Genomic DNA, 111416 nt, shown 5'->3' with positions numbered 1-111416 from the left:
GGGTAAGACGGCCCGCCCGAGCATGCCGGTTTGCGTTCCGGAGCCTTGCATGTTCGCGTTGATGTGGTGTGCCCTTCGTCCCCCCATGCGCCCTCCCGGCGCGACCGGAAAGCCCGGTAAGACGTCAGTAAGTCCACAGCCGCGACCATGCGGCCCTCTGTCATTTTCCCTGGATCTTCCATGCCTTTGCCCTCCCTGCGCCGCTGTGCGCCCCTCGCCTTGTCGCTGTGCACCCTCTCTGTGTCTTTCGCAGCCGCTGCCCAGGAATGGAAACCCGGAACCCCCGGTGTCTGGGGGCTCGGCATCGGCGCCGGCGTCGAGCGCCTGCCCTACACCGGCATCGACAACAACAAGCGGCTGCTGCCGCTCTTGACCTACGACAGCGAGTACTTCCGCCTCTCGGGCCTGACCGCCGACTGGAAATTCGCCAGGACCGAGCAGTTCACCTTCGCGCTGCGCGGCAAGTACGCGCTCGCCGACGGCTACAAGGCCGACGACGCGCCCATCCTCTACGGCATGGACGAGCGCAAGGCCGGCTTCTGGGTCGGCGGCGCCGCCACCTGGAACGCCGACTTCGCCAAGTTGTCGCTCGAGGTGCTGGGCGACGTGTCGGGCAACAGCAAGGGCACCCAGGCCCGGCTGGGCATCGAGCGCAGCTTCACGGCCGGCCGCTTCGTCTTCACGCCGCGCGCGTCGCTGCTGTGGGCCGACAAGAAGTACGTCAACTACTACTACGGCGTGACCGGCGCCGAAGCCACGGCGTCGCGCGCTGCGTACGACGGCAAGTCGACGGTCAATTTCCAGGCCGGCCTGCGCACGGCCTACGTGCTCGACGCGCACCAGTCGGTCTTCCTCGACCTCAGTGCCACGGCGCTGGGCAAGGAGATCAAGGACAGCCCGCTGGTCGACAAGAAGACTGTTCCGGCCGTCGCCATCGGCTATCTTTACCGCTTCTGAACCCGCGAGAATCCCGCCGATGAACCGTGTGGCCCTGGTCGAGGACCATGCGCGCCTGGGCGAACTGATCGCCCGCGCCCTGGCGGCCTCGGGCATCGAGGTCGACACCTTCGGCCGCGCCGACGCGGCCGCCGCGGCGCTGCTGGCCGGCGGCTATGCCGTGGCGGTGGTCGACCGCGGCCTGCCCGACGGCGACGGGCTCGACCTGGTCAAGCGCCTTCGGCAGGGCGGGCACCGGATGCCCTGCCTGATGCTCACCGCGCGCGATGCGCTGCACGACCGCGTGGCCGGGCTCGAGGCCGGTGCCGACGACTACCTGCCCAAGCCTTTTGCGATGGAAGAACTGGTCGCGCGCGTGCGTGCGCTGATGCGCCGCCCCGCGGCGCTGCGCAGCCTGGCGCCGGCCTATGCCGACCTGCAGGTGAGGCCTGAGGCGGCCTGCATGGCCTGTGGCGACGAAACGATCTCGCTGGCACCGGCCGAACTCCAGATCATGCTGAGCCTGGTGCGCGCCGCCGGCCTGATCGTGCGCCGCAGCGTCATCGAGAACGCGGCCTGGGGTCTGAGCGAAGCGGTCACGCCCAACGCGCTGGATGTCGCGCTGCACCGCCTGCGCAAGAAACTGCTGGCCATCGGCAGCGCGCTGCAGATCGTCAATGTCCGGGGACACGGCTATGCGCTTCGCACCGCTTCGGTGGCCCCGTAGCCTCACGGTCCAGCTGCTGACCATCTCGGTCGGCTCGCTGCTGCTCGTGATGGCGGTGATCGGGGCGGGGGTTGCCGTGGTGATGTCGCTGCCGGCCGCTTCGCTGGCGCGCGACGATCTCACGAGCCACGTGGAGCGGCTGGAAAAAGGCATGGTCTTCGACGCGGCAGGCCGCCTGGTGGCGGTCGAGCTTCCGGAGAAGATCGTCCACATGTACGACGGACTGGCCAAGGACGTGGCCTACCGCGTGATGGATGCGCAGGGCGCCACCCTGCTTACGTCGCCCGCCGGCCCCGCGTTGACGGCGCTGCAGCGCGAGCCCCTCGATGCGGCGGCGCACTACAGCAGCGCGACGATCGACCGCGTCAAGCTGCGCCTCTTGACGACCACCGTGCGGCAGCACGGCCAGACCTACATCGTCCAGGTCGCGCGCAGCGAACGGATGGTCTCGCTGTTGGTGACCAACGGCGGAAAGATCGCCCTCATGGCCGGTGTGGGCGCGATGGTGCTGGGCGTGTTCTTCTTCTGCCTGCTCGTGCTGTGGACGTCGCGCCGCATCCTGCGGCCGCTGCGGGACGCTTCCGCCGTGGCCGCTGGCATCGCACCGCGCAACCTCACGGCGCGGCTCGACGCGCAGCGCCTGCCCAGCGAACTGACGCCGCTCATCGACGCCTTCAACAGCGCGCTGGAAAGGCTCGAGAAGGGCTACCGGGTGCAGCAGGAATTTCTCGCGTCGGCCGCGCACGAGCTGAAGACGCCGCTGGCGCTGATCCGTGCCGAGATCGAGATCGCTGCGCAGCCGGGCCGCGAGCACCTGCTCAAGGACGTCGACCTGATGGCGCGGCAGGTGCACCAGCTGCTGCACCTGGCCGAGGTCAGTGAAACCCGCAACTACGCGTTCGAGGCCTGCGATGCCTCGACCGTCGTGGCCGACGCCGTGTCGTACCTGGCACGCCTGGGCGAACGGCACGGCGTGCGCGTCGACCACCTGCCGCCGCCCGCGCCCGTGCCGCTCCAGGCCGATGGCAGCGCGCTGTTCATCCTCGTCAAGAACCTGGTCGAGAACGCGATCCAGCACACGGCGCCCGGTGACGCCGTGACGGTGCGCCTGGACGCGACCGGCCTGCGCGTGCGCAACCCGGGTCCGCGCATCGCCGAGGACGACAAGCCCAAACTCTTCACCCGTTTCTGGCGTGGCCCGGGCAGCACCCATGAAGGTGCCGGCCTGGGCCTGGCCATCTGCGAGGAGATCGCGATGGCGCATGGGTGGCGGCTGAGCGCGGGCGATGTGGTGCACCCGCCCGGCACGGCGTTCCGCGTCGACTTTGCGCTGCCCGGTCCGGGCTAGGGCCTGCTAACGCTATTTCCGGAGATTGCGTTGCCCGACCCAGGGGCTGGATGCAAGGCGCCCGGGCGCAGCAAGGCTGAAGCCTTGCAAGCGCGGGCAACGCCGTAGACGGCCCCTGGGCCGGGCAACCCGAAGGGAAGGCATGCCCAGGCCGGCCACTCGGCGTTGCGCTCCTTGCATGTGCCAACGCACATGCGGCGTCGCGCGCCTTGATTGGTCGGCCTGGGCATGCCTTCGCAACTCCGAAAATAGCGTTAACAGGCCCTAGAGACCCAGCCGCGTCAGGGCCCAGGCCACGGCAGCGAGCTGCGCCACGTTGAGCACCATCCCGGCGATGTGAAGCCGGCGAAACTGGAGGATCGCGGTGTCGGTGGCCGGGGCTGTCCCGCGCAGGGCGTCCATGCGCGGGATGATGAGCCAGCGGCGCAGCGAGAACGCCAGCGCCGCGATGCAGGCCATGCCCAGCGCGAAGATCGGTCTGCCGGTCCAGGCATAGCTGAGTGCGGCCGCGCTCGCGGTCGGCATCATGGCCAGGTAGTAGACGTTGAACAGGCCTCGGATGAAGCGCGCGTCCAGCGGGGTGTCGTGCTTGAGCACCAGCAGGGGCAGCGAGCCCATCATGAAGAACCCCATCCAGACGAGCAGGACGACGGTCGCCATGAGCGCCATGACCGTGGGAAGCATCTGAACCCTCCGCAGTCGCGAAGCCGCGAAGCATATCGCTCGCCGAGCGAGCTGTCTCGGGGCGATGCCGTGGTGCGCGGCAGCCCCTTGGCACAGCTCTTGCACACAAGATCGTGTTCTTCCACCACGAGTGCACGATGCGTCCAGAGACATATGCCATGGCAGCCACAGCGACGGGCTCGATGAGCCGGCCGGGGCTGCGGGTTCGCCCAGCGCGATGACCTGGTCGATCCTCGCCCGCGACGCGCGTGGGCATGTCGGCGTCGCGATCGCCAGCCGCTTCTTCGCGGTGGGCGCGCTGTGCGTCCACACGCGGCGCGGCATCGGCGCCATCGCCACGCAGGCGCTGATGAACCCCCTGTACGGGCCTGCGGGCCTCGACCTCCTGAGCGGCGGCCGTCCGGCCGTCGAGGTCGTCGAGGCCTTGACATCGGCCGACGCCGGCCGGGCGCAACGCCAGCTGCATGTGCTGCCGGCCACGGGCCCCGCCGCGGCGTGGACGGGTGACCACTGTGTCGACTGGTGCGGCCACCTGATCGGCGACGACTTCAGCGTCGCCGGCAACATGCTCGCCGGCCCGCAGGTGATCGCCGCCACCGCGCAGGCGTACCGCGACACGGCGGCCCTGCCGATGGCCGAGCGCCTGCTGGCCGCCATGGCGGCGGGCGAGGCGGCCGGTGGCGACAAGCGCGGCAAGCAGGCCGCGGCCTTGCGCATCCATGCCGACGAGGACTATCCGCAGCTCGACCTGCGCGTCGACGACCACGCCGAGCCGATCGTCGAACTGCAGCGCCTCTACCGCACGAGCCTGGTGCGCTACCAGCCCTTCATGGCGTGCCTGGCGGGTCGCCACGACCCCGTCGGGGTGATCGACCGCGCCGAAATCGAAGCGCGCATCGAGCGCTTCCACGCCACACCCCGCTGATCCATGACGGCCTTGCTCGACGTGCGCGACCTGCGCACCCATTTCACGACCGACGACGGCGAATTTCCGGCGGTCGACGGCGTCAGCTTCTCCGTGGACGCCGGGCGCACGCTGGCCATCGTCGGCGAATCGGGCTGCGGCAAGAGCGTGACCTCGCTGTCGATCATGGGTCTGGTGCCGAACCCGCCCGGCCGCATCCGCGGCGGGTCGATCGTGTTCGAAGGTCGCGAGCTCGTCGGCGCGTCCAAGCGCGACATGCAGGACCTGCGCGGCAACGGCATGGCGATGATCTTCCAGGAACCGATGTCTTCGCTCAACCCGGTCTTCACCATCGGCGAGCAGATCGTCGAAGGGCTGATGCGGCACCGTCGCATCGGACGTGCCGAAGCCGCCGAGCGCGCCATCGCCATGCTGCGCAAGGTGCGCATCCCGGCGCCCGAGCAGCGTTTTCACGAGCACCCGCACAAGCTCTCGGGCGGCATGCGCCAGCGCGCCATGATCGCGATGGCGCTGGCCTGCGATCCGCGCCTGCTGATCGCCGACGAGCCCACCACCGCGCTGGACGTGACCATCCAGGCGCAGATCCTCGAACTCATGCGCGAGCTGCAGCAGGAAACGGGCACGGCCATCATCCTCATCACGCACGACCTGGGCGTGGTGGCCGAGGTGGCGGACGAAGTGGTCGTGATGTACGCCGGCCGTGTGGTGGAGCAGGCGCCGGTGCAGGCGCTGTTCGACGCGCCGCAGCATCCGTACACGATCGGCCTGCTGGGCTCGATCCCGCGGCTCGACGGCGAACGCACGCGCCTCGCTTCCATCGAAGGCCAGGTGCCCAGCCCGTTGCGTCGGCCACCGGGTTGCAGCTTCGCCGAACGCTGCCCGTTCGCCGTCGCGAAGTGCCGCGAAGACGACCCGGTGCTGATGGAGGTCGCGCCGCAGCATCGCTCCGCCTGCTGGCGCGCGCCGCTCGACCCCGACGTGCTGATGGCGCACGCCGCCGAATCGGTGGCCGCATGAACGAAGCGACGACGCCTTTGCTGCAGGTCGACGGCCTGGTCAAGCACTTCCCGGTGCGCCGCGGCCTGCTCGGCCGGGTGAAGGGCGCGGTGCGCGCGGTCGATGGCGTCGACCTGCAGATCGCGCGCGGCGAGACGCTGGGCGTGGTCGGTGAGTCGGGCTGCGGCAAGTCGACGCTGGGCCGGCTGGTGCTGCGGCTGATCGAGCCGACCGCCGGCAACGTTCGACTCGACGGCCAGCCCCTCGGCACGCTCGATGCCGTCGCGCTGCGCGCCCGTCGGCGCGAAATGCAGATCATCTTCCAGGACCCGTACGCTTCACTGAACCCGCGCATGACGGTGGGGCAGACGCTGGCCGAGCCGCTGATGCTGCACGGCCTGTACACGGGGCGACATCGCGAGCGCGTGGCCGAGCTGCTGCGCACCGTGGGCCTGGCGCCCGAGCATGCGCAGCGCTACGCGCATGAGTTTTCGGGCGGGCAGCGCCAGCGCATCGGCATTGCACGGGCGCTGGCGGTCGAGCCCAAGCTCATCGTCTGCGACGAGGCCGTGTCCGCCCTCGACGTGTCGGTGCAGGCGCAGGTCGTCAACCTGCTGCAGGACCTGCAGCAGCGCTACGGCCTGGCCTACATGTTCATCGCGCACGACCTCGCGGTGGTCAAGCACATCGCCACGCGCATCGCCGTGATGTACCTCGGCCGCATCGTCGAGATCGGTGACAAGCGCGCGCTGTTCGCGTCGCCGCGGCACCCGTACACGCAGGCGCTGCTGTCCGCCATTCCCTTGCCCGAGCCCGGTGTGCGGCGCGAGCGTGTGGTGCTGGCCGGCGACGTGCCCAGCCCGATGAACCCGCCCACGGGTTGCCACTTCCACACCCGCTGCCCGCATGCGCGCGAACTGTGTTCGCAGCAGGCGCCGCAGCTCGAAGACGCCGGCACGCAGTCGGTGGCCTGCCACTTCTGGCGCGAGATCTCGCCGCCGGCGGTGCTGCCTGCGCGCGCTGCGTCCACCTCCTTGCAACGCCGTCTCGACCGGCTGCAATCCGCCTTCGTCGTTCCTTCCCCTTCCGGAGACCTCGCCCATGACACGCCCTAAACCAACCTTCCTGCCAGCGCTGCTGCTCGCGCTGGCCCCGCTGCTGCCGCTCGCGCCGATGGCCGCGCAAGCCCAGACGCTGCGTGTCGGCCTGGCCGAAGACCCCGACGTGCTCGACCCGTCGCTCGCACGCAGCTTCGTCGGCCGCATCGTGTTCAGCGGGCTGTGCGACAAGCTGCTGGACATCGACGACAAGCTCAACATCGTGCCGCAGCTCGCCACGTCGTACGAGTGGTCGGCCGACAGCAAGGCGCTCACGATGAAGCTGCGCCCCGGCGTGACCTTCCACGACGGCGAGAAATTCGACGCGGCCGCGGTCAAGTTCAACATCGAGCGCCACAAGAACCTGCCGGGCTCGGCGCGCCGCGGCGAGCTCGCGCCGGTGGCGAGCGTCGACGTGGTCGATCCGGCCACCGTGCGGCTCAACCTGTCGGCACCGTTCTCGCCGCTGCTCGCGCAGCTGGCCGACCGCGCCGGGATGATGGTGTCGCCCAAGGCGGCGCAGGTGGCCGGCGACAAGTTCGGCATCAAGCCAGTGTGCTCGGGCCCCTTCAAGTTCACCGAGCGCATCGCGCAGGACCGCATCGTGCTCGAGCGCTACCCGCAGTACTGGAACAAGGACGCGATCCACTTCGACAAGGTGATCTACACGCCGATCCCCGACGCGACCGTGCGCCTGGCCAACTTGCGTTCGGGCCAGCTCGACTTCATCGAGCGCGTGGCGCCGAGCGACATGGAGAAGATCCTGGCCGAGAAGAAGCTCAAGACCTCGCGCATCACCGAGATCGGCTACCAGGGCATCACGGTGAACCTGGCCAAGGGCGACAAGGCCAAGACCAGCGTGCTGGCGCGCGACCCGCGCATCCGCGAGGCCTTCGAGCTCTCGCTCGATCGCCAGGGCCTGGTGCAGGTCGTGATGGACAACGAAGCGACCGCCGGCAACCAGTGGGTCGCGCCGGGCAACGCCTATTACGCGAAGAACGTGCCGATGCCCAAGCGCGACATCGCGCGCGCGAAGGCCTTGCTCAAGGAGGCCGGCGTGCCCAACCCGAGCTTCACGCTGGTCACGCCGACCACCTCCGACGCGCAGCGCATCGCGCTGGTGGTGCAGGCCATGACGCGCGAGGCCGGCTTCGACGTGAAGATCCAGTCGACCGAGTTCGCGACTTCGCTGAACATGGCCGACAAGGGAGACTTCGAGGCACTGGTGTTGTCGTGGAGCGGCCGTGCCGACCCGGACGGCAACCTGTTCAGCTTCCACGGCTGCAAGCAGCCGCTGAACTACACCGGCTACTGCGATGCCGAGACCGACAAGCTGCTCGATCAGTCGCGCTCCCTGCGCGAGCCGGCCGAGCGCAAGAAGGTCTTTGAGCAGATCGCGGCGCGCGTGATGAAGGAGCGCCCCATCGTCTACCTCTACCACCGCAACTGGCTGTGGGCCTACAACCCCAAGCTCACCGGCATCCGCAACATCCCCGACGGCTTGTTGCGGGTGAGCGGCCTGTCGATGGCCCCTTGATCCACTGACCGGCCACCGATGTTCGAGTACCTCGTCAAGCGCATCGCCACCCTGGTGCCGACGCTGATCTTCGTGTCGATGCTGATCTTCGGGCTGCAGCAGTTGCTGCCCGGCGATCCGGCGAAGATCCTCGCGGGCGAGGACCAGGACCCGGCCGTCATCGCCTACCTGCGCACCAAGCTGCACCTCGACGAGCCGCTGCCGGTGCGCTATGCGTACTGGGTCGGTGGGGTGCTGCGCGGCGACCTGGGCGAGTCGATACGCTCACAGCAGCCGGTGACCGAGCTGGTGTGGCAGAAGCTGCCGGTCACGCTCGAACTCGCGCTGCTGGCCTTCGCCATCGCGCTGGTCATCGGCATCCCTGCAGGCATCGTCTCGGCGGTCGGGCGCGGCACGCCGTGGGACTACGCGGCCAACGTGTTCGCATTGTGGGGGCTGTCGACGCCCAACTTCTGGCTCGGCATCCTGATGATCCTGCTGTTCTCGGTGCAGCTCGGGTGGCTGCCGGCCTCGGGCTACGTGAGTCCCTTCGAAGATCTGGGCGCCAACCTGGCCGCGATGATCATGCCGGCCTTCGTGCTGGGCAATGCCATCGCCGCGGTGCTGATGCGCCACACGCGCAGCGCGATGCTGCAGGTGCTGTCGGCCGACTACGTGCGCACCGCGCGCGCCAAGGGGCTGAGCGAGCGCACGGTGGTGCTCAAGCACGCACTGCGCAATGCGCTCACGCCCATCATCACGCTCGGTGCGCTGGAGCTCGGCACGCTGCTGTCGGGCGCGGTGCTCACCGAGCAGGTGTTCACCATCCCGGGCTTCGGCAAGCTGATCGTCGACTCGGTGTTCAACCGCGACTACTCGGTGGTGCAGGGCGTGGTGCTGGTCACGGCCAGCGCATACATCCTGCTAAATCTTCTGGCGGACATGGCCTACTTTCTCGTCAACCCGCGGCTGAGGCGCTGAACATGTCGGCCGTTCTTCCTTCTTCTCCTTCGACCGCGTCGCGCGCACCGGTGCAGCCTGCGGGCCCGTGGCGTCGCGCCTGGCGCCGTCTGCGCCGCCGCCGCGGCGCGCTGCTCGGCCTGGCCGTGGTGCTGATCTTCATTGCGCTAGCCGTCTTCGCGCCGTGGATCGCGCCGCAGGACCCAATCGCCACCAGCTGGAGCGCGATCCGCAAGGCGCCCAGCGCCGAGCACTGGTTCGGCACCGACGAGATCGGGCGCGATGTGTTGTCGCGCGTCATCTGGGGCACGCGCGCCTCGCTGCTCGCGGGCGTGGTGTCGGTGTCGATCTCGCTGATGCTGGGCGTGCCCATCGGCCTGGCGGCGGGCTTCCTCGGCGGCTTCGTCGACAGCCTGATCTCGCGCGTCACCGACGCCTTCCTGGCCTGCCCCTTCCTGATCCTCGCCATCGCATTGGCGGCCTTCCTCGGCCCGAGCCTGACCAACGCGATGATCGCCATCGGCGTCTCAGCCACGCCGATCTTCGTGCGGCTCACGCGGGCGCAGGTGCTCAACGTGAAGGTCGAGGATTACATCGAGGCCGCGCGCGCCGTCGGCAATTCGCCGCTGCGCATCGCGCTGCGCCACGTGCTGCCCAACGTCACGGCGCCGGTGATGGTGCAGTCGACGCTGGCCATCGCTTCGGCGGTCATCGCAGAGGCCAGCCTGTCCTTCCTCGGCCTGGGCCAGCAGCCGCCGGCGCCGAGCTGGGGCAGCATGCTGAACACCGCCAAGAACTTCATCGACAACGCGCCCTGGATGGCGATCTGGCCGGGGCTGTCGATCTTCCTGCTGGTGCTGTCCTTCAACCTGCTGGGCGACGGCCTGCGGGACGCGCTGGACCCGCGTCAGCGCTGACGCTGGAAAAGCCACGATTCTTTGGGCTATAATCGTGGGCTTGAATGCGGGATTAGCTCAGTTGGTAGAGCGATACCTTGCCAAGGTATAGGTCGAGAGTTCGAGTCTCTTATCCCGCTCCACATTCGAATCGAGAAGGCCACCGCACCCGGTGGCCTTTTTCGTTTCCGGGTCTGTCCCAGCGCCGGGCCGGGCTCAGGCGATCAGCCGCAGCGCCGACTCCCACGCCATCTGCGCATGTTCCAGCCCATCCTCGCGGTTGAACTGGTCGGCGGTGCGTTCGCGCACGGCCACGGGCGGGTAGATGATCTTCTGCCCGCCACTCAACGCCTTCGTCTGCGCCTGACAGGCGCGTTCCAGGAAATAGATGTTCAGGAAGGCCTCGGCGATCGTGCGGCCCGCGGCCAGCAGGCCGTGGTTGCGCAGGATCATCGCGCGGTGCGGGCCCAGGCTGGCTACCAGGCGGTCGCGCTCGTCCAGGTCGAGCGCGATGCCCTCGTAGTCGTGGTAGGCGAGGTGGCCGTAGAACTTCAAGGCGTGCTGCGAGATCGGCAGCAGCCCTTCTTCCTGGCACGAGACGCCGATGCCGTCGGCCGTGTGCGTGTGGATCACGCAGGCCAGGTCGTGGCGCGCCATGTGCACGGCCGAGTGGATGGTGAAGCCGGCGGCGTTGACGCGTTCGGTCGTGTCCTTGGCCTCCACCGCCGCGCCCGTCGGGTCGATCTTCACCAGGTCTTCCGGCCGCATCTCGTGGAACAGCACGCCGTAGCGGTTGATGAGGAAGTGGTCGGGCGTGCCCGGGATGCGCGCGCTGATGTGCGTGTCGATCAGGTCGGTCATCTTGAAATGGGCGACCAGTCGGTACAGCGACGCGAGGTCGCGGCGGGTTTGGATTTCGGCGTCGGTGAAGTGGGTCATGTCAGGTTGCTCCGTGTGCTTTTCTGGGGGGGTATGCACGGCGGCGGGTTCAGGCGTGCTTCTGCAGCCAGCGCACCGTGTCGTCGAAGGCCGCGCTCGCCACATCGGCGATCGAGACGGCTTCGAGGAAGCTGTGCACCGTGCCCTGGTAGACCTTCGCGTCGACATCGACGCCGGCGGCCTGCATCGTGTCGATCATCTCGATCTGACCGTCGTACAGCGGATCGCATTCGGCGATGACCAGGAAGGCCGGCGGAATGTCGTGCAGGTCGGCGTCCAGCAGGTTCATGCGCGGGTCGGTGTAGTCGGCCTTGCGACCCAGGTAGTTCCGGTAGAACCACACCATCATGTGCAGCGACAGGCCGTAGTCGCCCGCGCCGTAGCGCACCACCGAGTCCTGGTACAGGTCGGTGCTGCAGCCCGCGTAGTTGAGCACCATGCCGCGGATCGGGCTGTGGCCGACATCGCGAAAGTGCATCGCGGTGCACAGCGACAGGTTGCCGCCGGCCGAGTCGCCGCCGATGAAGAACTGCTTCGGGTCGAAGCCGATGTCGGCCGCGTGCGCGACGAGCCAGTTCACCGTGTCGATGCATTCCTCGATCGGCTGCGGGAATTGCGCTTCCGGCGCGCGCGTGTAGTTGATGCCGATCACCATGATGCCGGCGCGCTCGGCGTACTCGCGCATCAGCCGGTCATGCGTGTCGATGCTGAACAGCACGAAGCCGCCGCCGTGGATATAGAAGAAGGCGCCGGGCATGCGGCGTTCCTTCGGCTCGTAGGTGCGGATCAGCACTTCGCCGTGGCGCGTCGGCACCCGCTGCTCGGTGGTGCGCGCCATCACCGGGCCGCCGGCCGCCCAGGGCGCGCGCACCTGTTCGGCGATGGCGCGGCCTTCGGCGATCGACACCGTGTCGCGCCGCGGAAACTTCGATGCGTCGGCGCTCATGCGCTGAACGAAGGTCCGAATCTGCGGGTCGAGCGGCGCGGGCTTGGCGCCCTGGGTCGATGCGGCGAAGGCGGGGTCGAGCTGGCTCATGTCGATGGGTGTGACGGGTGAAGATTCGGACAGGTCGAAACGACTTCAGCCAATGCCAGGGACACCGCGGAACTGGCTTCGCCAGGCCGCTGGTGCCGCCCCCTCGAGGGGGAGGCGCCGAAGGCGCTTCGGGGGTGTTCCATCAATACCCGCGCGCCATGTCGACCTGGTTGAAGTAGGGGGCGCCTTCGTGCATCTGGCCGATGTTGCGCACCACCTGCTGCACCACCACGTCGTAGGTGGCCATGGTCGCCATGTGGGGCGTGACGACCAGGCCCGGCGTGGTCCACAACGGGTGGTCGGCGGGGAGCGGCTCCTGCTCGAACACGTCGACGATGGCGCCACGCAGCTGGCCGCTGCCCAGCGCCGCGACCAGGTCGTCCTCGACCAGGTGCTCGCCGCGGCCGCAGTGGATCAGCGCCGCGCCCTGGGGCAGGGCCGAGAAGGTGCGTTCGCCGAGGATGCCGCGCGTCTGCGCCGTCAGCGGCAGCAGGCACACCAGCACGTCGGTCTGCGCAAGGAAGGCGTCGTAGCTTTCTTCGCCGCTGAACATCGTCATGCCCGGGATCTCGCGCGGCGTGCGTGCCCAGCCGCTCACGGGGTAGCCGAGGGAGGGCAAGCGCTTGGCGATGTGGCCGCCGAGTTCGCCCATGCCCATCAGCCCGACGCGGCACGACGACGCGGGCGTCTGTCGCGGGCGTTTCCACTCCTGAATGCGCTGGCTGGCCATCGCCTGGTCGAGCTTGCGGTGGAAATGCAGCACGCCCCACAGCACGAACTGCAGCATGCCTTCGGCCAGCATGGGGTCGACCACACGGCAGACAGGCAAGGCGCTCACGTCCTGCCCGGCGACCACGTTGTCGACGCCGGCGGCGATGCTGTGCACCAGGCGCAGCCGGGGCATCTTCGCGTAGACCCCGGGCGGGGAGTTCCAGCACACTGCGACTTCGGCCTCGAAGCAGCGCGGATCGGGCCAGATGACGACATCGAGCGAGGGGTTGGCGGCCTCCAGCATGGGGCGCAGGAAATCGAGCTTGGCCGTTTGGCTCAGGAGGGCGACGACGGTAGGAGCAGTCATGAAGCGGATATCAGATGTTGAGCCAGCGCGTGGTACGCCGGCAGCGTGGTCGGGTCGGTGTTCGCGCTCGCCGCTTTCGGGTGCGATGCGAAGCGCGCGATCACCATCTCGGCCTTCGGATCGACATAGATATTCTGGCCGTGGATGCCGCGCGCGCAGTACGCCCCGTGCGCGTTGTGCGTCATCCACCACTGGTTGCGGTAGCTCCAGCCGGGCAGCAGCGTGTAGCCGGCCTGCGCGAAGTGCGCGGGGTCGGCGCCGCGCTCCACGTCGGCCACGGCGGCTTCCGGAACGATCTGCCGGCCGTTGAAGAAGCCCCGGCAGCGCATCGTCTCCCCGAACCGCGCCATGTCGCGCAGCGCACCGCTGAAGGCGCCGCCGGCACCGGCCTGGCCACGCGGGTCGACCACGAAGTACGCGTCCTGCACGGCGCCCATCGGCGTCCACAGGCGTTCCTCGATGAGTTGCTCGAGGGGCAGGCCGGTCACGTTGCAGAGGATCCAGCCGAGCACTTCGGTGTTGACCGTCTTGTAGGCGTAGCGTTCGCCGTGCGTGCCGTTGGCGCGGAGGGTCTGCAGGAATGCGCGGATGCCGATCGGGCTGCCGGCGGGCGCGGGCATGCCGGGCAGCTGGGCGGCCACGCGCAGATAGGCCCACACCTCGGCGGCTGGATTGGCGTAGTCCTCGTCGTACTGCAGCGCGGTGGTCATGTCCATCACCTGGCGCACGGTGGCGTTGCCCCAGGCGCTGTCGGTGAGTTCGGGCACGTACACGGGCACCAGCGCGTCGGGGTCGATGCGGCCGGCCACCATCTCCGCCGCGGCCAGCGTGCCGACCAACGACTTGGTCACCGACATGCAGACGTGCGGTTTGTGGGGCTTGAGCGGACCGTCGAAGGACTCGTAGACGACCTGGCCGCGGTGCAGCACGACGATGCCGTCGGTGTGGTTCGCGGCGAGCGAGGCGTCACAGCGCATCGGCGTCTGCGCGCCGAGCGGCACGAAGGTCAGAGCATCGATGTCGTTGCGCAGCGCGCGCGGCAAGGCACTGACCGGCCCGGCGCCGCGCCATACGTTCACCGTCGGGCTGGTCTCGCGCATGCCGCTGAAGCGCGCACGCATGCGTTCGGGCGACAGCGCATCGGGGTCGATCGCCAGCGAGGGCGCGCCCATGTGCCAGCCCAGATCGACGGAGGGCGATGTGGTGGTCGTCATGCCGCCAGCTTGTGTTCGAAGAAGTCCAGCCCCGGCATCGCACCGAGCAGCGTGCGCGTGTACGCGTGCTGCGGGTTGGCGAAGAGCTGCCCCGGTGCACCGCGCTCGACGATCCGGCCCTTCTGCATCACCACCACCGAGTTCGAGATCTCGGCGGCCACGCGCAGGTCGTGGGTGATGAACATCATGGTCAGGCCCAGCTCGGCCTTGAGTTCGGCCAGCAGTGCGAGCACCTGCGACTGGATCGACACGTCGAGCGCCGAGACGGCCTCGTCGGCGATCAGCAGCCGCGGCTTGAGCGCCAGCGCGCGCGCGATCGAGATGCGCTGGCGCTGCCCGCCCGAGAACTCGTGCGGGAAGCGGTTCACGGCCGAGGCGCCGAGTCCCACGCGCTCCAGCAGCGCGGCGGCGGCCTTCAGCGCGTCGGCGCGTGACGCACCGTAGATCATCGGTCCGCGCGCGATCGCGTCGCCCACCTTCTGCCGTGGGTTGAGCGAGGCGAAGGGGTCCTGGAAGATGATCTGCACGTCCTTGCGGTACGCGCGCAGCGCCGCCGCGTCCTGCCCCAGCACCGGCTGGCCGGCGAAGGTGATGCTTCCGCTGTCGGGTTCGATCAGGCGCATCACCATGCGGCCCAGCGTCGACTTGCCCGAGCCCGATTCGCCCACCACCGACACCGTCTCGCCGTCCTGGATGGCCAGGTCGATGCCGTCGGCTGCCACCACCGTGCGCGGCGGTGAGAACAGGCCCGACTTCGAGACGAAGGTCTTCTTCAGCTGCTCGATCTTCAGCAGCGGCTCGATCGTCTTGCCGGACAGCGCCGTGCTGCGCGCATGGCGCCCCGGCACCGCGGCGATCAGTGCCTGCGTGTACTCGTGCTGCGGGTGGCGCAGCACCGCGTCGCGCGTGCCCTGCTCGACCACGCGGCCGTGGCGCATCACCACCACACGGTCGGCAATGTCCGCCACCACGCCGAAGTCGTGCGTGATGAAAAGCACGCCCATCTTGCGTTCGGCCTGCAGCGTCTGGATCAGGTCGAGGATCTGGCGCTGCGTGGTCACGTCGAGTGCGGTGGTCGGCTCGTCGGCCAGCAGCAGGCGCGGGTTGTTCAGCAAGGCCATCGCGATCATCACGCGCTGGCGCTGACCGCCGGAGAGCTGGAAGGGGTAGCTGCGCACGATCTGCCGGGGCGAGGGCAGGCCCACCGCGTCGACGATCGCGATGCAGCGTTCTTCGATGGCCGTGGCACTCAGGCCCGCCGTGTTGTGCAGTTGCAGCGCCTCGGCCACCTGCGCGCCGATGCGCTGCAGCGGGTTCAGCGCACTCATTGGCTCCTGGAACACCATCGAGATGCGCTCGCCGCGCAGCTTGCGCATGGCGGCGTCGTCGAGCTTCGTGAGGTCCGTGCCTTCGAGCACGACACGGCTCCTGGCGTCGATGGTCACGCGCGGCGGCAGCAGCCCGAGGATGGCGTGCGCCGTCATCGACTTGCCCGAGCCCGATTCGCCGACCAGGCAGACGATCTCGTTCTCGGCGATGTCCAGCGACAGGCGCTCCACCGCGTAGGCGCGGTCGCCCGAGCTCGGCAGGACGATCGACAGGTCCTGGATCGACAGCAGCGCAGAGGATGAATTCGAGGCGGTCATTGGCGCGAGATCCTCGGATTCAGCACGTCGTTGAGTCCCTCGCCGACCAGGTTGATGGCCAGCACGGTCAGCAGGATGGCGAGGCCGGGGAAGAAGCTCATCCACCAGGCCTGGCGCAGCATGGTGCGGGCCGAGCCGATCATGAAACCCCAGCTCATGAGGTTGGGGTCGCCCAGGCCCATGAAGCTCAGCGCACTCTCGATCAGGATGGCGCTCGCGACGGCCAGCGAGCCCGCCACGATGATCGGCGACAGCGCATTCGGCAGGATGTAGCGCACGATCAGCGACAGCGGCGATTCGCCCTGGCAGCGCGCCGCCTGCACGAACTCGCGTTCCTTCAGCGCGAGGAACTCGCCCCGCGTGAGGCGCGCGACCTGCGGCCAGCTCACCAGCGCGATGGCGATCACGACCGTGCGGATCGATGGCTCCAGGATCGCCACCAGCAGGATGCACAGCATGAAGGCCGGGATGGTCTGGAACAGCTCGGTGAAGCGCATCAGCCATTCGCCGACACGCCCGCCCACGTAGCCCGAGAGCGCCCCGACCACCACGCCGATCACCAGTGCGACGAAGGTGGAGATGACGCCGATCATCAGCGACACGCGCGTGCCGTGCGCGATGCCTGAGGCGATGTCGCGGCCCAGGCTGTCGCTGCCCAGCAGCATGCCGTCGGTCTGCGGCGGCGTGAACGGTGCGGCCACGGTGTCCCAGGGGTCGCCCGGGAAGAAGACGGGCGCGGTCACGGCCAGCACGATCACCGCCAGCAGGATCACCAGGCCGAGCATGCCGCTCGGGTGGCGCAGGAAGGATTGGACGATGGCTTTCATCAGGCGGCCTTGATGCGTGGATCAATGACCCGGTAGAGAAGATCGGTCAGCCAGTTGAAGAAGATCACCAGCACCGACAGCACCAGGAACACGCCCAGCATCACCTGGTAGTCGCGCTGCAGCACGGCGTCGTAGGTGAGGCGGCCGAGGCCGGGCCAGGCGAACACGGTCTCGATCACGACCGAGCCGCCGATCAGCGTGCCGGCCTGCACGCCCGCCATCGTGACGACGGGCAACAGCGCATTGCGCAGCATGTGGCGCCACAGGATGCGGCCATCCGATGCGCCCTTGGCGCGCGCGGTCTTCACGTAGTCCTGGTGGCTCACTTCGATGATCGACGAGCGCATCAGCCGCGCATAGATGGCCAGGTACAGCATGCCCAGCGTGAAGGCGGGCAGCGCCAGGTGCCTGAGCTTGTCGACGATGCCGGCCCAGGTGCTCATGGTCACGCCGATGGTCTCGTAGCCGAAGGCCGGCAGCCAGCCCAGCTGCACGGAGAACAGCAGCACCAGCATCAGGCCGAGCCAGAAGACGGGGGTCGCGTAGATCACCAGCGCGATCAGGCTGATGAGGGTGTCGGACAGCTTCCCGGCGCGCACACCGGCCAGGCTGCCCAGCACCACGCCGCCCACGAGCGAGATGGCGAAGGCCGAGAGGGTCAGCAGCAAGGTAGCGGGCAGGCGCTCGAGGATGGCGCTGAGCACGGTGCGTTGCTGCCGGTGCGAATAGCCCAGGTCGAGCCGCACCACCTTGCCGAGGTAGGTGGCGAGCTGCGTGGGCATCGGCTGGTCGAGGCCGTATTCCGCGCGCACGCGCTTGAGGAAGGCCTCGTCGGTGGCGCCGGACTGGCCCGCCATCACGAGCGCGGGGTCGCCGGGCGCCGCGCGCACCAGCATGAAGTTGAAGATGGCGATCAGCAGGATGACCGCCACCATCTTGCCCAGGCGCACGCCGAGTGCGCCCAGGCCTTGGAGCCATTGAAGATTCATAGCGGCCGGTGCTCAGCCCTTGAAGTAGACCGTGTCGAAGCTTTCGTGGATGCCGATGGCGCTCGTCACCAGGTTCTGCAGGCGCTTGTCGTAGATCGTCGGGAATTCCATCTCGACCAGCCAGGCGATCGGCACCTCGTCCACGATGATCTTCTGCATCTCGCTGTACAGCGCCTGGCGCTTCGCATCCTCCACCGCCACGGCGGCCTCGTCGGCCAGCTTGTCGACCTGCGGGTTCACGTAGCCTTCGGTGTTCGTGAAGAGGATCTTGCGGATGTTGCTCGACACGTAGTTGCGCGTCACGCCCAGTGCCGGGTCCCCGAACTGGTACAGCCACGACAGGTTCATGTCGAAGTCCCAGTTGCTGATGCGCTGCGTGTAGCTGCCCGGGTCGGTCGACTCCAGCACCACCGCGATGCCGACCTTGGCGAGCGACTGGCGGATGTACTCGCAGGTGCGCTGCACCATCTCGCCGTAGGGCGATACCGGCAGGCGCACGGTGGTGCGCACGCCCTTGGCGTCGGGCTTGAGGCCCATCTCGTCGAGCAGCGCCTTGGCCTTGGCGATCGAGAAGTCGTAGGTCGTGACGTTTGGCTCGTAGAACTTCGTCTTCGAGTTGACCGGGCCGGTCGCGACCTTGCCGAAGCCGTAGAGGATCTTGTCCTTGATGAACGTGCGGTCGATCGCGTGCATCACCGCCTTGCGGAAGCGCTTGTCGTTCAGCGGCGCGTTGCGGTTGTTGATCTCCAGCCACATGATGGGCGCGAAGTATTCGTAGCCCTTGGTCGTGACGGCCAGGTTCGGCTTCTTGGAGAGGCGCTGGGCGTCGAACAGTTCCAGGTCGGTCCACTGCGTGAGCTGCACCGTGCCGTTCTCCAGCGCCAGCGCGCGCGAGGCGCCGTCGGGCACCACGCGGTAGATGATGGCGTCCAGGTAGGGCAGGCCGGGCTTGAAGTAGTCGTCGTTGCGCACCAGGTGGATGTGCGAGCCGCGCACCCATTCCTTCAGCTTGAAGGGGCCCGAGCCGATCGGGTTCAGGTTGGCCGGGTTCTTGACCACGTCGGTGCCGGCATAGATGTGCTTGGGCATCACCGGCAGGTTCGAGATGTCGAAGGCGCCGATGAAGGGGCCGAAGGGCTCCTTGAGCTTGAAGACCACGGTGTGGGCGTCGGGCGCGGTGATCGATTCGCAGCGGCCGAAGATCGCCTTGGCGCGCGGATGCGTGAGCGGCAGGAATTCCATCGCCGTGTAGACCACGTCCTCGGACGTCAGCGGCTTGCCGTCGTGCCACTTGGCCTTGGGCTCGAGCTTGAAGGTGTAGGTCTTGCCGTCGGGCGAGATGGTCCAGCTCTTGGCCAGGCTGGGCATCGGCTTGAGGCTGACGTCGTAGGTCAGGAGGCTCAGGAAGATCTTGCCCGACACCATCTGCGTCGGCGTGAGCTGGCTCACGGCCAGGTTCAGGATCGGCGGTTCGGGCTGGACGATGGAGTTGAGCGTGCCGCCCTTGACGCCGCCCGTGCCCTGGGCGAAGGCCTGCGTCAGGCCCAGTGGAAAGTCGGCCAGGCCCAGGGCGCCGCCCGCTAGCAACAACTTGTGGAATTCGCGCTTCTTCATGAGGTGTCCTTGGGAGAGAAGGAGAGGGGGCTGCGCACCGGCAGTGCGGTGTCCGTCGAACGGCGAATTCAGTGTAGGGACGCCCCCTTGCGCTGTTTGCGCGGTTCGAGCCGAGTTCTGTTTCGCGTGGGCCATCGTGGCGACGACTTGACCTTTTCGCTTGCGCGCCCCAGAGTCGGCCGTCCTGTTTTGGCGCATTTCTTGCGTGCGAAAGAACCGTGATGCACAGTCTGAATCCCGTCCGCAGCCAGCTCGCCGTCGATTACCAGGACATCCCGCGACCGGTCTCGATGATCATCGTGGAACACGACCCCGAGCCGTCGATGATCGTCCCGCGCCACTCGCATCCGCGCGCGCAGCTGGCCTATGCGGTCAAGGGCATGTTCACGCTGCACACCCAGGAAGGCGCCTGGCTGGTGCCGCCCAACCGCGCCGTGTGGGTGCCCGGCGGCATCGAGCATGAAATGCACGCGCGCGGCCAGCCCGTGTCGAACCGCTCGCTCTACATCCAGCCCGACGCGTCGCCCGACCTGCCCGACGAATGCTGCGTGATCGAGGTGTCGCCGCTGATGCGCCAGCTCATCATCGAGGCCATCGATATCCCGCTGCTGTACGACGAGGCGGGGCGCGACGGCCGCGTGATGCGGCTCATCCTCGACGAGATCTGCGCGGCGCCCAAGGTGCCGCTGCACGTGCCGATGCCCAACGACCCGCGCCTGCTGCGCATCTGCAAGGCGCTGCTGGCCGACCCGGGCCGCGAAGGCGACCTCGAGGACTGGGCGCGTTTCGGGGCCTTGGGTCGCCGCACGCTCACGCGGCTGTTCCGCGACGAAACCGGCATCACCTTCACGATGTGGCGCCAGCAACTGCGCCTGATGGAGGCGCTGCGGCGCCTCTCGATGGGCACCGCCGTCACCACCGTGGCGATGGACCTGGGCTACGAGAGCCCCAGCGCCTTCACCGCCATGTTCCGCCGCGTGATGGGCAAGACGCCCAAGCACTACTTGGGCAGAAACGACATCGACGCGGACTGACCGGCTCGCCGATCGGCGTTGCCGTCAAGCCCGCTGGTTCACCCCGCACCAGCGCGCCATGAACACCGCCAGCACCGCGGTCGTCTGCATCAGGCTGTCGATCGACACCCACTCGTCGATGCCGTGGATGTTGGCGCCGCCCGAGGGGCCGTAGCAGATGGCGGGCGTCTCGCCGTAGAGGTTGAAGAACTTGGTGTCCGTCGTGCCGGTGAAGGCGGTCGGCACCAGCGTCTGTCCGACGACGTCCTTGTGGCACTGCGAGATGGCGACGACGATGGGTGCGTCGTCCGGCACATGGCAGCCGTCGGCCTGGAAGCCTTCGTAGATGATCTTGTAGCTCAGCGCCGCATGGGCCGGGTGGGCTTCGTAGGCGGCGGCCAGCACGGCCTCGACCTGCTGCTTGGCCTCTGCGACCTTCATGTCGGGGTAGAAGCCGATGCGCACGTCGGCGCGGCAGGCCGAGGGCACCGACGAGGCCCACTCGCCGCCGCTGATCTTCCCCAGGTTGAAGTTCACCGGATGGTTGTGGTGCGCGTAGCTGCGGTAGCGCGCGCTCGGCGCGTTCCACTTGGCTTCGAGCTTCTTCAGCTCGCCGAAGAGGTACATCGTGAAGTCGATGGCGCCCACGCCGGTCTGCGCGACCGAGGCGTGCACCGGCTTGCCCAGCACCTCGATGGCCAGCCACAGCACGCCCATCTGGCAGGTCATGACGCCGTTCTCGGCGATCGGCTCGGGGATGACGGCCGCATCGGCGCGGTAGCCTTCCACCAGGCAGGCCAGCGCGCCGTTGCCGGTGCATTCCTCCTCGATCACCGACTGGAAGTACACCGGCGACGCGGGTTCGAGCCCCAGCGACTTGAGCGCCTGGAAGGCCATCGTGTAGGCCACGATGCCCGCCTTCATGTCCGACGCGCCGCGGCCGTACAGCCGGTCGCCGTCGACCTTGCCGGAGAAGGGCGAATCGGTCCACAGCACCTCGGCGCCGGTGGGCACCACGTCGATGTGGCCGTTGAAGATCAGCGAGTTGCCCTTGAACGGGCCACCAGGGCGGTGGATGCCGACCACGTTGGTGCGGCCTTCGTACGAGACGATCGAGGGCGAGTAGCCCGGGTGGGCCTTCAGCTTCTCCTCGTCGATCTGGAATTCGTCCACCTGCAGGCCGAGGCCGGCGAAGGCCTTCGCCATGAAGGTCTGCGCGCTCTGCTCGTGGCCGAGCAGCGACGGGTGCGTGACCAGTTCGCTCAGCATGGCGACGGCCTCGCCCCGCAGGGCATGGGCGGCGGCGGCGATGGCGGCTTCGTCCGCCACGACTTCGGGGGTGGTTGCTTGCATGGGAACCATTCTTTCACCGGGCCGGGGTGCGGAGTGTTCGAATCGGGCCGCGCACTGTCGAAAGCGCGCCGATGTAGGGCGAGGAGGGCGAGGAGGGCGAGGATGCTGCGCGTTCAAGGGGGCGGGCATCGTGCGTGTCGACCCTCACCGCGACTTCGATTCGGCTGCCTTGGCTTTGCGGCCGCGCATCGCCGTCTTGACCGGCACGCTGCGCCCGTACTGGCGCCACCAGGCCGCAAGTGCCTCCATCGCCGGGCCGAGCCCACGCGCCTTTTCCGTGATTTCGTATTCGACGCGCGGGGGGACTTCCGCGAACACCGTGCGCACCACCAAGCCGTCTGCCTCCAGCTCGCGAAGCTGCGCCGTCAGCATGTGCTGGGTGATGCCGGGAATGGCCTTGCGCAGCTCGCCGAAGCGATACACGCGCTGATTGATCAGCCACATGATTTCCAGTTTCCATTTGCCCGAGAGCAGGGCGAATGCGCGGCGCATCTCCTCATGCATGTTGAGGCCGGAGTCCTCAATGGTCTGGTTTTCCAGACTAGGCGGCATTTTTTCATCCTACTTGTCAGTTTTCATCTTAGTCGACATCCTCACTGCATGTTGAACTCAAAGAACTGATCCAGAGAATCCCATGGCCGCTACCTACACCTACTGGCTCAGCACCGCGTTGCTCTCGCTGCTCTATTTGGCCTCCGCCTCCATGTACATCGCGAAGGGCGACTTTGTCCGCAAGGCGCAGGCGGACCTTGGCTACTCCGCGAGCTACCTGGTGCCCTTCATGATCGGGGTCAAGGTCCTCGGTCCTCTCGCGATCCTGTCGCGCATGAACGTGGCGCTCAGTGACCTCGCCTACGCCGGCATCCTCTATCACCTGATCCTGTCCGGTCTGGCGCACCTCGGTGTCCGCAAGCCCGCAGGCGCGGTTCCCGCCGCCGTGGGACTGGTCCTCCTGGTGGCTTCCTTCGTGACGCAAAACGCCGCTCGCGAACTCCCGTCGCCCTATGCACCGTCGGCGACGGTGACCCGGGCACCTCTCATCTGAAGGAGACATGCATGACTCGACTCCATGGAAAAGTGGCCATCGTCATCGGCGCGGGCCGCGGCATCGGCCGCGCCACGGCCAAGCTGTTCGCGGCGGAAGGTGCGAAGGTGGCGGTGCTCTCGCTCACGCAAGCGAACATCGATGCGGTGGTGGCCGACATCGAGGCCGCGGGCGGCGTGGCCATCGGTGTTCGCTGCGACGTCGGTGACGCCGATCAGATCAAGGCTGCCGTGGCGGAGGTGGCCACGACCTGGGGCGGCATCGACATCCTGGTAAACAACGCTTTTGATTCCTCCGCGGTGTTCTCCCCGGTGCTCGACCTTTCCGCGGCGCAACTTCAGCGCAACTTCGACATCGGGCCGGTCGCCTACCTGCGCACCATGCAGGCCTGCCACCCCTACCTGAAGGCCAGCGGCCAAGGCCGCGTCATCAATCTGGGCTCCGCAGGCGGCCTCCTGGGCATGGTGGGATATGCGCCCTATGGCATGGCGAAGGAGGCTGTGCGTGCCTTGACGCGCGTTGCCGCGCGGGAGTGGGGTGCCGACAAGATCACCGTCAACAACGTCATGCCGATCGCCGATACCTTTGGCAGCGACAGGCCACCCTTGCCCAACGTGTTCGATCGCAACGGCTCGCCGGAAGAGGACATCGCGCCGGTGATCCTGTTCCTCGCCACCAAGGATGCCCAGTTCATCACGGGCTACAGCCTCACGCCCGATGGCGGAATGATCATCGACGCTGCGCGTTGAACCCCGCTCGGACATCACACACCTGTCGATGACAAAGAACATGACGCAACATCCAACCCGAACCCCCGAGCAGCCTTTTGCCGAGAAGAAGTACCTCGACATTCACGGGCACAAGATCGCCTACCTCGATGAGGGCGTGGCGATCGCCGAATTTGTCCGCCGCTTGCGTGGGTAGGCCCCCGCCACGTCGCGCCGGGTCGACGCCAGCCCGTGCCCTTCAGCCCCTTCCTGTCTACCCGATGTCCGCCGCCCGCAGGCAGCGCAGCAACACGTCGAACGCCGGCGCGATGTGCGCCTCCTGCACGCAGGCGTAGCCCAGCAGCAGCCCGCGGCGGGGGCCGCTGCGCTGGTAGTAGGCCGACAGCGGCCGCGTCAGCACGCCCTGCGCCTGCGCCGCGGCGGCCACCGCGGCGTCGTCGCAGCCGTCGGGCAGCCGCAGCACCAGGTGCAGCCCGGCGTTGCTGGCCTGCGGGTGCAGATAGTCGCTGCCCAGGTGCTCGGTGATGAGCCCGACCAGCAGCGCGCGCCGCCGCGCATACAGCACCCGCATGCGGCGGATGTGCGCGGCGTAGTGGCCCTGGGTGATCAGCTCGGCCAGCGCCTGCTGCGTGATGGCGTGGCCCTCGCGGTACAGGTCGGCATGCGCGGTGCGGAAGGCTGGCGCCAGCGCGCGCGGCAGCACCATGTAGCCCACGCGCAGGCCGGGGAACAGCGTCTTGCTGAAGGTGCCGATGTAGATCACCGGGCTGTCGGCCTCCAGCCCCTGCATGGCGGGGATGGGGCGGCCGGCGAAGCGGAATTCGCTGTCGTAGTCGTCCTCGACGATCCAGCCGCCCACGGCGCGCGCATGGTCGAGCAGCTCGCGCCGCCGCGCCAGGCTCATCACCGCGCCCAGCGGGTACTGGTGCGACGGCGTCACGAAGACCAGCCGCGGCGGCGTGCCACCGCGCGGCCAGCCGGCGCCCGGGCCGTCGTCGGCCGTCTCGACCTGCAGCGGCCGCACGCGCGCCGCATCCATCTGCAGCACCTTGTGGAAGCCCCAGTAGCCCGGCTCCTCGACCCACACCGTGTCGCGCGGGTCGACCAGCATGCGCAGCGCCATGTCGATGGCTTGGTGCACGCCTTCGGTCACGAGGATCTGGTCGGGCTCGCAGCGCACCGAGCGCGCGACGCGCAGGTGCTCGGCGATGGCGGTGCGCAGCGCGGGGTGGCCGCCGCCGGTGGCGTAGGTCAGCAGCTCCGGTGCCGGCGCCCGCCACAGTCGCGTGAGGATGCGGCTGAAGGTGCGGTGCGGAAACTGGGTGACGTCGGGCACGCCGGGCATGAAGGCGCCCCACTGCACCGGCGACGCCGAGGCATTGGCCAGCAGCGCCTGCGCGCGCTTCGACAGCCGTACCGGGGCGCTGGCAGCGGCCGGCTCGGCGAATGCGCGGCCGGCGCTGAGAAAGCTGTCGGGCGCGGTCTCGGCCACGAAGGTCCCGCTGCCCACATGCGAATGCACGTAGCCCTCGGCCTGCAGCTGCGCATAGGCGTGCAGCACGGTGTTGCGCGACATGGCGATCTCGCGCGCCAGGTCGCGCGAGGCGGGCAGGGGGCTCGACGGCGGCAGGCTGCCGTCGAGGATGGCTTCGCGCAGGCACTCGTAGAGCTGCCGGTTGAGCGCGGTCGCGGCGTCGGGTGCCAGCCGTTGCAGCACGAGGTCGGCGCAGATGGACTTCATGGGTGGAGAAAGCGGTGGGGTTGAATTGGCTCCATTCAATCGCAAGAAGCGGATCTTTTCGATGGAGCCAATCCATCATTCAATCACGCTTTCCTTCTGCTGCCCGACCCACCCTTTCACCGGACCCGACCATGACCCGCAACAGCGAACTCCAGACCCGCCGCCTCGCCGCCACGCCCCGCGGCGTGGGTGTGATGTGCGACTTCTATGCCCAGCGCGCCGAGAACGCGACCCTGTGGGACGTGGAAGGCCGCGAATACATCGACTTCGCCGCCGGCATCGCGGTGGTCAACACCGGCCACCGCCATCCGCGCATCGAAGCCGCCATCGCCGCGCAGTTGAAGCAGTTCACGCACACGGCCTACCAGATCGTTCCGTACGAAAGCGTCGTCACGCTGGCCGAGCGCCTGAACACGCTGGTGCCCATCAGCGGCCCGGTGAAGACCGCCTTCTTCACCACCGGCGCCGAGGCGCTGGAGAACGCCGTGAAGATCGCTCGCGCCCACACCGGCCGTGCTGGCGTCGTGACCTTCGGCGGCGCCTTCCACGGCCGCACGCTGATGACGCTGGCCATGACCGGCAAGGTCGCGCCGTACAAGCTGGGCTTCGGCCCCTTCCCGGCCGACGTGTTCCACGTGCCCTTTCCGAGCGCCATCGAAGGCGTGAGCGCCGCCGACTCGCTGGCCGCACTGGCCAAGCTCTTCAAGACCGACATCGACCCGCAGCGCGTCGCCGCGATCGTCATCGAGCCGGTGCAGGGCGAAGGCGGCTTCAACCCCGCGCCGACCGAACTGATGAAGGGCCTGCGCGCACTGTGCGATGCGCACGGCATCGTCTTCATCGCCGACGAGGTGCAGAGCGGCTTCGCGCGCACCGGCAAGCTGTTCTCGATGCAGCACCACGGCGTCGAGCCCGACCTGATCACCATGGCCAAGAGCCTGGCCGGCGGCATGCCGCTGTCGGCCGTGGCTGGCCGCGCGGCCATCATGGACGCGCCCGCACCTGGCGGCCTGGGCGGCACCTACGCCGGCAACCCGCTGGCCGTCGCTTCGGCCCTCGCCGTGCTGGACGTGATCGCCGACGAGAAGCTGTGCGAGCGCTCGGCCGCGCTGGGCGCCAAGCTGGTCGCGCGCCTGCTGGCCGCGAAGGAATCGAACAAGGCCATCGCCGACGTGCGCGCCCAGGGCTCGATGGTCGCCATCGAGCTGCGCGACCCGGCCACCGGCGCGCACGACGCCGACGCGGTGAAGCGCGTGCAGGCCAAGGCGCTCGAACACGGCCTGCTGTTGCTGAACTGCGGCATGTACGGCAACGTGATCCGCTTCCTGTACCCGCTGACCATCCCCGATGCGCAGTTCGACCGGGCGCTGGACATCATCGACGAGGCACTGAAGGCATGAGCGCAGCGTTCGACTTCGGGCTGGCCCGCGCCGACTTGGTGAAACAGGCCGGCCTCATCGACGGCGAATGGGTGCAGGCCGACGGCGGCCGCACCGTCGACGTGACCGATCCGGCGACCGGCCAAGCCATCGCCACCGTCCCGCACATGGGCCGCGCCGAGACCGAACGCGCCATCGCCGGCGCTGCCGCCGCGCTGCCCGCATGGCGTGCCCGCACCGCGCGCGAACGCGCCCAGGTGCTGCGGCGCTGGGCCGACCTGATGCTCGCGCACCAGGACGACCTCGGCCGCCTGATGACGCTCGAGCAGGGCAAGCCGCTGGCCGAGGCCAGGGGCGAGATCGCCTACGCCGCATCCTTCCTCGAATGGTTCGCCGAAGAAACCAAGCGTGTCGACGGCGAGGTGCTGCAGCCGCAGCGCGCGGGCCAGCGCATCGTGGTGCTTAGGCAACCCATCGGCGTGTGCGCCGCCATCACGCCGTGGAACTTCCCGGCCGCGATGATCACCCGCAAGGTCGGCCCCGCGCTGGCCGCGGGCTGCACCATCGTCGTGAAGCCGGCCGAACTGACACCGCTGAGCGCCTTCGCACTCGGCGTGCTCGCCATCGAAGCCGGCCTGCCGCCCGGCGTGTTGCAGATCGTGACAGGCGATGCGCCCGCCATCGGCGCTGCCCTGTGCGAGAGCGACGTGGTGCGCAAGCTCAGCTTCACCGGCTCGACCGGCGTCGGCCGCATCCTCATGCAGCAGTGTGCGCCGACGATCAAGAAGCTGTCGCTCGAACTCGGTGGCAACGCGCCGCTGATCGTCTTCGACGACGCCGATCTCGAGACGGCCGTGCAGGGCATCGTCGCGTCCAAATTCCGCAACGCCGGCCAGACCTGCGTGTGCGCGAACCGCATTTACGTGCAGTCCGGCATCCACGACGCGCTGGTCGAACGGCTGGTGCAGGCGGTCGAGGCCATGCCCGTGGGCAACGGCCTCGACGCCGGCGTGACGCAAGGTCCGCTGATCGACGCGCGCGCCGTCGCCAAGGTGCGCCAGCACATCGACGACGCCCTGACGCAGGGCGCGCAGCTGCGCACCGGTGGCCAGGCGCACGCGCTGGGCGGCACCTTCTTCACGCCGACCGTGATCACCGGCGTGACGCAGGCGATGCGCGTGGCGCGCGAAGAGACCTTCGGCCCGCTGGCGCCGATCTTCCGCTTCGAGACCGAGGAAGAAGCCGTCGCGATGGCCAACGCCACCGAGTTCGGCCTCGCGGCCTACCTCTTCACCGAAGACCGCCGCCGCCTCTGGCGCGTGAGCGAGCAGCTGGAAACCGGCATGGTCGGCATCAACACCGGTCTGATCTCCAACGAGGTCGCGCCCTTCGGCGGCGTGAAGCAGTCGGGCCTGGGCCGCGAAGGCTCGCGCCATGGCATCGAGGACTACCTCGAGCTCAAGTACCTCTGCCTGCAGGACTGACACCTCCGGTTGCGACGAGCGGCGACCTGGGCTGCTTTTCCCGGCGCCGAAGGCACTGGCGGCATCGAATGCCGGCAAAATGCCTACGGCCTGGCCGGCAGAAATGAGGTAGTGTCAGGCCACCCCGGTTCCGTTCGAGCCCCGGTCCCGTTCAACAGCTTGGCAATACCATGCCCCATGGCAGGTGCCAGGGACAGGCAACAGAGCACTTCACATCCTGAGCTGGAGGGCCATGCCAAGCGAAATAGTCAAGCGAGTGATTTCGCAGTGCGCCGGTGACGGCGTCCCCTCTGCCGAAGTTGCGAAGTCCATCATTGGCGCACTGAAATCCCTGCATGCAGAACTCACCATCGTGGTGGGCGTGCAGGCCGCTTCCTCTTTGATTGCCCATGCCGTGCATCGCACGCGCGACGCCATCGGATGGACCATTGCGCCCTCTGCAGTCATCACCGAAAAGACACTCGACGCGTTGCGCGAGGACCTGGCGGCACGCCCGCCAGCCGGCTGCCGTTCGGCGGGTCAAATCCTGCTTCTCACCCTGGTCGATCACCTCATCTCCCTGATCGGGCAGCCCTTGACTCGGCGCATGCTGCATTCCGCCTGGAACATGCCCGATGCCGCACTCACTTCTCACGAGAGCCTTCAATGATCGACAAGGTTGTCATCCAGCGCTTGCCCACAGGCGTCCCGGGCCTCGATGCGCTCCTGACCGGCGGGCTTGCGGAATTCTCTTTCAACCTGATTGCGGGAGCCCCCGGTTCGGGCAAGACCACGCTCGCGCATCAGATCATGTTCGCGCTCGCCAACCCCGAGCGTCGCGCCATCTTCTTCACGGTGCTGGGCGAGCCGCCCCTGAAGATGCTGCGCTACCAGCAGCAGTACAGCTTCTTCGACGCGGCCAAGGTCAACGATTCGATCCGCTTCATCAACCTGGCCGATGAACTGGTGTCCGGCGACTACGACCGGGTGCTCGCGCGGATCGTGGAAGAGGTGGAGCGCTTCGAGCCCTCCCTGGTGATGGTCGATTCCTTCCGATCGGTCGTGCAGGCCGCACGGGTCGTCGGCAAGGACGAACTCGATCTTCAGCGCTTCGTGCAGCGGCTCGGGATGCTGCTGACCACCTGGCAGGCCACCACCTTCCTCATCGGCGAGTACGTGGCCCTGGAGGCGGAGGCCAATCCCATCTTCACCGTGGCCGACGGCATCTTGTGGATGGCGCAGAGCGTCGAGCGCAACTCGATGGTCCGCAAGATCCAGATCATGAAGATGCGCGGACACGCCACGATCCCGGGGCTGCACACCTTTCGCATCAGCAGCGACGGCCTGCAGATCTTTCCCCGCACGATCACCAGCGGCCACATGCCGCCCGACAACCCCGGCAGGCAGAGCACGGTGCCCGCCCGGCTGTCGATGGGCGTGCCGCTGCTCGACGAGCTGATGGGCGGGGGGTTGCCGGCCGGCTATTCGCTGCTGGTCTCCGGCCCTTCGGGGTCGGGCAAGTCGCAACTCGCGGCGGCCTTCCTGGCAGAAGGTGCGCGGGCCGGCGAAAAGGGCGTGCTCGCCGCGTTCGAGAAGAGCCCGGCGCGCTCGCACAAGGTCAAGCTGGATGAACTGATCGCCAGCGGGCAGGTGGGCGTGGTCGACACGCGCGCGCTGGACCTGTCCATCGATGAAACGCTCTATGCGCTGACCCAGATGATCGAACGTACCGGTGCCACCCGGGTGGTGATCGATTCCCTCTCCGGCTTCGAACTGGCCCTGGCACCGACCTTCCGGGAGGACTTCCAGGAGTCGCTGCATCGCATGATCGCGGTGCTCACGGGCCTGGGCGTGGCGGTGCTCCTGATTTCCGAACTCGAAGACCGATACACCGACCTTCGCTTCAGCCCGTACGGCACCGCTTTCCTGACCGACGCGATCATCGTGCAGCGCTATGTCGAACTCCAGGGCCAGCTCAAGCGGGTCATGGGCGTCGTGAAGGTGCGCAACAGTGCCCACAGCCATGATCTGCGGCCTTACGAGATCACCGATGCGGGTCTGGTGATCGGGGGGCCGACCCCCGCCATGGACGCCCTGCTCACGGGACACCCCCGGCCTCTGGGCGACCGCGGAGCCTGAGATGAACCGCCGGCTCCGCGACGCTCAGCACGAACCCGGTGTCGCCCGCGACCGGTCGTCGAGCCTGCGGGTGTCGGCCGAGCGCCGCATGCAGGACATGCAGGAGGCCAATGCGCACCTCGTTCACGCGACCCTCGCCGCCGAGCAACTCGGCGAGTCCGCGAAGCGGGTCAAGCGGCAGCAGGACGAGTTCATTGCGATGCTGGCGCACGAACTGCGCAATCCCCTGGCACCCATCCGGAGTGCGGCGGCGCTGCTGGATCGGATCGAGCCGGTCGACCCGCGCGTCAAGGCGATCAGCGACATCGTCGGCCGACAGGTGGCGCACATGGCGCGCCTGCTGGACGATCTGCTCGATGCGTCGCGGGTGACCAGCGGCAAGGTCACCTTGCGCCGCAGGCCGACCTCTGTGGCCGAGTTCGTGGATGAAGCGGTCGAGACGACCCGTTCCCTCGTCGAGTCCCAGCATCAGACGCTGACGCTGACGCTGCCGCCATCCCCGCTCTATGTGAACGGCGACCCCACGCGCCTGGCGCAAGTCGTCGGGAACCTGCTGCACAACGCGAGCAAGTACACGCCCGACGATGGCACCATCGACCTGAGCGTTCGACAGGACGGCGCCTCCGTGGTGCTGCGTCTGAAGGACAACGGCGGCGGCATTGCCGAAGAGGCGATCGAGGGGATCTTCGATCTCTTCACGCAGGAAGAACGCTCTCTGAGCCGCAGCCATGGCGGCCTGGGTGTCGGGCTTGCCGTGGTGCGCAGCATGGTGGAACTGCACGGCGGGTCGATCACGGTCCACAGCGACGGTATCGGTCGAGGCACCGAATTCACGGTCGTTCTCCCACGCATCGACCATGTCGCCGAGCCTGTCCCGGTGCACGCGAACGAACCCGAGGTCGGTTCCGCGCGCGTCCTGGTCGTCGACGACAACCAGGATGCGGGTGACATGCTCGCCATGCTGCTGCAGGTGTCCGGCCATGACGTGGAAGTCGCCCGCGACGGGCTCACCGCCCTGACCGCCTTTGCGAGGCAGCGGTCGCAGGTCGTGCTGTGCGACATCGGCCTTCCCGGCATGAGCGGGTACGAGGTCGGAAAACGCATGCGTCTCCAGAAGAACGAGGACGACCTCGAACCGCTGCTGATCGCGCTCACGGGCTATGACTCCCCCGCCGACCGGGCCAGAACGCTGGCGTCGGGCTTCGATTGCCACGTGGCAAAGCCCGCTGATTTCGACGCCATCCTCGCGTTGATCCAGCATCACTTCGCCGCGAGGCGCACGAACGCCGCCGCGGGACGCGGCCCTGCGATCAGCCGATGAGGCCGGCCCCGGGAAGCGACGTCGTGCCACGTGCGCGCAGGCGCCGGACCTGCAAGATGCAGCCAACGACGAGCAGCACGAAGCACGCGCCCACGGCCTTCTGCAGCGCCGGGTCCTCGGGGCTCGAGAAGAACGGTGCGCCCAGCGGGAAGCGGGTGAAGGTCTCGGTCAGGCCCGGGATCATGTGGAAGAACAGGGTGGTCGAATACGCGATCGTCGCCACATAGCGCGCCGCGCCGCCGAAGAGCCGTCCGCTGCCGGCGAGCGCCGCGAGGCTCAGCACCACCAGCGTGACGATGCCCAGCACATGCGGCGCGCCGAAGCCGCCACGCTGGAAGATGCCGAAGCCGGTGAGGCAGGTGAGCACGGTGGCCCACACGTACACGCGACCGACCGTGCGGCCCGCCGCGATCTCGCCGAAGCGGAGGATCGAGACGAAGCCGGCGGCGAGCGCCACGAGGCTGATGGCGGTGTGAATCGCACCGAGCGTGGTCAATCCGAACATGGTCTTCTCCTGGGGGTGGGTGGGTCGAAGCTGCGGACGCTCTGTTGCCGCGCGCCACGCGCAGCCGATGAAACCGGCGCGGCCAGATGCCAGGGCACCCGCGGAACTGGCTCCGCCAGGCCGCTGGGTGCGCCCCCTTGAGGGGGAGGCGGCGACACGCAGTGCGCCGCTTCGGGGGGTGGGCTTCATCCCAGCAGCCGTGCCTTGAAGAAGTCGTGGGTGCGGACGTTGGCCAGCCGTGCGGCCGCCGCGTCGTAGTGCGCGCCGCCGTGCCGCGCGAAGGCGTGCATGCAGCCGGGGTAACGGTAGACCTCGACGTTCGGCTTGCCGGCCAGCGCATCGACGATGGCCTGCTGTGCGGGCTTGTCGATGAACTCGTCGTCTTCGCCCAGGTGCATCAGCAGCGGCGCGGTCAGCGCCGGCGCCTCGGCCAGAAACTCGTTCGTGCGGCCGCCGTAGTACGCCACAGCCGCGTCGACCGTCGAGCGCGCGGCCGTCAGGTAGGTCATGAGGCCGCCGAGGCAGTAGCCCATGAGCCCGACCTTGCCCGAGGCGCCGGGTAGGTGCCGGGCCGTCTCGAGCGTGACGGCCACGTCGCGCACCCCGGCGTCCAGGTCGTAGGCCTGGTAGAGCGCCAGGGCCCGCGGCCAGTCGGTGTCCGGCGACAGGTCCAGCCCGGGTTCGAGGCGCCAGAACAGGTCGGGGCACAGGGCGATGAAGCCCTGCGCCGCCAACTCGTCGCAGGTGGCGCGCAGGTCGGCGTTGATGCCGAAGATCTCCTGGCAGACCACGATGGCGGGCGCGGGCTTCGCGCCTGCGGCCGGGCGTGCGACGTAGGCCGCGAAGTCGCCGTCCGGCGTGGTGATGGTCACGCGGTTCATCGCGGTCTCCTTGTCAGCCTCAGCCCTTGATGAAGGCGAGGATGTCGGGGTTGATGATCTCGGGGTGCGTCGTGCACATGCCGTGCGGCAGGCCGGGGTAGATCTTCAGCGTGGCGTTCTTCACCAGCTTGGCCGACAGCACGCCGGCGTCCTGGTAGGGCACGATCTGGTCGTCGTCGCCGTGCAGCACGAGCGTGGGCACGTCGATCTTCTTCAGGTCTTCGGTGAAGTCGGTTTCCGAGAAGGCCTTGACGCAGTCGTAGTGGGCCTTGATGCCGCCCATCATCCCTTGCAGCCACCATTCGCGGCGAATGCCTTCGGACACCTTGGCGTTCGGGCGGTTGTAGCCGTAGAAGGGCATCGTCAGGTCGATGTAGAACTGCGAGCGGTTGCTGGCCACGCCGGCACGGATGCCGTCGAACACTTCCATCGGCAGGCCGCCGGGATTGGCCGCGGTCTTGAGCATGATGGGCGGCACGGCGCCGATGAGCACGGCCTTGGCGACGCGCTTGGTGCCATGGCGACCGATGTAGCGGGCGACTTCGCCGCCGCCGGTGGAGTGGCCGATGTGCACCGCGTTCTTCAGGTCGAGCGCTTCGGTCAGCGCGGCCAGGTCGTCGGCGTAGGTGTCCATGTCGTTGCCGGTCCAGGTCTGGGTCGAGCGGCCATGGCCGCGGCGGTCGGCCGCGATCACGCGGAAGCCCTTGCCGAGGAAGTACAGCATCTGGTTGTCCCAGTCGTCCGCCGTGAGCGGCCAGCCGTGCGAGAACACGATGGGTTGGCCGGTGCCCCAGTCCTTGTAGAAGATCTGGGTGCCGTCTTTGGTGGTGATGGTGGGCATGGGTTGGTTTCCTTTGGAGAGGGGTTGGGAGGATGAGAAGGGGCCACCTGCGGCGCAGCCTGGCAGGGCCAGGGCGGCGGCCGCGGCCGCTGCGCCGCCCGCCAGCAGCAGCTGGCGACGCGACAGGTCGGCAAGAAAGGTGGTGGGTGATTCGTTCACGGAGACTCCTGATTCATGGCGCGTTCGATGGGAACTCGAACCGCGCGCCGGCGCATCGACCTTTGGAGGCAGGCACCGCCGATACAGGGCTGCCAGGCCGTCGTGGCATGTGTCAACTGTCGAACAGCGTCGCCGGCTGGTCACAATGCCGGGCGGACGGTCGCCCTCCAATGCAGGCGCGCCGTCCCGATCGAATGGCGCAAGGAACCTCACACATGCTGGACGGACGATGGCAGATCTGCAGCGCAACGGCGTGACCGCCGGCGGGGCGCGACCGCCGAGCCGCCTGGTCGACCGCACGCTGCGCAGCGACGCCCAACTGCTGCTGGCGCGGCGGACCGCCTCCGGCGGCGGTGCGTCGGTGCTGATCCTGCGCACCGTCGCGGCCCGCCCCGGCGCCGCGCTGCGCGAGCGGCTGCGCCACGAGTACGCACTGCGCGAGCGGCTGGACGACGGCTGGGCCGCGCGGCCGATCCACCTCGACCTGGACGCCGAGCACCCCGCGCTCACGCTCAGCGACCCGGGCGGCGAGCTGCTGTCGCGCCGCATGGGCGGGCCGTGGCCGGTGCGTGCGGCGCTGCGCGTGGCCGTCGGCATGGCCGCGGCGCTCGGGCAGCTGCATGCGCGCGGCCTGATCCACAAGGACATCCAGCCTGGCCATTTCTTCGTCGACGTGGCGGCGGCGCGGGCCTGGCTCACCGGCTTCGGCCTGGCCTCGGCGCTGCCGCGCGAACAGGCCAGCGCGGCGCCCTCGGACATCATCGCCGGCACGCTGCGCTACATGGCGCCGGAACAGACCGGCCGCATGAACCGCTCGGTCGACGCGCGCAGCGACCTGTACGCGCTGGGCGCGACCTTCTACGAGATGCTGACCGGCGTCGCGCCCTTCCAGGTCACCGACCCGGCCGCGCTGATGCACGCGCACCTCGCGCAGCAGCCGGTCGCGCCCGGCGTGCGCGTGCCCAGCCTGCCGGCCACGCTGTCGCGCGTCGTCATGAAGCTGCTGGCCAAGGCCGCGGAGGACCGCTACCAGACCGCCGCGGGGCTCGAGCTCGACCTGCGGCGCTGCCTGTCGGACTGGGAGCAGCAGGGCAGCCTCGACGACTTCGTGCTCGGCACCGCCGACGTGCCGCGGCAACTGCTGGTGCCCGAACGCCTCTACGGCCGCGAGCGCGAGGTCGCCGCGCTGCGCGCCGCCTTCGACCGCGTGGCCGACCAGGGGCGGGTCGAACTGGTGCTGGTGCGCGGGCCCGCGGGCATCGGCAAGTCGTCGATGGTGCGGGAGCTGCAGCGCGCACTGCTCGGCTCGGGCGGGCTGTTCGCGTCGGGCAAGTTCGACCAGTACACCCGCGATGTGCCGCTGGCCACGCTGTCGCAGGCGCTGCAGGGCCTGCTGGGCATGGTGCTCGGGCGCCCCGAGCCCGAACGCGCCGCGTGGCAGGCCGCGCTGCGCACCGCGGTCGAGCCGCACGGCCACTTCGTCGCCGGGCTGCTGCCGCAGCTCGAGACGCTGATCGGCCCGCAGCCCGAAGGGCCCGAGCCCTCGTCGCAGGACGCGCAGGCCCGCTTCCACCAGGTGTTCCGGCGCTTCCTGCAGGTCTTCGCGCAGCGCGCCCATCCGCTGGTGCTGTTCCTCGACGACCTGCAATGGGCCGACCGGGCCACCAGCGACCTGCTGGTGCAGCTGCTCGCGGCCCCCGAGGGCGCGCACCTGCTGCTGGTCGGTGCCTGCCGCGATGCCGACGGAGATGCCGCCCCGGCCGATGCGCCGGGTGTGCTCGCACGGCTCGACGCGATGCGCAGCGACGGCGCACCGGTCAGCGAGATCGCGCTGCGCCCGCTCGACGTGGCGGACATCGGCTGGCTGGTGGCCGACACGCTGCGCACCGACACGCACCGCGTCGTCGCGCTGGCGCGGCGGGTGCACGAGCGCACCGGCGGCAACCCCTTCTTCACGGGCCAGTTCATCACCGAACTGGCCGACGAGCACCTCTTGCTCTACGACGCGTCGACCGCGCGCTGGACCTGGGACATGGCGCGCATCGACGCGCTGGCCGAGGTCGATCCGGGCGCCGACGGGGTGGTCGCGCTGATGACGCAGAAGCTGCAGCGGCTGCCGGCCGCCACGCGCGCCGTGCTGCAGCAGCTGGCCTGCCTCGGCGTGCAGGCCGAGACCGTGGCGCTCGCGACCGCCGCGTCCTGCGACGCCGACACGCTGCGCGCGCTGTTGCATCCGGCGGTCGCGGCCGGCCTGCTGCTGCAGCGCCAGAGCCTCTGGGCCTTCCCGCACGACAAGGTGCGCGAGGCGGCGTATGCGCAGATCGCGCCCGCCGCACGGCCACGGCACCACCTGCAGATCGCCCGGCGCATGCTGGCCGCCATGCCGTCGCCGGATGCGCGCATCGCCGCCGTCTTCGACATCGTCGACCAACTCAACCGGGGCGCCGGGGCCATGACCCGCCAGACGGAGCGCGAGCAGGCGGCCGAGCTCAACCTGATGGCCGCGCACCGCGCACGCCGGTCGGCTGCCTATGGCTCCGCCCTGGGTTACCTCGGCGCCGGCATCGCGCTGCTGACCGACGCGTCGTGGCAGCGCCGCCATGCAATGAGCTTCGAGCTGCACCTGGTGTGCAGCGAATGCGAACTGCTCGCCGGCCTGACCACGCAGGCCGACCCGCGCCTGGCCGCGCTGCTGCCGCGCGCCCGCACCCGGGTCGAACGCGCCGCGGTGTACCGCCTGCGCGTGGTGATGCACGTGCTGTGTTCGGACTACGCCCGTGCGGTGGCCGAGGCCATCGCGTGCCTGGCCGATTTCGGCATCGAGCTGGTGCCGCACCCGAGCGATGCGCAGCGCGACGCGGCCTATGCCGACGTGCTGATGCGCCTGGGCGACCGGCCCATCGCGTCGCTCGCCGAGCTGCCGCGCGCGGTCGACCGCGATGTCGAAGCGGCGATGGCCGTGCTGTCCGAACTCTTCGCGCCGGCTTGCTTCACCGACGAGCGCCTGGCCTTCGTCCACCTGTGCCACATGGTGCGGCTGAGCCTGGCACACGGCATCACGCCCGGCTCGGCGCAGGGCTTCGCCTGGTTCGGCATCCTGCTGGGCCGCTTCTACGGCCGGCACGACGACGGCCTGCGCCTGGCCCAGCTGTCGCAGACGCTGGTGGCGCGCCACGGCTTCGGCGCGTACGAGGCCAAGAGCCTGTTCTCGCTGGAGATCGCCAGCGGCTGGACGCGTCCGCTGGAGGTCGCGGTGCGCCTGGCGCGTGCCACCTTCAGCACGGCGGCCGCGCAAGGCGACATGGCCGTGGCCTGCTTCGCCTGCCACCACGTGGTGAACGACCTGCTGCTGCGCGGCCACCCGCTCGACGCGGTGGCGCGCGACATCGACACCGGCCTGGCCTTCGTGCGCAAGGCGGGCTTTCGCGACGTGGTGGACGAGCTGCTGTCGCAGCAGCGCTTCGTGCAGGCGCTGCGCGGCCGCACGGCCAGCATCAAGAACTGGGACGGCGACGGCTTCGACACCGCCGCGTTCGAAGCTGCGCTCGGCCCCGGCCGCATGCCCACGATGGTCTTCTGGCACTGGCTGCTGCGCGCCCAGTCCTTCTTCATCGCCGGCCGGCCCGAACGCGCCTGGGACGCGTCGCTGCGCGCCGAAGGCTGGCTCTGGTCGGCGGTGCACGTGCAGTGCGCCAACCAGCCGTACTTCGCTGGTCTGGCCCTGGCCAGCCTGCCCGACGAAGAGGCCGCGCGCGTGGCCGACCGGCCGCAGCGTCTGCGTGGCTACCGCGACCAGCTCGCCGGCTGGGGCAGCCACGCGCCCGCCACCTTCGCCGACAAGGTGGCGCTGCTCGACGCCGAGATCGCGCGCCTGGAAGGCCGCACGCTCGACGCCGGCCGGCTCTACCAGCGCGCCACCGACCTGGCGCGCACCCAGGGCCTGCTGCACAACGAAGCCATCGCCAGCGAACTCGCGGCCCGCTTCCACGCCGGCGAAGGCCTGGCCACCGTGAGCGAGACCTACCTGCGCAGCGCGCGGCATGCCTACCTGCGCTGGGGCGCCGACGCCAAGGTGCGGCAGCTGGAGCAGACCTTCGCCTTCCTGCGGCACGAGCCGGTGACGGGCAGCGACGTGGCGCCGGACTTCGAGCTCTCGGCCGAGCGCATCGACCTGGCCGCGATGATCCGCGTCTCGCAGGCGCTGTCGGGCGAGATCGTGCTCGACCGCCTGAGCGACACGCTGCTGACCGCGGCCATCGGGCATGCCGGTGCGCAGCGCGGGCTGCTGGTGCTGTCCGAAGGCGGCGCCTGGCGCGTCGAGGCCGAGGCGCACACGCGCCGGGACGGCGAGGGCGTGGTGGTCGACTTCCGTCGCACGGCGCTGGCCGAGCACGACATGCCCACCACCATGCTGCAGCACGTGGTGCGCACCCGCAAGCGCATGCTGCTCGACGACGCGTCGGTGGCGCAGATGCTGACACCGCAGGGCCCCGACCGTCGGGACGAGCGCGCCGGTCGCCGCTCGGTGCTGGCGCTGCCGCTGGTGCGACAGGGCCAGCTGCTCGGCCTGCTGTACCTCGAGAACAACCTGGCGCCGCGCGTCTTCACGCCCGAGCGGCTGAGCCTGCTCGAGGTGATGGCATCGCAGGCGGCGATCTCGCTGGAGAACGCACGGCTCTATGCCGACCTGGCGCGCGAGAACCACGAGCGCCGCGTGGCCGAGCGCGAGAACGCGCGCGTGCAGGCTGCGCTGCAGGACAGCGAGCTGCGCTTTCGCCGCATGGCCGACGCCACGCCCGACGTGATCTGGATCACCGAGCTCGTGCCCGAGCGCGTGGTCTACGCGAGCCCGAGCTTCGAGCGCATCTGGGGCCGCAAGGTGGAAGACCTGTACCGGGAGCCGCACCTGTGGATCGACAGCATCCACCCGGCGGACCGCGGCCGCATCGGCGAGACCTTCGGCCAGTGGCTCGGCGGCGGCGGCCAGGGGCCGTGGAGCGCGGAGTTCCGCGTGGTGCGGCCCGACGGCGCGGTGCGCTGGATCCACGAGCGCGGCGTGCTCATCTCCGACGGCCAGGTGCAGCGCGTGAGCGGCATCTCGACCGACATCACCGAGCGCCGCATGGCCGAGGCGGCGCTGCGCGAATCGGAAGAGCGCTTCGCGCTCGCGGTGGCGGGTGCCAACGACGGCATCTACGACTGGGACATCCTGAGCGACCAGATGTTCATGTCGGAGCAGGCCCAGCGCCTCTACGGCATCGAGCTCGGCCCGACCCTGCGCACGCGCTGGGAATGGCTGATGCTGGTGAAGATCCATCCCGACGACGTCGCCGTGCGCAGCGAGAAGATCTTCGGCTACCTCGAGGGCCGCCTGCCCACCTGCGATGGCGAGTGGCGCATGCTGCACCCCGACGGCGTCTACCGCTGGCTGCGCATCCGCGGCGTCTGCGTGCGCGACGCCAGCGGGCGCGCGACCCGGTTGGCCGGCTCGGTCAGCGACATCGACCTGCAAAAGCGCGCCGAGGCGGCGTTGCAGCAGACCCAGCGGCTGGAGGCGGTTGGCACGCTGGCCGGCGGCATCGCGCACGACTTCAACAACATCCTCGGCGCGATCCTCGGCTTCGGCGAGATGGCGCTGCGCGGCACGCGCGCCGGCAGCCGCACCCGGCGCGACATCGAGTTCATCCTCACGGCCGGCGAGCGCGGCCGCGCGCTGGTCGAGCGCATCCTGGCCTTCAGCCGCAGCGGCCTGACCGAACGCGTGCCGGTGCATGTCGAGGGCGTGGTGCAGGAAGCGCTCAACCTGCTGTCGGCCAATCTGCCCGACGGGGTGCGCGTGCAGGCCGATCTGCGCGCCGGCGCTGCGGCCATTCGCGGCGATGCGACGCAGATGCACCAGGTGCTGATGAACCTGGCCACCAACGCGCTGCAGGCCATGCCCGGTGGCGGCACGCTGTGCATCGGCCTGGCGCCGCAGCGGCTCGCGCAGCCGCGGGTCGCGAGCACCGGCACGCTGGCGCCGGGCGAGTACCTGGTGCTGTCGGTGGCCGACACCGGCGCGGGCATCGGCCCGGAGAACCTCGCGCGCATCTTCGACCCCTTCTTCACCACCAAGGACGTGGGCTCGGGCACCGGGCTGGGCCTGTCGCTGGTGCACGGCATCGTGTCGGAGTTCGGCGGCGCGCTCGACGTGCGCACCGCACTCGGCGAGGGCAGCACCTTCACCGTGTACCTGCCACGCATCGACGACATGCCGCTGCCGGTCGACGGTGCACCGCACGCCTTGCCGCGCGGCGCACACGAACAGGTGCTGGTGGTCGACGACGAGGAGGCGCTGGTGCGCCTGGCCACCGACACGCTCACCGGCCTGGGGTACGTGCCGGTCGGCTTCACGTCGAGCGAGGAGGCGCTGGCTGCCTTCACGGCACACCCGGACCGCTTCGATGCGGTGCTCACCGACGAGCGCATGCCGGGCCTGTCGGGCGCCGAGCTGATCCGTGCCCTGCGCCAGGTGCGGCCCAGCGTGCCGGTGGTGCTGGTGAGCGGCTACCTCGGTGCCGCGGTGGTGCGGCGTGCGCGCGAGGCCGGGGCCGACGCGGTGCTCGGCAAGCCCGTGGCCCGGCACGAATTGGCGAGCGCGCTGGCGCGGGTGCTGGGCACCGCGACCTGAGCCATCCACAAAAAAGTACAGTTGGGTTTCGTCAAACAATGAGAGCGCAATGAAGGTACTCACCGAAGCGCGTCGCACGGCCATCGTGGAAGCGGCGAGTCAGCTGTTCCAGGAATTCGGTTTCGAAGGCGCCTCCATGAACGAACTGGCCAGCCGTCTGCAAGGCTCCAAGGCCACGCTCTACCGCTACTTCCCGTCGAAGGAGGCGTTGTTCGGCGCGGTGGTCCGGTGCCTGGCCACCTCGCATCTGTCCGAGGCTGTGGAAGAAATCCAGCGCGAACCGGAGGTGCCGGTGCCCATCGCCGACGTGCTGGTGCGTTTCGGGGAACGGATGCTGATGGTGCTGACCAACGATACGTGCGCGCTCGCGGTCTACCGCATGGTGGTCGCGGAGGCCGGCCGCTCGCCGGTCGGCGAGCTGTTCTACGAGGCCGGCCCGCGCGAGAGCGTGAAGGCGCTCGCGATCCTGCTGAAGAAGGCGATGGAGCGTGGCGAGGTGCGCCGCGCCGATCCGCATGTCATGGCGCTGCACTTCCTGGGGCTCGTGACCTCCGAGACCGACCTTCGGCTGTACCAGCAGAACCCGCCGCCGCTGTCGGCGCGGCAGATCACGGCGATGGTCGAACGCGCGGTCGACATGTTCCTGGGCGGTGCGGCGCCGCGCTGACCGGGCGTGGACGATTCACGGCTTCTCAGGCCATCGCCGTCTCGACCGCCTGCATCAGTTCGCCATGGGTGAAGGGCTTGGGCAGCACGGCGGTGGCGCCGAGCAGGCCGATCAGGGGCGCCGACGCGCCCTGGCCGCGGCCCAGGCGGGCCGAGAGCAGGATCAACGGCACATGCTGCAGCGCCTTGAGCCGGCGCACCAGCGGTGCCGCCGAACGCGGGCTGGACACGTTGGCGATGACCAGGTCGACCTGCAGGTCGGCCAGCGTGCCGGGCTGCGCCACCGTCACTGTGTGGCCGGCCTCCGTCAACCACTGCACGATCAATTGGCGGATGAGGTCGTCGCTCTCGACGACGGCGATACGGTAGGCATGGGGCACGGTGGCGACTGTCTCTTTCCGATGGGGCGCAGGGGCATGGCCGATGCGCGTGTTGTGGCGCCATTGAAAACCGGCTTCGACCACTTTGCATGCCCGACGGATGGCCCGATGTGTCATCGGACACAGAGGGCGCGTGAGATGATCCGGGCCTGAGGGAAAATGAGCCATGCATGAGAGCGGCGAGACCGGTTTGACGCACGTCCTTGCCGTGGACGACGACCAGTCCGTGCGCGACCTCATCACGACTTATCTGGGCGACTACGACATGCGTGTCACGGCGGTGCCGGACGAGCGCGAGATGTCGAAGGTGCTGACGCGCGAGGCGGTCGACCTGGTGCTGCTGGACCTGCGCCTCAAGGGCGAGGACGGCATGGACATCGCGCGCAAGCTGCGGGCCACGTCCAAGCTCCCGATCATCATCCTCACCGGCCGCCAGGACGATGCCGACCGCGTGATGGGCCTCGAGCTCGGCGCCGACGACTACCTCACCAAGCCCTTTTCGCCGCGCGTGCTGCTCGCGCGCATCCGTGCACTGCTGCGCCGCACCCGCATGCACGAAACGCTGGCCGACACGGTGGCGAACATCCGGGCCTACCGCTTCGCCGGCTGGGACCTGAACCTGCGCCTGCGGCGCCTGACGGCGCCCGACGGCCGCACCGTGCCGCTGCGCAATGGCGAGTTCAACCTGTTGATCGCCTTCCTGTCGGCGCCCCAGCGCGTGCTGGCGCGCGAGCAGCTGCTCGACCTCTCGCGCCTGCACAACGCCGAGGTGTACGACCGCTCGGTCGACGTGCAGGTCGGCCGGCTGCGCCGCAAGATGGAAGCCGACCCGCGCGCGCCGACGCTCATCGTCACCGAGCGCGGTGCCGGCTACGTGTTCAAGGCGGCGGTCGCCGTGGTGCGCGATTAGGGCCTACAGCCGGTTGGCCATCGAGCGGCTAACCTCGGGGCCATGGCCGAATCCCGCATTGCCATCTATGGCGCCATTGCCGCCAACGTGGCGATCGCCATCACCAAGTTCACCGTCGCCGGCATCACCGGGAGCTCGGCCATGCTGTCCGAAGGCATCCACTCGGCGGTCGACACCTTCAACGGCGTGCTGCTGCTGGTCGGCCTCAAGCTGAGCCAGCGGCCCGCCACCGACGAGCATCCCTTCGGCCACGGCAAGGAGCTGTATTTCTGGAGCCTGATGGTCGCGGTGCTGATCTTCGGGTTGGGCGGTGGCGTGTCGTTCTACGAAGGCATCCAGCACATCCGAGACCCCGAACCGCTGACCGACCCGATGTGGAACTACATCGTGCTGGGCGCGGCGGCGCTGTTCGAGGGCGCGAGCTTCGTGATCGCGCTGCGGCAGTTCCGCGGGCAATCGCGCGGGCGGCCCTTCTGGAACGCGCTGCATGCCAGTAAGGACCCGAGCACGTACACGGTGCTGGCCGAGGACGGCGCGGCCTTGGCCGGGCTGGGCGTGGCCGCGCTGGGCATCTACCTGAGCCATCGCTTCGGCATCCCCGAACTCGACGGCGCCGCCTCGGTCGTCATCGGCCTGCTGCTGGCCGGGGTGGCGGTGCTGCTGGTGCGCGAATCGCGCGGGCTGCTCATCGGCGAAGGCCTCCGGCGCGAGACGGCGCAGGCCATCCGCACGCTGGCGCGCGCCCAGCCGCGGGTGCGCGACGTCGGCCGCATCCTGTCGATGTACATGGGGCCCGAGGAGGTGCTGGTCACCGTCGATCTCGACTTCGAACCCGGCACGCGCACCGAGGAGGCCGCGGCGGCCATCACGGTCATCCAGCAGCAGGTGCGCGCGCGTTATCCCATGATCCGGCGACTTTTCATCGAGGCCGGCGAGGCCCCCGCATGACGGCTTTCCCTTTCAGACATTCCCTGACGCACGCGCTGCTGGCCATCGCCGGGCTGGCGCTGGGCGCGACGCCCGCGTCGGCCGCCGCGCCCAGCTGGGGCGCGATCGCCGCACGTCCCGGCGGCTATGGCTATGCGTTCAACCAGTCCAGCCGCGCCGCGGCCGAGCGCGTGGCGCGTGCCCAGTGCGAGGGCGCCGCCGAACGCTCGACGCGCTGCGAGGTGCGCGTCTACTTCGACCGCAGCTGCGCGGCGCTGGCCACCGGCAACTTCGGTGAATGGGGCACGGCCGTCGGGCCGGACCGCAAGGCGGCCGGCCAGGCCGCGGTGTCGCAATGCGACGGCCACCTGCCGACCGAACCCTGCAAGCTCGCGGTCAGCGTCTGCTCGCTGCCCTGAGAAGCTGCGAACGAATCATCCACGCCGCTCGACGCGCCCTGACGGCGCCCCTCGTCGTTGCAAATGCTCGCCATAGCCTCAGCTATGGCTGCGCTTTGCGCCTCGATGGACGCCGCCCTGGCGCGCCGCTCGGACGCGGCCAATTCATTCGCAGCCTCTGAGCGGTGTTACAGCAGCTTGCGGTAGACCAGGAAGCCCGACTTGTCGGCCACCTGGTCATAGAGCCGCATGGCCGTGTGGTTCGTCTCGTGCGTCTGCCAGTACACCCGCCCGGCGCCCGCCTCGGCGGCAGCGCGGTAGACCTCCTCGATGAGCGCGCGGGCCACGCCCTGGCCGCGCGCGGCCTCCACGGTGAAGAGGTCTTGCAGGTAGCAGGTCGGATTCAGCTGGATCGTGCTGCGGTGAAAGAGGAAGTGCACCAGCCCGACGAGTCCGTCGGCGCCTTCCGCGACCCGTGCGTGCATCGGTTCTCGCGTGTCGAGAAAACGGGACCAGGTGGCACGGGTGATCGCCTCGGGCAAGGCCGTCTCGCCGCTGCGCCCGTAGAAAGTGTTGTAGCCGTCCCAGAGCGGCTTCCAGGCCGCGAAGTCGGTGTCTGCGATGGGGCGGATGCGGATGGGAGAAGGCACGGGGGTTTCCGGTTGGTCTGTCGGGCGAGGGGTGAGTGCGGCTGCGCAGCCGCCCGCCCATTTTTACGCCTTCTTTACGGCACCGCGCCGCCTCTGTTCCCCGTTTTTACGGGCCTTTGCCGAGACTCACGGCCGTGTCTCGACCAGAGGAGTGACAGATGGACATCGTATGGATTGCGGCAGTCGCCGTGTTGTGGGTAGCCGTTGCCGAGATGGTGGTGGGGCTGAACAAGCTCGCGTCGCCCAAGGGCCGGGAGAAGGCGCAAGCGGCGTCGTCGGGAGCGCGGCCGTGATCAGCCTCGACGTCCTTTATGGCGCGGGCGGCCTGATCGCCGTCATCCTCTTCGCCTACCTCGTCTTCGCGCTGATTTGCGCGGAGGAGTTCTGACATGACCACCTCCGCCTGGGGCCTGCTGGTCCTGCTGCTGGTCGCGCTGGTCGTGCTCGGCTGGCCGCTGGGCCGCTTCATCGCCGCGCTGTGCGACGGCCGCCTGCCGCGCTGGATGCAGCGCGTCGAAGCGCCGTTCTACCAACTGGCCGGCGTCTCCGCCGACCGCTCGATGCACTGGCGCACCTACGCCTTCGCGCTGCTGGCCTTCAATGCCATCGGCGTCTTCGCCGTCTATGGCCTTCAACGCCTGCAGGCCGCGCTGCCGCTCAACCCGGCCGGCATGGCCGCGGTGTCGCCCGACTCGTCGTTCAACACGGCGCTGAGCTTCGTCACCAACACCAACTGGCAGGGCTACGCCGGCGAGGCGACCATGAGCTATCTCACGCAGATGCTCGGCCTCACGGTGCAGAACTTCCTGTCGGCCGCCACGGGCATCGCGGTGGCCTTCGCGCTGGCCCGCGGCTTTGCTGCGCGCAACACCGACGGCCAGGGTTCGGTCGGCAACTTCTGGGTCGACATCACCCGCATCACCACCTGGCTGCTGCTGCCGATCTCCTTCGTGCTGGCGGTGTTCTTTGCCGGCCAGGGCGTGATCCAGAACTTCGACGCCTACCGGACCATCACCACGGTCGAGGCCACGGCCTACCAGACGCCCAAGCTCGACGCCGCCGGCCAGCCGCTGAAGGACGCGGCCGGCGCGCCGATGATGGAAGACGCCAGCACGACGACGCAGACCCTCGCCATGGGCCCGGTCGCGTCGCAGGAGGCGATCAAGATGCTCGGCACCAACGGCGGCGGCTTCTTCAACGCCAACTCGGCGCACCCGTACGAGAACCCGACGGCGCTCACGAACTTCGTGCAGATGCTGGCGATCCTGCTGATCCCGGTGGCACTGTGCTTCGCCTTCGGCCGCGTGGTCGGCGACCTGCGCCAGGGCTGGGCGGTGCTGGCCGCGATGACGGTGCTGTTCGTCGCCGCCGTGGTCGTCATCATCCCGGCCGAGCAGGCGGGCAACCCGTTGCTGCAACCGCTGGGTGTCGACCAGATGGCGTCCGCCCTGCAGGCCGGCGGCAACATGGAAGGCAAGGAAACGCGCTTCGGCATCACCGCGTCGGCGCTGTTCGCCGCCATCACCACGGCCGCGTCCTGCGGTGCGGTGAATGCCATGCACGATTCGTTCACGCCACTGGGCGGCATGGTGCCGATCGTGCTGATGCAGCTGGGCGAAGTCGTCTTCGGCGGCGTCGGCAGCGGGCTCTACGGCATGCTGATCTTCGCGATCCTGGCGGTGTTCATCGCGGGCCTGATGATCGGCCGCACGCCCGAGTACCTCGGCAAGAAGATCGAGGTGCACGAGATGAAGCTCACGTCGATCGCCATCCTCATCACGCCGATCGTCGTGCTGGCGGGCACGGCGCTGGCGGTGAGCATGGGGCTGGGCAAGGCGGGCATCGCCAATCCGGGTGCGCACGGTTTCTCGGAAATCCTCTACGCCTTCACCTCGGCCGGCAACAACAACGGCAGCGCCTTCGCGGGCCTGTCGGCCAACACGCCGTACTACAACGCGCTGCTCGGCGTGGCCGTGTGGATCGGTCGCTTCGGGATGATCGTGCCGGTGCTCGCCATCGCCGGCGCGTTGGCCGCGAAGAAGCGCCTGCCGGTCACGGCCGGCACCATGCCCACGCACGGCCCGCTGTTCGTCGTGCTGCTGGTGGGCACCGTGCTGCTGGTCGGCCTGCTCAATTACGTGCCCGCGCTCGCGCTGGGTCCGGTCGTCGAGCACCTGATGCTCTGGAAGTGAGGGTCGCACCATGACCTCGAAAACTGCAAGTTCCCTTTCGCTCTTCGACATGGCGCTGGTCAGGCCCGCGCTGTGGGGCGCCGTCGCCAAGCTGAGCCCGCGCGTGCAATGGCGCAACCCGGTGATGTTCATCGTCTACATCGGCAGCATCCTCACGACCTTGCTCTGGGTGCATGCGCTGAGCTTTCCCGGTGACACGGGCATGCCGCCGGCCTTCGTGCTGGCCATCACCATCTGGCTGTGGTTCACGGTGCTGTTCGCCAACTTCGCCGAAGCGCTGGCCGAAGGCCGCAGCAAGGCGCAGGCGGCGTCGCTGCGCGGGCTGCGCAAGGACACCTGGGCCAAGTTGCTGAAGGAGCCGTTCCATGGGTCGACCTTCCTGCCGGAGCAGGCGCCGAATCTCCGCAAGGGCGATGTCGTGCTCGTGGAAACCGGCGACGTGATCCCGCTCGACGGCGAGGTGATCGAAGGCGTGGCCTCGGTCGACGAGAGCGCCATCACCGGCGAATCGGCCCCGGTGGTGCGCGAGTCGGGCGGCGACTTCTCGGCCGTGACCGGCGGCACCCGCGTGCTGTCGGACTGGCTGGTGGTGCGCATCTCGGTGAACCCGGGCGAATCCTTCCTGGACCGCATGATCGGCATGGTCGAAGCCGCCAAGCGCCACAAGACGCCCAACGAGATCGCGCTGACGATCCTGCTGGTCGCGCTGACCATCGTCTTCCTGATGGTCACGGTCACGCTGCTGCCCTTCTCGGTGTTCAGCGTGAGCGCGATGGGCACGGGCTCGGTGGTGTCGCTGACCGCGCTGGTCGCGCTGCTGGTCTGCCTGATCCCGACCACCATCGGCGGCCTGCTGTCGGCGGTGGGCGTGGCCGGCATGAGCCGCATGATGCAGGCCAACGTGATCGCGACTTCGGGCCGCGCGGTGGAAGCCGCCGGTGACGTCGACGTGCTGCTGCTCGACAAGACCGGCACCATCACGCACGGCAACCGCCAGGCCAGCGCCTTCGTCGCCGCACCGGGCGTGACGGCCGAGCGCCTGTCGCGTGCCGCGCTGCTCGCATCGCTGGCCGACGAGACGCCGGAAGGCCGCAGCATCGTCGAGCTGGCCCGCCGCGGCGGCATCGACGACCGGGCTGTCGAAGAGGCCCGCTTCGTGCCCTTCACCGCACAGACGCGCATGAGCGGCGTCGACCTGCCGGCCGCGCCGAACAGCCTCGACACCGACGCCATCGCGCTGCGCAAGGGCGCGGTCGATGCCGTGCGCAAGCATGTCGAGGCGCTGGGCGGCCACATGGCGCCCGAGGTGCTGCGCGCCGCGGACGAAATCGCGCGCCGCGGCAGCACGCCGCTGGCCGTGGCCGAAGGCAACCGCGTGCTCGGCGTCGTCGAGCTCAAGGACATCGTCAAGACCGGCATCCAGTCGCGCTTCGCCGAGCTGCGTGCGATGGGCATCAAGACGGTGATGATCACCGGCGACAACAAGCTCACCGCCGCCGCCATCGCGGCCGAGGCGGGCGTCGACGACTTCCTGGCCGAGGCCACGCCGGAAGACAAGCTGGCGCTGATCCGAAAGTACCAGGCCGAAGGCCGGCTGGTCGCGATGACCGGCGACGGCACCAACGACGCACCCGCGCTGGCGCAAGCCGACGTGGCGGTGGCGATGGGCAGCGGCACGCAGGCCGCGAAGGAGGCCGGCAACATGGTCGACCTCGACTCCAACCCGACCAAGCTGCTCGAGGTGGTCGAGACCGGCAAGGCCCTGCTGATGACGCGCGGCTCGCTCACCACCTTCAGCATCGCCAACGACGTGGCGAAGTACTTCGCCATCATCCCGGCGATCTTCGTGAGCACCTACCCGCAGCTCGGCGCGCTCAACGTGATGCAGCTGGCGAGCCCGTCGTCGGCCATCTTGAGCGCGGTGATCTTCAATGCGCTGGTGATCGTGTTCCTGATCCCGCTCGCGCTCAAGGGCGTGCGCTACCGGCCGGTGGGTGCCGCCGCGCTGCTGCGTCGCAACCTCGCCATCTACGGCCTCGGCGGCTTGGTCGTGCCCTTCATCGGCATCAAGCTGATCGACTGGCTGCTGGTCGCCGTGCACCTCGTCTAAGGACATCGCCATCATGAAAACCATTCTTCGTCCCGCGCTCGTGCTCTTCGTGCTGTTGAGCGCACTGACCGGGCTGCTCTATCCGCTGGCCGTCACCGGCGTCGCGAAAGCGGTGTTCCCCGACCAGGCCGCCGGCAGCCTGATCGAACGCGACGGCCAGGTCATCGGCTCTCGATTGATCGGCCAGAACTTCGCCGACCCGAAGCACTTCTGGGGCCGGCCGTCGGCCACGGCGCCGATGGCGTACAACGCCACCGCGTCGGGCGGTTCGAACCAGGGGCCGCTGAACCCGGCGCTGGTCGATGCGGTCAAGGGCCGTGTCGAGGCGCTGCGTGCGGCCGACCCGGGCAACACGGCGCCGGTGCCGGTCGACCTGGTCACCACCTCGGCCAGCGGGCTCGACCCGGACATCAGCCCGGCCGCGGCCGCCTACCAGGCGAGCCGCGTGGCCCGCGCGCGTGGCCTGCCGGTCGAGCAGGTGAACACGCTGATCGCGCGCCACACCGAAGCGCCCTTCGGCGGTTTCCTCGGGGAACCGCGCGTGAACGTGCTGGCGCTGAATCTGGCGCTCGACGCCATGCAGTAAAACCCCCGAATGGACGTTCCCCGCCCCGACCCCGACGCGCTGCTCGCGCAGATGCGCAGCGACGACGCCCGCGCCCGCCGCGGGCGCCTGCGCATCTACTTCGGCGCGAGCGCGGGCGTCGGCAAGACTTGGGCGATGCTCACGGCCGCGCAGCGCGAACGCGCCGCCGGCCGCGACGTGCTCATCGGCGTGGTCGAGACGCACGGCCGCAGCGAGACGGCCGCGCTGCTAGCCGGCCTCGACCGCCTGCCGCTGCGCGACATCGCCTACCGCGGCCGCACGCTGGCCGAGTTCGATCTCGACGCGGCGCTGGCCCGCCAACCCGCGGTGCTGCTGGTCGACGAGCTCGCGCATTCCAACGCGCCGGGCTCGCGCCATGCCAAGCGCTGGCAGGACGTGCAGGAGCTGCTGGCCGCCGGCATCGACGTCTGGTCGGCGCTCAACGTGCAGCACCTCGAAAGCCTCAACGGCACGGTCGGCGCCATCACCGGCGTGCGGGTGCACGAGACGGTGCCCGACACCGTGCTCGACGAGGCCGACGAGGTGGTGCTGGTCGACGTCACGCCCGACGAGCTCACCGCGCGCCTGGCGGCCGGCAAGGTCTACCTGCCCCAGCAGGCCGAGCGCGCGGCGCAGAACTTCTTTCGCAAGGGCAACCTGATCGCGCTGCGCGAGATCGCCTTGCGCCGCACCGCCGAGCACGTGGAAGACGACGTGCGCGGCTGGCGCGTCGAGCAATCGGGCCCGAACGGCGATGCGGGTCCGCAGGCCTGGAACACCTCGGGCGCGATCCTCGCCTGCGTCGGCCCGCACGAGGGCGCGGCGCAGACGGTGCGCACCGCCGCGCGACTGGCCGGCCAGCTCAACGTGCGCTGGCATGCCGCGTATGTCGAGACGCCGGCGCTGCAGCGGCTGCCCGCCGCGCAGCGCGACCGTATCCTCGCCGTGCTCAAGCTGGCCGAGGAACTGGGCGCGGCGACCGCGGTGTTGACCGGTGCCGACGTGGCGCAGGCGTTGATCGCGCAGGCGCAGCGGTTGAACTGCGCGACGCTGGTGGTCGGTCGCGCGGCGCCGGCGGCGGGCTGGCGCCGGTGGTGGCCGTCGGCCTCGCTCACCCGGGCGCTGGCGCGACTGGAGCCCGCGCTCGACATCGTCGAGACGGCGCGTTCGGAGAGCTCGCGCCGCCTCGGCCGCACCCTGCTCGGCGCCGCGCGCGACGTGGCGACCGGCGACGGCATGCCTGACGATGCCGACCGGCCGCATGCACGCTGGCCCGGCTACGTGTGGGCCGCGGCGATGGGGGTGGCCGTCACGCTGGTCGCGACGCCGCTGTCGGGTGTGTTGGAGCAGGTGAACATCGTGATGCTGTTCCTGCTCGGCGTGGTCGGCATCGCGATGCGCTTCGGCCGCGGCCCGGCCGCGCTGGCGGCGCTGCTCAACGTCGCGGCCTTCGATTTCTTCTTCGTCTCGCCGCGCTTCTCGTTCGCGGTGGGCGACGTGCAGTACCTCGTGACCTTCGTCGTGATGCTCGGTGTCGGACTGCTGGTGGGTCAGCTCACGGCCGGTCTGCGCTTTGCGGCCGGCGTGTCGACCAGCCGCGAGCGGCGCGCGCAATCGCTGTTCGAGCTCACGCGCGAGCTCTCGGCCGCGCTCGAAAGCGCGCAGGTCGTCGAGCTCGGCGCGGCGGCGGTGCGGGGCCACTTCGGCGGCCAGGCGCTGGTGCTGGTGACCGATGCGAACGACCGCCTCGTCATGCCCGCATCGCCGCCACCCGGCTTCGATGCCAGCGTGGCTGACTGGGCTTTCCGTCAGGGCCAGCCGGCCGGTCTCGCCACCGCCACACTGGCCGCGCAGCCCTGGCACTACGTGCCGCTGAAGGCGCCCATGCGGGTGCGCGGCGTGCTCGCGCTCGAACCCGCACAGCCGCGCTGGCTGCTGATCCCCGAGCAGGCGCAGCAGCTCGAGACGCTGGCGCGCCAGATCGCCATCGCGCTGGAGCGCGTGCACTACGTCGAGGTCGCGCAGCAGGCCGTGGTCGAGATGGAATCGGAACGCCTGCGCAACACGCTGCTGGGCGCGATCTCGCACGACGTGCGCACGCCGCTCACGGCGCTCATCGGCCTGGCCGAGTCGCTGCAGACGGCCGGCCCCGGTGCATCCGATGCGCGCGACGAGACGGCGCAGGCCATCGTCGCGCAGGCCCGCGCGCTGCATGCGCTGGTCAACAACCTGCTCGACATGGCGCGGCTCGAAGCGGGGGGCATGGGCGGTTCGGTGCAGCTGCGGCGCGACTGGCAATCGGTGGAGGAGGTGGTCGGCGGGGCCATCCGCTCGGCGCAGCCGGCGCTGGGCGAGCGCACGGTGCAGACCGCGCTCGCACCGGACCTGCCGCTGGTCGAGTTCGATGCGGTGCTGATCGAACGCGTGCTGGTCAACCTGCTCGAGAACGCCGCCAAGTACGGTGCGCCGCCGATCGTCGTCGGTGCGCACGCGACCGCCGATGCGCTGGTGCTGTCGGTGCGCGACCACGGCCCGGGCCTGCCGGCGGCGCTGCGCGGCCGCGAGCAACTGCTGTTCGACAAGTTCACGCGCGGCCAGACAGAATCGGCCACGCCGGGCGTCGGCCTGGGGCTGGCGATCTGCAAGGCCATCGTCGGCGCGCATGGCGGCGAGATCACGGCGGCGAACGCATCGGGCGGCGGCGCAGAATTCACGGTGACGCTGCCGCGCCGCACGCCCCCCGCATCGGCCGAAGCCGACGATCAACCTTCCTGAGCGCCATGTCCCAACCTACCGCCATCGTCATCGAGGACGAACCGCAGATCCGGCGCTTCGTGCGCGGCGCGCTGGAATCCGAAGGCTGGCTGGTGCACGAGGCCGGCACCTTGCGCGACGGCCTGGCGGCGGCCGGCACGCGCCAGCCCGACCTGCTCGTGCTCGACCTGGGCCTGCCCGACGGCGACGGCGTGGGGCTGATCCGCGACGTGCGCGGCTGGTCGGCGGTGCCGATCATCGTGCTGTCGGCGCGCATCGACGAGGCCGACAAGATCGCCGCGCTCGACGCGGGGGCGGACGACTACCTGACCAAACCTTTCGGCACGGGCGAGTTGCTGGCGCGCGTGCGCGCCAACCTGCGCCGGCCGCGCGCCGCGGCGGGCGGTGCGGCGAACGGTGATGCGGGCGAGCCGCTGTTCCGCTTCGGCGAGATCGAGGTCGACCGCGCCGCGCGCCTGGTGCGCCGCGCGGGCGCCGAGGTGCACCTCACGCCGACCGAGTACCGCCTGCTCGGCGTGCTGGTGGCGAACGCGGGCCGCGTGATCACGCAGCGGCAGCTGCTGCGCGAAGTGTGGGGCCCCTCGCATTCGGAACAGAGCCACTACCTGCGCATCTACATGGGCCACCTGCGGCAGAAGCTGGAGGCCGATCCGGCCCAGCCGAAGCACCTGCTGACCGAAACGGCCGTGGGCTACCGGCTGGTGCCTTGACGACGTTCGGGCGCGGGGCTCACTGCCACCAGCGGGTGGCGGGCCTGCCCACGCGCAACGGGCCGGCGCCCTGCAGCGCGATGACCAGCGCGCTCAGCAGGAAGAAGGCCTGCAGCTCCAGCGCCCAGCCGCCGCTCTTGGACAGCGTGAAGAACTGGCTGGTGTGGGCCAGCAGCAGCGCCACGACCATGTGGAAGGCGATCACCAGCGCGGCCGGCCGGGTGAACAGGCCGACCAGCACCAGCACGGGTGCCAGCACCTCGCCGACGTAGACGAGGTGGCCGATGGCGGTCGGCAGGCCGGCGGCGCCGACCATGCGGTAGATGCCGTCGGCGCCGTTGAAGACCTTCCACAGGCCGTGCACGAGCAGCAGGCCGCCGAGGGTAAGGCGAAGCAGCAGTTGGCCGAGTGCGTCGGTGCGTGCGGTGTTCATCGCTTACTGCGCCGCGGGCGTGGCGTGGCCGGCGGCGGCGCTGCCGGTGGCGCCCTGCACACGTTGCAGTTCGGCGGTGTAGACGCCGCTGTGGCGGGCGCGCTGGTAGGCGGCGACCTGCTGGGCGTAGCGCGGGGCGTTGCTGTCGGCGGTGTCGGCCAGCGAGGCCGTTTCCAGGCCGGCGCGGCGCCACAGGTTCAGGTCGGCCTGCACTTCGGCGCGGCTGAGCGTGCCGACGGCGCTGCCGGCCGAGGCCTGCGTGCCGACCCAGGCTTCGGGCGTTGCGGCAGCGATGCGGGCGCTGCGCTGCAGGTCAGCGGCGACGTCGGCACGGGTCACGGCACCGGTGGCGGCGATCGGCGTACCGACCCAGGCTTCGGCGGGCACCGTCTGCGCGGCGGCGGTGCCGGCGGCCAGAAGGAGGGCGGAGAGGGCGAGGAAGTGCTTGGCATGCATGGTGAAGGTCCTTGTCGTTGTGGGCGCCGTCGCCGATGGGGGCGATGGCTAGACAACGAAGTCTCTTCGCCGGCGCCGCCGGGCGATGTGCGCTGGCGCACGCTTTTCCTCAGGTCGTGGGAGGCGCGGGCCGTGCCGGGCGCGGCACGTGCAGCACCTCGAGCGGCTCGATGCGGCCGCGCAACTGCACGGTGTGCGGGCTGCCCCATCGATCCGCCATGCCGGCTTGCTGCGCGGCGAACACCGAAACCACCAGCCGCGCATCGGCGGCCTTCGAATGGTCCTGCAGCCGGCTCGCGGTGTTCACCACTTCGCCCACGGCGGTGAAGGTGGTCGTCTCGAGGTAGCCCACTTCGCCGACGGCGGTGCGCCCGGCGTGCAGGCCCATGCCGAAGTCGAGCCGGTGGCCGAACTGCGCCTCGAAGCCATCGCCCCAGGCGTCCATGCGCTCGCCGATCCGCGCGGCGGCATCCATGGCCTGGCGGCAGGCCGTGGGCAGGTCGACATCCAGCCCGAAGATCGCCATCACGCTGTCGCCGATGAACTGGTTGGGCACGCCGCCGCTCTCGCGCACGGCGGCGCCGACGATGGCGAAGTAGCGCTCCAGCAGGTAGGCCAGGTCGAAGGGCCACTGGTTTTCCGACAGGCCCGACCAGCGCCGCAGGTCGACGAAGAGGATCGCCACGTCGCGCTCGCGGCCGAAGCGGGCCGGCTGCGTGGCGGCGCCGGTCTCGAACAGCGGCGTGACCGTGAGGTCGCCCTGCGGCCGCAGCTGGCAGGCCAGGCGCACGTCGGCCGGTGCGCGCACGCGGGCCAGCGTGCGGCGCTCGTCGCGGCCGGGGGCGTCGAGGTGTTCTGCCGGGCCGCTCACCCGCACGCGGCAGGTCGAGCAGCGGGCCCGGCCGCCGCACACCGACAGGTGGGCGATGCCGTGCGCGCGGCTGGCTTCGAGCACGCTCCAGCCGCGCGGCACATGCACGCTGCGTTCGGGGTAGCGCAGCACGATCGACGCACCGGGCCGGCGCGCGCGGCGCAGGCGCAGCCCGCGGGCCGCGAACACGGCGAGCAGCAGCAGGCCGTAGAACAGTTCGATGTGGCGCTCGGCCCGGTCGATCGCCAGGCCCTGCGCCGGCGTGGGCACCTGCGGCGGCATCACGCCGGACCATTGCAGCTCGCGGCCCATGCCGAGGAAGCCGGCCGCGGCCAGCACCGGCAGCAGCATCGCTGCCACGAGCAGCAGGTGCGAATGCCGCCGGTAGCCGGCCCGCGCCCGCAGCGCCAGGTGCACGCCCAGGCAGCCATGCGCCCAGGCGGCGGCCATCAGGGCGAACTGGCCCCCCGCGCCGCCGACACTCCACAGCCCACGCACCACGCGCGCATACGAGGGCTGCAGCGCGAAGGCTTCGTAGGCCCAGCGCATGGCACTCAGGTGCGACGCCAGCAGCAGCGGCAGCGAGAAGCCCAGCAGCAGCCGCACCGCCTCGATCGGCGGCATGCGCAGGCTGCGGCGCTCCCACACGCCCTGCAGCGCCAACACCAGGTGCGTGGTGGCCGCGCCGTACAGCAGCAGCGTGCCCGGCAGGCTGTGCCAGAAGCCGTGCACCGTGTGCAGCACCGCCTCGGCGAAGGCCAGCGACACCAGGCCCAGCGCATGGTTCAGCAGATGGCCGGTGACGTAGCCCAGCAGGATCAGGCCGCTGGTCCACCGCAGGTTCCGCCGTGTGGGGAGGGTGAGGCGGGGCGGGGAACGGACGGGCATGCAGGCGGCTCGAAGGGGCGCCCGAGCATAATCCGCGCGCCCTGGCGCCCCTCACGCATGCCCCACACCACCGTCCGTTCTTCCCTTGCGCTGCGTCGGGTCGCCCTGTTCGACGCGCTGCCCGACGACCGGCTCGACCGCGTGGCGCAGGCCTGCCGCTGGCAGAGCGTCGAGGCCGGCCAGTCGCTGGTGCTGCGGGCGCAGGACGAGGGCGACGTCTACTTCATCGTGTCGGGGGGCGTGCGCATCACCACCTACGCGGCCAGCGGCCGCCAGGTCACCTTCCGCGACTGCGGGGAGGGCGAGCTGTTCGGCGAACTGGCGGCCATCGACGGCGGCCCGCGCTCGGCCGACGTGCTCACGCTGCAGCCCAGCGTGCTCGCGAGCCTCGCGCCGGCCGACTTCCGCGCGCTGCTGCGCGAGGAGCCGCTGCTGGCCGAGCGCGTGATGCTTCGGCTGGCGTCGCTGGTGCGCCAGCTGTCCGAACGCATCATCGACCTCAGCACGCTCGAAGTGCCGCAGCGCCTGCAGGCCGAGCTGCTGCGCATGGCGCAGGCCACCGGCGTGGCCGACAACCGCGCCCGACTGGAGCCGTCGCCCAAGCATGCGGCGCTGGCCAGCCAGATCAGCACCAACCGCGAACAGGTCACGCGCGAGCTGAACGCGCTGGTGCGCCAGGGCGTGCTTCACAAGGACGGCAAGGCGCTGGTCGTGGCCGACGTGGCGCATCTGGTGCGCGCCGTGGCGAACGCGCGCGGCGCCGCCGCCTCGTCCTGACCGCCCCCCGAAGGCTTGCACCGGCACGCCAACCCACCTAGACTTCATCCATGTATATGTGGATACAAAGTTACATTCAGCATGGTTCGGCCGGGGCACTGGCCGGAGGCCGCGCATGACGGACATCCATCGCCTGACCGGTCTCACGGCCTCGTTTACCGCCGAGGAAGAGGCCTACAGCCACATCATCCAGCGCATCCGCAGCGGGCAGTACCGCGCGGGCGACCGCCTGATTCCCGAGGAAATCGCCATCGAGATCGGCACCAGCCGCATGCCGGTGCGCGAAGCCTTCCGCCGGCTGGCGACCGAAGGCCTGGTCGACATCCGGCCGCACCGCGGGGCGGTGGTGCGCAAGCTGTCGACCGCCGAAATGGTCGAGGTGTTCCAGATGCGCGCCGTGCTGGAAGGCCTGGCGGCGTGGGTGGCTTTCCCCACGATCCAGGAAAAGCACATTGCGGTGCTGGCCGATTTGATCCGGCAAATGGAATTGGCCGAGGATGATGTCCAGGAATGGGTGTCGCTGCATCGTCAATTCCACGAATACCTCTGCTCGTTGAGCCACAACCCCCGCCTGATGCGGCAGATTTCATCCCTGCATTCGGTGGTCGAGCCGCACATGCGGCTGTGGCTGGAAAAGTCCGACCGACCCAACCGCTCGCGCAGTGCGCACGGCTACATCATCGATGCCTTGCGGGCCGGCCCGGCGGAGGAGGTCGAGAAAGTGCTGCGCCAGCATGCCGAACGAACCATCGCGAGCCTGGAGAAATTCATGGCGCCGGAGTCGCCGAAAAAAGCGTAGCGCCTTCCTTCATGCACGCAATCGGTTCGGGAAATACGCACCGATTCATGCGCCACGTGCAATTCAGTGCAGGCGATCTCCGGATCTGCGTGCGAATTGCGTATTTCCGAAATTGCGGCAATTCGAGACATTGATTCAGGCATGCTAATTGCGCAATTGCAGATGTTCCTTTTTTCCACCATCTGCAAGAGGTATGCAATGACATTGCGCTCGCTCCAACGCTGCGTCGCGCTCCTGGCGGCGGTTTTCGCGTCCCACGGCATGGCCCAGACGCCGGCCACCCCCTGGCCCACCCAACCCGTCAAGATCATCGTCCCCTTTGGCGCAGGGGGCGGCACCGACCAGCTGACCCGCCTGATCGCCAACGGCCTGACGACCGACCTGCAGCAGAGCTTCGTCGTCGACAACAAGCCCGGCGCGGCCACGCTCATCGGCAGCGAGCTGGCGGCCCGCGCGCCGGCCGACGGCTACACGCTGCTGATGTCGGGTCCGGCGTCGATGGTGACGAACCGCTTCACCTTCAAGAAGCTCAACTACAGCCCCGAAGCCTTCGAGAAGGTGGCGCTGGTCGCCTACACGCCCAACATGCTGGTGGTGAACCCGGCGATGCCGTTCAAGACGGTGCAGGAAATGGTGGCCTACGCCAAGGCCAACCCGGGCAAGCTGACCTATGCGTCCTTCGGTGCGGGCACCACCTCGCACCTGGCCGGTGAAATGCTGCGCGCCGTGGCGGGCATCGACATCCTGCACGTGCCGTACAAGGGCGCGGCGCAGGCGCTGCCGGCGGTGGTGAGCGGCGAGGTGTCGATGTTCTTCGACACCATCGTGACCAGCATGCCCTTCGTCGCCGACGGCAAGCTGCGCGCGCTGGGCGTGACCAGCCCGCAGCGCTCGTCTATCGCACCGGCCATCCCGACGATCGCCGAGCAGGGCTACCCCGACTTCGACGTGGTGGTTTGGTACGGCATCGTCGCGCCCCAGGGCACGCCCAAGCCCATCCTCGACAAGCTCGACGCATCGCTGACCAAGCTCATGAAGGACCCGGACTTCAAGCTCAAGTTCGCCGCCGCCGGCGCGGAGCCCGCCGTGGGCGGCCGCAAGGAATTCGAGTCGGTCATCGCCAAGGAACTGGTCAAGACCGAGCGGCTGGTCAAGCAATCCGGCATGACCATGCAGTAGCGCCCCCTCCACTTTTTGTCCCTCACCCAACGATCCATGAACTGGTCCCTTCCCCATCCGTCCGGCCGGCAGCCGGTGCTGGCGCGCAACGTCGTCGCGACCTCGCAGCCCCTGGCCGCGCAGGCCGGTGCGGCCGCCTTCGCCCGCGGCGGCAATGCCATCGACGCCGCGCTGGCGGCGGCCATCACGCTGACCGTGGTCGAGCCGGTCATGAACGGCATCGGCGGCGATGGCTTCGCACTGGTGTGGGAGGGCGGCCGGCTGCACGGCCTCAACGCCTCGGGCCGATCGCCCGCCGGTTGGGACCCCGCGCGCTTCAAGGGCATGAGCGCCATGCCGGCCCGCGGCTGGGACACGGTCACCGTGCCGGGCCAGGTGGCGGGCTGGGCGTCGCTGTCGGAGCGCTTCGGTGCGCTGCCTTTCGACGACCTGTTCGTCGACGCGATCCGCCATGCGCGCGACGGCTTCCCGGTGAGCCCGGTGATCGCCGGGCAGTGGGCCGAGTCCGTCCGCGACCTGCACACCTACCCCGGCTTCGAGGCCTTCATGCCGCGCGGCCGCGCACCCGCCGTGGGTGAGGTCTGGCGCTTCGCGCAGCAGGCCGACACGCTCGAAGAGATCGCACGCACGCGGGGCGAATCCTTCTACACCGGCCGGCTGGCGCGCGAGATCAGCGCCTTCGCCGCGTCGCATGGCGCGGCGCTGGGCCTGGCCGACCTGGCGTCGCACCGCAGCGAGTGGGTCGAGCCGATCAACGTCGGCTTCCGCGGCCACGAGGTGCATGAGATCCCACCGAACGGGCAGGGCATCGCGGCGCTGATGGCGCTGGGCATGCTGGAGCACCTGCCCTATGACGACACGGCCATCGGCTCTGCGGCGCGCATGCACCTGGAGATCGAAGCCATGCGCCTGGCTTTCGCCGACCTGCAGACCCACGTGGGCGACCCGGCGCACATGCGCCTCACGTCGGCACAACTGCTGGAGCCCGCCTACCTGCGCGAACGCGCGCGCCTGATCGACCCGAAGCGCGCCGGGCGCTACGCCGCTGGCGCACCGCCGGTGGGCGGTACCGTCTACCTGTGCACGGCCGATGCCGAGGGCCGGATGGTGTCGTACATCCAGTCGAACTACCGCGGCTTCGGCTCGGGCCTGGTCGTGCCGGGCACCGGCATCGCGCTGCACAACCGCGGCTCGGGCTTCGTCACGACGCCGGGCCATGTGAACGAGGTGGCGGGCAACAAGCGCCCGCAGCACAGCATCATTCCGGCCTTCCTCACCCGCGGCGACCAGCCCGTGATGGCCTTCGGCGTGATGGGCGGCAACATGCAGGCGCAGGGCCATGTGCAGATGGTGCTGCGGCATGTCGTCGAAGACCTCAACCCGCAGGCCTGTTCCGACGCGCCGCGCTGGCGCATCAACGACGCTGCCACGCTGACGGTCGAGCCGACCGTTCCCGACGCCGTGCTCGAAGGCCTGCGGGCGATGGGCCATGCGCCCGAGAAGACGGTACCGGGCAACCTGCTCTTCGGCTCCGCGCAGCTGGCGCAGCGCCTGCCGGCCGGTCCCGATGGCGACGGCATCGTGTACGCGGCCGGCTCCGACCACCGGCGCGACGGGCAGGCCGTGGGCTGCTGAGCGCGCGCCGGCGCGGCGCATTGACGCCTTCTTTACGCCGCCGCCCGGAGGCTTTGCACCGTTTTGACGGGGGCTTTCCGACACTGGCTTCCTGTTTATTTCCAGCAGGAATGCCATGGCCTATGCCGCCTACCGGGAGCCTCCCGGTGCCACCCCCGCCGTCCGCGAGACGGCGTTCCGCGTCCTCGATGTCACGGTGGCCTCGGTCGATGCCTGTCGCGTCCGCCGGGCGTTGGCGGCGTGCGAGGGGGCGGGCGTGCTGCGCTGCGAACCGCTGCTGCGGGCCAGTGCGGCCTGCGAGCATGCCGCGCCGCGCGTGCGGCTCATGGTGCGCCTGCCGCTGTCGCGTTATGCCGACGTGCTCCACGGCGTGCTGGCCTGTGTGCCGGACGGCGAGATCGGGCCGCTGACAAGCTGGCGCCTGCACCTCCAGCGTTGCGGGGTCGCCCATGGCGGGTGAGCTGCTGCGCGCGCTGTGCGCGCTCGCGACCGTCTTCATTCCGCTGGCGGTTGCCGGCGTGTCGGTGTACTGGCGCGCCCACCGTGCCAGGCGCCGCGCGCGCCATGTCGGACACCTCCTGCAACCTCGATCTGCACCGTCTGGTCGCATCGGCTGAGGGGTCGTGGCACCGTTCCGGGGCGATCAAAAACCGACGGAGACATGGTGATGGCGAACGACTTTGAAGCCCGCAGCCCCCGAGACACGGGATGGATCAATCTGGGCGAGCCGCAGGAGGTCCGCTACTGGACCCGCGTGCTGGCCGTGACCGAGACGCGCCTGCGTGCCGCCGTGGGGGTCGTCGGCGATTCGACCCAGGCGGTGTGCCGGCATCTGGGCATCCCGCGCGTAGCGAACCGCCCTGCCAGCGCGCTGCAGGAAGCCGAGCAGATCTGACGCGCGTTGCAGCGGAGGCTGGCGTCGGCATGGGACGCCGGGTGCGCGGCGTGAACGAGAATAGGCGCACGCCTTGCCCCTCATCGACCCCATGCCCACGTCCGCCGAACCCGTCCGCCTCAACAAACGCATGGCCGAGCTCGGCATCTGCTCGCGCCGCGAGGCCGACGCCTGGATCGCGCAGGGCTGGGTGAAGGTCAACGGCCAGCCGGCGGAGATGGGCGTGAAGGTCACGCCCGCCGACAAGGTCGAGGTCGACAAGAAGGCGCATGGCCATCAGGCGCAGCAGGTGACGATCCTGCTGCACAAGCCGATGGGCTACGTGAGCGGCCAGGCCGAGGACGGCCACGAACCCGCCGTGATGCTCATCAACCCGCGCACGCACTGGCGCGAAGACCCCAGCACGAACCGCTTCTCGCCGCCGCAGTTGCGCGGCCTGGCACCGGCCGGTCGGCTGGACATCGATTCGGTCGGGCTGCTGGTGCTGACCCAGGACGGTCGCGTCGCACGCCAGCTCATCGGCGAGGACTCGGGCATCGAGAAGGAGTACCTGGTGCGCGTCGCGTACCACGGCCCGAACAAGCCGGCGCCCCTGGGGCAGCTGGTGCGCATCGACGACGACGATCCGGTCACGACCAATGTGCAGGCGGTTTTTCCGCCTGCCATGCTCGCTCGCCTGCGCCATGGCCTGAGCCTCGACGGCCAGCCGCTGAAGCCGGCGCGCGTTGACTGGCAGAACCCCGAGCAGCTGCGCTTCGTGCTGACCGAAGGCAAGAAGCGCCAGATCCGCCGCATGTGCGAACAGGTCGGGCTCAAGGTCGTGGGCTTGAAGCGCATCCGCATCGGACGCGTGGTGCTGGGCAACCTGCCGGCCGGGCAGTGGCGCTACCTGGGCGCCCACGAGAAGTTCTGACGGCGCCGGGCGCCGCCCGCGTTCACTCGTCCTTGAGCAGCACGTTGTAGATCAGCGCGCCGATCACGGCGCCGGCGATCGGGGCCACCCAGAACAGCCACAGCTCCGACACCGCGTACGACGGCCCGAACAAGGCCGGGCCGGTGCTGCGGGCCGGGTTGACCGAGGTGTTGGTCACCGGGATCGAGATCAGGTGGATCAGCGTGAGGCACAGGCCGATCGCCAGGCCGCCGAAGCCGGCCGCCGCGCGCTTGGCGGTGGCGCCGAGGATGACGATCAGGAAGACGGCGGTGAGCACGACTTCGGTGATGAGCGCCGCCACCAGGTTGAACTTGCCGGGCGAGTGCTCGCCGTAGCCGTTGGTGGCGAAGCCACCCACCTCGGCGCCGGGTTTGCCGGTGGCGATCAAGTACAGCACGCCGGCCGCCACGATGGCGCCGAGCACCTGGGCGATGACGTAGCCCGGCAGCGCCGACGCCTTGAAGCGCCCGCCGACCACGAGGCCGACCGACACGGCCGGGTTGAAGTGCCCGCCCGAGATCGGGCCGAGCGCGTAGGCGCCGGTGAGCACGGTGAGTCCGAAGGCCAGGGCGACGCCGGCAAAGCCGATGCCCAGTTGCGGAAAGGCCGCGGCCAGCACCGCGCTCCCGCAGCCGCCGAACGTGAGCCAGAAGGTGCCGATGAACTCGGCGGACCATTTCTTGATGTTGCTGTGTTCCATTTTTCCCATCCTCTGTGTTGTGTGACATGAATGCCGGGCATGGCCCTGCGCGCGGATTCTAGAAAGGGATGGCGCCTCTTGATGCACCGGATTGCCCCATCCGGTATCTCTTCACGTTGCGGCGGTTGAAAATAGCCGGCTCGGCGCCATATCGCGATGGGGCTGCGCGCCTCCCGTTTCTTTTCGATCCCAGAGAACCATGACTGCAACGACCAAACTCCCTTTCCAGGCCGAAGTGGCCCAGCTGCTGCACCTCGTCACGCACTCGCTCTACTCGAACAAGGAAATCTTCCTGCGTGAACTGATTTCCAACGCCTCGGACGCCTGCGACAAGCTGCGCTTCGAGGGCATCGACAACCCCGCGCTGTACGAGGACGCTCCCAGCCTCGAAGTGCGCGTGTCCTTCGACAAGAAAGCCCGCACGCTCACCATCGCCGACAACGGCATCGGCCTGTCGAAGCAGGAAGCCATCGACAACCTGGGCACCATCGCCAAGAGCGGCACCAAGGACTTCATGAGCAAGCTCAGCGGCGACCAGAAGGCCGACGCACAGCTCATCGGTCAGTTCGGCGTGGGCTTCTACTCGGGCTTCATCGTGGCCGACCGCATCACGGTCGAATCGCGCCGCGCCGGCCTCCCGGCCGACCAGGGCGTGCGCTGGGCCAGCGGCGGCGCGGGCGACTTCGAGGTCGACGACATCGAGCGCGCGCAGCGCGGCACCAGCGTCACGCTGCACCTGCGGGACGATGCCGACGAGTATCTCAATGCCTGGAAGCTCAAGCAGGTCATCGGCAAGTACTCCGACCACATCTCGCTGCCGATCCTCATGGAGAAGGAAGAGTGGAAGGAAGGCGAGAACGATCAGCCCGGCGACATGGTCAAGACCGGCGAATGGGAACCGGTGAACAAGGCCAGCGCCCTGTGGACGCGGCCCAAGAAGGACATCAGCGCCGAGCAGTACGCCGAGTTCTACAAGACCATCAGCCACGACTACGAAGACCCGCTCGCCTGGAGCCACAACCGCGTCGAGGGCAGCACCGAGTACACGCAGCTGCTCTACATCCCGGCCAAGGCGCCGATGGACCTGTGGAACCGCGAGAAGACGGCGGGCGTGAAGCTCTACGTCAAGCGCGTCTTCATCATGGACGACGCCGAGGCCCTGATGCCCGGCTACCTGCGCTTCGTCAAGGGCGTGATCGACTCGGCCGACCTGCCGCTCAACGTGAGCCGCGAGCTGCTGCAGGAAAGTCGCGACGTGAAGGCGATCCGCGAGGGCAGCACCAAGCGCGTGCTGTCGATGCTGGAAGACCTGGCCAAGAAGCAGAAGGCCGCGGCCGACAGCGCGGCCGGCAAGATCGACGTGGGCTCCGGTGAATCGGTGCCGGCGCCCGAGCCGACCGAGGTCACCGACGTGGTCGACAAGAACGACGCCGTGCCGGCCGCCGAAGCGGCGGCCGAGTTCGCGGGCGACGAGGACGCAGGCAAGTACGCCAAGTTCTACGCCGAGTTCGGCGCCGTCCTCAAGGAAGGCCTGGGCGAGGACTTCGGCAACCGCGAGCGCATCGCCAAGCTGCTGCGCTTCGCGTCGACCACCACCGACACCGTCAGCGTGGGCTTCGCCGACTACAAGGCCCGCATGAAGGAAGGCCAGGAGGCCATCTACTACATCACCGCCGACTCGCTGGCCGCCGCCAAGAACAGCCCGCAGCTGGAGCTCTTCAAGAAGAAGGGCATCGAGGTGCTGCTGATGACCGACCGCGTCGACGAATGGGCGCTGAACTACCTGCAGGACTTCGACGGCACACCGCTGCAGAGCGTGGCCAAGGGCGCGGTCGACCTGGGCACCCTGCAGGACGAGGCCGAGAAGAAGGCGGCGGAGGAAGCCGCCGAGACCTTCAAGCCGGTGCTGGAGAAGCTCAAGGAGGCCCTCAAGGCCAAGGCCCAGGACGTGCGCGTGACCACGCGCCTGGTCGACTCGCCCGCCTGCCTGGTGGTGCAGGACGGCGGCATGAGCACGCAGCTCGCGCGCATGCTCAAGCAGGCCGGCCAGCCGGCACCGGAACTCAAGCCGGTGCTCGAGGTCAATGCCGAACACCCGCTGGTGAAAAAGCTGGAAGGTTCGGCACATTTCGAGGACCTGGCGAACATCCTGTTCGACCAGGCCTTGCTGGCCGAAGGCGGCCTGCCGGAAGATCCGGCCGCCTACGTGCGGCGCGTCAACGCGCTGCTGGTCTGAGCGAAGCGGCCCGTCGGCCGCTTCGATGGCACATCACCAGGGAGCGACCGACACCATGACAAAGAACCACCGCCTTTCCACGTCCCTCGCCGCCGCTTCGCGGGGCGGCGTTTTTCTTGCTGCCGTGCTCGCCTTGGCGGGCTGCGCCTCCGGCGGCACCGGCGTCGGTGTGGGCATCGGCATCCCGCTGTTCCCGGGCCTGTCGCTCGGCGTAGGCGTCGGCTCGGGCGGGCCGAGCCTCGGGCTCGGCACCGGCTGGGGCCCGGTCGGTGCAGGCGTCGGTGTGAACACCAGCGGGCAGGTCTATGGCGGCGCGGGCGTGGGGGCCAGCACGGGTGTGGGCGGCGGCGCGTCGGTGGGCGTGGGGGTCGGGCAGAGCGTGCTGCTGCACGACCCGAACCGGGCGCCGGCCACGACGGCCGCACCGCCTCCTGCACCGCTGCTGCCCTGAGGCCTGCAGCGCGTGCGCGCTTCGCGCATAGTCGTGGGTTTCATCCAGGAGAACCCATGCCTCTCATCCGTGTCGAACTGTTCGAAGGCCGCACTGTCGAGCAGAAGCGCGCGCTGGCCGCCGCGCTGACCGAAGCCACCATGAAGACGCTCGGAAGTCCTGCCGATGCGGTGGACGTGATGTTCTTCGATGTGCCCAAGCACGATTGGGCGACGGCCGGCGTGCTGGCCAGTGACCGGGCGGCCACGCCGCCTGCCGACCCGAAGCCCTGATCCTTTCCCGGGATACGTCCATCTTGTGGACGTTTGCAGGGTCTTCCCTCTGTCTCAGCCGCCGTTGCGGCTGCCCTTGCGCCGGGCGAGTTCGGCGGCCTGGGCGCCGATCAGTGCGGCGCGCTCCTTCATGTGCGCGACCACCGTCGGCACGCGCTCGTCGGGCAGGCGCTCGGTGATGGTGGCGATCGCCAACCCGGCGACGGTGCGGCCATCGGCCACGCAGACCGGCACCGCCACCGCGCGCGAGCCCGGCACCACACCCACCGGTGCGTACGCATAGCCCTGGGTCCGGGTGCGCGCTGCACGCGCCAGCAGTTCGGCCGGATCGACATGCAGTGCCTGCAGCCGGCGCGCATTGCGGCGAACCACCTCGTCGGCTTCCTCGGCCGGCAACGCGGCGAGCAGCACCAGGCCGCTCACGCCCACCCCGAGCGGCCGCCGCGCACCGACCTCGATCGACAGCACCTTGACCGGGAAGCTGCCGGGCCGTCGGTCGATGCACACCGAGTCGGCGCCGTTGCGGATGGTGAGGAACGCCGTGTCGCCGAGGATCTCGCTCAGGTGCCGCAGGTGCGGTTCGGCAATCGCGCGGATCGGGAAGCGGGTCGAACGCGCGAGCCCGAGCAGCGAGACCTCGCCGCCAATCAGGTAGCGGCGCGTCGCCGGGTCCTGCTCGACGGCGCCTTCTTCTACCAGCACACGCAGGATGCGGTGCACCGTCGGGCGGTTCAGGCCGGTGTGGCTCACCACGTCGGTCAGGCGCACGCCGCGCTCCTGGCCGGTGGCGAGCACGCGCAGCACCGCGAGCGCGCGGCGCACGCTCTGGGCGCCCGCGGTGGCGGCCGTGTCCTTATCCGCCGCTGCCGCCATCCATCACCGTCTTGGCCGTCTGTTGCATGCCGCGCAGCGTCACGATCTCGCCCAGCGTCGCGTAGTTCGGTCCGCCGATGCGGCAGACCGGGTCCAGGGCGCGGGTGTCGACCTTGCCGTCGTGCAGCAGCCCCTCGCGCAGATGAAAGGCCGTGACCTCGCCGACGATGAACTCGGCGCCGGTCTGGCCGAAGGCGATCACGCGCTCGAGCTTGCACTCCATGCTGACCGGCGCATCCGCCAGGCGCGGCACGCGCACGGTCCGGCAGGGCAGGGTGCCCAGGCCCAGCAGCTCGGTCTCGCTCACGTCGGGTGCATGCTCGGCGCTGCTCTCGTGGATCGCGACCATCTGCGAGGCGTCGCCGATGTTCACCACGAACTCGCCCATCGCATGGATGTTGGCGCCGGTGTCCTTGCGCTGGCCGGCCTTGCGTCCGATGTTCACGCCCAGCATCGGCGGTTTGTTCGACACGAAGGTGAAGCAGGAGAAGGGCGCGAGGTTCACCACGCCGTCTTCGGAGACGGTGGTGATCCAGGCGATCGGGCGGGGCACGACGATGCCGCTCATCAGGCGGTAGGTGGCTTCGGGCGACAGGTCGCCGGCATCGAGAAACATGGGAGGGCCTTCCGTGGTGGCTGAACCTCGATTGTCGGGAGCGCTCTGGCGCGCGGGCAGTGCACTTTGGCAAAACGTCCATGATACGGAACAGTCTGGACATATTGCATTGCAGCATCGGGCGGCCCATTCTTAAAGTGAACGGGTCGCCGATGAAACCGCAGCCACTTGCGGTGCCGGCGCAAGAGCAGGAGACATATGTTCAAGAAGACCCTCGGCACCCTTGCCGTCGCCGCCTGCGCGGCCCTCGCCGTTCTGCCCGCCATCGCGCAGAGCACATGGCCCGACAAACCCGTGAAGCTCGTGCTGCCCTACCCGCCGGGCGGCAACGTCGATGGGGCCGCCCGCATCGTTAGCGAGCAGTTGCAGGCCATCTTCAAGCAGCCGTTTCTGGTCGACAACCGTCCCGGCGCTGGCGGCATGATCGCTGGCGAGTTCGTCGCCAAGGCCGCACCGGACGGCTACACCTTCTTCATGGGGGCGAACGGGCCGATCCTGTTCTCGCCGACCATCTTCAAGCGCAACGCCTACGACTGGAAGAAGGATTTCGCGCCCGTCAGCTCGGTGTCGTTCACGCCGCTGGTGCTGCAGGTGAATGCCGGCACGCCGTACAAGACGATCGGCGAGTTCATCGCTGCCGCCAAGAAGTCCGGCAGCGCCCTGACGATGGCGTCGCCCGGCGCCGGCACCACCAACCACCTGGTGAGCGAGTACCTGCAGAAAGAGAGTGGCGCCAAGTGGCTGACCGTTCACTACAAGGGCAACGCGCCGGCGACCACCGATCTGCTGGGCGGGCAGGTGCAGTTCAACTTCGACCAGCTCTCGGTGGCGCAACCGTTCATCCAGCAGGGCCGCACGCGCGCGCTCGCCGTGACTTCGGCGCAGCGCGTGCCGTCGATGCCGGACGTGCCGACCTTGCAGGAGTCCGGCTTCAAGGGTTTCGAGGCCCAAACGTTCACCGGCATCCTGGCGCCTGCCGGGACCCCGCCGGCCATCCTGGCCAGCTTTTCCGAAGCCTTGCAGAAGATCCTGGCCGACAAGGCCGTGCAGGCCAAGTTCGAGACGCTGGGGGCCGAAGCCCGCGGCAGCACGCCCAAGCAGTTCACCCAGTTCCTCGCGAAGGAAGACGCGCGGTGGATGCCGGTCATCAAGCAAGCCAACATCTCCTCCGAATGAGCACCGCCACCCCACCCCTGGGGCGCGTTGCGCCCGCCGCCCGCACCAGCGTCTACGTCGAGGGCTTCAGCCACAAGAACCCCATCCCGGCAGGTTGCCGCATCGGCCCGCTGCTCGAGAGCGGCAGCATCCAGGGCAACGACCCGGCCACCGGCAAGCCGGCCGACACCATCGAGGCGCAGTGCCGCTTCATGCTCGACAACGTGCGCCGCATCGTCGAAGCCGCGGGCGGCGGCACGCAGGACATCGTGAAGCTCACCGTCTGGATGAAGGACCGCAGCCAGCGCCCCGCGCTCAACGTGCCCTGGCTCGAGATGTTCCCCGATGCCGCCTCGCGGCCGGCACGCCACGCGATCATCGCGCCCGAGCTCGACATGGGGAAGCTGATCGAGTGCAGCTTCACCGCCTGGATCGCCTGATCCCCACGACCGCCCCACGACCCCATGCCCGACTACCTTCCTTTCGATCCCCATCCGCGCGCACCGGTGCCGCTGCCGCCGCCACTGTCGTGCGACAGCCAGTTCCATGTCTTCGGCCCGCGCGAGCAGTACCCGGTGCGGCCCAACGCGGCCTACGAGATGCCGACCGCGACCTGGCAGGTCGCGCAGAAACTCCACGCCACGCTCGGCATCGAACGCGGCGTGATCGTCCAGGCCACGACCTACGGCGCCGACCACACCGTGGTGCTCGATGCGCTCGACGGCCTCAACGCCGGCGGCCCGCGCCGCTACATGGCCTGCGCCAACGCGGCGGTGCTGACCGAGCGCGACGATGCCTACCTGCACAAGCTGCACGACGCCGGCGTGCGTGGTGCGCGCTTCACGCGCGGCGGCCTGGGTATCAGCCTAACGGCGGCCGAGCAGGCGCGTGCCTTCGCACGCGTCAAGGAGCTGGGCTGGTACGTCAAGGTGCAGCCGGAGCCGAACGGCATCGCCGAGCAGCTCGCGACCTTCGAGTCGCTCGACGTGCCCGTACTGCTCGACCACATGGGCCGGGCCGATCCGTCGCGCGGCGACGCCGACCCGAGCCTGGTGCGCATCCTCGAACTGTTCCAGCGCGGCAACTTCTGGGTGATGCTGTCGCTCTCCGAGAAGATCTCGAAGGCCGGCGCGCCCTGGGACGACGTGGTGCCGCTGGCGCAGCGCCTGATCGACGCCGCGCCCGACCGCTGCGTGTGGGGCAGCGACTGGCCGCACCCGGTGTCGGTCAAGCAGCCGCCCAACGAGGGCGCGCTACTCGAACTGCTCTACCGCTTCGCGCCCGACGCCGCCACGCGGCAGAAGATCCTCGTCGACAACCCCGCCCGCTTTTTCGGATTCGAGACCCCATGAAACTCATCAGCTACCTCCACGGCGGGGCCTCGCACTGGGGCTGCCTTATCGACGACAGAAACGGCGACGGGGTCGTCGATCTCGGTCGCCGTCTGCCGGCGTTCGCATCCGTTGCGGCACTGCTCGAAGGCGGCGAGGCCGCGCTGGCACAGGCCCGCGCAGCCGCCGAAGGTGCCACGCCCGATCACGCGCTGGCCGACGTGCGCGTCGAGACGCCCATCGCGCGGCCGCGCCGCATCTTCTGCATCGGCGTGAACTACGCGCACCGCAACGCCGAGTACAAGGACGGTAGCGACCTGCCCAAATACCCGAGCATCTTCATGCGCGTGGCCGAGTCCTTCGTGGGCCATGGCGAGCCGCTGCTGCAGCCGCTCGAATCGACACAGCTCGACTACGAAGGCGAGATCGCCATCGTCATCGGCCGCCGCGCGCGCCGCGTGAAGGGCGATGACGCGCTGGCCTGCATCGCCGGCCTCACCTGCATGAACGAAGGCACCATCCGCGACTGGGTGCACCACGCCAAGTTCAACGTGACCCAGGGCAAGAACTGGAACGCGTCGGGCGCCATCGGGCCGTGGATCGTCACCGCCGACGAGTTTCCACAAGGCTATGGCGCGCTGCGTGTGCAGACGCGCGTCAACGGCGAGGCGCGGCAGGACGACACCACGGCGAACCTGATGTTCGACTTCGCCTACCTCATCGGCTACCTCTCGACCTTCACCACGCTGGAGCCGGGCGACATCATCGCGACGGGCACGCCGATCGGCGCGGGTATCCGTTTCGATCCGCCGAAGTTCCTGCGGCCGGGCGACGTGGTCGAGGTCGAGGTGAGCGGCGTGGGCGTGCTGCGTAACGTCGTGAAGGCCGAGGAGGTGACGGCATGAGTCTCGACCAGAACACCCTGGCCCAGGCCGCCGAGCGGCTCGAGGAAGCCGAGCGCACGCGTGTTGCCTGCCGGCAGTTCTCGCTCGACTACCCCGACATGACGATCGACGACGCCTATGCGATCCAGCACGCCTGGATGCAGCTCAAGCTGCGCAACGGTCGCACGGTCAAGGGCCACAAGATCGGCCTCACGTCGAAGGCCATGCAGCGCGCGGTGAACATCGCCGAGCCCGACTACGGCACGCTGCTCGACGACATGTTCTACCGCGACGGCGCAGTGATCCCGTCGGAGCGCTTCCTGCAGCTGAAGATCGAGGCCGAGCTGGCCTTTGTGCTGGCCAGGCCGCTGTCTGGCCCCGACTGCACGCTGTTCGACGTGCTCGACGCCACGGCGTATGTCACGCCCGCGCTGGAGATCCTCGACGCGCGCATCCAGCGCATCGACCCCGAGACGAAGCGCACCCGCAACGTGTTCGACACCATCTCCGACAACGCGGCCAACGCGGCGCTGGTGCTGGGCGGCCGGCCCTTCAAGCCGGCGGTGATCGATGCCGACATGCGGCGCATCGGCGCCATCGTGAGCCGCAACGGCGAGGTCGAGGAGACGGGGTTGGCGGCCGGCGTGCTCAACCACCCCGGTTACGGCGTGGCGTGGCTGGCCAACCGGCTGCACCGCTTCGGCGTCACGCTGCAGCCGGGGCAGGTGATCCTTGCGGGCTCGTTCATCCGGCCGATCGAGGTCGGTAAGGGCGACACGATCGTGGCCGACTACGGCGAGTTCGGCACCGTCTCCTGCCACTTCGGCTGATCGCCGTGTGTCCGCGCGCTCCGATCACTTCAGGAGCGCGCAGGGTTGCTTGCCGTACTACGCGTACAGCGGTTCCTCGTCCATCGACTCGCACTGGTCCTGCAGCATCTGGATCTGGCCTTTCCAGTAGTCGCTGGTGCCGAACCACGGGAAGTTGATCGGGAAGATCGGGTCTTCCCAGCGGCGCGCCAGCCAGGCGCTGTAGTGGATCAGGCGCAGCGTGCGCAGCGGCTCGATCAGCGCGAGCTCGCGCCGGTCGAAGAAGCGGAACTGCTCGTAGCCGTCCAGCAGGCCGCTCAGCTGCCCGGTGCGCTGGGCCCGGTCACCGGACAGCAGCATCCACAGGTCCTGCACCGCGAAGCCGGTGCGCGCGTCGTCGAGGTCGACGAAGTGCGGGCCGCCGTCGGGCCTGTCGGTCGGCGTCCACAGGATGTTGCCGGGGTGCACGTCGCCGTGCAGGCGCAGCTTGCGCAGCGTCGCGTCGGTGGAGGTCGGTGACAGGGCAGTGGCGGCGATGCGGTCGAGCGCCTCGTTGCAGGCCTTCTCCCATTCGCGCTGCACGTCGAGCGGGATCTTCTCGTTGCCCAGGAGCCAGTCGCGCGAGGCGATGCCGAAGGTCTGCAGGTCGAGCGCCGGCCGCGCGGCGAAGGGCCGCGCCGCGCCGATGGTGTGGATGCGCGCCAGAAAGCGGCCGACCCATTCGAGCACCTCGAAGTCGTCGAGCTCCGGCGCGCGTCCGCCGCGGTAGGGGCTCACGCTGAAGGCGAAACCGTCGTGGTGGTGCAGCGTGCTGCCATGCACCTCGATCGGCGGCACGGCGGGCACGTCGGCGGCGGCGAGCTCGGTCGAGAAGGCGTGCTCCTCCAGGATCTCGGCGGTGCTCCAGCGCTCGGGCCGGTAGAACTTGACGACCACCGACGCATGCGCCGCGGGCTGGTCGAGGAAGACCTGGTAGACCCGGTTCTCGTAGGAATTGAGGGCGGTGAGCCGGCCGTCGCCGTGCAGGTCGAGCGTGGCCAGCGCGTCGAGCACCACGTCGGGCGTGAGGCTCTCGTAGGGATGGGTGTTCGCCGGCGCGCTGGGAGGTGTCATGGGGCGATTGTCGGCGCGCACCGAACCGCATCGTGCAATGGGCGCCATGAAAAAAGGGCGGCACAGCCGCAAGGCCGCGCCGCCCTTCATCGGACGGGATCGATCAGGCGATCGTGATCTCGACGTCGATGTTGCCGCGGGTGGCGTTCGAGTACGGGCAGACCTGGTGGGCGGTGTCGACCAGCTTCTGCTTCTGCTCGGCGTCGAGGCCGGGCAGGCTGATGGCCAGCTGCACGCTGATGCCGTAGGCGGCGCCGCCGTTCGTCGGGCCGAGCGAGACCTTGGAGTCGATCGCGACGTCGTCCGGCACCTTCACGCCGACCTTGGGGCCGACGGCCTTCATCGCGCCGATGAAGCAGGCGGCGTAGCCGACCGCGAACAGCTGCTCGGGGTTGGTGCCCGGCTTGCCCGAACCGGGCGAGCTCAGCTTGACGTCGATGGCGCCGTCGCTGCTCTTGCCGGCGCCGTCGCGGCCGCCCACGGTGTGGGCTTCGGCGGTGTAGAGAACCTTGTCGAGTTTCGTGGTCATGGTCGTTCCTTTGGAGTGGAGGGAAAAAGAATGCCGTCGATGCGGCGGAGAAAAATCGTCAGGCGGCCCGTACGCGGTCGCGCAGGGCCTGCAGCTGTCGCGTGAGGCCGGCGAGCTCGTCGAGCGAACACTGGCTCGCGGCGAGCAGGCAGGCGGGCACGTCGACCGCCCGCGCCTTCAGCTTGCGGCCCGCCGATGTCAGGGTGATGTGCACGCGGCGCTCGTCCGCCACGTCGCGCAGCCGCGCCACCAGGCCGTTCGCCTCCAGCCGCTTGAGCAGCGGTGTCAGCGTGCCGGAGTCGAGCGACAGGCGTTCGCCCAGTTCCGAGACCGTCGGGCCGTCGGTTTCCCACAGGGCCAGCATCACGAGGTACTGGGGGTAGGTGAGCGACAGCTTCTCGAGCAGCGGCTTGTAGAGCCGCGTCATCGCGAGGGAGGCGGAATACACGGCGAAGCACAGCTGGTTGTCCAGCTTGAGCAGTTCGTCGGGGGTGGGTGCGGAGCGCATGGGTCGAATGTTAGCGAGCAATTGAATTGTGTGCAATCAAGTTGAGGTGTAAGACCCTGATCGGCACAGGGTCGGGGTGGCTCAACGGCCGATGAAGCGAGCGGGCCGCCGCTCCACGAAGGCGCGCACGCCCTCGGCCGCATCGTCGCTGCGGGCGAGGCGCTGCTGGGTCTCGATGAACTCCGCCATCGCGGCCAGCGGCCCGTGTTCGACCGCACGCAGCGTGTTCAGGCGGGTCGCGACGACCGCGAGCGGCGCCTGCGCGGCGATGCGCTGCGCAATGGCGAGCGCGGCATCGAGCTCTTCACCGGCGCGCACCACCTTCTGGACGAAGTGCAGGCGCAGCGCCTCGGCGCTGTCGAATTCATCCGCGGTCAGCAGATGCAGCATCGCGTTGCCGAGTCCGGCGCGCTCGGCCATGCGCAGCGTGGCACCACCGGTGGCCATGATCCCGCGCTGCACCTCGAGCTGCGAGAAGCGGCAGTCGTCGGCCGCGACCACGATGTCGGCCGCCAGCATCAGCTCGATGCCGACGGTGAAGCAGATGCCCTTGACCGCGATCACCATCGGCTTGGTGCGGCGGCGGTAGCCCGGCGTGCCGAGGTCGTTGGGCTCGACCAGCCCCAGCGGATAGGCCTTCTCGCCGCGCTTCATCAGCTCGCTGAACGACGGCAGGTCGAGCCCTGCCGTGAAGTGGTCGCCCATCGCATGCAGCACACCCACGCGCAGGGCCGGGTCGTCGTCGAGCCGCGTGTAGGCCTCGGCCAGTTCGCGGAACATGCGCGGCGTCCAGCCGTTGCGCTTGGCGGGGCGGTTGATGCCGATCAGCAGCACATGGTCGAGCACCTGCGTGTCGATGCAGCCTTCGGGTGGGGGCGTGGTGGCGGAAGGGGTCATCGGTTGTCTCCGTTGTTGTTCTGTCGCGCCGGACGGCGGGCGGATGTGCCCGCGTGGCACTTAATAGGTATAGACGCCGCGGCCGGTCTTGCGACCCAGCTGGCCGGCGGCGACCATTTCCTTCAGCAGCGGGCAGGGCCGATACTTGGAGTCGCCGTACTCCTCGAGGTACACGTCCATCACCGCCAAGCACACGTCCAGGCCGATCATGTCGGCCAGGGCCAGCGGGCCGATCGGCTGGTTGGTGCCGAGCTTCATGCCGGCGTCGATGTCCTCGGCTGTCGCGATGCCTTCGGACAGCACGAAGAAGGCTTCGTTGATCATCGGCACCAGGATGCGGTTGACCACGAAACCCGGCGCGTTCTTCACGGTGATCGGCGACTTGCCGAGGGTGACCGACAGCGCTTTCACCGCGTCGTGCGTGGCGTCGCTCGTGAGGTAGCCGCGGATGATCTCCACCAGCGCCATCATCGGCACCGGGTTGAAGAAGTGCATGCCGATGAAGCGGTCGGCGCGCGAGGTGGCGGCGGCCAGCTTGGTGATCGAGATCGACGAGGTGTTCGACGCGATGATCACCTCGGGCGCGAGCAGCGCGTCGACCTGCTTGAGGATCTTCAGCTTCAGCTCGTAGTTCTCGGTGGCGGCCTCGATCACCAGTTGCGCGCCCTTCAGGTCTTCGTAGTTCGTCGAGCCCTGGATCAGCGCGAGTGCGGCAGCCTTCTGCTCGGTCGTCAGCTTCTCTTTCTTGATCAGCCGATCAAGGCTGCCGCTCACGGTGGCTAGGCCCTTGTCGACGGCGGCCTGGGCGATGTCGACCATCACGACCTTCACGCCGGCGACCGCGCAGGCCTGCGCGATGCCGTTGCCCATGGTTCCGGCGCCGATGATGCCGACGGTTTGAATGCTCATGAAAATGCTCCTTGCAGGGAATGGAAATGGGGAGGGCGGGCGTACCCGCACGATGGCGGACATTGTGTCGCAGCGCGGCGTGCAAACGCTGTGCCGCAGCCGACAACGCGGGCGGACGGGCGGGTGGATTAAAGTGCGCGGTTTTCCAGTCCCCCCGGAGCGCTTTTCATGACGACCCCCCTCGGCACCCCCCTGTCCCCCCACGCCACCCGCGTGATGCTTCTCGGCTCCGGCGAACTCGGCAAGGAGGTTCTCATCGCCCTGCAGCGGCTGGGCGTCGAGACCATCGCCGTCGACCGCTACGAGAATGCGCCCGGCCAGCAGGTCGCGCACCACGCGCACACCATCACGATGAGCGATCCGGCGCAGCTCAAGGCGCTGATCGAGGCCGAGAAGCCGCATCTGGTCGTGCCCGAGATCGAAGCCATCGCCACGCCGATGCTGCAGGAACTTGAAAGCGCCGGCGTCGTGCGCGTGATTCCGACCGCCCGCGCGGCCCGCCTCACGATGGACCGCGAGGGCATCCGCCGCCTGGCCGCCGAGACGCTGGGCGTGCCGACCAGCCCGTACAAGTTTTGCGATTCGCTCGAAGAGCTGCAGGCCGCCATCGATGCCGGCATCGGCTACCCCTGCATCGTCAAGCCGGTGATGAGCAGCTCCGGCAAGGGCCAGAGCAAGATCGACGGCCCGGCCGACGTGAAGAAGGCGTGGGACTACGCCATGGCCGGCGGGCGCGTGAGCCATGGCCGCGTGATCGTCGAAGGCTTCATCGACTTCGACTACGAGATCACGCTGCTCACCGTGCGCGCGCTCGACGGCAAGGCTTCCGTGCAGACGCAGTTCTGCGAACCCATCGGCCACGTGCAGGTCAGCGGCGACTACGTCGAGAGCTGGCAGCCGCACCCGATGTCGCCGGTGGCGCTGAAGAAGGCGCAGCAGATCGCGAAGGCGGTGACCGACGACCTTGGCGGCCAGGGGCTGTTCGGCGTCGAACTCTTCGTGAAGGGCGAGGAGGTCTGGTTCAGCGAAGTCAGCCCGCGCCCGCACGACACCGGCATGGTGACGATGGCGACGCAGTGGCAGAACGAGTTCGAGTTGCACGCCCGCGCTATCCTGGGCCTGCCGGTCGACACCACGCTCAAGAGCGCCGGCGCCAGCGCCGTGATCTACGGCGGCGTCGACGCCACCGGCATCGTCTTCGACGGCGTCGCCGAGGCGCTGCAGGTGCACGGCGTCGACATCCGCCTCTTCGGCAAGCCCGAGAGCTTCGTCAAGCGCCGCATGGGCGTGGCGCTGGCGCATGCCGCCGACATCGACACCGCGCGCACCAACGCCAAGGAAGCCGCCTCACGCGTGAAGCCCCGCAAGGCGTAAAGCACGACGCACAAAAGCAGAAAGCCGCCCGAGGGCGGCTTTCTTGTTGGCGCGAAGAATTTACTCTTCTACAAACGCTTCCTCGCGCTTGGCCTTGATCGACGGCAGCAGCACGATGCCCAGCAGCAGGCACGCCGCCACCAGCAGGCCGGCCGACAGCGGCCGCGTGACGAACACGCTCCAGGTGCCGCGCGACAGCAGCAGCGCGCGGCGCAGGTTCTCTTCCATCATCGGCCCGAGGATGAAGCCCAGCAGCAGCGGGGCGGGCTCGGTCTTGAGCTTCAGGAAGATGTAGCCGATCACGCCGAAGATCGCGACCATCCATACGTCGAAGGTGTTGTTGTTGGTCGAGTACACGCCGACCGCGCAGAACAGCACGATGGCCGGGAACAGGAACTTGTAGGGCACCGTCAGCAGCTTGATCCACATGCCGATCAGCGGCAGGTTCAGGATCACCAGCATCGCGTTGCCGATCCACATCGAAGCGATCAGGCCCCAGAACAGTTCCGGGTTGCTGGTCATCACCTGCGGGCCGGGCTGGATGTTGTGGATGGTCATCGCACCCACCATCAGCGCCATCACGGCGTTGGGCGGAATGCCCAGCGTCAGCAGCGGGATGAACGAGGTCTGCGCACCAGCGTTGTTGGCCGATTCGGGCGATGCCACGCCGCGGATGTTGCCCTTGCCGAAGGCGACTTCGCCGGGGCTCATCTTGATCTTCTTCTCGAGCGCGTAGGCCGCGAAGGCCGCCAGCAGGGCGCCGCCGCCGGGCAGGATGCCCAGGGCCGAGCCGAGTGCGGTGCCGCGCAGCACGGCCGGGGCCATGCGCTTGAAGTCTTCCTTGGTGGGGAACAGGCCCTTCACGTTGGCGGTGAACACCTCGCGCTCGTCATCGGGCTGCGACAGGTTGCCGATGATTTCGCCGTAGCCGAACACGCCCATGGCGATCACCACGAAGCCGATGCCGTCGGTGAGTTCCGGGATGTCGAAGCTGAAGCGCGCCACGCCGGAATTCACGTCGGTGCCGACGATGCCCAGCAGCAGGCCCAGCACGATCATCGCAACCGCCTTGAGCAGCGAGCCCGAGGCCAGCACCACGGCACCGATCAGGCCCAGCGTCATCAGCGAGAAGTACTCGGCCGGGCCGAACTTGAAGGCCAGTTCGGTCAGCGGCGGCGCGAAGGCGGCCAGGATCAGCGTGCCGACGCAGCCGGCGAAGAAGGAGCCCAGGCCGGCCGCCGCGAGCGCGGGGCCCGCCCGGCCTTGCCGCGCCATCTGGTAGCCGTCGATGCAGGTCACGACCGATGACGATTCGCCCGGCAGGTTCACCAGGATGGCCGTGGTCGAGCCGCCGTACTGGGCGCCGTAGTAGATGCCGGCCAGCATGATCAGCGCCGACACGGGTGGCAGCGCGTAGGTGGCGGGCAGCAGCATCGCGATGGTCGCGACCGGGCCGATGCCGGGGAGCACGCCGATCAGCGTGCCGAGAATGCAACCGACCAGGCAGTACAGCAGGTTGGTGAAGGTAAAGGCGACGCCGAAGCCGATCGCCAGGTTGTGGAACAGTTCCATGTCGTGTCTCTCCTCAGCCCGAAATGAAGGTCGGCCAGACCTGGATCTGCAGCTTGAGGGCCCAGATGAACGCGATGTAGCTGCCCACGGCAAGGATGGTGGCCAGCACCAGCACGTCGCGCAGCTTGAAGTGCTCGCCCGCCAGGCTCGCGATGATGGTGAGGGCGTAGATCGCGATGATCAGCCCCATGGCCGGCAGGCCGATGCTCGGCAGGCCGCCCAGCAGCACGCCGAACGCGACGTTGGCGGCGATCACGAAGAACAGCGGCTTCCACGCCCATTTGCCGATCTTTCCGCCGTCGGCGGTTTCCACGACCAGGGCCTGGAAGATGATCAGCAGGCCGAGCACGGACAGCAGAATGCCCAGCATGAGCGGGAAGTACCCGGGCCCCATGCGGGCGCCGTCCCCGATGTTGTAAGTGGTGGCGCCGACCGCGAAGGTGGCGCCGACGGCAGTGAACATGACCCCTGAAAAGAAGTCAGCCTGACTCTTGATTCCCATTGTCTCGACCCCGTGAATTGGAGGCGTGAGGGTCGTTGGTTGCGCCTGACTTCTGGCTGACGAAGAGGCTAAGCAGTAACGCGTAGCGCCTCGTACGGGTATCCGATAGGCTGCTGAAAAGAGAGGCAGCCGGAACGCAAAAAAGGCTCCCGAAGGAGCCTTTTTGTGTGAGGTGCGAGAGGGCTTAGTAGCCGCCGCGGCCACCGCCGCCGCCGCCATAACCACCGCCGCCACCGCCGCTACGGCCACCGCCGCCGCCGCCGTAACCGCCGCCACCACCACCGCCGTAGCCGCCACCACCGCCGCCGCCGCCACTGCGACCGCCGCCGAAGCCGCCACCCGCAGGACGCGGTTCCATCGGACGGGCTTCGTTCACGGTGAGTGCACGGCCGTCGAGGGAGTGGCCGTTCAGGCCTTCGATGGCAGCCAGCGCTTCAGCGTCGGTGCCCATTTCCACGAAGCCGAAGCCCTTGGAGCGGCCGGTTTCGCGTTCCATCATGACCTTGGCGCTGGTCACAGCACCGAACTCGCCGAAGGCTTGTTCCAGATCGTTGTCGCGGATGGAGTAGGACAGATTGCCTACGTACAGTTTTTTGCCCATGGAGGGACTCCTAATTCAAACCAAAATAACAAAGCGATGGAGTCCCAGAATCACAACTGACTGAAAAGCGCTGTGGCGCGAAACTGACCTATCACCGTTCACGTACCGACGGGTGCCCGCCTGAAACGCTCACGCATTGTCGTTCACTCCAGCCGTTTTAGGGGAAAAGCTTTCGTTACACGCAAATAAAGCGCAAAACGCCTGGCGGCAATCCTTCCCGGCAAGGGCGCTGGCTATCCTTCCGGGCTTCCGCGGCGCACTGTGCGCACGCCATTTCCCGCTTCATCTCGATCGTTTCGCCGCATGCCATTCACCGCCCTGGGCCTCATTTCTCCTCTGGCGCAAGCCGCTGCCGGACGGGGTTATGCCGTGCCCACGCCGATCCAGCGCGAGGCCATCCCGGCGGTGCTCGCGGGGCGCGACGTCCTGGCGTCGGCCCAGACAGGTTCCGGCAAGACCGCGGCCTATGCCCTTCCTTTGCTGCAGGGATTGTTGGATCGTCGCCACGAAAAAACGCGGCATCCGCGCGCATTGGTGCTCGTTCCCACCCGCGAACTCGCCCAGCAGGTGGGTGAAACCCTGCATGACTTCGCCAAGAGCCTGCCCGACGCGCTTCGCATCGCGGTGATGTTCGGCGGCGTCTCGATCAACCCGCAGCTCATGGGCCTGCGCGGCGGCGCCGATCTGGTGGTGGCCACGCCGGGCCGGTTGCTCGACGTGGTGGTCCACAACGCGCTGCGCCTGGGCAGCGTGGCGACGCTGGTGCTGGACGAGGCCGACCGGCTGCTCGACCTGGGCTTCGCCGAAGAACTGGGGCGCATCCTCGAGCAGTTGCCGAAGCAGCGGCAGACACTGCTGTTCTCGGCCACCTTCCCGCCGGCGATTGCCGCATTGGCCACCTCGGCGCTGCGCGACCCGTTGCGCATCGACGTGCCGGCCGAGCCTGAAAGCGCCCCCGACATCGCGCAGCGCGCCATCGAGGTCGACCCCTCGCGCCGCACGCAACTGCTCGCCAAACTGGTCAAGGACGAGGGCTGGCCGCGTGTGCTGGTCTTCGTCGCGACCAAGCATGCGGCCGAGATCGTGGCCGACAAGCTGCGCAAGACCGGGCTGGAGGCCGAGCCCTTCCACGGCGTGCTGAGCCAGGGCAAGCGCAGCCAGGTGCTGGCCGACTTCAAGGCCTCGCGCGTGCAGGTGGTGGTCGCCACCGACCTGGCGGCGCGTGGCATCGACGTGGTGCAGCTGCCGGCGGTGGTGAACTACGACCTGCCGCGCTCGGCGGTCGACCACGTGCACCGCATCGGGCGCACCGGCCGTGCCGGCGAAAGCGGTGTGGCGGTCAGCTTCGTCAGCGCCGGGACCGAGGCGCACTTCCGCCTGATCGAGAAGCGCCAGGGCGCGCAGGTGCCGCGCGAGCAGATCGCCGGTTTCGAGCCCGCGCCGCTCGCCGAACTGGCGCCGGGTGCCGTCGCGCCGTCCGGCACGGGGGGCGTGAAGGGCAAGCGCCCGAGCAAGAAGGACAAGTTGCGTGCGGCAGCCGCCGGCAAGTCCTCCTGAGCCTCAGGCCCTGAAGCGGCGCCGCGTCAGCGCCAGCGCGACCCAGAACGCGGCCACTGCATAGACGGCCAGCACGAGCCCGTGACGCAGCGCGTCACTCGGCCACTGGTCCATGAACAGCGGGCGCACCAGCGCGACGGCGTTGGTCAGCGGCAGCCAGGCCGCGAAGGTTCGCACGAAGCCCGGCAACTGATCCAGCGGGAAGAACACGCCCGACAGGAACATCATCGGCGTCATGAAGAGCGTGAAGTAGTAGGTGAAGAAGTCGTAGCCCTTGGCGAGCGCATTGAAGATCAGCGCGATCGACGAGAAGGTGATGCCCGAGCCCACCAGCACCGCCCACGCGACGACCAGCTTGGGGCTGTGGCTGATGCCCAGCGCCAGCATCACGGCCAGGATCGCCGTCACCGTGAAGATCGCCTTGAAGGCGGCCCACAGCATCTCGGCGAGCACCACGTCGTCGAGGCCGACGGGCGCATTCATGATGCCGTCCCAGGTCTTCTGCACGTGCATGCGCGAGAAGGCCGAGTACAGCGCCTCGAAGCTCGCCGCGTTCATCGCGCTCATGCAGATCGAGCCGCTCGCCAGGAACAGGATGTAGGGCACCTTCGTGCCGTTCACGTCGACTTGCCCGACCAGTGCGCCCATGCCGTAGCCGAACGCGACCAGCCAGATCAGCGGCTCGGCGATGTTGCCGATGAGGCTGGGGATGGCGAGCTTGCGCCACACCAGCCAGTTCCGCAGGAACACCGGCCACCAGCGCATCGAGAGCGTGGGTGGGCGCCACACAGAGGGCGTGGAACGCGTCGCGTCAACCGTCTTCACGAATCTGCCTCCCGGTGAGTTTCAGGAAGAGGTCTTCCAGGTTGGCCGGGCGATGGAAGGTGCGCAGGCCGCCACGCTGCGCCAACGCATCGAGCAGCCGCCGCGCGTCCTGCGTGTAGAAGAACACCGTCTCGCCGCTGACCTCGATGCGTGCGGCCAGCGCTGCCAGGTCGGCCGCGCCGGCCAGTTCGAGCGCCCCGTTGCCGTAGACCTCGACCACGTCCGGCTCGAGGTGCTCGGCGATCAGGTCGCGCGGCCGGCCCTCGGCGATCTTGCGGCCGTGGTCGAGCACCAGCAATCGCGTGCACAGGCGCTCGGCCTCGTCCATGAAGTGCGTGGTCAGCAGGATCGACTTGCCGCGCTGCAGCAGAACTTGCAGCCGCTCCCACATCAGGTGGCGCGCCTGCGGGTCGAGCCCGGTGGTGGGTTCGTCGAGCAGCAGCAGCCTGGGGTCGTTGACCAGCGCGCGCGCCAGCGACAGCCGCCGCTTCATGCCCCCCGACAGTTCGCCCGGCTTGGCGGCGGCCTTGTGCGTGAGCGCCGCGAATTCCAGCAGTTCGGGGATGCGGGACGCGATGTCGGCACGGCGAAAGCCGAAGTAGCGGCCGTAGACCATCAGGTTCTCGGCGCAGCTGAAGTCCGGATCGAGCGTGTCGAACTGGGTCACCACGCCCAGCTGCGCCTTGATGGCCAGCGCATCGCGCGGCATCTGCAGCGCGCCACCGCCACCGCCGAAGTAGGTGATGTCGCCGTCGTCGGGCGTTGTGAGACCCAGGCACATGCGGATGGTGGTCGTCTTGCCGGCGCCGTTGGGGCCGATCACGCCGAGGCATTCGCCCGGTGCGATCTCGAAGGACAGGTCGTCGACGACGGTCGTCTCGGCGTAGCGCTTGCGCAGGTGACGAACCTGGAGGAGGGGGGCGATGCTCACCGGTCGGATTGTGGGCGAAGCCGGGGACGCGCCGCGTCAGCCATGCGCGCGGCGGCTGTCGGACGGTGCCTGCTCGCGGTCGTTCAGGCCGTAGTCGCGCACCACGTTCGCGATGCGCAGCCGGTAGTCGCCAAACACATGGCTGCGGCCGGCGCTCTGGGCCCGGCGGTGCGTGTCGAGCGCCCGCCAGGCGGCCAGCGACGCCTCGTCGCGCCAGAAGCTCAGGCTCAGCATCTTGCCGGGCTCGTACAGGCTCTCGAAGCGGTCGATGGAGATGAAGCCATCCATCTTGAGCAGGTCGTCCCGCAGGGCCGCGGCCATCTGCAGGTAGGTGTCACGCTGGCCTTGTGCGGGCCAGACTTCGAAGATCACAGCCATCATCGTGGGGCTCCTGTCCGAGAGTAGGGGATGCACTTCGGAGAATGCCATGCCTCGATTGGGCGCGTTCCTTGCTGCTGGCCCATGCAGCCACGTCGAGGACGCGCCGATCCGGCGTGCCGACAACACACGAGGAGCGGGTCGCATGAAGGTTTTGGTTCTGGGCAGCGGTGTCATCGGGGTGAGTTCGGCCTACCAGCTGGCGCTGGCGGGGCACGAGGTGACGGTGGTCGACCGCCAGCCCGCCGCGGCCATGGAGACCAGCTACGGCAATGCCGGCGAGGTGTCGCCCGGCTATTCGTCGCCCTGGGCCGGGCCCGGCGTGCCGCTGAAGGCGGTCAAGTGGCTGCTGATGCACCACCGCCCGCTGGTGATCCGCCCGCAGCTCGACCTGGCGCTGGTCCGCTGGGGGTTCTCGATGCTGCGCAACTGCACCAGCGCCCGCTACGACCTCAACAAGAGCCGCATGGTGCGGCTGGCCGAGTACAGCCGCGACTGCCTCAAGGCGCTGCGGGCGCAGACCGGCATCCGCTACGACGAACGCATGCAGGGCACGCTGCAGCTCTTTCGCACGCAGGCGCAGCTCGACGGCACCGCTGCCGACATCGCCGTGCTGCAGCGCGACGGCGTGCCCTTCGAGCTGCTCGACCGCGACGGCTGCATCCGGCACGAGCCCGCGCTCGCCGCGGTGCGCGAGAAGTTCGTCGGCGGCCTGCTGCTGCCGGGCGACGAGACCGGCGACTGCTTCAAGTTCACCCAGCGCCTGGCGACGATGGCGGCGGACCTGGGCGTGCGCTTTCGCTACGGCGTGCGGATCCGCCACTTCGACGGCACGCTCGCGTCCATCGACGGCGTTGTGACCGATGCCGGCACGTTGAAGGCGGACGCGTACCTGGTCGCGCTCGGCAGCCATTCGCCGCTGCTGCTCAAGGACGTGGGCATCCGCATCCCGGTCTACCCGGTCAAGGGCTACTCGATCACCGTGCCCATCGTCGATGCGGCCGGCGCGCCCGAATCGACCGTGATGGACGAGACGCACAAGGTCGCGGTCACGCGCCTGGGCGACCGCATCCGCGTCGGCGGCACCGCCGAACTCGCCGGCTACACGCTCAAGCTGCACGAGGCGCGCCGCCAGACGCTGGCGCACGTGGTGGGCGACCTCTTCCCACGCGGCGGCGACCTGTCGCGCGCCGAGTTCTGGTGCGGTCTGCGTCCGATGACGCCCGACGGCACGCCCATCGTCGGTGCCACGCGCTTTCCCAACCTGTTCCTGGCGACCGGCCACGGTACGCTGGGCTGGACGATGGCGGCGGGCACCGGCCGCGTCATGGCCGACGTGATTTCCGGCCACGCGCCGGCCATCGACATGGACGGCCTGACCGTGGCGCGCTACCCGAACGCCTACCGCTGAGCGGCGCCGGCGCTGCCGTTGCCGTTTCCGTTGCGCAAGGGCGCGAGCAGCGGCTTCAGGCCGTTGTGGTCGATCTCGTGCATCAGCTGCAGCAGCCGGCCAATCTCGCCCTTGGGAAAGCCCTCGCGTGCGAACCAGGTGAGGTAGTTGCCGGGCAGGTCGGCGATCAGCGTGCCCTTGTACTTGCCGAAGGGCATCTGCAGGGTGACGAGGCGCTGGAGGTCTTCCGGGTTCATCGCGCCGAACCTACCCGCCCGCGCGCTTGACCGTCATGCCCTGCTTCTGCAGCGCGGCGACGACGGTGTCGCGGTGGTCGCCCTGGATCTCAATCGTGCCGTCCTTCACCGTGCCGCCGGACCCGCAGTTCGCCTTGAGCTGCTTGGCGAGCGCCGTCAGCGCGTCGGCCGCGAGCGGCACGCCGCGCACCAGCGTCACGCCCTTGCCCTTGCGGCCCTTGGTGTCGAGCGACACGCGCACGATCCCGTCGCCCTTCGGCACCGCCGCCGTGGCCTTGCAGCGGCAGTCGGCGGCCGCCTGCCGGCAGTCAGGGCACACGCGGCCTTTGTCGGTGGAATAGACCAGGCGGCTGGAGGATGCAGGTGTCATGCGGAGAAGGAGGGAAGGTCGGGGGCGGCAGGGGCCAGCGGCACCCGCACGCTGAAGACAACGCAGGGCTCGGCGTAGCGGTAGACGATGGTGCCGCCATGCGCCTCGACGATGGCATGCGCGATGTACAGCCCCAGGCCCAGGCCGCTGCGGTTGCGCAGGTTGGCATGGTCGCGCCGCTTGAAGGCGTTGAACAGCTGGGGCTCGACATCGGCCGGGATCGGCGGGCTGACGTTGCTGACCTCGAACAGCGCCTGGCCGTCCCGGGCCGCGAGCTGCACGCGGATCGACGCACCGGGCGCGCCATGGTGGCGCGCGTTGCTTACGAGGTTGGTGAAGACCTGCGCCATGCGGTCGCCGTCGACCTGCGCCATCAGGCCGTCGGGGGCGTCGCGCACCACGTTCACGCCGGGGTGCGCCAGGCGGATCTCGTCGAGCAGGTCGTCGAGCAAGGCGCGCAGGTCAACCTCGCTGCGCTGGATCTCGACGCCGCCACCGGTCTGCAGCCGCGACATGTCGAGCACCTGCCCGATCATCCGCGCCATGCGCGTGCTCGACGCCTGGATGCGTTGGCCCATGCGGCTGCCGGTGCTGGCGACCACGCCGTCGCGCTCGGCCTCCTTGCCGAGCAGTCGCGCGGCCATGGCGATCGATTGCAGCGGGTCGCGCAGGTCGTGGCCCAGCATGGCCATCAGCTCGGTGCGGCCCCGCGCGATCTCGGCCAGGCGGGCGGAGCGGGCGCGCAGCAGCTCGTCCAGCAGGCGGCGGCCGAACTCGAGGTCGTGGGCGTCCCACGGCACCGAGGTGTCGCGCACCGTCTCGCGCCAGACATCGAAAGAGCCGCGCGGCGTGAGGCGCGGGCCGAGCGGGCCCACCTTGTAGGTCTTCTCGGGGTGGCCGCCCCAATGGATGGTCTCGATCTGCTCCTTGCGCAGCAGCACGAGCCAGCCGTGGGCGGCCGGGTCGAAGGACAGCGCCAGCACCCCGCACCAGACCCCCGGGCCACCGGCCAGTGCGGGCGCGAGCTGCTTGAGCGACGCGGTCGACAGCAGGTGGCCGGCCGGCGCCTGCGCCGCGTCGAGCCACGCGATGAGCTGGACGGCGAAGTCGTGCGGCACGTCGCCTTCGACATGCAGCTTCGACTCCTCCGCGATGATCGCCGCCTGCGCCTGGAAGGCCACGATCAGGTCCTTCGCCTTGTCGACCAGGGCCGACGCGGTGTCGTCGGCATGCAGGGCGGCCTCGATCAGGCGGGTGCGCAGTTCCGCCGCGTCGGCGCTGCGCCGTGCCTGCTCGCCGGCCGCCAGGCTCTGCACATGCGCCGCGAGGATCTGCGCCAGCACGTCGCAGGCCATGCGCACCGAGTACGGCACCTGCAGCGGCCCCGTGTGGTGGCAGGCGAGCATGCCCCAGAGCTGGCCGTTGACGACGATCGAGATGCTCATCGACGCGCCCACGCCCATGTTCTGCAGGTACTCGATGTGGATCGGCGACACGCTGCGCAGCACGCTGTGGCTCATGTCCAGCGGGCGCTGGACGTCCGCCGCCTGCTCGACCGGCACCGGCGCGGCATGCACGTCGGCGATCAGCCGCAGCGTGTTGACCACATAGAGGCGCCGCGCCTGCGCCGGGATATCGCTGGCCGGATAGCGGCGGCCCAGGAAGGGCTCGAGCGTCTTGGCGCAGTCTTCGGCCACCACGTCGCCGCTGTCGTCGTGGCGGAAGCGGTAGGCCATCACGCGGTCGAAGCCGGTCAGCTGGCGCACCGCGCCGACGGCGAAGTCCATCAGGCTCGCGATCGACTTCTGGCGCTTGAGCCGCTCCATCGCGCGGTGCGCCTTCAGGGCGAAATCGGTCTTCACGTCGGCACCCGTGGGGCGCTGCTCGAACTCGGCGACGGCCAGCCCGCCGCTGTGGTGCACCACCAGGTCGAACACCTGGCCGTTGAGGTGCACCTCGCTGCTGGCGGGCACGCCGTCGGCCGGGTCCGTGCCGTCGAGCAGTTCGTTCAGGGCGTCGTGGACCGCCGCGTCGCCCTCGAAATGCGCCGCCGTGAACGCATCGCCCAGCGCCGGCGCCGAGGCACCGAGCAGCGCGCGCAGGTTGGCGCTGGCGTGGACCACGCGGTGGTCGGTGCCCACGGCCAGCATTGCCCCGTGCGACTGGATCAGCCCCGGGATGTGGATCGGCTCGCGGGCGCAGTTGTCGAGGTTGATCGGCAGCGTCGCGCTCATGGGATGGCCTCACGGTGGCAGGCCAGCAGCGTCTCGAAGGCCTCGACGGCGCCGTCGCAGGCGCTGCGCACCTCGGCGGGACCGAAGGCCTGGTCCCGCAGCTGTGCGAGGAAGGCCTTCCATTGCGCACCGGTCTGCTCGCCGGCGCCCTGCAGGTAGTTCAGGGGGTGCGGCGCCAGGCGCTCGGCGAGCTGCCGGTAGAGCACGCGGCCGCCCAGGCGCGAGCCTTCGAGCACGTACGAGACGCCCCACACGAATGCGAGGCCGGGCGACGTGCGCGTGGGAGGCGTGGGCGCACGCGTCACTGCGTCGGGCGGCAGCAGCGCGGCGCAGGCGGCGAGGTCGCCGGCCAGCTGGGCGCGGTGCGTGGCCAGCGCCGGCGGCGCGGGCTCGAGACCGGCCAGCCGCTGCAACCAGGCCTCCAGCATGCGCAGGTGCGACCGGTAGTCCGCCAGGCTCGGCGACGGCCGTGCGAGCGGCAGGCACTGGTCCACCTGCGCATGCAGCGAGGACGTGGCTTGGCGCAAGGCGTCGAGGATGTCGGGTTCCAGGGGGGAGGGCATGGGTGGGTGGGGACGCAGCGACGGCCGGGGCCGGCAGCGCGCGCCGCCATGGACGATAGCGTACGCCGCTATGTCAAAAGACATCCGGCGCGCATCCCGCAAGCGGGTGACTATTTATTGGAAGGCGACTTCCGCGAAGCTGCGCAGTTTGCGGCTGTGCAGCCGGCTCGAACCTTCGGCGCGGAGGATTTCGATCGCCTTCATGCCGATGCGCAGGTGCTGCTCGACCCGCTCGCGGTAGAAATGGTTGGCCATGCCCGGCAGCTTGATCTCGCCGTGCAGCGGCTTGTCGGACACGCACAGCAGCGTGCCGTAGGGCACCCGGAAGCGGAAGCCGTTGGCCGCGATGGTGGCGCTTTCCATGTCGAGCGCCACCGCGCGGCTCTGGCTGAAGCGGCGCTGCGGCTCGTTCTGCGGCAGCAGCTCCCAGTTGCGGTTGTCGGTGCTGGCCACGGTGCCGGTGCGCATGATGGTCTTCAGGTCAGGGCCGCTGATCTGCGTGACCTCTTCCACCGCCTTCTCCAGCGCCAGCTGGATCTCGGCCAGCGCCGGGATCGGCACCCACAGCGGCAGCTCCTCGTCGAGCACATGGTCCTCGCGCACGTAGGCGTGGGCCAGTACGTAGTCGCCCAGCTGCTGGCTGTTGCGCAGGCCCGCGCAGTGGCCCAGCATCATCCAGGCGTGCGGGCGCAGCACGGCGATGTGGTCGGTGATGGTCTTGGCGTTCGAGGGACCCACGCCGATGTTCACCATCGTGATGCCGGCGCGGTCTTCGCGCACCAGGTGGTAGGCCGGCATCTGCGGCAGCCGCGGCGGCGCGATGCCGCCTTCGGGGCCGTCGTAGCCGACCCGGTAGCTGGTGACGTTGCCGGGTTCGATGAAGGCGACGTAGGGGCTGTCGGGGTTCGCCATCTCCTTGTGGCCGAGCGCCACGAACTCGTCGATGTAGAACTGGTAGTTGGTGAACAGTACGAAGTTCTGGAACCACTCGGGGGCCGTGCCCGTGTAGTGGCGCAGCCGGTGCAGCGAGTAGTCCACCCGCGCGGCAGTGAAGAGCGCCAGTGGCTGCGGCTCGCCCGCCTTCGGTTCGTAGGTGCCGTTGGCGATGCCGTCGTCCATGGCGGCCAGGTCGGGCAGATCGAACACGTCGCGCATCAGGGCGCGGCGTTCGGCGTTCATCGTGCCCTCGATGTGGTCGTTCTCGGCGAAGGAGAAATGGATCGGGATCGGCTGCGTGGCCGTGCCGATCTCGAGCTCGACGCCGTGGTTCTCCAGCAGCAGGCGGAACTGCTCCAGGTAGTAGCGGTGGAACAGGTCGGGCCGCGTCAGCGTCGTCTCGTAGCGGCCCGGCCCCGCGACGAACCCGTAGCTCAGGCCGGCGGTGGTCGGCGGGCTCTGGCGCGACACCGTGTGGGTGTGCACCCGCACGAAGGGGTAGCAGGCCCGCACCCGGCCCGGCAGGGTTTCGCCCGCCACGAAGCGCAGCATCGAGTCCCGCAGATGCGCCAGCGCCTGCTGGTAGATCTTTTGGACCTGTGCCAGGGCGGCGGCGGCATCGGTGAAGCGGGCGGGGGCGACGAAGGGCGGCATGTAGGGCATGGCGCCATTGTGCAGTTGTCCGTCGGCGCGGCGGCGCTGGCGACTCGCCGAAGCAGCGCCTTGCCCGCGATTTGTCGTCAAGAAGCCCATTGCATGAGCCACAGCCCTGCCGCCACGCCGGCGGCCAGCCACAGCAACACGATGAAGACCGCGCCGGCCCGGCTGCTGGGCTTCGCGCCGTGCGCCCGCATCCACGCGTCGGCTCGATCGCGGCACTCCGAGCGCACCTCGTCGGGCAAGAGCCGGATGGCCAGCCAGATGAGGCCGGGAAGCAGCAGCACGTCATCGACGTAGCCGAGCACGGGAATGAAGTCGGGAATCAGGTCGATCGGGCTCAGCGCATAGGCCACGACCAGGACGCCAAGTGCCTTCGCGTACCAGGGCGTTCGGGCATCCTGGCCCGCGAACCACAGCGTCACGCCGTCGCGTTTGATCCGCCTGGCCCACCGTTTCAGGTCATCGGCAAGACGCATGGCTTTCAGTGGGAGCTCACCCCGGCATCGGCTGCCGCATGGTGACGAACTCCTCGGCCACCGTCGGGTGGATGCCGATGGTCGTGTCGAAGTGCGCCTTGGTGGCGCCGGCACGCATCGCCACCGCGAAGCCCTGCACCACCTCGCCGGCCTCGGGGCCGACCATGTGCAGGCCGACCACGCGGTCGCTGGCGTCGTCCACGATCAGCTTGAGGAAGGTGCGCTCCTGGCGGCCCGAGAGCGTGTGGCGCAGTGCCTTGAACTCGCTGCTGAAGAGCGTGACCTTGCCGTACTTCTTGCGCGCCTCCGCTTCGGTCAGGCCGCAGGTGCCGACGTTCGGGTGCGTGAAGACGGCCGTGGGCACATAGTCGTAGTCGACCTTGCGCTTCCCGTCGCCGAAGAGCGCGTCGACCACGGCCATCGCCTCGGCCAGCGCCACCGGCGTGAGCTGCATCTTGGTCGACACGTCGCCTAGCGCGTAGATGGACGGCACGCTGCTGCGGTAGCGCGCGTCGACCTTCACCGCGCCGCGCTCGTCGAGCGCGACGCCGGCCGCCTCCAGGCACAGCCCCTCCGTGTTGGGTACGCGGCCGGTGGCGTAGAGCACGGTGTCGGCTTCCAGCTGCTGGCCGCGCGACAGCATCACGGCGAGGGGCGCATCCTTGCCGCGGCCGGCGGCGACCGATGCGACCTCGGCGTTGAGCCGGATGTCGACGCCTGCCTTGCCCATCTCGCGCGCCAGGAACTCGCGCACGTCCTCGTCGAAGCCGCTCAGCAGATGCGCCTGCCGCTGCACCAGCGTCACCTGTGCGCCGAGCCCGTTGAAGATGGAAGCGAACTCGCACGCGATGTAGCCGCCGCCGACGATCACGAGCCGCTTAGGAAAGACGGGCAGGTCGAACATCGCGTCGGACACCTGCACATGCTCGCGGCCCGGCAGGTCGGGGACGAAGGGGCGTCCGCCCGTCGCCACGAGGATGTAGCGGGCCGTGTGGCGCGTCGTGCCGACCTTCACCGTGTGCGCATCCTCGAGGTGCGCCCAGCCGGTGACGAGCGTGACGCCGGCCGCGTCGAGCAGCCCGCCGTAAATGCCGTTCAGGCGGTGGATCTCGCGGGCGCGGTTCGCCTTCAGCACATCCCAGTCGAAGCGCGCCTCGCCGAGCTGCCAGCCGTAGCCCTGCGCCTCTTCGAAGGCCTCCGCATAGCCCGCGGCGTAGCTGTAGAGCTTCTTGGGAATGCAGCCGACGTTGACGCAGGTGCCGCCCAGTTCGGCGGCCTCCGCCAGCGCCACGCGCGCACCGCGTTGCGCCGCCATGCGGGCGGCGCGCACGCCGCCGCTGCCGCCGCCGATGACGAAGAGATCGAAGTCGTATGTGGGCATGGGGGTTCCTTGCCGCGACTGTAGCCCGGCATGGATGCACCGCGCTGCCTTAGGACTGATCCCCAGGGCGTCCGCGGAACCCCGGCCGGCCGCCGGGGCCTTGTTGCTGTTGCTGTGGCTGTGGCTGCTGCTGCTGCTGCTGCTGGCGTTGTTGCTCTTGCTGCTGTTGGGCCTGCTGCACCCGGGCCGTCTGTTGCCGCTGCCGGTCGTCGCGCTGCTGTTGCTGCTGGACCTGCTGTTGCTGACGCTGGGCCTGTTGCTGTTGTTGCTGCATGGCGCGCTGCTGTGCTTCCTGCGCCTGTCGCGCCGCGTTCATCTGCTGCATCTGCTCTTGCTGGCGTTGCGCTTGCTGCGCGCGTTCGGCCTGCTGTGCCTGTTGCTGCTGCCGCATCGCTTGTTGTTGCTCGGCGGCCCGCTGCTGCGCTTCCTGCGCCTGACGCATGTCGTTCTGCTGGCGTTGCGCCTGCTGCTGCATCTGGGCCTGTGCCGCGCGCTGTTGCTGCACTTGCTGTTCCTGCTGGCGCTGGATCTGCATCTGTTGTTGCTGCTGTTGCGTCGCGCGCTGCGCCTCCTGCGCCTGGCGCGTGGCGTTCATCTGCTGTTGTTGGCGTTGCTGCTGTTCCTGCTGCTGCTGGAACGCCGCCGCTCGTTGTCCGTCGGACCCCTCGCGCGGGTTCTGTGGACCTTGCGGCCGCGGGAAGGCGCCGCGCCCGCGGTTCTCGGGTGGCATCGGCCGGTTCGGCTGCTGCTGTGCGGGGGCTGGTGGCGCTGCAGCCACCGGGCGCCCCCATCCGCCCTGCCGCCCTGCGCCGCGGTCGGGGAGGGGAACGGGCGCCGCCGTGGTCACGGCGGCGCGCGGCATGCGGTCGTCGCTCAGCCGCACCAGCTCGCGCCGGTCGACGCGGCCGCGGCCGAATCGATCGGCGGGCACCACGGTCAGGGCGCCGGGATGGCGCTGGTAGGCGTAAGCGGCATCGCGCGGCGGCGGGCGGTTCCGGCCATCGACGAAGGGGCGGTTCGCCGCTTCGACATAGCGCGGACTGGTGCGGTAGCCCGGCTGCCAGCGCTCGCCGGGCGCCAGCGGAAACCAGCCCACGCCATGGCGGCCCCCGCCGATGGCGAGGTTGGCGCTGGCCGGCCCGCCGATGAAGCCGACCAAGGCCGGCGAATACACCGGCCGCGTCTGCGTGCGCCCCGGCACCCAGCCCCAACGTGGGCCGATGCGGGCCCAGCGGCCATAGTGGAAGGGGGCGAAGCCCCAGGGCGCGGCGTCCACCCAGGTCCAGCCCCAGGGCGCCACGTCGACCCACTGGCCGTCGCGGTACGGCGCCCAGTCGGCATCGACTTCGCGCGGGTACCAGACGTTGCCGTAGCTCGGGTCGTTCTGCCAGTCGCCGTAGCGGTCGAGCTGCTGGTAGCCCACCACTTCGCGCGACACATAACGTGCCGAGACGGATTGGTCCTCCAGCCGATTGCGTTCCGCCGCCCAGCGGTCGAAGTCGTCGCTGCCCTGCGGGGCGCCTCCGGCCGCGGCCAGGTTGCGCCCGGTGACGACGAGTTGCTGCCGCGCGCCGAGCGCCACCGATTCGCCGTTGTCGCCATAGATCACCGCGCTGCCGGCGGCGGCGGCGACGCGGGTGGTGCCGGCGGCGGGGTCGGCGTCGATGCGGTAGTCGCCGGCGGCCTGGATCACCATCGCGAGGTTGCCGGTGTCGACCTCGACCCGCTGCCCGGCGAGGTCGTCGCGCACCCGCAACTGCACGGTGCCCTGTGCCACCGTGAGTTGCGTCGTGCCGTCGTCGACCTGCGTGAGCTCGAGGCTGGTCTGCTCGTCCATGCGGACCGCGGACGAGCCCACCTGCAGTTCGGCGCGCGCCCCGCGGTCGGTCCACAGGCGGTCGCCGGTGGTCAGCGGGCGGTTGGGTGCCACGTCGTACCAACTGTCGTCGCCGGAGGGCGAGAAGCTCACGGTGCCCTGATGGAAGCCCAGGCGCGCGACCCGGCCTGGCGGGTCGGCATCCTGGGCGGTTGCGCCCAGCGCAGCGCAACACAGCATCAGGCCGATGGCGCCTGCGCGCCAGGCGGCTGGTCGCGCCAAGAGGAGTCGAAGAAATGAAGTCATGGCAGAAGGTCGGCTTCGGGCAGGCACCCGTCACCGATCAGGGATGAAGCTCTGCTTGTAACGCGCCGGCCGCGCGGCCGGCTGTCAGCGACGGCGTGGTTTCGGGTGAACCGGCGACGAAGTCTGCAAGCACATGTTGCCGAGGCTTCGTAGCGCGAAGGGAAAACGATCCGTGTGAAGATGCGCGACGCAATCAACCCAGCACATTCGAGGACAGAGATGGCGTCATCCCCAGCGAACTTCACCCCTGCCGACGGCTACGCCGGCGATGTCACCCCCGAGCAGGCCGCACAGTGGGTGGCCAGCGGCCAGGCCGTGCTGATCGATGTGCGCAGCGACGCCGAACGCGAGTGGGTGGGCTACGTGCCGGGCGCGGTGCCGCTGGCGTGGAAGCAGTGGCCGGGCATGGCGATGAACCCGGCCTTCGACGAGGGCCTGCGTGCTGCCGTGCCGACGGGCGGCAAGGCCGTGCTGCTGTGCCGCAGCGGGGTGCGCTCGATCGCGGCCGCCAAGCGCGCGACCGAGCTGGGCATCGAGGCCTACAACATCCTCGAAGGTTTCGAGGGCAATCCCGATGCGGACGGCCACCGCGGCCGCACGGGAGGGTGGCGTTTTCGCGGCCTGCCCTGGAAGCAGAACTGAAGCGCTGCCGCGCCGGCGGTCTTCACTTCAACGGCGGAATGCGCAGCTTCTGGCCCGGGTAGATCTTGTCCGGATGCGTGAGCATCGGCTTGTTCGCTTCGAAGATCGCGTTGTACTTGTTGGCGTCACCGTAGTACTTCTTCGAGATGGCCGACAGCGTGTCGCCCCGCACCACGTCGTGGTACTGCGCGGCCGGCGCTTCGGGGGCCACCAGCTGGTTGTCGACGCTGGTCACGTTGGCCACGTTGCCGGCGGCCAGGCCGGCCTTCTCGCTCGCCTCCTGCGACGGCGCCTTGCCCGACAGCGTGACCACGCCGGTGGCACCCGCGTACGCGACGATCAGGTCGGTGAGCCCGAGGTTCTGGGTCTCGATGTAGGTCTTGATGGCGGCCGACGCCGCCGCGTCGGGGTTGGCGCCCGGCTCGGCCGCATGCGCCGACGAACCGCCGAACAGCTTCTCTCCCGCTTCCTTGATGAAACTCAGCAGACCCATGGTTGTTCTCCTTCGTGTGGTGATGAAGGGGCACTGTAAGCACGCCTGCCGCACCGAGGCGTAGGCGCCAGGCGCATGCTTGCAAGCAAGGGTAAGCACGTGTCCGGGCAAACTCGCAAATAATCCGCCATGACCTTCCTCGCCATCGACATCGGCAACACGCGGCTCAAGTGGGCGCTCTATGCAGCGGGGCGACCGGGCGCCGAGCTGCTGGCGAGCGGCGCCGAATTCCTCGACCACATCGAGCGCCTGGCCGAGGGCCCGTGGGCCGATTTGCCATCACCGACGGCCATGCTCGGCTGCGCGGTGGCAGGCGACGCGGTACGGCGCCGCGCCGAGGAGCAGGTGTTCGAGCGCTTCGATTGCCCGGCGCGCTGGGTGGTGTCGAGCGCCGCCGAAGCCGGCGTGATCAACGGCTACGACCACCCCACGCGCCTGGGTGCCGACCGCTGGGTCGCGATGATCGGCGCGCGCCATCGCATGCTGTCGCAGGGGCCGGCGCGGCCCATGGTGGTGGTGATGATCGGCACCGCGGTCACGGTCGAGGCCATCGACGTGCACGGCAAGTTCCTCGGCGGCCTGATCCTGCCGGGCCACGGCATCATGCTGCGCGCGCTGGAGTCGGGCACCGCCGGCCTGCACGTGCCGACCGGCGAGGTGCGCGAGTTCCCGACCAACACCAGCGACGCGCTGACCAGTGGCGGCACCTACGCCATCGCCGGTGCCGTGGAGCGCATGCGCCAGCACGTCCGGGCGCATTGCGGCACCGAGCCCGCCTGCTACATGACCGGCGGTGCCGGCTGGAAGATGGCGCCGTCGATGGTGAGCCCCTTCGAGCTGGTCGACGGGCTCATCATGGACGGGCTGCTGGTGATCGCCGAGGCGCGCGCGGCGGCCGGCTGACGTCGAGGCTCAGGCCTTCGACAGGCCATCCACGGCCTGGAACATCGCCTGGCGTGCCTGGCTGATGACCTGGCCCTTCCAGCCGTCGGTGTCGGTGTAGAAGGCATCGCGCATGCGCGCCTGGATCGCGTCCGCCAGCTCCGGCGCCGCGTCCGGGTGCTGGTGCAGCCAGTGGTCGGCGCGCAGCGCACCCATCACCTCGAGGATCGGTTCCGTGCCGTATTCGAGCGCGATGCCGGTGTACTCGGCGTGCGGGCACTCGTCGTAGATCACCCCCCAGTTCAGGCCGGTGAGCAGCGCCGAGGTGGACGAACCGTCGTAGATCGACGTCACCGCCGTCTCGCCGCCCCACCAGGCGTTCGCTCGCGCATAGGCGGCCGCGTCGTCGCGGCCGGCGAAGATGCGCTCGCCGTGCCCGTTCGGGCCGAGGCCGGTGTGCAGGTCGATCCAGGCGAGCTTAGCCGCCTGCTGCGCATGCTTTTGCAGCACCTGCCGCAGCGTGCGGTTGCTCCAGGTCGGGGCCTTGCCGCCGAAGAAGAGGCCGTCGTCGAACTGGTACTGGCCGCCGGAGATCGCCGCCTGGTAGGCCGGCACGCCATGCGACGCGATCCAGCCGTCGATCTCGGCCTGGTTCCTGGGCGAAGGCGGCCAGGCCTTGGGCAGCAGCAGCGGGTGCAGTTCGGCATAGGCCGCGTTGACCGGCAGCGGCTGCGTGAAGTCCATGAAGTTGCGGTTAAGGTCGACGTTTTCATGGGTCACGCGCCGGCCGTACGAAAAGCCGTGCGGATTCAGCGCGTGCACGTAGAGCACGCCCACCCCGGCCGCGCGCGCCTTCTCGCGCCACTCGGTGTCGTGCAGCGCGAACACCTGCACGCCGCTGCCGCAGTGGCCCTCGATGCCGTGGCAGGCGCTGGTCACCAGGAGCAGCTGCCGCGCGTTGGCCGGGCCGTCGTAGGCCACGTCCATCGCGAGCTCTTCGCCGTCCCGTCCCTTGAGCGGATGCGGATGCGTGTCGACCGTGAGGCCCGCGGCGACGCAGCCCTGCAGGAACTTGCGGCGCGCCAGCGCATAGCTGGGCGAAAAGGCCTCGGCGACGCCGATCACACGCCGGTCCTGCCGGGCTTCAGGAACTGCTCGGCCAGTTCGACCCAGCAGGTCGCGCCCAGCGGAATCAGGTCGTCGTTGAAGTCATAGCTCGCGTTGTGCAGCGTGCACGGGCCGCCGCCGTGGTGCATGTCGCGGTGCGCGCCGTCGCCATTGCCGATGAAGGCATAGGCGCCGGGCTTGGCCTGCAGCATGAAGGAGAAGTCCTCGGCCGTCATCGCGGCTTCCTGCGGCAGCACGTTGTCGGCGCCGACGATGCCGGCCATCACGGCACGGGCGAAGTCGGCTTCGGCGGCGGTGTTGATGGTCGGCGGGTAGTTGCGGTGGAAGTAGAAGTCGACTTCGGTGTCGTGGGCCGCGCCGATGTGCTCGGCGATCTGCTTCATGCGGCGCTCGATCAGGTCGAGCACCTCGAGGGAGAAGGTACGCACCGTGCCCTGCAGTTCGCAGATGTCGGGGATCACGTTGGTGGCCTCGCCGGCATGGATCATCGTGACGGAGATCAGGCCCGTGTCGGTCGGCTTCTTGTTGCGCGTGAGGATGGTCTGGAAGGCCTGCACCATCTCGCACGCCACCGGCACCGGGTCGATGCCGGTGTGCGGCAGCGCGGCGTGGCCGCCCTTGCCGTGGATCGTGATCTTGAACTCGTTGCTCGACGCCATGGCCGGGCCGGGGCTCACGGCGAACTGGCCGGCCTTCATGCCGGGCCAGTTGTGCATGCCATAGACCGCGTCCATCGGGAATTTCTCGAACAGGCCATCCGCGATCATCTCGCGGGCACCGCCGCCGCCTTCTTCGGCCGGCTGGAAGATCAGGTAGACCGTACCGTCGAAATTGCGGTGCTTGGCCAGGTGCTGGGCGGCCGCCAGCAGCATGGCGGTGTGGCCGTCATGGCCGCAGGCGTGCATCTTGCCCTGGTGCTGGCTGGCGTGCGCGAAGGTGTTGAGCTCGGTCACCGGCAGCGCGTCCATGTCGGCGCGCAGGCCGATGGCCCGGGAGCTGGTGCCGTTCTTCACGATGCCGACCACCCCGGTGGTGCCGAGGCCGCGGTGGATCGGGATGCCCCACTCGGTCAGCTTGGCCGCGACGATGTCGGCGGTGCGGACTTCCTGGAAGCAGAGTTCGGGGTGGGCATGCAGGTCGCGTCGGATCGAGGCGATGCCGGCAGCCTGGGTGACAAGCGAATCGATGAGTTTCATGGGGCACAGTCTAGGCGTGGGCCATCAAGCCCGCAAAGAACGTGCCCATGCCGCAGCTCAGCGTCCGGTTTCCTTCAGCCAGGTGGCCCGCGCCGCCAGGGCGGTGTCGGTGAAATCGGTGAAGACGCCGTCCACGCCCAGGCGGTAGAAGGCGATGTACTCGTTCTTCGGGTCGCCCTGGTAGTCGCGGGCCAGCCGGCGCGACTCGTTGCGGAAGGTGAAGGGGTGCACGAAGAGCCCGGCCCGGTGCGCGTCGGCCACCAGGGTGGTGGGCGTGGCCGAGGTGGCGTCCGCGTCGTTGATCTTGCCGTCGGCGTTCACGTCGACCGGCTTGCCGTCAGCGCCGATCGTGCCCTTGATGCTCACGATGTAGCGCTTCCAGGGGCCGATGCCGTCGGCGTAGGTGGCGATCTCCGCCAGGCCGGCCGGCGTCACCATCACGTCGAAATTGCGCCGGTCGCCGGCCTTGGTCCATTCGTAGGGCCGGTCGACCGGCACCGCATAGGTCATGGCGCCGGTGCGCATGTCGATGCCGTCGCCGTCGATCAGCTGGATCAGCTTGGTCTTCAGGCCCTTGGCCTTCATGTACTTCAGGCTGCCCGGCTCGAAGGACTGCACGTAGACCGGTGCCGTCTTGCTGTTCCAGCCGGCGGCCTCGAGGATGGCGATCAGCTTGTCTTCCAGCGGCAGGCCGAGGTCGCGGAACCAGGTCGGGTTCTTGGTTTCGGGGTAGATCGCGATGGTGCGGCCGGTCTCGCGCGACTTGGCCTTGGCGAGGTCGACCACCTCCTGGAAGGTCGGCACCTTGAAGCGGCCGTTGAACTGCTGCGGCCGCTCGGCGTCGGTCGAGATGGCGCCCAGGGTGCGCAGCTCGGCCAGGGTGAAGTCCTGCACGAACCAGCCGGTCTGCGTCTCGCCGTCGACCTGCATCGTCTTCTTGCGCGACGCGAACTCGGGGTGCTTCGCCACGTCGGTGCTGATCATCAGGTTGGGGTCGTGTCGGGTGACGAGCACGCCGTCCTTGGTGGACAGCAGGTCCATCTCGATCACGTCGGCGCCCAGTTCGATGGCGCGGGCGTAGGCTTCCAGCGTCTCTTCCGGCAGCTGGCCCGAGGCGCCGCGGTGCGCGACCACCAGCGGCGGCTTGCCGTCGAGCGTGGGCAGGGCGGTCGGCGTGCGCGGCGTCGTGCACGCGGCCAGGCCGAGCGTGGCGAGCACCGACAGGGCCCACCACGGGGCGGGGCGAAGGGTCCGTGTGAGGCAGCCGCTGGTCGAAGGCGTCATGGCGTGATCCCGGTGGTAGTGAACGAAGGGCCAGCCTACACCGTGTCGATGACAGATGGCCAGGCGGACCACCTGTGCGCACTTCCGGGGACAATGGCCGCATGTCACTCTTCCTTTCCGCCCGCAGCCTCGAACTGGCCCAGACCCTGGTGCGCATGAACACGGTCAGCGCCAACAGCAACCTGGAACTGATCGGCTTCGTGCGCGACCAGCTCGCCGCGCTCGGCGTGCGCAGCCGCCTGACCTACAACGCCGACAAGACCAAGGCGAACCTGTTCGCCACGCTCGGCACCGGCAAGCGCAGCGGCATCATCCTGTCGGGCCACACCGACACGGTGCCGTGGGACGGGCAGGACTGGAGCATCGACCCGCTGTCGGCCATGGTCCAGCACTGGCCCTCCGAAGGCGGCGGCCCGGTACCGGCCGGCCCGCACGACGAGCTCGCCGCCCTGGGCAGCCCGCGCCTGTACGGCCGCGGCGCCGCCGACATGAAGGGCTTCATCGCCGTGGCGCTGGCGAACGCCGAGGCCTTCCTGGAAAGCAACGCGCCCTTCGCGGTGCATTTCGCCTTCAGCTACGACGAAGAGGTGGGCTGCTTCGGCGTGCGCGAGCTGATCGCCGACATGAAGGAGCAGAACATCCAGCCGATGGCCTGCATCATCGGCGAGCCCACCAGCATGGTGCCGGCCATCGCCCACAAGGGCGTGTACCGCTACCGCTGCTGCGTGCGCGGCAAGGAGGCGCATTCGTCGCTCACGCCGCAGTCGGTCAATGCCATCGAGATGGCCGCGCGCGTGGTCGGCAAGGTGCGCGACATGGCCGAAGGCTTCGAGCAGAACGAGCGCCGCTACGACGGCTTCGACGTGCCCTTCAGCACCGCCAGCGTCGGCCAGTTCCATGGCGGCATCGCCGACAACGTGGTGCCGCGCGACGCCGAGTTCCGCTACGAATTCCGCAACCTGCCGACCGCCGACGCGCAGCAGATGCAAAAGGAGGTGCTGGCCTACGCCGGCCGGCTCGAGGTGCCGATGAAGAAGGTGGCCGCCGACACGGGCTTTCGCTTCGAGACGATCTGCGAGGTGCCCAGCTTCCTCGGCTCGGCCACCGACCCCATCACGAAGCTGGCTCAGCGCCTGTCGGGCGAGCAGGGCACCACGCTGGTGGCCTTCGGCACCGAGGCGGGTCTCTTCAAGGGCGCGGGCATCCCGACCGTGGTGTGCGGCCCCGGCAGCATCACCCAGGCGCACCAGCCCGACGAGTACGTGACGCTCGAGCAACTCGCGCGCTGCGAGGTCTTCCTGCAGGGCCTGGCCCACACGCGCAGCCTGCCGTGAGGCGCTCCGGGTTCCGATGAGCGTGATGAAGCGCGTCGCGCTCGGCCTGCTGTGCGGCGCCGCGGTGCTGTACGGTGTGGCCCACGCGTTGGAGGCGCGGCACCCGGCCTGGGGCTACGTCGCGGCCTTTGCCGAAGCGGCGATGGTCGGCGCCATCGCCGACTGGTTCGCGGTGGTGGCGCTGTTCCGGCATCCGCTGGGCCTGCCGATTCCGCACACGGCCATCATTCCGGCCAACAAGGACCGCATCGGCGCCAAGCTGGCGGGCTTCATCCTCGACAACTTCTTGAGCACGCCGCAGGTGCTGGCCAAGCTGCGCGAGTTCGACCCGGCGGCGCGCCTGGCGAACTGGCTGGCCGAGCCGGCGCACGGCGAGCGCCTTGGCCAGCATGCGGTGGCTGCGGTGCGCTACGGGCTGAGCGCCTTCGACGACGAGCGGGCACGCGCCTTCGTCGGGCGCGCCGCCGCCGCCGGGCTGGCGCAGGTCGACGTGTCGCGCCTGCTGGGCCAGTCGCTGGACGCGCTCACTGCCGGCGGGCGGCACCAGGCGCTGCTCGACGACGTGCTGACGCAGGTGGCCGATGTGATGCAGGGCGAGACGGTGCAGGAGCACATCACCGAGGCGATCGCGCGCGAGATCAAGACGCTGCGCTACGTCGGGCTCGACCAGGTGGCTGCCCGTGCCGCGACGCGCAAGATCGTGTCAGCCCTGGTGAACACGCTCGGCGACGTGGCGGCCGAGCCGGGCCACCCGCTGCGGCTGCGCTTCGACGGCTTCATGGCGGACTTCGTCGAGCGGCTGAAGTCCGACCCCGACTTCCGCGCGCGCGGGGAGGCGATCCGCGCCGAGTTGCTGGCGCACCCCGCGCTCACCGACTACCTGCACGGGCTGTGGGACACGCTGCTGGACTGGCTGCACGACGACCTCGCACGCGACGACTCGAGCATCCGCCGGCGCATCGCCGCGCTGGCCGGCTCGATGGGCGCACGCCTGCAGCAGGACGAGCCCTTCCGCCGCTGGATCAACGAGCAGATCACCGAAGCCGCGCCGGTGGCCATCGCCCGCTACCGCGAGGACATCCGGCGCTACATCGTCGAGCGGGTTGCGCAATGGAACGCGCAGGAAATGACGGATGAGCTCGAGCGCCACATCGGCCGCGACCTGCAGTTCATCCGCATCAACGGCACCCTGGTCGGCGGGCTGGTCGGGCTGCTGATCCACACCGTGACGCAGGCGCTGGCGGCCTGACGCCGACGCAGCGGTCGCTACAGCAATTCGTCGGGCGCGAGCGGGCCGAAGAGCTTGAGCAGCAGGCGCAGGCCGACACTGGCGTCCGGCTCGGTGCGGGTGTCGGCCAGCCCGCTGCCCGGCGGCGCACGCCAGACCAGGCCGCCGTCGGCCTGTTCGACGTGCCAGGCGCCGGTCTGCATGACGCTGTCGATCTGCGCGATCGCGGCGCGCGACAGTTCGGCGCTGCGGATCAGCAGGGCGAGTTCGGTGTTCTGCAACTGCGAGCGCAGGTCCAGGTTCATCGAACCGACCACCAGCAGCCGGCCATCCATCACGAGCACCTTGGAATGCAGCATCGAGCGCGATTCGCCCGTGGCGCTCGCGCCGGAGGCACCGAGGGCGCTGCCCAGGCCCGCCTGTTCGCTGCGCATCTCGTACAGTGCGACACCCATCGCCAGCAGCTCTTCGCGGTGCCGGGCATAGCCGACGTGCGCGATGGGGGCATCGTTGGACGCCAGCGAGTTGGTCAGCACCCGTACCCGCACGCCGCGCGCGCGGGCGGCGGCGAAGGCGCGTTTCATGTCCGGTCCGGGGACGAAGTAAGGCGAAATGATGGTCAGGTCCTTCTGGGCCTGGTCGATCAGCTGCAGCAGGCCCGACACCACGGTCTCACCACCGTCCGCGCTCGCCGAGGCGTCTTCCAGGGCCGACAGGCGACGGGCGCCGTCGGCGCTGCGCGCCCGCGTCACCACCAGCGCGGGGGATGGCGAGGTGTCCGGCGGGCTGTCCGATTCGGCGGCGATCTTGGCGGGCTTGTCGGCCAGCATCACCGCCGGCGCCCAGACGAAGGTGACCGTGCGCAGGTCGAGCGGCTTCTCGTCCCAGGCGGCGGCGCGTTGCGCCTCCGTCGGCCCGGCGTCGGAGGGCCGGGGTTCGCCGTCCGGCGGCTTGGCGCCGTCGGCGTTGCCGTCACGCTCCTGCTGGGCAGCCGTCGCGGCGCGCGCCTGGTCACGCATCTTCAGAAGCTCTTCGCGCGACACGAGGGACTGCACGGGGTAGGCGCGCTCGTTGTTCCAGTAACTGTCGAAGCTGCGCGACATGTCCTGGACGATCGGGCCGGCGGCGAGCACGTCGACGTCGACGAAGTTGCCGGTCTGCGCGATGCCGAAATAGGCGTCGCCCAGGTTGCGGCCCCCGGTCACGCCCATGGCGTTGTCGGCGATGAAGAGCTTGTTGTGCATGCGCTGCTGCACCCGGTCGAAATCACCGAGGGCGTTGAACATGCGCCCCACGGACGAGCCGCGCGCACCGGCCACCGGGTTGAACATGCGCATCTCGATGTTCGGCTCGAAGGCCAACTGCATGACCAGCGCATTGCGGCCGGTGCTGTGGAAGTCGTCGAGCAGCACCCGCACGCGGACGCCGCGCCGGGCCGCGTCCACCACCCCGCGCAGCAACCGGCCGGTGCTCGCGTCGGCATGGATGGCGTAGTACTGGAGGTCGAGCGTCTTCTGGGCGGCTTCGATCAGCGCCAGCCGGCTGCCATAGGCGGCGGCGGGTCCGTTGAGAAGCACGAAGCCCGAATCGAAGCGGGCCCGTTCTGCTCCGCGCCGTTGCTGCACCAGGGCGCCCAGCGGGGTCTCGGCTGGTACGGCGAGTGCGTTGGAGACCGGGCGCTCGACGTCCTTGGGCAATTGGGCGCAGCCGACCGCCAGGAACAGCGGAAGCAGCAGCGCCAGTGCGCCGATGCGGAGGGGGCGACTGAAGACGCGAGAAAACGGCATGCGGTGGTTCCAGCGGTGAGGGGCTGTGTGTATAGCGCACGCCGCGCGCGGCCGTCGTCGGACGGCGGCCGATGCTGCATCGGCGTTCAGCGCGTTGCGCCGAGTGCTTCCTGCCGTTCGAGCGCGGCGAGCAGTTCCTCGTCGATGCGGGCGTGGCGCTCGGCCAGGGCGGCGGCGTGGGTCGCATCGCTCGCGTAGATGGCGCCGCCGTCGAGGGCCAAGGTCTCGTTGATGCGTTGCTGCTCTTCTTCGAGCGCGGCGATGGTGGTCGGCAGGGCATCGAGTTCGCGCTGCTCCTTGTAGCTGAGCTTCTTGCGCATGCCGGCGGGGCGGGTGTCGGCCGCTGCGGGCGGCGCTGGCACGGGCGCTGCCGCGACGGACGGTGCGGCAGCCGCGCGCTGCTCGGCGATCTCGCGGGCGCGCTTGGACTGGGTCAGCCAGTCCTGCACGCTGCCTTCGTATTCGCGCCAGTGGCCGTCGCCTTCATAGGCGATGGTGCTGGTCACAACGTTGTCCAGGAAGGTCCGGTCATGGCTGACCAGGAAGACGGTGCCGTCGTAGCTCTGGAGCAGGTCCTCGAGCAGCTCGAGCGTGTCGATGTCCAGGTCGTTGGTGGGCTCGTCGAGCACCAGCACATTCGCAGGGCGGGCGAAGAGGCGAGCCAGCAGCAGCCGGTTGCGCTCGCCGCCGCTGAGGGAGCGCACGGGCGAATTGGCCCGGGCCGGGGAGAAGAGGAAGTCGCCCAGGTAGCTCTTCACATGCTTGCGCTGCTTGCCGATCTCGATCCACTCGCTGCCGGGGCTGATGAAGTCTTCCAGGGTGGCGTCGAGATTCAGCGCCTCGCGCATCTGGTCGAAATAGGCGACCTGCAGGTTGGTGCCGCGGCGGATCTTGCCGCTATCGGGCTCGAGTTGGCCGAGGATGAGCTTCAGCAGGGTGGTCTTGCCCGCGCCGTTCGGGCCGAGCAGGCCGATCTTGTCGCCGCGCAGGATGGTGCCGCTGAAGTTGCGGATCACGGTCTTCGGGCCGAAGGACTTGGTCGCGTCCGTCAATTCGGCAACGATCTTGCCGCTGGACTGGCCACTGGCCACGTCCATATTGACGCTGCCCTGTACCTCGCGCCGGCTCGCACGGCTGGCGCGCAGCGCCTCCAGACGGCCGATGCGGCTCTGGCTGCGGGTACGGCGGGCTTCCACGCCCTTTCGGATCCAGATCTCCTCCTGCGCCAGGAGCTTGTCGGCCTTGGCGCTGATCACCGCTTCCTGGGCGAGCTGCTCTTCCTTCTGCAAGAGGTATTGCGCGAAGTTGCCGGGGTAGGAGTTCAGCTTGCCCCGGTCCAGCTCGACGATGCGGGTGGCGACGCGGTCGAGAAAGCTCCGGTCGTGGGTGATCGTGATCACGCTGCCCTTGAAGTCGATCAGCAGTTCTTCCAGCCACTCTATGGAATCGAGGTCCAGGTGGTTGGTCGGCTCGTCGAGCAGCAGAACGTCCGGGGCGGCCACCAGGGCCTGTGCCAGCGCCACGCGCTTGCGCGTACCGCCGGAGAGCGACCCGACGCGGGCATCGCGGTCGAGGTGCAGGCGGTGGAGCGTCTCTTCGACACGCTGCTCCCAGTTCCAGGCATCGAAGGCCTCGATCTGGGACTGGAGGGCATCCAGGTCGAGTCCCTCCGCACCCGAGAGGTAGAGGTCCCGCACGGCGATGACCGAGGCCAGTCCCGCACTGGCGGCGGTGAAGACATCCGCATCCATGTCCAGTACGGGCTCCTGCGCCACATAGGCGACGCGCAGGTTCTGCTGCAGCTGCAGGGTGCCATCGTCTGTCTTCTCCAGGCCCCCCAGGATCTTGAGGAGCGATGACTTGCCGGCGCCATTGCGGCCGATGAGGCCGATGCGTTCCGAGGCGAGAAGAGAGAAGTCCGCATGATCGAGCAGCGGGACGTGACCGAACGCGAGTTGCGCGTCGAGGAGTGTGATGAGTGCCATGTGACACGGATTATCCAAGGGGCGCCAAGTGCGGTGAGGGGCCGCCCAGATAGGCTACCGGTGCTGAACCGCAACTTTTCTTGCGAAGGGACTTGCCGGGTCGGAACCTTGGCATATACTCGTGGGCTTCGCTCAATACGCAGCAACTGTTGCGTGGTGGCAAGGAGGGCCGGATGGTCTTTATGCAGAGCGAAGAAAGAGCCAGAAAAAAGTTGACGAGGTTGTGAAAACCGAGTCATAATCGAAGGCTCCGCTGAAACGGATTCGCAGCGTCTCTTCACTGAGGCGCTGACCAACGAAGAAGTTGAAAGCGAAAAAAGTTTGACGCTTCTTCAAAAAGCGTGTTAGACTACAAGGCTTCGCTGATCGCAGCAAAGCAAACGAAGTAAACGCAAAGTTGCTTCGGAGTTCGTTAAAAATCTACAGCCGATAAGCGTGGGCGTTTGAAGGTAATTGCCAAGTTCTTCGGAACAAGTCGCAAGACTTTAAACGCTCATGAGAATAGAAGTGAAGTTCACTTCAATTCCGTTTTTGTGAGTTTTGCTCGACCGCGAGGTCGGGCGCAAAATCAAGATCGAACTATAGAGTTTGATCCTGGCTCAGATTGAACGCTGGCGGCATGCCTTACACATGCAAGTCGAACGGCAGCACGGGAGCAATCCTGGTGGCGAGTGGCGAACGGGTGAGTAATACATCGGAACGTGCCCAATCGTGGGGGATAACGCAGCGAAAGCTGTGCTAATACCGCATAAGATCTACGGATGAAAGCAGGGGATCGCAAGACCTTGCGCGAATGGAGCGGCCGATGGCAGATTAGGTAGTTGGTGAGGTAAAGGCTCACCAAGCCTTCGATCTGTAGCTGGTCTGAGAGGACGACCAGCCACACTGGGACTGAGACACGGCCCAGACTCCTACGGGAGGCAGCAGTGGGGAATTTTGGACAATGGGCGAAAGCCTGATCCAGCCATGCCGCGTGCAGGATGAAGGCCTTCGGGTTGTAAACTGCTTTTGTACGGAACGAAAAGTCTCTTTCTAATAAAGAGGGATCATGACGGTACCGTAAGAATAAGCACCGGCTAACTACGTGCCAGCAGCCGCGGTAATACGTAGGGTGCAAGCGTTAATCGGAATTACTGGGCGTAAAGCGTGCGCAGGCGGTTATATAAGACAGTTGTGAAATCCCCGGGCTCAACCTGGGAACTGCATCTGTGACTGTATAGCTAGAGTACGGTAGAGGGGGATGGAATTCCGCGTGTAGCAGTGAAATGCGTAGATATGCGGAGGAACACCGATGGCGAAGGCAATCCCCTGGACCTGTACTGACGCTCATGCACGAAAGCGTGGGGAGCAAACAGGATTAGATACCCTGGTAGTCCACGCCCTAAACGATGTCAACTGGTTGTTGGGTCTTCACTGACTCAGTAACGAAGCTAACGCGTGAAGTTGACCGCCTGGGGAGTACGGCCGCAAGGTTGAAACTCAAAGGAATTGACGGGGACCCGCACAAGCGGTGGATGATGTGGTTTAATTCGATGCAACGCGAAAAACCTTACCCACCTTTGACATGTACGGAATTCGCCAGAGATGGCTTAGTGCTCGAAAGAGAACCGTAACACAGGTGCTGCATGGCTGTCGTCAGCTCGTGTCGTGAGATGTTGGGTTAAGTCCCGCAACGAGCGCAACCCTTGTCATTAGTTGCTACATTTAGTTGGGCACTCTAATGAGACTGCCGGTGACAAACCGGAGGAAGGTGGGGATGACGTCAAGTCCTCATGGCCCTTATAGGTGGGGCTACACACGTCATACAATGGCTGGTACAAAGGGTTGCCAACCCGCGAGGGGGAGCTAATCCCATAAAACCAGTCGTAGTCCGGATCGCAGTCTGCAACTCGACTGCGTGAAGTCGGAATCGCTAGTAATCGTGGATCAGAATGTCACGGTGAATACGTTCCCGGGTCTTGTACACACCGCCCGTCACACCATGGGAGCGGGTTCTGCCAGAAGTAGTTAGCTTAACCGCAAGGAGGGCGATTACCACGGCAGGGTTCGTGACTGGGGTGAAGTCGTAACAAGGTAGCCGTATCGGAAGGTGCGGCTGGATCACCTCCTTTCTGGAAACAGCAATTTAATTTAAACGCCCACACTTATCGGTTGTTGGAAGAAGTCGAGTCGATCGACAATGGGTCTGTAGCTCAGCTGGTTAGAGCACCGTCTTGATAAGGCGGGGGTCGTTGGTTCGAGCCCAACTAGACCCACCAAACTTCCAATGAACAACGTGGAGATCCGGGGGATTAGCTCAGCTGGGAGAGCACCTGCTTTGCAAGCAGGGGGTCGTCGGTTCGATCCCGTCATCCTCCACCACAACACGATACTTACATTCAACACCAAAGCGGCTTCGTGCTCATGCATGAGGCTTCTTTGTTGTTGATCGAGATCTCTTGATCAATCGGCTGTTCTTTAAAAATTCATAGAGTCGAATCAGCGTTGCTGATGGAAACTGCACATTCGTAAAGGTTTAGTGCAGACCGTGCCATCAGCAACATAGAATTTTTGATTGCGTCAAAAGAAACTTCAATTTCGAGTCAAATCGAATTTTGAATGTAACGGCATAACGCGTCAGGTGAAAGACCTGACATATTCCTTGAGATGATTTTGTAGTTTCGAAAGAAACGTCAAAGTTATAGGGTCAAGTGAATAAGAGCACGTGGTGGATGCCTTGGCAATGATAGGCGACGAAGGACGTGATAGCCTGCGATAAGCTTCGGGGAGCTGGCAAATTAGCTTTGATCCGGAGATTTCCGAATGGGGAAACCCACCTGCAAAGGTATCGCATAGTGAATACATAGCTATGCGAGGCGAACCGGGTGAACTGAAACATCTCAGTAGCTCGAGGAAAAGACATCAACCGAGATTCCGAAAGTAGTGGCGAGCGAAATCGGAGAAGCCTGCAAGTGATAGCACAAGACATAACGGAACAGTTTGGAAAGACTGGCCATAGCGGGTGATAGCCCCGTACGTGAAATGACCTGTGTGGTACTAAGCTTGCGACAAGTAGGGCGGGACACGAGAAATCCTGTCTGAATATGGGGGGACCATCCTCCAAGGCTAAATACTCATCATTGACCGATAGTGAACTAGTACCGTGAGGGAAAGGCGAAAAGAACCCCGGGAGGGGAGTGAAATAGATCCTGAAACCGCGTGCTTACAAAAAGTAGGAGCCTCGTAAGGGGTGACTGCGTACCTTTTGTATAATGGGTCAGCGACTTACATTCAGTGGCAAGGTTAACCGAATAGGGAAGCCGTAGAGAAATCGAGTCCGAATAGGGCGATCAGTCGCTGGGTGTAGACCCGAAACCAAGTGATCTATCCATGGCCAGGATGAAGGTGCCGTAACAGGTACTGGAGGTCCGAACCGACTAGTGTTGCAAAACTAGCGGATGAGCTGTGGATAGGGGTGAAAGGCTAAACAAACTTGGAAATAGCTGGTTCTCTCCGAAAACTATTTAGGTAGTGCCTCAAGTATTACCATCGGGGGTAGAGCACTGTTTTGGCTAGGGGGTCATGGCGACTTACCAAACCAAGGCAAACTCCGAATACCGATGAGTACAGCTTGGGAGACAGAGCACCGGGTGCTAACGTCCGGACTCAAGAGGGAAACAACCCAGACCGCCAGCTAAGGTCCCTAAAATTGGCTAAGTGGGAAACGAAGTGGGAAGGCTAAAACAGTCAGGATGTTGGCTTAGAAGCAGCCATCATTTAAAGAAAGCGTAATAGCTCACTGATCGAGTCGTCCTGCGCGGAAGATGTAACGGGGCTAAGCCAGTTACCGAAGCTGCGGATTTGCAATTTATTGCAAGTGGTAGGAGAGCGTTCTGTAAGCCTGTGAAGGTGCGTTGTAAAGCGTGCTGGAGGTATCAGAAGTGCGAATGCTGACATGAGTAGCGTTAAAGGGGGTGAAAAGCCCCCTCGCCGTAAGCGCAAGGTTTTCTACGCAACGTTCATCGGCGTAGAGTGAGTCGGCCCCTAAGGCGAGGCAGAGATGCGTAGCTGATGGGAAACAGGTCAATATTCCTGTACCGATATATAGTGCGATGTGGGGACGGATCTTAATAGGTCATCCAGTTATTGGATTATTCTGGTTTAGTTGGATGTAGGCGTGCATTAGGCAAATCCGGTGCACATATACCGAGGCCAACGATCGAGCGGACTTGTCCGTGAAGTGACTGAACGAGGTTCCAGGAAAAGCCACTAAGCTTCAGCTATATACGACCGTACCGCAAACCGACACTGGTGCGCGAGATGAGTATTCTAAGGCGCTTGAGAGAACTCAGGAGAAGGAACTCGGCAAATTGACACCGTAACTTCGGAAGAAGGTGTGCCCTATTAGTGTGTAGTGAACAACGAAGCATGAATGGGTTGCAAAAAATCGGTGGCTGCGACTGTTTATTAAAAACACAGCACTCTGCAAACACGAAAGTGGACGTATAGGGTGTGACGCCTGCCCGGTGCTGGAAGATTAAATGATGGGGTGCAAGCTCTTGATTGAAGTCCCAGTAAACGGCGGCCGTAACTATAACGGTCCTAAGGTAGCGAAATTCCTTGTCGGGTAAGTTCCGACCTGCACGAATGGCGTAACGATGGCCACACTGTCTCCTCCTGAGACTCAGCGAAGTTGAAATGTTTGTGATGATGCAATCTCCCCGCGGAAAGACGGAAAGACCCCATGAACCTTTACTGTAGCTTTGTATTGGACTTTGAACAGATCTGTGTAGGATAGGTGGGAGGCTTTGAAGCAGGGTCGCTAGATCTTGTGGAGCCAACGTTGAAATACCACCCTGGTGTGTTTGAGGTTCTAACCTAGGTCCATTATCTGGATCGGGGACAGTGCATGGTAGGCAGTTTGACTGGGGCGGTCTCCTCCCAAAGCGTAACGGAGGAGTTCGAAGGTACGCTAGTTACGGTCGGACATCGTGACGATAGTGCAATGGCATAAGCGTGCTTAACTGCGAGACTGACAAGTCGAGCAGATGCGAAAGCAGGACATAGTGATCCGGTGGTTCTGTATGGAAGGGCCATCGCTCAACGGATAAAAGGTACTCTGGGGATAACAGGCTGATACCGCCCAAGAGTTCATATCGACGGCGGTGTTTGGCACCTCGATGTCGGCTCATCTCATCCTGGGGCTGTAGCCGGTCCCAAGGGTATGGCTGTTCGCCATTTAAAGAGGTACGTGAGCTGGGTTTAAAACGTCGTGAGACAGTTTGGTCCCTATCTTCCGTGGGCGCTGCAGATTTGAGGAAGCCTGCTCCTAGTACGAGAGGACCGGAGTGGACACACCTCTGGTGTATCGGTTGTCACGCCAGTGGCATTGCCGAGTAGCTAAGTGTGGAAGAGATAACCGCTGAAAGCATCTAAGCGGGAAACTCGTTTCAAGATGAGATCTGCCGGGGCCTTGAGCCCCCTAAAGAGTCGTTCAAGACCAGGACGTTGATAGGTCAGGTGTGGAAGCGCAGTAATGCGTTAAGCTAACTGATACTAATTGCTCGTGCGGCTTGACCCTATAACTTTGATCAATCTGATCAAGGTGTTATGCCAAGTTGACGCATTCAAAATAATTCGCCAAAAGCTGATTCCAAACTCTATGAATTCGTTTGCTTGATCACAGATCAAGCTGACAACCCTTTATGCCTGATGACCATAGCGACGTGGTACCACTCCTTCCCATCCCGAACAGGACAGTGAAACGCGTCAGCGCCGATGATAGTGCGGGTTCCCGTGTGAAAGTAGGTCATCGTCAGGCTCTTACAGCCTAGAAAGCCCCAACCAGTCGGTTGGGGCTTTCTTATTTGTGTAGACACCTGAAAAGTGTGCCTGACCAGGTTCAGACGGCGAAGCCCGGAGGATTGGTCCGAGCAAGCGAAACGGGTGTCCAGTGGCCTCCGAGGTGCTCAGCATCGACGAGATCGCGAAGAGCCAGAAAAAAGTTGACGAGGTTGTGAAAACCGAGTCATAATCGAAGGCTCCGCTGAAACGGATTCGCAGCGTCTCTTCACTGAGGCGCTGACCAACGAAGAAGTTGAAAGCGAAAAAAGTTTGACGCTTCTTCAAAAAGCGTGTTAGACTACAAGGCTTCGCTGATCGCAGCAAAGCAAACGAAGTAAACGCAAAGTTGCTTCGGAGTTCGTTAAAAATCTACAGCCGATAAGCG

Annotated in this window: 100 protein-coding genes, 3 tRNA genes and 3 rRNA genes; 58 read left to right on the top strand and 48 right to left on the bottom strand. The window is 68.2% G+C overall.

What is annotated here, in order from left to right; all coding sequences use genetic code 11:
• Window positions 1-180: 180 nt before the first annotated feature.
• Genes QTH86_RS14555 through QTH86_RS14545 form a run of 3 tightly spaced genes read left to right on the top strand, consistent with a single transcriptional unit; the run spans window position 181 to window position 3011 of the window.
• Window positions 181-957, top strand: a complete 777-nt coding sequence (locus QTH86_RS14555) for a MipA/OmpV family protein (RefSeq protein ID WP_286646936.1) — start codon at window positions 181-183, stop codon at window positions 955-957.
• 19 nt (window positions 958-976) lie between these two features.
• A complete protein-coding gene (locus QTH86_RS14550; RefSeq protein WP_286646935.1) occupies window positions 977-1663 on the top strand; it encodes a response regulator transcription factor in 687 nt (228 codons plus the stop codon).
• Window positions 1632-3011 (top strand): ATP-binding protein, encoded by a 1380-nt coding sequence (locus QTH86_RS14545; RefSeq protein WP_286646934.1) that lies wholly within the window; start codon window positions 1632-1634, stop codon window positions 3009-3011. Before QTH86_RS14550 ends, QTH86_RS14545 begins: the two co-directional genes overlap by 32 nt.
• A 264-nt stretch (window positions 3012-3275) precedes the next feature.
• Here the strand turns inward: QTH86_RS14545 and QTH86_RS14540 are convergent, their stop codons facing one another.
• Window positions 3276-3695 (bottom strand): hypothetical protein, encoded by a 420-nt coding sequence (locus QTH86_RS14540; protein ID WP_286646933.1) that lies wholly within the window; start codon window positions 3693-3695, stop codon window positions 3276-3278.
• A 217-nt stretch (window positions 3696-3912) separates the two neighbouring features.
• On the opposite strand from QTH86_RS14540, the gene QTH86_RS14535 reads away from it, so the two are divergent.
• The 7 genes from QTH86_RS14535 to QTH86_RS14505 all read left to right on the top strand — a co-directional run bounded on the left by QTH86_RS14535 (window position 3913) and on the right by QTH86_RS14505 (window position 10228).
• Window positions 3913-4620 carry a DUF1028 domain-containing protein gene (locus QTH86_RS14535; RefSeq protein WP_286646932.1) on the top strand — a complete coding sequence of 236 codons (708 nt, stop codon included), beginning with the start codon at window positions 3913-3915 and terminating at the stop codon, window positions 4618-4620.
• Window positions 4621-4623: 3 nt separating this feature from the next.
• Window positions 4624-5637, top strand: a complete 1014-nt coding sequence (locus QTH86_RS14530; RefSeq protein WP_286646931.1) for an ABC transporter ATP-binding protein — start codon at window positions 4624-4626, stop codon at window positions 5635-5637.
• Window positions 5634-6731 carry an ABC transporter ATP-binding protein gene (locus QTH86_RS14525; RefSeq protein WP_286646930.1) on the top strand — a complete coding sequence of 366 codons (1098 nt, stop codon included), beginning with the start codon at window positions 5634-5636 and terminating at the stop codon, window positions 6729-6731. Before QTH86_RS14530 ends, QTH86_RS14525 begins: the two co-directional genes overlap by 4 nt.
• Entirely contained in the window at window positions 6718-8250 is a 1533-nt protein-coding gene (locus tag QTH86_RS14520; protein WP_286646929.1) for an ABC transporter substrate-binding protein, read from the top strand. Before QTH86_RS14525 ends, QTH86_RS14520 begins: the two co-directional genes overlap by 14 nt.
• Before the next feature lie 18 nt (window positions 8251-8268).
• On the top strand, window positions 8269-9210 hold the full coding sequence (locus QTH86_RS14515; RefSeq protein WP_286646928.1) for an ABC transporter permease: 942 nt from the start codon (window positions 8269-8271) through the stop codon (window positions 9208-9210).
• A gap of 2 nt (window positions 9211-9212) precedes the next feature.
• On the top strand, window positions 9213-10106 hold the full coding sequence (locus tag QTH86_RS14510; protein ID WP_286646927.1) for an ABC transporter permease: 894 nt from the start codon (window positions 9213-9215) through the stop codon (window positions 10104-10106).
• A gap of 46 nt (window positions 10107-10152) precedes the next feature.
• Window positions 10153-10228, top strand: a tRNA-Gly gene (locus tag QTH86_RS14505).
• A gap of 73 nt (window positions 10229-10301) precedes the next feature.
• On the opposite strand, the gene QTH86_RS14500 is transcribed toward QTH86_RS14505, so the two are convergent.
• The 8 genes from QTH86_RS14500 to QTH86_RS14465 form a co-directional block, all read right to left on the bottom strand.
• Window positions 10302-11024 carry a class II aldolase/adducin family protein gene (locus QTH86_RS14500; protein WP_444813832.1) on the bottom strand — a complete coding sequence of 241 codons (723 nt, stop codon included), beginning with the start codon at window positions 11022-11024 and terminating at the stop codon, window positions 10302-10304.
• 49 nt (window positions 11025-11073) lie between these two features.
• Entirely contained in the window at window positions 11074-12060 is a 987-nt protein-coding gene (locus QTH86_RS14495) for an alpha/beta hydrolase (protein WP_286646925.1), read from the bottom strand.
• Window positions 12061-12202: 142 nt separating this feature from the next.
• Window positions 12203-13138 (bottom strand): 2-hydroxyacid dehydrogenase, encoded by a 936-nt coding sequence (locus tag QTH86_RS14490; RefSeq protein ID WP_286646924.1) that lies wholly within the window; start codon window positions 13136-13138, stop codon window positions 12203-12205.
• Window positions 13135-14352 carry a serine hydrolase domain-containing protein gene (locus tag QTH86_RS14485; protein WP_286646923.1) on the bottom strand — a complete coding sequence of 406 codons (1218 nt, stop codon included), beginning with the start codon at window positions 14350-14352 and terminating at the stop codon, window positions 13135-13137. Before QTH86_RS14485 ends, QTH86_RS14490 begins: the two co-directional genes overlap by 4 nt.
• Entirely contained in the window at window positions 14349-15998 is a 1650-nt protein-coding gene (locus QTH86_RS14480) for an ABC transporter ATP-binding protein (protein WP_286646922.1), read from the bottom strand. Before QTH86_RS14480 ends, QTH86_RS14485 begins: the two co-directional genes overlap by 4 nt.
• Window positions 15995-16825, bottom strand: coding sequence for an ABC transporter permease (locus QTH86_RS14475; RefSeq protein WP_286646921.1), 831 nt, complete (start codon window positions 16823-16825; stop codon window positions 15995-15997). The genes QTH86_RS14480 and QTH86_RS14475 overlap by 4 nt, the downstream gene beginning before the upstream one ends.
• The gene (locus tag QTH86_RS14470; protein ID WP_286646920.1) at window positions 16825-17814 is read right to left on the bottom strand and encodes an ABC transporter permease; all 990 of its coding nucleotides are present in this window, start codon (window positions 17812-17814) and stop codon (window positions 16825-16827) included. The genes QTH86_RS14475 and QTH86_RS14470 overlap by 1 nt, the downstream gene beginning before the upstream one ends.
• A 12-nt stretch (window positions 17815-17826) precedes the next feature.
• Entirely contained in the window at window positions 17827-19428 is a 1602-nt protein-coding gene (locus QTH86_RS14465) for an ABC transporter substrate-binding protein (RefSeq protein ID WP_286646919.1), read from the bottom strand.
• 221 nt (window positions 19429-19649) lie between these two features.
• Between QTH86_RS14465 and QTH86_RS14460 the strand changes: the two genes are divergently transcribed.
• A complete protein-coding gene (locus QTH86_RS14460) occupies window positions 19650-20462 on the top strand; it encodes an AraC family transcriptional regulator (RefSeq protein ID WP_286646918.1) in 813 nt (270 codons plus the stop codon).
• A 24-nt stretch (window positions 20463-20486) separates the two neighbouring features.
• On the opposite strand, the gene QTH86_RS14455 is transcribed toward QTH86_RS14460, so the two are convergent.
• Window positions 20487-21794: an ArgE/DapE family deacylase gene (locus QTH86_RS14455; RefSeq protein WP_286646917.1), complete on the bottom strand. Its 1308-nt coding sequence runs from the start codon at window positions 21792-21794 to the stop codon at window positions 20487-20489.
• Window positions 21795-21938: 144 nt separating this feature from the next.
• Entirely contained in the window at window positions 21939-22346 is a 408-nt protein-coding gene (locus tag QTH86_RS14450) for a winged helix-turn-helix transcriptional regulator (protein ID WP_286646916.1), read from the bottom strand.
• Window positions 22347-22428: 82 nt separating this feature from the next.
• On the opposite strand from QTH86_RS14450, the gene QTH86_RS14445 reads away from it, so the two are divergent.
• The 3 genes from QTH86_RS14445 to QTH86_RS14435 are packed head-to-tail and all read left to right on the top strand — an operon-like array spanning window position 22429 to window position 23763.
• Window positions 22429-22839, top strand: a complete 411-nt coding sequence (locus QTH86_RS14445; RefSeq protein ID WP_286646915.1) for a DoxX family protein — start codon at window positions 22429-22431, stop codon at window positions 22837-22839.
• An 11-nt stretch (window positions 22840-22850) separates the two neighbouring features.
• A complete protein-coding gene (locus QTH86_RS14440; RefSeq protein WP_286646914.1) occupies window positions 22851-23588 on the top strand; it encodes an SDR family NAD(P)-dependent oxidoreductase in 738 nt (245 codons plus the stop codon).
• A 28-nt stretch (window positions 23589-23616) separates the two neighbouring features.
• Window positions 23617-23763 (top strand): hypothetical protein, encoded by a 147-nt coding sequence (locus QTH86_RS14435; protein ID WP_286646913.1) that lies wholly within the window; start codon window positions 23617-23619, stop codon window positions 23761-23763.
• Window positions 23764-23820: 57 nt separating this feature from the next.
• Here QTH86_RS14435 and pdxR read toward each other — a convergent pair whose 3' ends face one another.
• Complete coding sequence (gene pdxR / locus QTH86_RS14430) at window positions 23821-25308, bottom strand: MocR-like pyridoxine biosynthesis transcription factor PdxR (protein ID WP_286646912.1); 1488 nt, start codon at window positions 25306-25308, stop codon at window positions 23821-23823.
• A 131-nt stretch (window positions 25309-25439) separates the two neighbouring features.
• On the opposite strand from pdxR, the gene QTH86_RS14425 reads away from it, so the two are divergent.
• The 5 genes from QTH86_RS14425 to QTH86_RS14405 all read left to right on the top strand — a co-directional run bounded on the left by QTH86_RS14425 (window position 25440) and on the right by QTH86_RS14405 (window position 31610).
• Window positions 25440-26708: a 4-aminobutyrate--2-oxoglutarate transaminase gene (locus tag QTH86_RS14425; protein WP_286646911.1), complete on the top strand. Its 1269-nt coding sequence runs from the start codon at window positions 25440-25442 to the stop codon at window positions 26706-26708.
• Window positions 26705-28171: an NAD-dependent succinate-semialdehyde dehydrogenase gene (locus QTH86_RS14420; RefSeq protein ID WP_286646910.1), complete on the top strand. Its 1467-nt coding sequence runs from the start codon at window positions 26705-26707 to the stop codon at window positions 28169-28171. Before QTH86_RS14425 ends, QTH86_RS14420 begins: the two co-directional genes overlap by 4 nt.
• A 232-nt stretch (window positions 28172-28403) precedes the next feature.
• Window positions 28404-28820 (top strand): hypothetical protein, encoded by a 417-nt coding sequence (locus tag QTH86_RS14415; RefSeq protein WP_286646909.1) that lies wholly within the window; start codon window positions 28404-28406, stop codon window positions 28818-28820.
• Window positions 28817-30289, top strand: coding sequence for an ATPase domain-containing protein (locus tag QTH86_RS14410; RefSeq protein ID WP_286646908.1), 1473 nt, complete (start codon window positions 28817-28819; stop codon window positions 30287-30289). The genes QTH86_RS14415 and QTH86_RS14410 overlap by 4 nt, the downstream gene beginning before the upstream one ends.
• 1 nt (window position 30290) lies before the next feature.
• Window positions 30291-31610, top strand: coding sequence for a hybrid sensor histidine kinase/response regulator (locus QTH86_RS14405; protein ID WP_286646907.1), 1320 nt, complete (start codon window positions 30291-30293; stop codon window positions 31608-31610).
• Here the strand turns inward: QTH86_RS14405 and QTH86_RS14400 are convergent.
• The 3 genes from QTH86_RS14400 to QTH86_RS14390 form a co-directional block, all read right to left on the bottom strand.
• Window positions 31600-32115 carry a hypothetical protein gene (locus QTH86_RS14400; protein WP_286646906.1) on the bottom strand — a complete coding sequence of 172 codons (516 nt, stop codon included), beginning with the start codon at window positions 32113-32115 and terminating at the stop codon, window positions 31600-31602. The genes QTH86_RS14405 and QTH86_RS14400 overlap by 11 nt on opposite strands.
• 185 nt (window positions 32116-32300) lie before the next feature.
• Complete coding sequence (locus QTH86_RS14395; RefSeq protein WP_286646905.1) at window positions 32301-32996, bottom strand: dienelactone hydrolase family protein; 696 nt, start codon at window positions 32994-32996, stop codon at window positions 32301-32303.
• Between the two features lie 19 nt (window positions 32997-33015).
• Window positions 33016-33996, bottom strand: coding sequence for an alpha/beta fold hydrolase (locus tag QTH86_RS14390; protein ID WP_444813831.1), 981 nt, complete (start codon window positions 33994-33996; stop codon window positions 33016-33018).
• Window positions 33997-34225: 229 nt separating this feature from the next.
• On the opposite strand from QTH86_RS14390, the gene QTH86_RS14385 reads away from it, so the two are divergent.
• Entirely contained in the window at window positions 34226-40666 is a 6441-nt protein-coding gene (locus tag QTH86_RS14385) for an AAA family ATPase (protein ID WP_286646904.1), read from the top strand.
• Between the two features lie 49 nt (window positions 40667-40715).
• Complete coding sequence (locus tag QTH86_RS14380) at window positions 40716-41333, top strand: TetR/AcrR family transcriptional regulator (RefSeq protein ID WP_286646903.1); 618 nt, start codon at window positions 40716-40718, stop codon at window positions 41331-41333.
• 25 nt (window positions 41334-41358) lie between these two features.
• Here QTH86_RS14380 and QTH86_RS14375 read toward each other — a convergent pair whose 3' ends face one another.
• Entirely contained in the window at window positions 41359-41712 is a 354-nt protein-coding gene (locus QTH86_RS14375; protein WP_286646902.1) for a response regulator transcription factor, read from the bottom strand.
• A gap of 166 nt (window positions 41713-41878) precedes the next feature.
• Here QTH86_RS14375 and QTH86_RS14370 point away from each other — a divergent pair, with 166 nt between their 5' ends.
• From QTH86_RS14370 to QTH86_RS14360, 3 genes are read left to right on the top strand one after another with little or no spacing between them, the layout of a single operon-like run.
• The gene (locus QTH86_RS14370) at window positions 41879-42622 is read left to right on the top strand and encodes a response regulator (protein ID WP_286646901.1); all 744 of its coding nucleotides are present in this window, start codon (window positions 41879-41881) and stop codon (window positions 42620-42622) included.
• A 42-nt stretch (window positions 42623-42664) separates the two neighbouring features.
• On the top strand, window positions 42665-43570 hold the full coding sequence (locus tag QTH86_RS14365) for a cation diffusion facilitator family transporter (RefSeq protein ID WP_286646900.1): 906 nt from the start codon (window positions 42665-42667) through the stop codon (window positions 43568-43570).
• Complete coding sequence (locus QTH86_RS14360) at window positions 43567-43968, top strand: DUF4189 domain-containing protein (RefSeq protein ID WP_286646899.1); 402 nt, start codon at window positions 43567-43569, stop codon at window positions 43966-43968. Before QTH86_RS14365 ends, QTH86_RS14360 begins: the two co-directional genes overlap by 4 nt.
• Before the next feature lie 167 nt (window positions 43969-44135).
• Here the strand turns inward: QTH86_RS14360 and QTH86_RS14355 are convergent, their stop codons facing one another.
• Window positions 44136-44597 carry a GNAT family N-acetyltransferase gene (locus QTH86_RS14355; RefSeq protein ID WP_286646898.1) on the bottom strand — a complete coding sequence of 154 codons (462 nt, stop codon included), beginning with the start codon at window positions 44595-44597 and terminating at the stop codon, window positions 44136-44138.
• Between the two features lie 158 nt (window positions 44598-44755).
• Between QTH86_RS14355 and QTH86_RS14350 the strand changes: the two genes are divergently transcribed.
• Genes QTH86_RS14350 through kdpE form a run of 7 tightly spaced genes read left to right on the top strand, consistent with a single transcriptional unit; the run spans window position 44756 to window position 52970 of the window.
• Window positions 44756-44890: a hypothetical protein gene (locus tag QTH86_RS14350; protein WP_286646897.1), complete on the top strand. Its 135-nt coding sequence runs from the start codon at window positions 44756-44758 to the stop codon at window positions 44888-44890.
• Window positions 44887-44985: a K(+)-transporting ATPase subunit F gene (gene kdpF, locus QTH86_RS14345; RefSeq protein WP_262073316.1), complete on the top strand. Its 99-nt coding sequence runs from the start codon at window positions 44887-44889 to the stop codon at window positions 44983-44985. Before QTH86_RS14350 ends, kdpF begins: the two co-directional genes overlap by 4 nt.
• A gap of 1 nt (window position 44986) precedes the next feature.
• Window positions 44987-46789 carry a potassium-transporting ATPase subunit KdpA gene (kdpA, locus tag QTH86_RS14340; protein WP_286646896.1) on the top strand — a complete coding sequence of 601 codons (1803 nt, stop codon included), beginning with the start codon at window positions 44987-44989 and terminating at the stop codon, window positions 46787-46789.
• A 10-nt stretch (window positions 46790-46799) separates the two neighbouring features.
• On the top strand, window positions 46800-48899 hold the full coding sequence (kdpB, locus tag QTH86_RS14335) for a potassium-transporting ATPase subunit KdpB (RefSeq protein WP_286646895.1): 2100 nt from the start codon (window positions 46800-46802) through the stop codon (window positions 48897-48899).
• Between the two features lie 13 nt (window positions 48900-48912).
• The gene (gene kdpC / locus QTH86_RS14330; protein WP_286646894.1) at window positions 48913-49485 is read left to right on the top strand and encodes a potassium-transporting ATPase subunit KdpC; all 573 of its coding nucleotides are present in this window, start codon (window positions 48913-48915) and stop codon (window positions 49483-49485) included.
• Window positions 49486-49494: 9 nt separating this feature from the next.
• Window positions 49495-52260, top strand: a complete 2766-nt coding sequence (locus tag QTH86_RS14325; RefSeq protein ID WP_286646893.1) for a DUF4118 domain-containing protein — start codon at window positions 49495-49497, stop codon at window positions 52258-52260.
• A gap of 5 nt (window positions 52261-52265) precedes the next feature.
• A complete protein-coding gene (kdpE, locus tag QTH86_RS14320; RefSeq protein ID WP_286646892.1) occupies window positions 52266-52970 on the top strand; it encodes a two-component system response regulator KdpE in 705 nt (234 codons plus the stop codon).
• 19 nt (window positions 52971-52989) lie between these two features.
• On the opposite strand, the gene QTH86_RS14315 is transcribed toward kdpE, so the two are convergent.
• The 3 genes from QTH86_RS14315 to QTH86_RS14305 all read right to left on the bottom strand — a co-directional run bounded on the left by QTH86_RS14315 (window position 52990) and on the right by QTH86_RS14305 (window position 55618).
• Entirely contained in the window at window positions 52990-53403 is a 414-nt protein-coding gene (locus QTH86_RS14315; RefSeq protein WP_286646891.1) for a DoxX family protein, read from the bottom strand.
• 3 nt (window positions 53404-53406) lie between these two features.
• A complete protein-coding gene (locus QTH86_RS14310) occupies window positions 53407-53859 on the bottom strand; it encodes a hypothetical protein (protein ID WP_286646890.1) in 453 nt (150 codons plus the stop codon).
• Between the two features lie 109 nt (window positions 53860-53968).
• Complete coding sequence (locus tag QTH86_RS14305) at window positions 53969-55618, bottom strand: adenylate/guanylate cyclase domain-containing protein (protein WP_286646889.1); 1650 nt, start codon at window positions 55616-55618, stop codon at window positions 53969-53971.
• 57 nt (window positions 55619-55675) lie between these two features.
• Between QTH86_RS14305 and QTH86_RS14300 the strand changes: the two genes are divergently transcribed.
• The 7 genes from QTH86_RS14300 (at window position 55676) to QTH86_RS14270 (ending at window position 61816) form a co-directional block, all read left to right on the top strand.
• Complete coding sequence (locus tag QTH86_RS14300; protein ID WP_286646888.1) at window positions 55676-56395, top strand: Crp/Fnr family transcriptional regulator; 720 nt, start codon at window positions 55676-55678, stop codon at window positions 56393-56395.
• A 115-nt stretch (window positions 56396-56510) separates the two neighbouring features.
• Window positions 56511-57194 carry a GntR family transcriptional regulator gene (locus QTH86_RS14295; RefSeq protein ID WP_286646887.1) on the top strand — a complete coding sequence of 228 codons (684 nt, stop codon included), beginning with the start codon at window positions 56511-56513 and terminating at the stop codon, window positions 57192-57194.
• Between the two features lie 198 nt (window positions 57195-57392).
• On the top strand, window positions 57393-58373 hold the full coding sequence (locus tag QTH86_RS14290) for a Bug family tripartite tricarboxylate transporter substrate binding protein (RefSeq protein ID WP_286646886.1): 981 nt from the start codon (window positions 57393-57395) through the stop codon (window positions 58371-58373).
• 36 nt (window positions 58374-58409) lie between these two features.
• Window positions 58410-60008: a gamma-glutamyltransferase family protein gene (locus QTH86_RS14285; protein ID WP_286646885.1), complete on the top strand. Its 1599-nt coding sequence runs from the start codon at window positions 58410-58412 to the stop codon at window positions 60006-60008.
• Between the two features lie 115 nt (window positions 60009-60123).
• Entirely contained in the window at window positions 60124-60468 is a 345-nt protein-coding gene (locus QTH86_RS14280) for a hypothetical protein (RefSeq protein WP_286646884.1), read from the top strand.
• 207 nt (window positions 60469-60675) lie between these two features.
• Window positions 60676-60903: a DUF3606 domain-containing protein gene (locus tag QTH86_RS14275; RefSeq protein ID WP_286646883.1), complete on the top strand. Its 228-nt coding sequence runs from the start codon at window positions 60676-60678 to the stop codon at window positions 60901-60903.
• Between the two features lie 91 nt (window positions 60904-60994).
• On the top strand, window positions 60995-61816 hold the full coding sequence (locus QTH86_RS14270) for a pseudouridine synthase (RefSeq protein ID WP_286646882.1): 822 nt from the start codon (window positions 60995-60997) through the stop codon (window positions 61814-61816).
• 22 nt (window positions 61817-61838) lie between these two features.
• On the opposite strand, the gene aqpZ is transcribed toward QTH86_RS14270, so the two are convergent.
• Window positions 61839-62537, bottom strand: a complete 699-nt coding sequence (aqpZ, locus tag QTH86_RS14265) for an aquaporin Z (RefSeq protein ID WP_286646881.1) — start codon at window positions 62535-62537, stop codon at window positions 61839-61841.
• Between the two features lie 199 nt (window positions 62538-62736).
• Between aqpZ and htpG the strand changes: the two genes are divergently transcribed.
• The 3 genes from htpG to QTH86_RS14250 are packed head-to-tail and all read left to right on the top strand — an operon-like array spanning window position 62737 to window position 65496.
• Window positions 62737-64773 (top strand): molecular chaperone HtpG, encoded by a 2037-nt coding sequence (gene htpG / locus QTH86_RS14260; RefSeq protein ID WP_286646880.1) that lies wholly within the window; start codon window positions 62737-62739, stop codon window positions 64771-64773.
• Window positions 64774-64828: 55 nt separating this feature from the next.
• A complete protein-coding gene (locus QTH86_RS14255) occupies window positions 64829-65224 on the top strand; it encodes a hypothetical protein (RefSeq protein WP_286646879.1) in 396 nt (131 codons plus the stop codon).
• On the top strand, window positions 65221-65496 hold the full coding sequence (locus QTH86_RS14250; protein ID WP_444813888.1) for a 4-oxalocrotonate tautomerase: 276 nt from the start codon (window positions 65221-65223) through the stop codon (window positions 65494-65496). The genes QTH86_RS14255 and QTH86_RS14250 overlap by 4 nt, the downstream gene beginning before the upstream one ends.
• Before the next feature lie 54 nt (window positions 65497-65550).
• On the opposite strand, the gene QTH86_RS14245 is transcribed toward QTH86_RS14250, so the two are convergent.
• Window positions 65551-66369: an IclR family transcriptional regulator gene (locus QTH86_RS14245; protein WP_286646877.1), complete on the bottom strand. Its 819-nt coding sequence runs from the start codon at window positions 66367-66369 to the stop codon at window positions 65551-65553.
• Window positions 66350-66985, bottom strand: a complete 636-nt coding sequence (locus QTH86_RS14240; RefSeq protein ID WP_286646876.1) for a flavin reductase family protein — start codon at window positions 66983-66985, stop codon at window positions 66350-66352. The genes QTH86_RS14245 and QTH86_RS14240 overlap by 20 nt, the downstream gene beginning before the upstream one ends.
• 198 nt (window positions 66986-67183) lie before the next feature.
• On the opposite strand from QTH86_RS14240, the gene QTH86_RS14235 reads away from it, so the two are divergent.
• Genes QTH86_RS14235 through hpaH form a run of 5 tightly spaced genes read left to right on the top strand, consistent with a single transcriptional unit; the run spans window position 67184 to window position 71185 of the window.
• Window positions 67184-68161, top strand: a complete 978-nt coding sequence (locus tag QTH86_RS14235; RefSeq protein ID WP_286646875.1) for a Bug family tripartite tricarboxylate transporter substrate binding protein — start codon at window positions 67184-67186, stop codon at window positions 68159-68161.
• On the top strand, window positions 68158-68580 hold the full coding sequence (locus QTH86_RS14230) for a RidA family protein (RefSeq protein WP_286646874.1): 423 nt from the start codon (window positions 68158-68160) through the stop codon (window positions 68578-68580). The genes QTH86_RS14235 and QTH86_RS14230 overlap by 4 nt, the downstream gene beginning before the upstream one ends.
• A gap of 24 nt (window positions 68581-68604) precedes the next feature.
• Window positions 68605-69492, top strand: coding sequence for an amidohydrolase family protein (locus QTH86_RS14225; protein ID WP_286646873.1), 888 nt, complete (start codon window positions 68605-68607; stop codon window positions 69490-69492).
• The gene (locus QTH86_RS14220; protein ID WP_286646872.1) at window positions 69489-70376 is read left to right on the top strand and encodes a fumarylacetoacetate hydrolase family protein; all 888 of its coding nucleotides are present in this window, start codon (window positions 69489-69491) and stop codon (window positions 70374-70376) included. Before QTH86_RS14225 ends, QTH86_RS14220 begins: the two co-directional genes overlap by 4 nt.
• Window positions 70373-71185, top strand: coding sequence for a 2-oxo-hept-4-ene-1,7-dioate hydratase (hpaH, locus tag QTH86_RS14215; protein WP_286646871.1), 813 nt, complete (start codon window positions 70373-70375; stop codon window positions 71183-71185). Before QTH86_RS14220 ends, hpaH begins: the two co-directional genes overlap by 4 nt.
• A gap of 57 nt (window positions 71186-71242) precedes the next feature.
• Here the strand turns inward: hpaH and QTH86_RS14210 are convergent, their stop codons facing one another.
• From QTH86_RS14210 to QTH86_RS14190, 5 genes are all read right to left on the bottom strand, one after another.
• Window positions 71243-72277, bottom strand: a complete 1035-nt coding sequence (locus tag QTH86_RS14210; RefSeq protein WP_286646870.1) for a serine/threonine protein kinase — start codon at window positions 72275-72277, stop codon at window positions 71243-71245.
• Between the two features lie 103 nt (window positions 72278-72380).
• Window positions 72381-72806, bottom strand: coding sequence for an organic hydroperoxide resistance protein (locus QTH86_RS14205; protein WP_286646869.1), 426 nt, complete (start codon window positions 72804-72806; stop codon window positions 72381-72383).
• A gap of 58 nt (window positions 72807-72864) precedes the next feature.
• Window positions 72865-73314, bottom strand: coding sequence for a MarR family winged helix-turn-helix transcriptional regulator (locus QTH86_RS14200; protein WP_286646868.1), 450 nt, complete (start codon window positions 73312-73314; stop codon window positions 72865-72867).
• Window positions 73315-73395: 81 nt separating this feature from the next.
• Window positions 73396-74211 carry a crotonase/enoyl-CoA hydratase family protein gene (locus QTH86_RS14195; RefSeq protein ID WP_286646867.1) on the bottom strand — a complete coding sequence of 272 codons (816 nt, stop codon included), beginning with the start codon at window positions 74209-74211 and terminating at the stop codon, window positions 73396-73398.
• 60 nt (window positions 74212-74271) lie between these two features.
• Entirely contained in the window at window positions 74272-75120 is an 849-nt protein-coding gene (locus tag QTH86_RS14190) for a 3-hydroxybutyryl-CoA dehydrogenase (RefSeq protein ID WP_286646866.1), read from the bottom strand.
• Window positions 75121-75288: 168 nt separating this feature from the next.
• Here QTH86_RS14190 and purT point away from each other — a divergent pair, with 168 nt between their 5' ends.
• Entirely contained in the window at window positions 75289-76494 is a 1206-nt protein-coding gene (gene purT, locus QTH86_RS14185; protein WP_286646865.1) for a formate-dependent phosphoribosylglycinamide formyltransferase, read from the top strand.
• 60 nt (window positions 76495-76554) lie between these two features.
• Here the strand turns inward: purT and QTH86_RS14180 are convergent, their stop codons facing one another.
• The 3 genes from QTH86_RS14180 to rbp all read right to left on the bottom strand — a co-directional run bounded on the left by QTH86_RS14180 (window position 76555) and on the right by rbp (window position 79169).
• Window positions 76555-78066, bottom strand: a complete 1512-nt coding sequence (locus QTH86_RS14180; protein WP_286646864.1) for a tripartite tricarboxylate transporter permease — start codon at window positions 78064-78066, stop codon at window positions 76555-76557.
• Window positions 78067-78079: 13 nt separating this feature from the next.
• Complete coding sequence (locus tag QTH86_RS14175; RefSeq protein ID WP_286646863.1) at window positions 78080-78568, bottom strand: tripartite tricarboxylate transporter TctB family protein; 489 nt, start codon at window positions 78566-78568, stop codon at window positions 78080-78082.
• 184 nt (window positions 78569-78752) lie between these two features.
• Window positions 78753-79169: an RNA-binding regulator gene (gene rbp, locus QTH86_RS14170; RefSeq protein WP_286646862.1), complete on the bottom strand. Its 417-nt coding sequence runs from the start codon at window positions 79167-79169 to the stop codon at window positions 78753-78755.
• Between the two features lie 303 nt (window positions 79170-79472).
• On the opposite strand from rbp, the gene QTH86_RS14165 reads away from it, so the two are divergent.
• Entirely contained in the window at window positions 79473-80726 is a 1254-nt protein-coding gene (locus QTH86_RS14165; RefSeq protein ID WP_286646861.1) for a DEAD/DEAH box helicase, read from the top strand.
• Window positions 80727-80729: 3 nt separating this feature from the next.
• Here QTH86_RS14165 and QTH86_RS14160 read toward each other — a convergent pair whose 3' ends face one another.
• The 3 genes from QTH86_RS14160 to QTH86_RS14150 are packed head-to-tail and all read right to left on the bottom strand — an operon-like array spanning window position 80730 to window position 82863.
• Window positions 80730-81491 (bottom strand): ABC transporter permease, encoded by a 762-nt coding sequence (locus tag QTH86_RS14160; RefSeq protein WP_286647666.1) that lies wholly within the window; start codon window positions 81489-81491, stop codon window positions 80730-80732.
• Between the two features lie 46 nt (window positions 81492-81537).
• The gene (locus tag QTH86_RS14155) at window positions 81538-82482 is read right to left on the bottom strand and encodes an ATP-binding cassette domain-containing protein (RefSeq protein ID WP_444813828.1); all 945 of its coding nucleotides are present in this window, start codon (window positions 82480-82482) and stop codon (window positions 81538-81540) included.
• Window positions 82483-82518: 36 nt separating this feature from the next.
• A complete protein-coding gene (locus QTH86_RS14150) occupies window positions 82519-82863 on the bottom strand; it encodes an antibiotic biosynthesis monooxygenase family protein (RefSeq protein ID WP_286646860.1) in 345 nt (114 codons plus the stop codon).
• Window positions 82864-83005: 142 nt separating this feature from the next.
• Here QTH86_RS14150 and QTH86_RS14145 point away from each other — a divergent pair, with 142 nt between their 5' ends.
• Window positions 83006-84271 (top strand): D-amino acid dehydrogenase, encoded by a 1266-nt coding sequence (locus QTH86_RS14145; RefSeq protein ID WP_286646859.1) that lies wholly within the window; start codon window positions 83006-83008, stop codon window positions 84269-84271.
• Here QTH86_RS14145 and QTH86_RS14140 read toward each other — a convergent pair.
• The 8 genes from QTH86_RS14140 to QTH86_RS14105 all read right to left on the bottom strand — a co-directional run bounded on the left by QTH86_RS14140 (window position 84262) and on the right by QTH86_RS14105 (window position 93249).
• Window positions 84262-84507, bottom strand: coding sequence for a DUF3820 family protein (locus tag QTH86_RS14140; RefSeq protein ID WP_286646858.1), 246 nt, complete (start codon window positions 84505-84507; stop codon window positions 84262-84264). The two genes, QTH86_RS14145 and QTH86_RS14140, sit on opposite strands and share 10 nt — an antisense overlap.
• 10 nt (window positions 84508-84517) lie before the next feature.
• A complete protein-coding gene (locus QTH86_RS14135) occupies window positions 84518-84877 on the bottom strand; it encodes a translation initiation factor Sui1 (protein ID WP_286646857.1) in 360 nt (119 codons plus the stop codon).
• Window positions 84874-87111 carry an ATP-binding protein gene (locus tag QTH86_RS14130; RefSeq protein WP_286646856.1) on the bottom strand — a complete coding sequence of 746 codons (2238 nt, stop codon included), beginning with the start codon at window positions 87109-87111 and terminating at the stop codon, window positions 84874-84876. Before QTH86_RS14130 ends, QTH86_RS14135 begins: the two co-directional genes overlap by 4 nt.
• Window positions 87108-87674: a biliverdin-producing heme oxygenase gene (locus tag QTH86_RS14125; RefSeq protein WP_286646855.1), complete on the bottom strand. Its 567-nt coding sequence runs from the start codon at window positions 87672-87674 to the stop codon at window positions 87108-87110. Before QTH86_RS14125 ends, QTH86_RS14130 begins: the two co-directional genes overlap by 4 nt.
• 114 nt (window positions 87675-87788) lie before the next feature.
• Entirely contained in the window at window positions 87789-89273 is a 1485-nt protein-coding gene (locus tag QTH86_RS14120) for an AMP nucleosidase (RefSeq protein ID WP_286646854.1), read from the bottom strand.
• A gap of 77 nt (window positions 89274-89350) precedes the next feature.
• Window positions 89351-89746 carry a YkvA family protein gene (locus tag QTH86_RS14115; protein ID WP_286646853.1) on the bottom strand — a complete coding sequence of 132 codons (396 nt, stop codon included), beginning with the start codon at window positions 89744-89746 and terminating at the stop codon, window positions 89351-89353.
• Between the two features lie 16 nt (window positions 89747-89762).
• Window positions 89763-91127 carry a glutathione-disulfide reductase gene (gorA, locus tag QTH86_RS14110; RefSeq protein ID WP_286646852.1) on the bottom strand — a complete coding sequence of 455 codons (1365 nt, stop codon included), beginning with the start codon at window positions 91125-91127 and terminating at the stop codon, window positions 89763-89765.
• Between the two features lie 49 nt (window positions 91128-91176).
• Entirely contained in the window at window positions 91177-93249 is a 2073-nt protein-coding gene (locus QTH86_RS14105) for a DUF6600 domain-containing protein (protein ID WP_286646851.1), read from the bottom strand.
• Window positions 93250-93468: 219 nt separating this feature from the next.
• On the opposite strand from QTH86_RS14105, the gene QTH86_RS14100 reads away from it, so the two are divergent.
• On the top strand, window positions 93469-93891 hold the full coding sequence (locus QTH86_RS14100; RefSeq protein WP_286646850.1) for a rhodanese-like domain-containing protein: 423 nt from the start codon (window positions 93469-93471) through the stop codon (window positions 93889-93891).
• Between the two features lie 22 nt (window positions 93892-93913).
• Here QTH86_RS14100 and lysM read toward each other — a convergent pair whose 3' ends face one another.
• Window positions 93914-94384 (bottom strand): peptidoglycan-binding protein LysM, encoded by a 471-nt coding sequence (gene lysM / locus QTH86_RS14095; protein ID WP_286646849.1) that lies wholly within the window; start codon window positions 94382-94384, stop codon window positions 93914-93916.
• A gap of 129 nt (window positions 94385-94513) precedes the next feature.
• Between lysM and QTH86_RS14090 the strand changes: the two genes are divergently transcribed.
• Window positions 94514-95287 (top strand): type III pantothenate kinase, encoded by a 774-nt coding sequence (locus QTH86_RS14090; protein WP_286646848.1) that lies wholly within the window; start codon window positions 94514-94516, stop codon window positions 95285-95287.
• Window positions 95288-95296: 9 nt separating this feature from the next.
• Here QTH86_RS14090 and QTH86_RS14085 read toward each other — a convergent pair whose 3' ends face one another.
• From QTH86_RS14085 to QTH86_RS14075, 3 genes are read right to left on the bottom strand one after another with little or no spacing between them, the layout of a single operon-like run.
• Complete coding sequence (locus QTH86_RS14085; RefSeq protein ID WP_286646847.1) at window positions 95297-96391, bottom strand: M14 family metallopeptidase; 1095 nt, start codon at window positions 96389-96391, stop codon at window positions 95297-95299.
• Entirely contained in the window at window positions 96388-97590 is a 1203-nt protein-coding gene (locus QTH86_RS14080; protein ID WP_286646846.1) for a M20 aminoacylase family protein, read from the bottom strand. The genes QTH86_RS14085 and QTH86_RS14080 overlap by 4 nt, the downstream gene beginning before the upstream one ends.
• A 57-nt stretch (window positions 97591-97647) precedes the next feature.
• Window positions 97648-98874 carry a glycerophosphodiester phosphodiesterase gene (locus QTH86_RS14075; RefSeq protein ID WP_286646845.1) on the bottom strand — a complete coding sequence of 409 codons (1227 nt, stop codon included), beginning with the start codon at window positions 98872-98874 and terminating at the stop codon, window positions 97648-97650.
• A gap of 101 nt (window positions 98875-98975) precedes the next feature.
• Between QTH86_RS14075 and QTH86_RS14070 the strand changes: the two genes are divergently transcribed.
• Window positions 98976-100208: a M20/M25/M40 family metallo-hydrolase gene (locus tag QTH86_RS14070; protein WP_286646844.1), complete on the top strand. Its 1233-nt coding sequence runs from the start codon at window positions 98976-98978 to the stop codon at window positions 100206-100208.
• Between the two features lie 16 nt (window positions 100209-100224).
• Window positions 100225-101457 (top strand): DUF445 domain-containing protein, encoded by a 1233-nt coding sequence (locus tag QTH86_RS14065; RefSeq protein ID WP_286646843.1) that lies wholly within the window; start codon window positions 100225-100227, stop codon window positions 101455-101457.
• 17 nt (window positions 101458-101474) lie between these two features.
• Here the strand turns inward: QTH86_RS14065 and QTH86_RS14060 are convergent, their stop codons facing one another.
• Together QTH86_RS14060 and QTH86_RS14055 are read right to left on the bottom strand one after the other, a co-directional pair.
• The gene (locus QTH86_RS14060; protein ID WP_286646842.1) at window positions 101475-103223 is read right to left on the bottom strand and encodes a phospholipase D family protein; all 1749 of its coding nucleotides are present in this window, start codon (window positions 103221-103223) and stop codon (window positions 101475-101477) included.
• Between the two features lie 86 nt (window positions 103224-103309).
• Window positions 103310-105208 (bottom strand): ATP-binding cassette domain-containing protein, encoded by a 1899-nt coding sequence (locus QTH86_RS14055; RefSeq protein WP_286646841.1) that lies wholly within the window; start codon window positions 105206-105208, stop codon window positions 103310-103312.
• A gap of 576 nt (window positions 105209-105784) precedes the next feature.
• Here QTH86_RS14055 and QTH86_RS14050 point away from each other — a divergent pair.
• The 5 genes from QTH86_RS14050 (at window position 105785) to rrf (ending at window position 111008) form a co-directional block, all read left to right on the top strand.
• A 16S ribosomal RNA gene (locus QTH86_RS14050) occupies window positions 105785-107319 on the top strand.
• 70 nt (window positions 107320-107389) lie between these two features.
• Window positions 107390-107466: transfer RNA gene (locus QTH86_RS14045), tRNA-Ile, on the top strand.
• A gap of 27 nt (window positions 107467-107493) precedes the next feature.
• A tRNA-Ala gene (locus QTH86_RS14040) sits at window positions 107494-107569 on the top strand.
• A 323-nt stretch (window positions 107570-107892) separates the two neighbouring features.
• Window positions 107893-110768, top strand: a 23S ribosomal RNA gene (locus tag QTH86_RS14035).
• Between the two features lie 127 nt (window positions 110769-110895).
• Window positions 110896-111008, top strand: a 5S ribosomal RNA gene (gene rrf / locus QTH86_RS14030).
• Together the 16S, 23S and 5S rRNA genes with 2 tRNA genes alongside form the textbook arrangement of a ribosomal RNA operon.
• Window positions 111009-111416: the final 408 nt, after the last annotated feature.

Source organism: Variovorax sp. J2L1-78, assembly GCF_030317205.1.
GTDB lineage: Bacteria > Pseudomonadota > Gammaproteobacteria > Burkholderiales > Burkholderiaceae_C > Variovorax > Variovorax arabinosiphilus.
Note: the sequence above shows the minus strand (reverse complement) of the source record. Positions and strands in the feature narration are given on the sequence as shown.

Bases quoted from the DNA above. Each gene is read 5' to 3' on its own strand.
- QTH86_RS14200 (WP_286646868.1), bottom strand. From the start codon at position 73,314: ATGCGCTCCGCACCCACCCCCGACGAACTGCTCAAGCTGGACAACCAG.
- QTH86_RS14150 (WP_286646860.1), bottom strand. From the start codon at position 82,863: ATGATGGCTGTGATCTTCGAAGTCTGGCCCGCACAAGGCCAGCGTGAC.
- gorA (WP_286646852.1), bottom strand. From the start codon at position 91,127: ATGCCCACATACGACTTCGATCTCTTCGTCATCGGCGGCGGCAGCGGC.
- QTH86_RS14065 (WP_286646843.1), top strand. From the start codon at position 100,225: ATGAGCGTGATGAAGCGCGTCGCGCTCGGCCTGCTGTGCGGCGCCGCG.
- QTH86_RS14480 (WP_286646922.1), bottom strand. From the start codon at position 15,998: ATGACCGCCTCGAATTCATCCTCTGCGCTGCTGTCGATCCAGGACCTG.
- rbp (WP_286646862.1), bottom strand. From the start codon at position 79,169: ATGGGCAAAAAACTGTACGTAGGCAATCTGTCCTACTCCATCCGCGAC.
- QTH86_RS14220 (WP_286646872.1), top strand. From the start codon at position 69,489: ATGAAACTCATCAGCTACCTCCACGGCGGGGCCTCGCACTGGGGCTGC.
- QTH86_RS14145 (WP_286646859.1), top strand. From the start codon at position 83,006: ATGAAGGTTTTGGTTCTGGGCAGCGGTGTCATCGGGGTGAGTTCGGCC.
- QTH86_RS14425 (WP_286646911.1), top strand. From the start codon at position 25,440: ATGACCCGCAACAGCGAACTCCAGACCCGCCGCCTCGCCGCCACGCCC.
- QTH86_RS14115 (WP_286646853.1), bottom strand. From the start codon at position 89,746: ATGCGTCTTGCCGATGACCTGAAACGGTGGGCCAGGCGGATCAAACGC.
- QTH86_RS14180 (WP_286646864.1), bottom strand. From the start codon at position 78,066: ATGGAACTGTTCCACAACCTGGCGATCGGCTTCGGCGTCGCCTTTACC.
- QTH86_RS14280 (WP_286646884.1), top strand. From the start codon at position 60,124: ATGGCCTATGCCGCCTACCGGGAGCCTCCCGGTGCCACCCCCGCCGTC.
- QTH86_RS14130 (WP_286646856.1), bottom strand. From the start codon at position 87,111: ATGAGCGCGACGCTGCCGATCAACCTCGACAACTGCGCCCGCGAGCCG.
- QTH86_RS14140 (WP_286646858.1), bottom strand. From the start codon at position 84,507: ATGAACCCGGAAGACCTCCAGCGCCTCGTCACCCTGCAGATGCCCTTC.
- QTH86_RS14300 (WP_286646888.1), top strand. From the start codon at position 55,676: ATGCCCCACACCACCGTCCGTTCTTCCCTTGCGCTGCGTCGGGTCGCC.
- QTH86_RS14125 (WP_286646855.1), bottom strand. From the start codon at position 87,674: ATGCCCTCCCCCCTGGAACCCGACATCCTCGACGCCTTGCGCCAAGCC.
- QTH86_RS14295 (WP_286646887.1), top strand. From the start codon at position 56,511: ATGACGGACATCCATCGCCTGACCGGTCTCACGGCCTCGTTTACCGCC.
- QTH86_RS14445 (WP_286646915.1), top strand. From the start codon at position 22,429: ATGGCCGCTACCTACACCTACTGGCTCAGCACCGCGTTGCTCTCGCTG.
- QTH86_RS14325 (WP_286646893.1), top strand. From the start codon at position 49,495: ATGGACGTTCCCCGCCCCGACCCCGACGCGCTGCTCGCGCAGATGCGC.
- QTH86_RS14520 (WP_286646929.1), top strand. From the start codon at position 6,718: ATGACACGCCCTAAACCAACCTTCCTGCCAGCGCTGCTGCTCGCGCTG.
- QTH86_RS14510 (WP_286646927.1), top strand. From the start codon at position 9,213: ATGTCGGCCGTTCTTCCTTCTTCTCCTTCGACCGCGTCGCGCGCACCG.
- QTH86_RS14230 (WP_286646874.1), top strand. From the start codon at position 68,158: ATGAGCACCGCCACCCCACCCCTGGGGCGCGTTGCGCCCGCCGCCCGC.
- QTH86_RS14350 (WP_286646897.1), top strand. From the start codon at position 44,756: ATGGACATCGTATGGATTGCGGCAGTCGCCGTGTTGTGGGTAGCCGTT.
- QTH86_RS14135 (WP_286646857.1), bottom strand. From the start codon at position 84,877: ATGACACCTGCATCCTCCAGCCGCCTGGTCTATTCCACCGACAAAGGC.
- QTH86_RS14090 (WP_286646848.1), top strand. From the start codon at position 94,514: ATGACCTTCCTCGCCATCGACATCGGCAACACGCGGCTCAAGTGGGCG.
- QTH86_RS14100 (WP_286646850.1), top strand. From the start codon at position 93,469: ATGGCGTCATCCCCAGCGAACTTCACCCCTGCCGACGGCTACGCCGGC.
- QTH86_RS14550 (WP_286646935.1), top strand. From the start codon at position 977: ATGAACCGTGTGGCCCTGGTCGAGGACCATGCGCGCCTGGGCGAACTG.
- QTH86_RS14440 (WP_286646914.1), top strand. From the start codon at position 22,851: ATGACTCGACTCCATGGAAAAGTGGCCATCGTCATCGGCGCGGGCCGC.
- QTH86_RS14285 (WP_286646885.1), top strand. From the start codon at position 58,410: ATGAACTGGTCCCTTCCCCATCCGTCCGGCCGGCAGCCGGTGCTGGCG.
- htpG (WP_286646880.1), top strand. From the start codon at position 62,737: ATGACTGCAACGACCAAACTCCCTTTCCAGGCCGAAGTGGCCCAGCTG.
- QTH86_RS14435 (WP_286646913.1), top strand. From the start codon at position 23,617: ATGACAAAGAACATGACGCAACATCCAACCCGAACCCCCGAGCAGCCT.
- QTH86_RS14160 (WP_286647666.1), bottom strand. From the start codon at position 81,491: ATGCGCTGGTGGCCGGTGTTCCTGCGGAACTGGCTGGTGTGGCGCAAG.
- QTH86_RS14175 (WP_286646863.1), bottom strand. From the start codon at position 78,568: ATGGGAATCAAGAGTCAGGCTGACTTCTTTTCAGGGGTCATGTTCACT.
- QTH86_RS14490 (WP_286646924.1), bottom strand. From the start codon at position 13,138: ATGACTGCTCCTACCGTCGTCGCCCTCCTGAGCCAAACGGCCAAGCTC.
- kdpE (WP_286646892.1), top strand. From the start codon at position 52,266: ATGTCCCAACCTACCGCCATCGTCATCGAGGACGAACCGCAGATCCGG.
- QTH86_RS14525 (WP_286646930.1), top strand. From the start codon at position 5,634: ATGAACGAAGCGACGACGCCTTTGCTGCAGGTCGACGGCCTGGTCAAG.
- QTH86_RS14270 (WP_286646882.1), top strand. From the start codon at position 60,995: ATGCCCACGTCCGCCGAACCCGTCCGCCTCAACAAACGCATGGCCGAG.
- QTH86_RS14495 (WP_286646925.1), bottom strand. From the start codon at position 12,060: ATGAGCCAGCTCGACCCCGCCTTCGCCGCATCGACCCAGGGCGCCAAG.
- QTH86_RS14205 (WP_286646869.1), bottom strand. From the start codon at position 72,806: ATGACCACGAAACTCGACAAGGTTCTCTACACCGCCGAAGCCCACACC.
- purT (WP_286646865.1), top strand. From the start codon at position 75,289: ATGACGACCCCCCTCGGCACCCCCCTGTCCCCCCACGCCACCCGCGTG.
- QTH86_RS14165 (WP_286646861.1), top strand. From the start codon at position 79,473: ATGCCATTCACCGCCCTGGGCCTCATTTCTCCTCTGGCGCAAGCCGCT.
- hpaH (WP_286646871.1), top strand. From the start codon at position 70,373: ATGAGTCTCGACCAGAACACCCTGGCCCAGGCCGCCGAGCGGCTCGAG.
- QTH86_RS14530 (WP_286646931.1), top strand. From the start codon at position 4,624: ATGACGGCCTTGCTCGACGTGCGCGACCTGCGCACCCATTTCACGACC.
- QTH86_RS14455 (WP_286646917.1), bottom strand. From the start codon at position 21,794: ATGCAAGCAACCACCCCCGAAGTCGTGGCGGACGAAGCCGCCATCGCC.
- kdpB (WP_286646895.1), top strand. From the start codon at position 46,800: ATGACCTCGAAAACTGCAAGTTCCCTTTCGCTCTTCGACATGGCGCTG.
- QTH86_RS14400 (WP_286646906.1), bottom strand. From the start codon at position 32,115: ATGTTCGGATTGACCACGCTCGGTGCGATTCACACCGCCATCAGCCTC.
- QTH86_RS14420 (WP_286646910.1), top strand. From the start codon at position 26,705: ATGAGCGCAGCGTTCGACTTCGGGCTGGCCCGCGCCGACTTGGTGAAA.
- QTH86_RS14195 (WP_286646867.1), bottom strand. From the start codon at position 74,211: ATGACCCCTTCCGCCACCACGCCCCCACCCGAAGGCTGCATCGACACG.
- QTH86_RS14365 (WP_286646900.1), top strand. From the start codon at position 42,665: ATGGCCGAATCCCGCATTGCCATCTATGGCGCCATTGCCGCCAACGTG.
- QTH86_RS14245 (WP_286646877.1), bottom strand. From the start codon at position 66,369: ATGGCGGCAGCGGCGGATAAGGACACGGCCGCCACCGCGGGCGCCCAG.
- QTH86_RS14485 (WP_286646923.1), bottom strand. From the start codon at position 14,352: ATGACGACCACCACATCGCCCTCCGTCGATCTGGGCTGGCACATGGGC.
- QTH86_RS14235 (WP_286646875.1), top strand. From the start codon at position 67,184: ATGTTCAAGAAGACCCTCGGCACCCTTGCCGTCGCCGCCTGCGCGGCC.
- QTH86_RS14055 (WP_286646841.1), bottom strand. From the start codon at position 105,208: ATGGCACTCATCACACTCCTCGACGCGCAACTCGCGTTCGGTCACGTC.
- QTH86_RS14070 (WP_286646844.1), top strand. From the start codon at position 98,976: ATGTCACTCTTCCTTTCCGCCCGCAGCCTCGAACTGGCCCAGACCCTG.
- kdpA (WP_286646896.1), top strand. From the start codon at position 44,987: ATGACCACCTCCGCCTGGGGCCTGCTGGTCCTGCTGCTGGTCGCGCTG.
- QTH86_RS14360 (WP_286646899.1), top strand. From the start codon at position 43,567: ATGACGGCTTTCCCTTTCAGACATTCCCTGACGCACGCGCTGCTGGCC.
- QTH86_RS14310 (WP_286646890.1), bottom strand. From the start codon at position 53,859: ATGCATGCCAAGCACTTCCTCGCCCTCTCCGCCCTCCTTCTGGCCGCC.
- QTH86_RS14535 (WP_286646932.1), top strand. From the start codon at position 3,913: ATGACCTGGTCGATCCTCGCCCGCGACGCGCGTGGGCATGTCGGCGTC.
- kdpC (WP_286646894.1), top strand. From the start codon at position 48,913: ATGAAAACCATTCTTCGTCCCGCGCTCGTGCTCTTCGTGCTGTTGAGC.
- QTH86_RS14405 (WP_286646907.1), top strand. From the start codon at position 30,291: ATGAACCGCCGGCTCCGCGACGCTCAGCACGAACCCGGTGTCGCCCGC.
- QTH86_RS14225 (WP_286646873.1), top strand. From the start codon at position 68,605: ATGCCCGACTACCTTCCTTTCGATCCCCATCCGCGCGCACCGGTGCCG.
- lysM (WP_286646849.1), bottom strand. From the start codon at position 94,384: ATGGGTCTGCTGAGTTTCATCAAGGAAGCGGGAGAGAAGCTGTTCGGC.
- QTH86_RS14105 (WP_286646851.1), bottom strand. From the start codon at position 93,249: ATGACTTCATTTCTTCGACTCCTCTTGGCGCGACCAGCCGCCTGGCGC.
- QTH86_RS14370 (WP_286646901.1), top strand. From the start codon at position 41,879: ATGCATGAGAGCGGCGAGACCGGTTTGACGCACGTCCTTGCCGTGGAC.
- QTH86_RS14275 (WP_286646883.1), top strand. From the start codon at position 60,676: ATGGCGAACGACTTTGAAGCCCGCAGCCCCCGAGACACGGGATGGATC.
- pdxR (WP_286646912.1), bottom strand. From the start codon at position 25,308: ATGAAGTCCATCTGCGCCGACCTCGTGCTGCAACGGCTGGCACCCGAC.
- QTH86_RS14465 (WP_286646919.1), bottom strand. From the start codon at position 19,428: ATGAAGAAGCGCGAATTCCACAAGTTGTTGCTAGCGGGCGGCGCCCTG.
- QTH86_RS14415 (WP_286646909.1), top strand. From the start codon at position 28,404: ATGCCAAGCGAAATAGTCAAGCGAGTGATTTCGCAGTGCGCCGGTGAC.
- QTH86_RS14475 (WP_286646921.1), bottom strand. From the start codon at position 16,825: ATGAAAGCCATCGTCCAATCCTTCCTGCGCCACCCGAGCGGCATGCTC.
- QTH86_RS14060 (WP_286646842.1), bottom strand. From the start codon at position 103,223: ATGCCGTTTTCTCGCGTCTTCAGTCGCCCCCTCCGCATCGGCGCACTG.
- QTH86_RS14075 (WP_286646845.1), bottom strand. From the start codon at position 98,874: ATGACGCCTTCGACCAGCGGCTGCCTCACACGGACCCTTCGCCCCGCC.
- QTH86_RS14515 (WP_286646928.1), top strand. From the start codon at position 8,269: ATGTTCGAGTACCTCGTCAAGCGCATCGCCACCCTGGTGCCGACGCTG.
- QTH86_RS14540 (WP_286646933.1), bottom strand. From the start codon at position 3,695: ATGCTTCCCACGGTCATGGCGCTCATGGCGACCGTCGTCCTGCTCGTC.
- QTH86_RS14545 (WP_286646934.1), top strand. From the start codon at position 1,632: ATGCGCTTCGCACCGCTTCGGTGGCCCCGTAGCCTCACGGTCCAGCTG.
- QTH86_RS14210 (WP_286646870.1), bottom strand. From the start codon at position 72,277: ATGACACCTCCCAGCGCGCCGGCGAACACCCATCCCTACGAGAGCCTC.
- QTH86_RS14395 (WP_286646905.1), bottom strand. From the start codon at position 32,996: ATGAACCGCGTGACCATCACCACGCCGGACGGCGACTTCGCGGCCTAC.
- QTH86_RS14450 (WP_286646916.1), bottom strand. From the start codon at position 22,346: ATGCCGCCTAGTCTGGAAAACCAGACCATTGAGGACTCCGGCCTCAAC.
- QTH86_RS14410 (WP_286646908.1), top strand. From the start codon at position 28,817: ATGATCGACAAGGTTGTCATCCAGCGCTTGCCCACAGGCGTCCCGGGC.
- QTH86_RS14460 (WP_286646918.1), top strand. From the start codon at position 19,650: ATGCACAGTCTGAATCCCGTCCGCAGCCAGCTCGCCGTCGATTACCAG.
- QTH86_RS14290 (WP_286646886.1), top strand. From the start codon at position 57,393: ATGACATTGCGCTCGCTCCAACGCTGCGTCGCGCTCCTGGCGGCGGTT.
- QTH86_RS14380 (WP_286646903.1), top strand. From the start codon at position 40,716: ATGAAGGTACTCACCGAAGCGCGTCGCACGGCCATCGTGGAAGCGGCG.
- QTH86_RS14500 (WP_444813832.1), bottom strand. From the start codon at position 11,024: ATGACCCACTTCACCGACGCCGAAATCCAAACCCGCCGCGACCTCGCG.
- aqpZ (WP_286646881.1), bottom strand. From the start codon at position 62,537: ATGGAACACAGCAACATCAAGAAATGGTCCGCCGAGTTCATCGGCACC.
- QTH86_RS14385 (WP_286646904.1), top strand. From the start codon at position 34,226: ATGGCAGATCTGCAGCGCAACGGCGTGACCGCCGGCGGGGCGCGACCG.
- QTH86_RS14080 (WP_286646846.1), bottom strand. From the start codon at position 97,590: ATGAAACTCATCGATTCGCTTGTCACCCAGGCTGCCGGCATCGCCTCG.
- QTH86_RS14240 (WP_286646876.1), bottom strand. From the start codon at position 66,985: ATGTTTCTCGATGCCGGCGACCTGTCGCCCGAAGCCACCTACCGCCTG.
- QTH86_RS14305 (WP_286646889.1), bottom strand. From the start codon at position 55,618: ATGCCCGTCCGTTCCCCGCCCCGCCTCACCCTCCCCACACGGCGGAAC.
- QTH86_RS14190 (WP_286646866.1), bottom strand. From the start codon at position 75,120: ATGAGCATTCAAACCGTCGGCATCATCGGCGCCGGAACCATGGGCAAC.
- QTH86_RS14255 (WP_286646879.1), top strand. From the start codon at position 64,829: ATGACAAAGAACCACCGCCTTTCCACGTCCCTCGCCGCCGCTTCGCGG.
- QTH86_RS14120 (WP_286646854.1), bottom strand. From the start codon at position 89,273: ATGCCCTACATGCCGCCCTTCGTCGCCCCCGCCCGCTTCACCGATGCC.
- QTH86_RS14555 (WP_286646936.1), top strand. From the start codon at position 181: ATGCCTTTGCCCTCCCTGCGCCGCTGTGCGCCCCTCGCCTTGTCGCTG.
- QTH86_RS14470 (WP_286646920.1), bottom strand. From the start codon at position 17,814: ATGAATCTTCAATGGCTCCAAGGCCTGGGCGCACTCGGCGTGCGCCTG.
- QTH86_RS14315 (WP_286646891.1), bottom strand. From the start codon at position 53,403: ATGAACACCGCACGCACCGACGCACTCGGCCAACTGCTGCTTCGCCTT.